Raw genomic sequence first — 113756 nt, 5'->3', positions numbered from 1 at the left:
TCGTTCTCGCCCGCGCCTCGCCGGGCTGTGCTTCGTTCTGGGGTTTGTCGGGTTATGGGTGATGAGCCTGCCGATTGCCGTGGAGTGGGCGGCGCGCGCGCTTGAGCAAGAGCCGCCGTTGGCGCAGGCCCAATGGGCGACCCTTGGGCAACAGGCCGATGCCATTGTGGTGTTGGGGTCCGGGCGTGAGCGCAAAGACCTTACGTGGGGCAGCGACATCCCTACCGGCCTGGCACTGGAACGCATGCGTTTTGCTGCGCGTATGTCAAAAGCGTCAGGGCTGCCGATATTGACCACCGGCGGCCTGCACTACGACGAACCGCCAAGTGAAGCGGCGATCATGGCGGACTCGTTGCAAAATGACTTTGGCGTTACCGTGCGCTGGCAAGAAGGGCTCAGCCGGACCACGTGGGAAAACGCCACGATGACCGCTGCGGTGTTGCAGCCGTTGGGCATCAAGCGGGTGGTGCTGGTGACGCAGGCCTGGCACATGCCAAGGGCGCGCTGGAGTTTCGAACAGGCCGGTTTTACGGTGATCAGTGCGCCGGTAGGGTTTGTTGGCGTAGACAATGCCCGGCCGTTCAAGGGCTGGCTGCCAGAGAGCAAAGCGGTTTGGCAGAGTGGGCTGTTGCTCAATGAAGCGGTGGGATTATTGATGTATCCGTTGGTGTATCAGTAGGGCAGGGTGCGCTTCTGGTCCGGCGTTGCAATGACGACGCCTTCGCGGATGAAGACAGTTGCTCCCACAGCGGCGCGCAGCCTGCCTGTGGGAGCTGCCGTAGGGCGTCAGACGGTCTTGGCAATCCGACCGGCCAACAAGGCCCAGCCAAACAGGAATACACAGAAAATCGTCAACGGCCACGAACGCCAGCGCAGATAGGGCGTCAGTTCGTGCATCGGCACTACGTCGCCATACAGGATCCCCTGCTGGAACTGCGGGATGGTCGCGGTGATCTTGCCGAACGGGTTGATCAGCCCGCTCACACCATTGTTGGTGGCACGGATCATCCAGCGTCCAGCCTCAAGTGCCCGCATCTGCGCCATCTGCAAATGCTGCAGCGGGCCGATTGAGGTGCCGAACCACGTGTCATTACTGACGGTCAGCAGCAGCTCGCTTTGGGCGGCCAAGCCTGCGGCGAACTCGGGGTAGACCACTTCGTAGCAGATGTACGGTGCGACTTGATAGCCCTTGGCTTGCAGCAGTGCCTGATCGCTTGGTCCGCGAGCAAAGTCCGACATCGGCAGGTTGAAGAAGGTGATCAGTCCGCGCAGCAGATCCTGCAAGGGTACGTATTCACCAAACGGCACCAGCTTCTGTTTCAGGTACGTGCCGTCACCCTCGCCGACCACGGTGATCGCGTTGTAGTAGCGGTACTCGCCGCGTCCGCCTTGCTGACGAAGCGGCACACCGGTGATCAGTGCCGAGTCGCGATCGGCCGCAAATTTGCCGAGCATTGTCAGGAAGCCTTCCGCCGACTCCTTCAGTACCGGAATCGCAGTCTCTGGCCAGATGATCAGGTCCGCGCGTCTGGAGCTGAACGTCATGTCGCGATACAGGGCCAATTGTGCGTTCAACTGCGCCGGGTCCCACTTCATGCTTTGTTCAACGTTGCCCTGAATCGCTGCAACGCTCAATGGCGGACCCGACGGGGATGTCCATTCGTGGTTTTTCAGCGCAAGGCTCAGCACCCATGGCGCCAAAAGCAGCAGCACGCCCGCACCGAGAAACGCCTTGCGCGCCCGCAGCCGTGGCAGGTTGCACAGCAGGGCGGCGGTCAGGGCCAGGGTAAAGGAGATCAGCCACATACCGCCCATCGGGGCAAGGCCGGACAGAGGGCCGTCAAGCTGGCTGTAGCCGGAGTAAAGCCAAGGGAAGCCGGTCAGGAACCAGCCGCGAAAGGCTTCCTGGGCCAGCCACAACGCGGCGAAGGCCAGGGCGTCGGCCAGCGGCGCTTCATTGCGCCGAATCCAGCGCGCCCAGATCCAGGCGGGCAGGGCGAAGAACAGGGCGATGGCCGCGATGAACGCCAGCATCAGCAGACCGGCCAGCAGGGCTGACGCGCCGCCATAGGTGTGGATGCTGACGTAGATCCAGCTGGTGCCTGCGCCGAACAGGCCGAAGCCATAGCACCAGCCACGGCCCAAGGCCTGACGGGGATTCAGTTCACGCAAACCAAGGTAAAAAACGACCAGTGATACGAGGGCCACTGGCCAGATATCAAAAGGCGCCAGGGCCAGGGTGGTAATCGCGCCGGCCGCCATGGCCAGCAGGTTACCGGGCCAGCCGGGGCGGGTGATCCAGCGCATTTACATTCCTTAGCGGGAGATGGGACTCAAGCGTAATAAGTGGATGCGACGGCTGTCGGCATTGAGGATACGGAAGCGATAAGCACCAATTTCCGTGGTTTCATTGCGCTTTGGCAAGTGGCCGAACGCACTCATCACCAGACCGCCAACCGTATCGAATTCGTCGTCGGAGAACTCGCTGTCGAAGAACTCGTTGAAGCTGTCGATGGGGGTCAGGGCCTTGACCAGGAAGTCGCCGCTGGGCAGCGGTTTGATATAGCTGTCTTCCTCGACATCGTGCTCGTCCTCGATATCGCCGACGATCTGTTCCAGCACGTCTTCAATGGTCACCAGACCGGCCACGCCGCCGTATTCGTCGATGACGATGGCCATGTGGTTATGGTTGGCGCGGAACTCACGCAGCAGCACGTTCAGACGCTTGGACTCAGGCACGAACGTCGCCGGGCGCAGCAGATTGGTGATGCTTTCGTTTTCGCCGTTTTCCTTGAGGATCAGCGGCAGCAAGTCCTTGGCGAGCAACACGCCGAGCACGTCATCGTGGCTTTCGCCAATCACCGGATAGCGCGAGTGCGCGGCGTCGATGACGGCAGGAAGAAACTCACGAGGGGTCTGGGTCGCCTTGATGCTGATCATCTGCGAACGCGGCACCATAATGTCGCGCACTTGCAGGTCAGCCACTTGAATGGCGCCTTCGACGATGGCCAGCGCTTCGCTGTCCAATAGCTTGTTCTGGTGGGCTTCGCGCAGGAGTTCAAGCAGCTCCTGGCGGTTTTTCGGCTCGTGGGCAAAAGCCTGGGTGATTTTCCCCAGCCATGACTTTTGCCCGGTGCTCGATCGGTCTTCGCTCATAGCCCTTACTCGTGGTCCTTGCTGGTTGTCTCTGGATGATGATGGTCAGCGGTTTCGTCGTCGGCATAAGGATCGGGGTAGCCCAGTTCCTCAAGCAACGTTCGTTCCAGTGCTTCCATTTCTTCGGCTTCGGCATCGTCTATGTGGTCGTAACCCAGCAGATGCAGGCAGCCATGAATGACGAGATGCGCCCAATGGGCATCGAGTGTCTTGCCCTGTTCGGAGGCTTCGCGAACCACCACTGGCACACAAATCACCAGATCGCCGAGCAGCGGAATATCCAGGAACTCATCAGGCACGTCGGCGGGAAAGGACAACACGTTGGTCGCGTAGTCCTTGTGGCGCCAGGTGTGATTGAGTTCGCGGCCTTCAGCTTCGTCGACCAGGCGAATGGTCAGCTCCGAATCAGCGCTGCGTTGACGTAACGCCAGTTCGCACCATTGGCGGAACTGGGTTTCGTTGGGGGCAGGCGCTTCACTGGCAAGTTGCAGGTCCAGCTCAAGCATCGCGGCGGTTGTCCCTGTTGGAGGAGGCTCTGGCCGGCGGCTCGTCGCTGAAGCGATCTTCGAAGCGCTCATAGGCCTCGACAATGCGCTGCACCAACGGGTGGCGTACCACATCCTTGGGCTTGAAGTGGGTGAAGCTGATGCCTGGCACGTCTTTCAATACGTCGATGACATGGTTCAGACCCGACTTGGTGCCCTTGGGCAAGTCGACCTGAGTGATGTCGCCGGTGATGACGGCCGTGGAGCCGAAGCCGATGCGGGTCAGGAACATCTTCATCTGTTCGACGGTGGTGTTCTGGCTTTCGTCGAGAATGATGAAGCAGTTATTGAGTGTGCGACCGCGCATATAGGCCAGCGGTGCAACTTCGATCACCTGACGTTCGATCAGCTTGGCGACATATTCGAAGCCGAGCATTTCATACAGCGCGTCATACAGCGGGCGCAGGTACGGGTCGATTTTCTGTGCCAGATCGCCGGGCAGGAAGCCGAGCTTTTCGCCCGCTTCGACCGCCGGGCGCACCAGCAGGATGCGTCGAATCTGCTCGCGCTCCAGTGCGTCCACCGCGCAGGCAACCGCAAGATACGTCTTGCCTGTACCCGCCGGGCCAATACCGAAGTTGATGTCGTTGCTCAGAATCTCTTTGACGTAACGCTGCTGATTCAAGCCGCGCGGGCGAATCATGCCCTTTTTCGTGCGCAAGGCTACGCCGACTTCGGCAGCAGGGTGGTTGTCCAGTTCGTCTACGCCCGATTCCTGGAGGAACAGGTGAACCATGTCTGGCGACAGATCCGTACCTTGGGTTTCCCGGTACAGACGGCGCAGCAGGTTTTCGGCAGAAGTGGTGTGTTTAAGTTCGCCAATCAATTCGAATTGATTACCGCGATTGCGGATTTCGATATCCAGGCGTTGTTCGATCAAGCGCAAATGCTCGTCGAGCTGCCCGCACAGATTTGCGAAGCGATGGGCCTCAAAAGGTTCGAGGATGAAACGATGAGGTGCTATGGGTGCGTTCAAGGTCGTTTATAGCCGCCCTATGGCAATGGAGATGGAATCAAGGATAACCCCGTAAATCTGTGTGGGAAAGCCTTCACTTACTAATGGTGGTTGGGGCGATTGGCTCGCACCGCAAAACTGTAGGAACGGGCTTGCCCGCGACCCGCTGCGAAGCAGTCGCGGACTCGTTGAACTCACCAGCGCCTACAAAGTTGTGTGCGTCGGCTTATTGCAACAATGACCCCCGCAGCGAGTGCGGCTGTGCGTCGTCGATATAGACGTCGGCGAACTGACCGATCAGCTTGGGATTGTCGCAGCGGAAGTTGACGATTCGATTATTCTCGGTGCGACCCTGCAACTCGCCGGGGTCTTTTTTCGAGTAATCGGTCACCAGGATTCGCTGAGTACTGCCCACCATCTGCCGGCTGATCTCGAAACCCTGCTGATTCAGGCGATGCTGCAAGGCGGCCAGGCGCTGCTTTTTCAGCGCTTCAGGGGTTTCATCTTTCAAGTCGGCCGCAGGCGTACCCGGTCGTGGGCTGTAGACGAAGGAGAACGAAAAGTCGAAACCCACGTCTTCGATCAGCTTCATGGTCTGCTCGAAATCTTTTTCGGTCTCGCCGGGGAAGCCGACGATGAAGTCCGAGCTGATGCTGATGCCCGGTACGGCGGCTCTCAGTTTGCGCAGCTTGGATTTGTATTCGAGGGTGGTGTGATTGCGCTTCATCGCCGACAGGATCCGGTCGGAACCCGATTGCACCGGCAAGTGCAGGTGTTTGACCAGTTCGGGCACTTCGGCGTGGGCCAGGATCAGGCTGTCGGAAAATTCCAGCGGGTGCGAGGTGGTGTAGCGAATACGGTCGATGCCGTCGATTGCCGCGACCACTCGGATCAACTCGGCCAGATCGGCCACGCGCCCGTCATGCGTCGCGCCGCGATAGCCGTTGACGTTCTGCCCCAGAAGCGTCACTTCGCGTACGCCGTTTTCGGCCAAGTGCATAACTTCGGCGACAACACCGTCGAACGGACGGCTGACTTCTTCGCCCCGGGTGTAGGGCACCACGCAGAAGGTGCAGTATTTGCTGCAACCTTCCATCACTGACACATAGGCGCTCGGTCCATCGACGCGAGGCTCGGGCAGGTGGTCGAATTTTTCGATTTCCGGGAACGACACATCGACCTGAGGCAGGCGTGTGGTGCGCGCGGCGTCGATCATTTCCGGCAAACGGTGCAGGGTCTGTGGGCCGAAGACCACGTCCACGTAGGGTGCGCGATCACGAATCGCTGCGCCTTCCTGGCTGGCCACGCAACCGCCGACGGCGATCACCATGTCCGGTTTGGCCAGTTTCAGTTCACGCCAACGGCCCAGTTGGGAGTAAACCCGGTCCTGGGCACGTTCGCGGATCGAGCAGGTATTGAGCAGGATGACGTCGGCATCTTCTGCGCGAGCAGTGACTTCCAGGGCTTGATGTTCGCCCAGCAGATCGACCATGCGCGAGCTGTCGTACTCGTTCATTTGGCAACCGTGGGTTTCGATATAAAGCTTCTTGGCCATGCGTGATCATCAGGTGATTCGAAGAACCGCACATTATAGTGGCGCCAGCCTCCGGTTCCTAGCGTTGCCTGTCCAGCGGACATGCTATAGTTTGCGCCCTCTTTTATATCCCCCGATTGTTACCCGCCCGTTATGACCAAACGTGATGCTCCAATTTACAAGGTGATTTTCCTCAACCAGGGCCAGGTGTTCGAAATGTACGCCAAGCAGATCTATCAAAGCGATTTGTGGGGTTTTCTGGAGGTGGAAGAGTTCGTCTTTGGTGAGCGCACGACCGTGGTCGTGGACCCGAGCGAAGAGAAACTCAAGGCTCAGTTCGAAGGTGTGGTGCGCAGTTTTGTGCCGATGCACTCGATTGTGCGCATCGATGAAGTCGAGCGCATGGGCACGCCGAAGATCAGCGAGGCCCGGGGCACCAGCAATGTCATGCCGTTCCCGATGCCGATGCCGGACAAGTAAGAGGCTGTTCAGGGTTCAAATCAAGGTAATGGCGCGAACGGCGTACGACCTTCAGCCGATTGCAGCTCCAGCAGGTAATTGCGGAAAATCTGTCCCAGTACCTGCGTTGCGATTTCCAACTCGTCGCGCTGCATCTGTGCAGATACTTCATCGGCCGTATCCAGCGCATCCTCTGCACCATTGACTGCCGCCATCTTCAGCACGATATAAGCCTGAATGTTATTGGCTTGCACGCCTTCGCCCCGATAAAACATCAAACCCAGCCGATATTGCGCCTGGGCATGGCCTTGCAGCGAAGCCTGCTCGAAGTAGTTCAGTGCCTGGGTGAGATCACGCGGTGCGTTTTTGCCGTCGTAGTAAAACTCGCCCAACTCGAATTGTGCTTGTGCATCCCCGGTTTGCGCAGCTTTTTGGCATGCCGCCAACGCCTCAGGCAGATTGTCTGGCTGAGTATTGAGGGTGCAACGACCCACCGCTGGGATTAACAACGAGTTGCCGCCTGCATTCGCCAGCAGGGGATGAAGAAGCAACAGGCAGCCCAAAGCAAGGGCCCGGCCGGTGCGGTTCATGGGAATCGACTTGCCTCTGAAAAGGTGCGGGCGTACCCGTCCAGCGGAACGTGCTGGCGGCACATTATGAAATAAGCAGGGCCAACCTTACAAAGTCTTTACTGATTTTCTGCTGCGCGGGCTTGATGTGCCTGATTTTGCGAGGGAAAAGGCTGATCAAACCCCCATAAATCCCCTTGTAGGAGCGCGCTTGCCCGCTATCAACCGTGAAACGGTCGAAAACCGGTGTCAAGATTCTTCCAGAAAACCGCGTTTTGGCGGCTCCTACAGGAGATCGGCTGTGGCTTATTTCAATGCAGCAAACGCTTTTTCAGCAGCATCGAGGGTCAGTTGCAGTTCGGTGTCACCGTGGGCAATGGAGGTGAAGCCAGCTTCGAATGCGCTCGGTGCCAGGTACACGCCGCCTTCGAGCATCAGGTGGAAGAAGCGCTTGAAGCGGTCGGCATCGCTGGTCATCACGTCCTTGAAGGTGACGATGTCGTCTGCACCGCTGAAATACAAACCAAACATGCCGCCCGCCTGAGTGGTCACGAACGGAATGCCCGCAGCGTCGGCGCGTTGTTGCAGGCCATCGAGCAGGCGGCGGGTGAAGCTGCTCAGTTCGTCATGGAAGCCTGGGCGGCTGATCAGGCGCAACGTCGTCAGACCTGCGGCCATGGCCAGCGGGTTGCCCGACAGCGTGCCAGCCTGATAGACCGGGCCCAATGGCGCGATGTGCGACATGATTTCGCGCTTACCGCCAAAACAGCCGACCGGCATACCGCCACCGATGATCTTGCCGAAGGTGCTCAGGTCCGGCTTCACGCCGTAAAACGCTTGCGCACCGCCCAGTGCGACACGGAACCCGGTCATCACTTCGTCGAAAATCAGGACCACGCCATGTTTGTCGCAGAGCCTGCGCAGGCCTTCGAGGAAACCCGGCGCTGGCGGTACACAGTTCATGTTGCCGGCGACGGGTTCAACGATGATGCACGCGACTTCCTGGCCGACTTCGTTGAGCAGTTGCTCGACCGCGTCGATATCGTTGAAGGGTGCGGTCAGCGTGTGTTTGGCGAACGCAGCAGGAACGCCCGCCGAGCTTGGAACACCTTGGGTCAGCGCGCCGGAACCGGCCTTGACCAACAGGCTGTCGGAGTGACCGTGGTAGCAGCCTTCAAATTTGATGATGCTGTCGCGGCCAGTGAAGCCTCGGGCGAGACGAATCGCGCTCATGGTTGCTTCGGTGCCGGAACTGACCATGCGCACCATTTCCATCGACGGCACGATGGCGCAGACCAGATCGGCCATCTCGGTTTCCATGGCCGTTGGCGCACCGTAGGACAAGCCGTGTTCCAGTTGCTTGCGCACGGCGTCGAGCACGTCCGGGTGGCTGTGGCCGAGAATCATCGGGCCCCAGGAGCCGACGTAATCCACATAACGCTTATCGTCTTCGTCGGTCACGTAGGCGCCGACAGCGTGCTTGAAGAACAACGGCGTGCCGCCCACGCTTTTGAAGGCACGAACCGGCGAGTTGACACCGCCCGGGATGTGTTTTTGGGCGTTGGCGAACAGGATTTCAGAACGGGACATGGTCGGGTCTCTATTTGAATCGGAAAAAGGTTTGAATCGGCGTCAGGCGGATTTAAACAAGGCGTTGAATGCGCGGGCGCGTCGGGTGACTTCCTGGGTGCTGTCCGCGCCGAACAGGCCGTGGACCACCGCCAGCAGGTCGGCACCGTGGGCCACCAGTGGCGCGGCATTCTCAAGGGTGATCCCGCCAATGACTGCAATCGGCAGATGGAGGCGGGCGCGAGCCTGGTCCAGCAGATCGAGGGTCGCAGTGGGCGCGCCGGGTTTGGTGCTGGAATTGAAGAAGCGCCCAAACGCGACGTAGCTGGCGCCCTCGGCTTTGGCTTTTTCAGCCAGCTCCAGTTGGCCATGGCAGGTCGCGCCGATGATCGCCTTGTGCCGTAACAGGGCACGGGCGACCGGCATCGAGCCGTCAGTCTGGCCCAAGTGCACGCCGACGCCGAGGCGCGCAGCCAGCTCGGCATCATCGTTGATGATCAGTTTCGTGTTGTAGCGCTCGCACAGCCTGAGCAGGGTATCGGCTTCGCGCAAGCGACGTGTTTCGTCGGTGCTTTTGTCGCGGTACTGCAACAGGGTGACGCCGCCCTCAAGGGCGGCCTCGACGTAAGACAGGAACTTGCCAGCCAGCAGTTGGCTGTCGGTAATGGCGTACAAGCCACGTAGTTTCATCGGTCAAACCTCATGGCGCGGCGTTACGGGCAAACAGGGTCTTACGAGCAAAAATCAAGGGGCAGACGGCGCGGCACGTATTGGCCTTTGCCCAACTGCTCGGCATCGCGCAACGTGCGCCAAGTATAGTTGAGCGCCGTTTGCACCGCGCTCACCAGATTTTCCCCCAATGCCAGGCGTCCGGCCAGTGCACTGGCCAATGTGCAGCCAGAACCGTGGTAGCTGCCGGGCAGGCGTTGGCAGGTGAACGTACGGGTTTCGCCGTTGCGGATGTACAGGCGATTGTGGATAAGTTCTTCGTCGCCGTGACCGCCAGTGATCAGCAGGTGCTGGCAAAAGGGCAGAAGCTTTTCCGCGCATTCGTCGGCGGTGCCTTCGGGCAGTTCGGCAAGGATGCGCGCTTCAGGCAAGTTCGGGGTCGCGATGGTCGCCAATGGCAGCAGTCGTTCGCGCATGGCGTAACCGACTTCGTCCTTGCCCAGACGACCGCCACCGCCAGCACGCAGCACCGGGTCACAGACCAGGGGCAAATGCGGATGCGCCAGGAGCAGCTCGACAACGGTGTCGACCATTTCCAGCGAGCCGAGCATGCCCAGCTTGACGGCGGCCACGGTCGAGTCGTTGAGCACGGCGTTGGCTTGTGCCAATACCCACTCGCGGTCCAGGACCCGGAAATCGCTGACATTGACGGTGTCTTGCACGGTCAGGGCGGTGATTGCCGGTGCGGCATGGCAGCCTTGAGCGAGAAGGGCTTCGATATCTGCCTGCAGGCCGGCACCCCCACTAGGATCGTGGCCGGAGAGACAGAGGACAACGGGGCGGGAGCTATAGGTATTCATGGTGCGCGAGCTTACCACCAAACTTTTTCCGGAGCCGCTAGCCGGTGTCGGATTTTTCATACAACTGAACGGCCCCGTCGCTTGTTTGAAGGGCTCGAACACGTCGACGGTTACTCGCGAGTTCTTCTGAAAGGCCCGGAATAGAGCCTTCCGTTTAACTAAAAGAGTGGTGTCTCATGGCCATTCACCGCTATGCTCACGCCATCCTTACCGAGGCAACAATGCCTGGCTGGCGCTTCAGTTGCCGAGAACTAAGCAAATTTGCAAAAAACACGGTCTCACGCACAATGGACAGCCGGCGTGAAACCGGGCCTTGACGTGTTCAATACTAATAACAGGACCTGCAGGTTGACGGTGTCTCACAGGGAGAGGGGGCTTTGCGATCAGCCGGACAGGCCATGCTGGGGTTGTATGCGCTATTTGCTGATAATGCTGGTCGCCTGGGTGCCTCTTTTTGCCAGCGCCATCGAGTTTGACGAGGATACCGGCACCTTGCCTTTAGGGCGGGCGGTGCAGGTGTTCGAAGACGTAACGGGCGAGGCGACCATCGATCAGGTCAGCGCTCCGGCCACGGCTGCGCTCTTTCGTGCGGTGGGTGCCGATACCCTCAACGCGGGCTATTCACGTTCGGCGTTCTGGCTGAAGCTGGACCTGCAGTTTCGCCCCAAACGTCCAGACGTTCAGCGGGATTGGCTGCTGGAGTTGGCCTATCCACCCATGGACCACGTCGATTTCTTCACCGCCGACGCCTCCGGTCGCTTTCGGGTGGCTTGGCAGACCGGGGATATGCTGCCTTTTTCCAGTCGCCAGATTGAACAGAACAATTACCTCTTTGCCCTCGACCTGCCGGCCAATCAAGTGCAGACGGTGTACCTGCGCCTGACCAGCCAAGGCTCGATCCAGGCGCCACTCGCCCTCTGGTCCAGCCACGCCTATATCGAAGCACAGCCTGCGCGCATCTACGTGCTGGGTCTGATTTACGGCATGTTGCTGGGGATGCTGGTCTACAACCTGTTCATTTACCTCAGCGTGCGTGACACCAGTTACCTGTACTACATCCTTTATATCGCCTCGTTCGGGCTGTATCAGATCTCGGTGAATGGCGCGGGCATCGAGTTCTTGTGGCCGAACAATCCGTGGTGGGCGAATGCGGCAACCCCGTTTCTGGTGGGCGCGTCGGTGTTATTCGCCAGTCAGTTCTCTCGGCACTTTTTACAGACGCCCACCTGGGGCCGTTGGCTTGATCGCTTGCTCGTGTTGATGATGGCTTCTGCTGCGGCGGTCATGGTCCTGGCAGTGGCTACCGGCTACGGTTTGGCGCTACGACTGGCAACGGCACTGGTGCTGCTGTTTACCCTGGTGATGGTCGCCACCGGCATCACGGCCTGGCTGCACGGGTTGCGCGTTGCGCGCTACTTCGTCATTGCCTGGTCGGTGTTTCTCACCGGAGGCCTGATCAATGCGTTCATGCTGCTCGGCTATTTGCCCAATAACTTCCTGACCATGTATTCCAGTCAGATCGGCTCGGTACTGGAAGTGGCACTGCTGTCGCTGGCCCTGGCTGACCGAATCAACATGATGCGCGATCAGCAGGCGCAGACCCTCCTTGAAGCAGGGCAAAGCCTCGAACGTTTGAATCAGCAGTTGGCTACCAGTAACCGCTTGAAGGACGAGTTTCTTGCCACGCTCACCCACGAGCTGCGTACCCCAATGAATGGGGTGATTGGTTCGTTGGAGTTGATGCAAACGGTGCCGATGGACAGCGAGCTGACGTTCTATCAACAGACCGCTGCCGACTCTGCCCAGGACATGATGGGCATGATCAATGGCATTTTGACGTTGACTGAATTGCAGGCCGGCAGGCTTGGCGCGGTGAATAGCCCCTTCAGTTTGCGTCAACTGCTCGCCAGCGTGCACGGCAGGTACGCCAGCCTGGCAGAGGACAGACACCTGGATTTCGCCATTGAGCTGGATGAGAAGCTGCCTGATAACGTGCTCGGCGATGTCGGCAAATTGCAGCAATGCATCGGGTGCCTGCTGGATAACGCGATAAAATTCACCAAGACCGGGGCGATCATGGTTCGGGTGACGGGTCAGTCAGACGATGTGGCAACCCTGCGTTTGTTGATTGAAGTGATCGACACCGGCATTGGTTTTCATCGGCTGGATGAGGCGACCTTGTATCAGACATTTTTCCAGGTCGACGGCTCCATGACCCGTGAATACGGTGGCTTGGGCATTGGTCTGGCGATCTGCCGGCAATTGGTTGAGCGAATGGGCGGCCGTTTGAGTCATGAATCCGAGCCGGGGCGGGGCAGTTGCTTCAGGCTCCGGCTTGAACTTCAGCGCGAAGCCGAAACGTCCCAATGCGGATCAATGGTCAGTCACGGCCCGTGGTGAGTGGGTTGAGATGAATTGCAGGGTGAAAGCGCCGGTACTTAGTCGGATATGTCACTTTTTATAGGGTTGTGTGCGTGATTCACTGAGTTTCATGGGCGTGTCCTTTGGTACGTCCGCGAAGACAGGAGCGCTCAGGAATGAACCTGCATCAGTTCGCCGAGACCCATGAGGTCACCAACCAGCCGCCTTCACTGGACGGCATCAATTTGTACCGCATCGACCTGCCCCTGCAAGAGTGGTCGCATCGTTACGGTGCCGGTTGGGCGCAGTCGAGGATCGACACCTACGGCGCGCTGGCCGGGGGACCGCTGATGGCGGCCGGGTTCCTCGCCAATCAGAACAAACCGGTGTTCGTCAGCCATGACCGCTACGGAAATCGCATCGATCTGGTGGAGTTTCATCCGGCTTATCACGAACTGATGCGCACGGCGGTCGAGCATGGATTGCCGTCCCTGCCCTGGACCGATCCGCAACCTGGGGCTCACGTCGCACGTGCGGCCATGAGTTACCTGCACAGTCAGGCTGAAGCGGGCAGTGGCTGTCCGTTGACCATGACGTTTGCCAGCGTACCAGCGCTGAAAATCCAGCCTGATCTGGCTGAGATCTGGTTGCCAAAAATCCTTGCCACCGAATACGACCCGCGCAATGTCGGCATCAGCCACAAGGCGGGTGTGACCATCGGCATGGCGATGACCGAGAAACAGGGCGGCACCGATGTGCGCGCCAACACCACGCGGGCCTATCCGGTCGGTGCGACGGGGCCGGGTCAGGCGTATGAGTTGGTTGGGCATAAGTGGTTCTGCTCGGCGCCGATGTGCGATGCGTTTCTGACGTTGGCGCAAACTGATAAAGGACTGACCTGCTTCTTGCTGCCGCGCCATCGCCCGGACGACAGCCGCAATCAGTTCTACGTCCAGCGCCTGAAAAACAAGCTGGGCAACTGGTCCAACGCCTCCAGCGAAGTCGAGTTCCGAGGCGCGCTCGTCTGGATGGTCGGTGAAGAAGGGCGCGGCGTACCCACCATTATCGAAATGGTGGCCATGACCCGTTTCGATTGCATGGTCGGCTCCAGCGCCCTGATGCGCCAGGCCCTGACTCAGGCGGCGCACCACTGCGCGCATCGCAGCGTTGGCGGGCGAGTGCTCAGCGAGCAGCCGTTGATGCAAAACGTACTGGCCGATCTGGCGCTGGAAAGCGAAGCGGCGTTGGCGCTGACGATGCGCATGGGGCGCGCGCTGGACCATCTGCAAGACTCGCAAGAAGGGCGCTTCGCCCGTTTGGTCACGGCCGTGGGCAAATACTGGATCTGCAAGCGCGCCCCGGCAATGATCAACGAAGCAGCCGAATGCATGGGCGGCGCCGGTTATGTCGAAGAGACCATTTTGCCGCGCCTGTACCGTGAGGCGCCGGTCAACTCGACGTGGGAAGGCTCTGGCAATGTGCAATGCCTGGACGTCCTGCGCGCGCTGTCCAAAGAGCCTGGCGTACTGGACGCGTTGTTCGACGAGCTGGGCGATGGCCACGGCGACAAACGGTTGGCTGCGCACATCGTGCACCTTAAAGCGGCGTTCAAGGACACCACTGACATCCAGTACCGCGCACGACAATTAACTGAAGACATCGCCATAGGGCTGCAAGCCAAGCTCTTGCTGGAAGCCGGCAATGCCAGCGTCAGCGACGGGTTCATCGCCAGCCGACTGGCAGCCTCGGGCCGGGTGTATGGCACGTTGCCGCGAGGGGTTGATGTCGAGGCGCTCGTGGCAAGGTCGTCGCCGCAGGTGGGGTGATCCTGCGTGGTCCCTGCAGGGCTCAGCGTGTTGTCCATAAAAGCCCTTAGTGCCTTCGTCCGGCGATGCAGGCAAGATACAAGCCTGCAAGATCAGACAGGATGCGTACCGTGACCGAAGCTTTTATTGTCGTTGAAACCGCCGAGCAAGCCGTGGACCGGCTTGCTGTACTGCATGAGCGCGCAACCAGCGCGCTGAGTCAGGCGCTCAAGCGCTATCTCAAAGATCGGGTCGAGCCGGATGCGGCTGAGCGTGAACTGTTCCACTACCCGGAATTGCGCCTGACGTATCTGTGCCAGGGCGAAGTGCCACTGACGACTCGGGCCTACGCCAAGGTCCAGTTGCCGGGCACCTACAGTGTCACCGTGACCCATCCGTCGGCGTTTCGTAACTACTTGCTCGAGCAATTGGTGCCGTTGATGAACGACTTCACCATCACGGTGGAAGTGGGCGTCAGCGAGCAGAACATTCCTTATCCGTACGTGGTCGAGCAGGGTGATGAACTGGCTGGCTCCGGCGTCACTGCTGCGGCGTTGGCGCGGGTATTCCCGAGTACTGACTTGTCCGCTGCAACCGATGGTATTGCCGACGGTCTGTACGACTGGGCCAACACCGACCCGCTGCCCCTGGCGTTGTTCGATGCCGCGCGGGTGGACTTTTCCCTGCGCCGACTGGTGCATTACACCGGCAGCGACTGGCGTCATGTGCAGCCGTGGATTCTGCTGACCAACTACCACCGCTATGTCGATCAGTTCATCGTCCATGGCCTGGAAAAACTGCGTGATGACCCGCGCTTCGTGCGCATGGTCTTGCCAGGCAACGTGGTCGTCGACAAAAGCATGGATCACGGCGAGGCGCAGGCCATCGTCGCTGGCGTGGTCTGGCACCGCTACCAGATGCCGGCCTATCACTTGATCGCGACCGACGGTCATGGCGTAACCCTGGTCAACATCGGCGTCGGCCCGTCCAACGCCAAGAACATCACTGACCACTTGGCCGTACTGCGCCCGCATTGCTGGTTGATGATCGGTCACTGTGGTGGCCTGCGCCAATCGCAGACCATCGGCGACTACGTGCTGGCTCATGCGTATATGCGCCGCGACGGCATTCTCGACCGGGTCTTGCCGCCGAATATTCCGATTCCGGCCTTGGCCGAAGTACAGCTCGCGTTACATGAAGCCGCAGCACAAGTCACCGGCGAGCGCGGCGATGAGCTGAAAAAACGTCTGCGTACCGGCACCGTGTTGACCTACGACGACCGTAACTGGGAATTGCGCTGGGCTCAGGAACGGCCGCTGATCAACCTGTCGCGGGCCGTTGCGGTGGATATGGAAAGCGGCACCATCGCCGCCCAGGGTTATCGCTTGCGGGTACCTTACGGCACGTTGCTTTGCGTTTCGGACAAGCCCTTGCACAGCGAAATCAAGCTGCCCGGCTCGGCCAACGCGTTCTACGAGCGCGCGGTCAGTCAGCATCTGAAAATTGGTATCGCCGCAGTCGACCTGCTGCGTACCCAACTCAACTCGCTGCACTCGCGCAAACTGCGCAGCTTTGATGAGCCACCGTTCCGTTAATTGATCGGTTGGGTTAGTCATTTACGCAAAGGGCCACTAAAGTGGCCCTTTCTGTTTTCGAATATTGAATCGTCATGCCCCGCACTCAACGTCCAGTGTCCCGCCGTCCAGCCGCCAACAGCTCAGGGAATACCCGGCGCGTGGCCAAAGCCCCGCCCGCCGAACCCAAGCTGATCCTGTTCAACAAACCGTTTGATGTGCTGACGCAATTCAGCGACGGAGAAGGGCGGGCGACACTCAAGGACTTCATCTCGATCCCGGGCGTGTACCCGGCTGGGCGACTGGACCGTGACAGCGAAGGCTTGTTGCTGCTGACCAACGACGGTCAGCTACAAGCGCGAATTGCCGATCCCAAACACAAGCTGCCGAAGACTTACTGGGTCCAGGTCGAAGGCGTGCCGACGGCTGAGCAGTTGCAGCGTTTGCGTGAGGGCGTCGAACTGAACGATGGCCCGACCTTGCCTGCGCAAGCGCGGCAACTGGACGAGCCTGAGCTTTGGCCGCGCAATCCGCCGGTGCGCTTCCGTCAGAGCATACCGACCAGTTGGCTGGAGCTGGTGATCAAGGAAGGCCGCAACCGCCAGGTTCGACGCATGACCGCGGCAGTCGGCTTGCCAACCCTGCGATTGGTGCGCGTGCGCATCGGCGACTGGACTATAGAAGGGCTGGATCAAGGGCAGTGGCGGGAAGTGCCGGCGTCGCTCTGAGACGTGGTTTGTTGCTGCTCGACTGTCCGGTCAGGCTTCAATAAACGCGATCACAACGCTTTTGACCACAAAGGCGAAGATACCCAGCCCGAGTGCGAAGAACAGAATAAAGGTGCCGAACTTGCCAGCTTTGGACTTCTTCGCCAGATCCCAGACGATGAAACCCATGAAGCCGACCAGGATGGTGACCAGAATCGTCATCATCCACTCTTCAAATAGCGCAGGATCGATATCCATCATTAATCTCCAACCGGATGGCAATGGGGCGGCGATTATACGGGAAAGTCCGGGGCGCTGCGTGAGGCTTAACCGCGCAGGTGCGTCAACGGTAGTTCCGTACTGGCCAGCACTTGATTGAGTACAAAGCTCGAACGCACGCTGGTGACGCCGTCGATACGGGTCAGATGGCCCAGCAGCAGTTTCTGATAATGATCCATGTCTGGCACTACGACTTTCAGCTGATAGTCAGCGTCCATCCCGGTCACCAGACTGCATTCAAGCACTTGGGGCAGGGTACGAATCTGCTGCTCGAAATGCTCGAAACGCTCGGGCGTGTGTCGATCCATGCCGATCAGTACGTAAGCGGTCAGGTTCAGGCCCAGCTTTTTGCGGTCCAGCAGCGCAACCTGGCGGGAAATATAGCCGTCATCTTCCAGCTGTTTGACCCGTCGTGAGCAAGGTGATGGCGACAAGCCGATGCGCTCGGCCAATTCCTGGTTGGAGATGCGTGCGTCACGTTGCAGCTCAGCCAATATATTCAGGTCATATCTGTCGAGTTTGCTCACTAAATGCCCCTTTATGATATCTATTGCGCTGAATTATCTATCTGAAGTTAAAAATTGCGCAAGTCATGTTTTATTGAGCAATATTCGCAATCCTCTGCTGCTGCCTCAGGCCTATTCTTAACACCAGAATCACTGCCCGGACATAGCGTCCAGCGCGGCTCTCCGAATCAGGTCAGCCGCGGCCGCCAACCCCACAGGGTTGGGCAGGCCCCCGGGCTACACACTGTCCAGAAGACGGCGTGAGGTGAGCCAACGTCAAAAGCGTTGAGCACGGACGAAATTCCCGAAGGGGGCCATCACTGGCTCCCTTTTTTATTGTGCGTGACCTTTAACTAAAAGCGCCCGTCACGTGTCGAATGGGCTGTTAAAGTGCTGCTCCTGGCGCATCCAAAAAGCAGTTTTATCAATGGGCATTTGCACCATAGTGAGGAAAGCATGAAATCGCGCATCTGGCGTTTGGCAGGTGTAAGTTTGCTGTGTTTGAGTGTCAACGCTCAGGTGCTGGCGGACGAACGAAATGATTCAGGGCCGAACCAAAACGGTAACGGCCGTAACGGCGATAATCATGAGCGTCCGGGCAATTCGGGCCAGGGCCGTCAAGAATCCGGGCAAGAGCAGCGTCAGCAGCAAGACCAACAACGTCAGCAGCAGGGGCAGCAGCAACAGCGCCAGCAGCAGGGGCAGCAACAACGTCAGCAGCAAGACCAGCAACGTCAGCAGCAGGTGCAGCAGCAACAGCGCCAGCAGCAAGAGCAACAGCATCAGCAGGATCAACAGCGTCAGCAGCAACAGCGCCTGCCGATCCAGAGTCGCCCCGACGAGGTGCGGCAAACCCAGCAACCGCGTCAGGGCTATTATCAGGACAATCCTCGTCAGGGCAATTCAAACCAGAATCAACACTGGCAGAGCGGCAACTCGCCGCGTCCCGGTGGTGGCGACGGTCGACCTGGCAATGACCACTGGCAAGGCCGGCCCGATGGGCATGGCAACGGTTGGGGCCCAGGCCCGCAGTACCGTCCCGGCTATGAGATTAACCGCATGCCCAGCAGCCATTCGCGCATTGGCTGGCGTGGACAGGATTACTTTTATTCCGGTGGTTACTGGTATCGCCCACAAGGCCCACGCTACGTGATAGTGACGCCGCCCTACGGGATTCGTGTGCGCAGCTTGCCGTCGTTTTCGCAGGAAGTCTGGTTGGGCAGCACATTGTTCTTCCTCGCCGCCGGTACCTATTACCTGTATCAAGCGGAGACTCAGGACTACGTTGTCGCCACCCCGCCGCAAGGTGTCGAGCCCATCTATGCCCCAGGTCCGCCACCGCAGCAGGTGCAAGCCAACGGCTATGATCCCGTGGCTTACCCCGTCAACGGTCAAGGTCCTGAGCAGCAACAGCAGGATATGTACGACTGCCATATGTGGGGCGTGAACCAAAGCGGCTTTGACCCGGCAGCCGCAGCCTATGCGCCTCCGGCCTCGGTTGCGGACATCTACCGCCGTTCGATGGCTGCTTGCCTTGCAGGGCGCGGTTACAGCGTCAACTAAACGCTAGGTTCGAGCACTTCCCGTGGGTCGGCGTGCACCAGCACTTCGGCCTTCGGGAACTCTTCCTGAATGGCATCGGCCGCTCGGTCACACAGGGCGTGGGCAACGGACAGGGTCAAATGCCCTGGCAGCTCCAGGTGTAACTGAACGAACCAATGATTACCCGATATCCGGGTGCGTATGTCATGGGCGCCCAGTACGCCGGGCACGCTGCACGCCATGTCCAGCATGCGCTGGCTGACATCCGGCGGTAGTTCTTGATCCATGAGCACCGACACGGTTTCGCGGGCGATCTGGACCGCGCTCCACAAAATGTACACGGCGATTGCCAGACCGAAATACGCGTCCAATTGTTGCCAGCCGAACAGGGCAAGGATCAGCGCCAGCAGGATGCTGGCGTTGAGCAGCAGGTCGGAACGGTAATGCAGCGAGTCGGCGCGGATGGCGGTCGAGCCGGTTTCGCGGATGACCTTGTGCTGCAGCATGAGCAGCGCCACCGTCAACACTATCGACAACACCATCACCGCAATCCCCAAACCCGGCGCCCCCAACGGCTCCGGGTGCAGGATTCGTTCGACCGCTTGATAGGCGATCAGCGCCGCACTCGTGGCGATGAACAACGCCTGGGCAATGCCTGATAGTGCTTCCGCCTTGCCGTGGCCATAACGGTGATCGTCATCGGCCGGACGCAACGCATAATGCACCGCCAGCAGATTGAGGAACGACGCCACGCCATCGAGCGCCGAGTCGGTCAACCCGGCCAGCAGGCTGATCGAGCCACTCAGCCACCAGGCAATGCCTTTGGTGACGATCAGGATGCTCGCGACAGCCAGTGAGGCACGGGTCGCCAGACGCAACAGGCGCGCGTGTTCGGGGAGGGTGGTCATGGTGCTTTCCTAAATCAGGCGGACGGTTGCAGGCCGTACATCGCCAGTTGTTGCACGCTGCCACGGTGCTGGATCAGGCGTGGGTCATTGAGCGGCAGGCTACGGCCCAGCTCTTTTTCTAGGATTGCTTGCAGCTTGCTGTTATCGACGCTGCCGTCAGCCTTGATCGCAGGTTGCAGCTTTTCAGGGGTGACCTGGGCAGTGCTGCCGCCGGGCAAATAGATAGCGCCGGTTGCAAAGTCGACGCCAAAGGCGATCAAGCCGGGAATGATGTAGAACAACAGGCCGATGGCATCAAGACCGATCACCAGGGGGTCGACCTTGCCGTCGATCTGGCCACGGCGATCGGGGAAGAAAATGCTGCCACAGGCGGTCATTTGGGTCAGTAAGGCAGCGACCAGAACGCCGCCGATAATGCGGGAAGGAATGCGCATAAAGATCTCCTGAATGATGGGGGTAACTATACAAGGCAAATGCTTCATGGCTAAGACTATTGCAGTCGTCCTTCGTGCGATGACGCTGGCCCCGTATAATCGGCAGCCTGTTCTGGAGCTGCCATGATTTCTCTGCCAATCGATGCTGTCCTGCCTGCCTTGCGCGATGCCTTGGCGGTGCGCCACGAAGCGGTGCTCGAAGCGCCTCCGGGCGCTGGTAAAACCACGCGTGTGCCCTTGGCGCTGTTGCAAGAGCCGTGGCTGGCCGGGCAGACCATTCTGATGCTTGAGCCGCGACGGTTGGCAGCGCGAGCGGCGGCTGAGCGGTTGGCTTGGGAGCTGGGCGAAAAAGTCGGTGAAACCGTCGGCTACCGGATCCGTCTGGAAAGCAAAGTCGGTCCCACGACCCGAATCGAAGTGGTCACGGAAGGCATTCTCACCCGTCGCTTGCAGGACGATCCGGCACTGGAAGGCGTCGGCCTGCTGATCTTCGATGAGTTCCACGAGCGCAGCTTGGATGCCGACCTCGCACTGGCCTTGAGCCTGAATGGACGAGGCCTGTTTCGGGACGAGCAACCGCTAAAGATCCTGTTGATGTCGGCGACGCTGGAAGGTGAGCGCCTGTCCAGTCTGCTGGGCGATGCACCCGTTGTCCGCAGTGACGGGCGTATGTATCCGGTGGCGATGCGCTGGGGGCGAGCGTTTCAGGCCGGTGAATTTATCGAGCCTCGGGTGGTGCAAACCGTACTCGACGCGCTGGGCGATGAGTCGGGTAGCGTGCTGGTGTTCCTGCCGGGGCAGGCCGAGATTCGCCGGGTCAATCAACAATTGGCCGAGGCTTTGGGCGAGCGCCACGATATTTTACTGTGTCCGTTGCATGGCGAGCTGGACTTGAATGCCCAGCGCGCGGCTATCGAGCCCGCGCCGAGCGGCACGCGCAAAGTGGTGTTGGCGACCAATATCGCCGAGACCAGTCTTACCATTGATGGGGTGCGGGTGGTGATCGATGCCGGATTGGCGCGCGTGCCGCGTTTCGATCCCGGCAGCGGCATGACTCGCCTCGATACTCAGCGCATCTCCCGCGCCAGTGCGACCCAGCGCGCCGGGCGGGCGGGGCGACTGGAGCCGGGCGTGTGTTATCGGCTGTGGTCCGAAGCCCAGCACGATCAATTGGCCGCCTACGGCACGGCAGAAATACTTCAGGCGGATCTGGCAGGGCTTGCCCTGCAACTGGCGCGCTGGGGCGTTACGCCGGAGCAACTGGTGTGGCTCGACCAGCCACCGGCGGCGGCCTATGCGCAGGCCCAGGACCTGCTCGGTCGGCTGGGTGCGCTGAGCCAGAAATCGGGTGAAGACTGGAAACTCACCGGGCACGGCCAGGCCATGGCTGAGCTGCCGGCGCATCCACGCATCGCGCATTTACTGTTGCGCGGTCAGGCGCTGGGTCTGGGCGAGCTGGCGTGTGACGTTGCGGCTTTGCTCGGCGAGCGCGACATCTTGCGTGGCGGCGGTGCGGACCTGCACAGTCGACTGACCTTGCTGGCCGGCACCGAACGCGCGGCCCGTGGCGCTCAGGGCGGCGTGCAGCGGGCAAAACAGCTGGCGCGGCAGTACCGAAGTCTTTTACAGCGGCAGCAGCGCGGCGTGGCGAAGAGCACCCCCGTCAGCGATCCCGATCACCCCCGCTGGCTGGGCGCCTTGCTGGCGCTGGCTTATCCGGATCGCGTGGCACAGCAGCGGCGTGCCGGTGGCGCTGAATACCGTTTGGCCAATGGCCGCGCCGCGTTGTTCGCGGAAGCCGATGCCTTGATGAAACAACCCTGGCTGGTGGTCGCCGATCTCGGCAGTCGTCAGGGTCAGCGTGAAGAGCGCATTTACCTGGCGGCGGAATTCGATCCGGCGCTCTTCGACTCCGTGCTCGCAGAACAAGTGATTGCCCTCGATCATCTGGAGTGGGACGAGCGAGAAGGCGTGTTCCGTGCCGAGCGTCAGCGCAAGGTGGGCGAACTGATCCTCAGCCGCGAGCCACTGACTGGTCTCGACGAATCCGCCCGCAGTCAGGCGTTATTGGCACTGATTCGGCGTAAAGGGCTGGAGCTGTTGCCGTGGACCCCCGAGCTGCGGCAATGGCAGGCGCGGGTGGCGCTGCTGCGTCAGCTGGACCTCGACAAACAGGCCGACAGCGAATGGCCGGATGTACGTGATGCAGCATTGCTCGCGAGCCTGGAACACTGGTTGCAACCGTATCTGGGGAAGGTGTCGCGCCTCAGTCATTTCGCCAACCTGGACCTGTCGTCGATCCTGCACAACGTCTTGCCGTGGCCGTTACCACAGCGTCTCGATGAACTGGCGCCGCATCACTTGAGCGTGCCGTCGGGATCTTCAGTGCGTCTGGACTACAGCGAGCATCCACCGATTCTGGCGGTGCGTTTGCAAGAGCTGTTCGGCTTGGCCGAAACCCCGCGCATTGCGGGCGGCCGACAAATTATCAAACTGCACCTGCTGTCACCCGCGCGCCGCCCGGTGCAGGTGACTCAAGACCTGGCCAACTTCTGGCGCAGCACCTATGCCGAAGTGAAAAAGGACCTGAAGGGGCGTTACCCCAAACACTATTGGCCGGATGACCCGTTAGTGGCCGAAGCGACCGCGCGGATAAAACCCCGGAAGTGAGCCAGAAAGCCCCGATGCGGCCTTAAGGCAGCATCGGCAGGAGAAACCGCGCTATCACCGGAAAGTGATCAGAGATCAGCAGGGTGTCTTCTCCTCGCACCTGAGCGTCGATGCGCTTGAGTCGCGGGCTGTAGAAGAAGTAATCCACGGTCCGGTCCGGGCCGCTGATGCGCGGGTCGTTGGGGAAGTGGGTTAGCCATTTGCCGCGATCAATACCGCCGACTTCAGCGTTGCTCGGGATCATCGGGTACTTGTCCCACAGGCTGTGCAGCTCACTGTCTGGCATGTACTCACTGCGCAGTTCCGGGGCGAGCCGTTGGTATTGGCCCAGGGGCAACAGATTGAAATCGCCCCCGATCAACCACGGCGTGCCGCGACTCTCGAATTTATCCAGCAGTTTGCCGGTCGCCTCTATCTGGCGCTGCAGCGTGTCGTCGTTCGGGGTGAAGGTGTCCAGGTGCGTATTGATCACTGCCAGTTGTCCGCCATCGCGCAGTGGCAGGTAGCTCACGAGCAGGGCGCGTTTGGGTTGGAACTGGCGATGGATCAGGTTGGTCGAGGGTTGCGGTAGCTGGATGCGTTCTGTGTGTTCGATTTCGTAGCGGCTCAAGGTGGCCAGTTTCATCCCGACGCTGCCAAAGATATGCGGGCTCGGAATGAAGTCGGCCTTCCAGTAAAACGCCTCCGAACTGCAGGGGTACAGGTCACTGAGCCGTTCTTGCATTAACGCCAGCTGGTTGTCGTAGTCAGTGTTCTTGGCGCCGTCGTTCACTTCTTGCAGGAGGATGATGTCCGGCTGTTCATCACGGATCACCCGGACCACTTCATCGAGGTTATAGGCAGTGTCTTCCGGAGTAGGGCGATCATCCGGGCCGCTGCCGTCGGCCATGTCGTACCAGAACACATAACGCTTGCCGGCCAGGTACTGGATATTCCAGGTCATGACTTTCAGCGCCTGGCCGGGCACCAACACCGGTGCCGGGTTTTTACAGCTGGCCTGCAGCGACTCGCGCGCGGCGGGATGCCAGGTCAGGGTGTAGATCAGCAGGCACATCAAGCCAATCGCCAGCAGGCCAATCAAGGTGTAGCGCAATAAACGGGTCATCGGCTCAACTTAGAACGCAGGACGTTCAATGACTGAATCGCGTTGCAAGATGAGCCTGAGCATAGCCGAGGTGTCGCCAAAGGGGCAGAGGTCTGGCAGGTCAAACCTTTTCCGGAGCGTCCTCTATCAGCATGAACAAGCGGAACATCACGACGCTGGTAAATAACTGCAAAAAGCTGCTGACGCTGTCGATGATCAAGGAAACCGGCATGCTCAGCGGTTCTGGCAGGATGAACAGGCTGACCCCTTCAAGCACCGACAAGGGCACGTAGACGCACAGCACACAGGCAAGGATCCGCAGAAAATGGCCTTGGGTCATCTTGATGCTCTCGCGCATGGCCGTCAGTGGGGTCATCCCGCGCAAGACCAGCAGGTACTCGGAGAACACCAGTTTGACCATCACCCAGATGCCGGGAATGATGAACATCGACAGGCCGAACATGATCAGCAGCGTGCTCAAGGCCGAGAGCACGGCAAAGGTCGGCCACAGCCGCAACGCCATGGCCATCAAGTCGCGTTTACGCGGTTGTTCGCTGCGGGTGCGGGCGTCCAGGAACAGAATCAGCGCGCCGGTATACAGCGGGTAGAACAGCAGGCCCACGAGTAATTCGTAAGCAGGCGAGGCGTCAGCGGCCAGCGCATTGCTGAGCATTTGTTTACTCAAGGCCTCGACCACCACCAGCGGCAGGCACAGCATCAGGATGCTGCTCAGGTTGCGCCGGAAAAAGTACAGCGAGTCTTGTAGAACGGTCAGCGGATTCATTGATCGGATCGCAAGGCAAAAAGCGGTGCCACACTTTAGCGTATGGCCGGGGACGGGCCAACCGCGCACTTTACCCGGAGACTTGTCCACGGGTGAGGCAACATTTTGAAACCTCTATTGAAACGGCGTGGATCAACCCCATTACCTTGAATACGTCCGGTCAATCTGACTGGGCGATGTTTTTTAACGGCAATCTAACGAGGTCGCCATGAACAGCGAAGAACAAACCCTGATCGATGGCCTGTTCTCGAAAGTGAGGCAAGCCGAAGCGGATTCAGCCCCCCGGGATGCCCAGGCTGAAGCACGGATCAAGGAGCATCTGAACCAGCAGCCAGCCGCCCCGTACTACATGGCGCAGGCGATCCTGGTGCAAGAAGCAGCGATCAAACAACTCGATGAGCACGGCAAACAGCTCGCCGAGCAGGTCAAGCAACTGCAGGCCCAACTGCAACAAGCGCAGGCCCAAGCTGCAGCGGCAGCTCCGGCGCCAAGTGGCGGCGGTTTCCTGTCGAGCATCTTTGGTGGCTCGCGCGACGCTCAGCCACAATCGTTCTCGCAGCCTCGTCCGGCAGCCGCGCAGCCTTCTTCCGGTGGCTGGCGCGAACCGGCACCTTCGGCAAGCCCGCCACCTTATAACGCCCCACAAGGCAATTACGCGGCCCCGCCTCAAGGCCAGTTTCAACCGCAAGCACCTGCCGCGCCTATGGGCAGTGGATTTCTCGGCGGCGCATTGAAGACGGCAGCCGGTGTGGCCGGTGGCGTGATGTTGGCACAAGGCATCAGTAGCCTGTTCCATCACAACCAGCAACCGCAGGAAGTGGTCGAGGTGATCAAGGAAGAGCCAACCCAGGCCAGTGACAACAGCAGCAATAATGACTGGGGTAACGACAATCAGCGCGTGACCGACAACAACGGCTATGGCAACGACCAGGGTGGTTTCGCCGATACCGACTACGGCAATGATGACGGCGGTTCGTTTTCCGACGATGACGATTCCTTCGTCTGATTAAAGTGCGCCTACAGGGGTAACACCCTTTCTCTTCAAATATCCCCCAAGCTGGCATACTGAGCACCGACCCAATTCCCGGGTCGTTGCTGCCAGCTTGCGCACGCCTGCGCCATGAGGATTTCCGGTGAAGAAAATCGCGGTGTTCGCCGATGTACAGAACCTCTATTACACCGTGCGCCAGGCTTATGGTTGCCACTTCAACTACGCTGCCCTGTGGGCCGATATCAGCCAGCGCGGGCAGATTGTCGAGGCGTATGCCTACGCCATCGATCGTGGTGACAGCAAACAACAGCAGTTCCAGCAAATTCTGCGCAATCTCGGTTTTACCGTGAAACTCAAACCTTATATCCAGCGCAGCGATGGCTCGGCCAAGGGCGACTGGGACGTGGGGATCACCATCGATATCATGGACGCCGCACCGCATGTCGATGAGGTGGTGCTGGCTTCGGGTGATGGCGACTTCGATCTGCTGCTCGAGCGTATCATCAGCAAACACGGGGTCGAGGCCATCGCGTATGGCGTGCCAGGGTTGACCGCCAACTCACTGATTCGCGCGGCCAGCCGTTATGTACCGATCGAAGGCGCGCTGCTGCTGAAAAGCTGACTTTTTTGTATTTGAAATTTTTGACGGGTTGGATCGCGTTTGGAACGTATTGCAGTCATCGACTTTGAAACCACCGGCATTTCCCCCAACAACAGCTGCCGGGCCACCGAGATTGCCGTGGTGATCATGGAGCAGGGGCGCATTGTCGAGCGTTACCAGAGCCTGATGAATGCCGGGGTGCGTATCCCCGCGTTTATCGAAGGGCTGACCGGCATCAGCAACAGCATGCTGCGCACGGCGCCCTCGGCGACCCAGGTCATGAATGAAGTGGCGGATTTTGTCGGCACCACCCCGCTGGTGGCGCACAACGCCTCTTTCGACCAGAAATTCTGGGACTACGAACTGTCGCGCATTCAACGCAATCGCGAACAAAGCTTCGCCTGTTCGATGCTGTTGGCGCGCCGCTTGATGCCGGGCGCACCGAATCACAAGCTGGGCACCCTGACCACGTGGGCCAAGCTGCCGCACACGGGCAAGGCGCACAGGGCCATGGCCGATGCGGAGATGGCGGCCAATCTCACGGCGCACCTGGCCAATGAGTTGCGCCAGACCCACGGCATCGCCGGGGTGTCCCATCAGTTTCTGTGCACCTTGCAAAAAGTCCCCGCGGCTAAAATCAGCGAAGCCCTGAAGCGTCAGCGCGGTTTGTAAGCGTCGCCTTTCAGGCTTTCCCGTGACCGTCCAGATGACCCAGCGGCATGCGCCGCTCGATTGATGTCGACAGCACGATTGAGGTTTTGCTGAAGCCGAACTGTGCCACCCGGTTGATCAGGTTCTCCAATTCCGGCATCGAACCCACAGCCGCCTGCATGATCACGCACGGGTCGCCCGTGACGCGGTGGCATTGGGTCAGCTCGGGAATCCGCACCAGATCATCGTAAGTCTGCTGATTGCCATGGCTGGCCAGGCGCAACTCGATCACGCATTGAATCGGCAGGCCGACCTTGGCCATGTCCACCTTTGCCTCATAACCGGTAATCACCCCACTGGCTTCCAGCTTGGCCACGCGTTCGGCCACTGCGGGTGCTGACAGGTTGACCAGGCGCGCCAATTGCGCAAAAGAAGCGCGGCCGTTTTCGAGCAGTGCATCGAGCAATATTCGATCGTATTTATCCAGGTTCATCACGCACCTTTGGCCAGCTTTCGAAAGTACTGTTTATAAGCCAAACATCCGTTCTTTGAAAAGTATCAGGTGCGAACAAACAGGGTTTGCTGCTTATTTTTCCGCTGGCACTTTCATAAGATAAGTCATCATAAGAACTGACTTAAGAGCCTGGTATGTCGAACTCACGCCGCTTTCCATTGCTCCTGATTGGCGCTTTTTTTGCGCTGTATGTGATTTGGGGGTCGACCTACCTGGTGATTCGCATCGGCATCGAGTCCTGGCCACCGCTGATGATGGCTGGGGTGCGATTTCTGATTGCCGGTTGCCTGCTCTATGCCTTCATGCGCTTTCGCGGGACCCCGGCACCGACCTGGAAACAATGGAAGGCGGCGGGCATGATCGGCTTTTTGCTGCTCGCCTGCGGCAACGGCGGGATCACGGTGGCCGAGCATCTGGGCGTGACATCCAGTGTCGCGGCCCTGTCTGTCGCCGTTGTGCCCTTGTTCACGCTGCTGTTTGGTCTGTTATGGGGGCATCGCAACACCCGTCTGGAATGGGCCGGGATCTTCCTGGGCTTGATCGGAATCGGCCTGCTCAACATGGGTTCCAATCTGCAGTCCAGCCCGTATGGCGCGGCGCTGGTGATTTTCGCGGCAGCCTCCTGGGCGTTCGGTTCGGTCTGGAGCAAAAGCCTGCCATTGCCCGTCGGCCCCATCGCCAGCGGTGCGGAAATGATCGTCGCCGGTGTGGTGCTGTTGATCGGCAGCGCCTTGAGCGGTGAGCGTCTGCACGCAATGCCGAGCGCAGCAGGCTGGGGCGCCTTGGCGTATCTGGTGGTGTTTGGCTCAATCGTGGCGTTCAGCGCTTATATGTACCTGCTGAAAAACGTGCGCCCGGCGGCGGCGACCAGCTATGCGTACGTCAACCCGGCCGTGGCGGTGCTGCTGGGTATTGTGTTCGCGGGTGAGCACATTGGCGTCGAAGAGTGCCTGGCGATGGCAGTCATCATCAGCGCGGTGGTCCTGATCGGTTTGCCACAGTGGCGCAAGCAACCAGCCCTGGAACAACAGCCGGAACTAAAACAGGAACAGGCTGGATCGGTGCGGACAGGGTAAACTGCGCGCCTTGCGCTGAATTTCCCCTACGGTATCCCCATGACATTCGCCACTCTCGGCCTGATCGAACCCTTGTTGCGTGCCCTTGAGGCCCTCGGCTACCAGACTCCGACGCCTGTGCAGGCACAAGCGATTCCTCCGGTGCTGGCCGGTCGCGACTTGATGGCCGCCGCCCAGACCGGCACTGGCAAGACCGCCGGTTTCGCCTTGCCGCTGCTGCAACGCTTGACGATGGAAGGCCCGAAAGTGGCGGCCAACTCAGTGCGCGCACTGGTGTTGGTGCCGACCCGCGAACTGGCGGAGCAGGTTCATGAAAACATTGAGCAGTACAACGAAAACCTGCCGCTGAAAACTTACGCGGTGTACGGCGGCGTCAGCATCAATCCGCAGATGATGAAGCTGCGCAGCGGGGTCGATGTACTGGTGGCAACCCCAGGTCGCCTGCTGGATCTCTATCGGCAGAAAGCGCTGAAGTTTAATCAATTGCAAATCCTGGTTCTCGATGAAGCTGATCGCATGCTCGATCTCGGTTTCTCCGAAGAGCTGCGTGACATCTATGCTGCCTTGCCCAAGCGTCGTCAGACCTTGCTGTTCTCCGCGACCTTCTCCGACGCCATCCGCCAACTGGCCGGGCAGATGCTCGATGACCCACTGACCATCGAAGTCAGCCCGCGCAACGTCGCGGCGAGCTCGGTCAAGCAGTGGGTGGTGCCGGTAGATAAAAAGCGCAAGACCGAACTGTTTATCCATCTGCTGAAAAAGCAGCATTGGAGTCAGGTGCTGGTATTCGCCAAGACCCGTGTGGGTGTTGATCAACTGGTCGAGCGCTTGCAAGGGTTGGGCATCAACGCTGACGGTATTCATGGCGACAAACCGCAGGCAACCCGTCAGCGCGCGCTTGACCGTTTCAAGGCCCGCGAGGTCCAGATTCTGGTGGCCACCGACGTCGCTGCTCGCGGTCTGGACATCGACGACCTGCCGACCGTGATCAACTTCGACCTGCCGATTGTGGCCGAGGATTACATCCACCGGATCGGTCGTACCGGGCGTGCGGGTTTGACGGGCGAAGCGATTTCGTTTGTCTGCGCCGACGAAGTGGAACTGCTGTCTGCCATCGAAACCTTGACTCGCCAGACCCTGGAACGTCATGAAGAGCAGGATTTCGAGCCGGAGCATCGCGTGCCGACTACTGACGCCAGCGGCCAGATTCTGAAAAAGCCGAAGAAGCCGAAAAAACCCAAAGTGTCAGGCGGTGGCAAACGTAACCTGGGTAAATGGGTCGACAGTGGCGAAACCGCCGCCGACGTGCCGATGGTCAAGGCGGTGCGTAAAGTGCCGGTGTTCAATACCGGGCCGCGCAAGAAAAAGCCTTGATGCAGCAGTGCGCTTGCCCGCCATCGCGGGCAAGCGCGCGGCTACAGGGAGTTGCTGTGAAGCCATTCCAGCATGCCCAGCCCTGCCGCGCGGCCGCTGGCGAAGCACGCCGTCAGCAGGTAGCCGCCGGTGGGGGCTTCCCAGTCGAGCATTTCTCCGGCGCAGAACACTCCCGGTAGCTGTTTGAGCATCAAGTTTTCCGTCATCGCTTCGAACGGCACGCCGCCTGCGGTGCTGATGGCTTCATCCAGCGGTCGCGTTTTGACCAGTGTCAGCGGCAAGGCCTTCAGGGCCTTTGCCAGCAGCGCCGGGTCGGCGAACGACTCAACTGGCGCCAGTTCGCGCAATAACGCCGCCTTGACCCCATCAATCCCCAACTGACTGTGCAGGTGCTTGGACATCGAGCGCGAGCCGCGTGGTTTGGCCAGCGCTGCCTGGACGTTCCCGATCGACTTGCCCGGTAGAAGGTCGATGTCCACGGTTGCCGAGCCCTGCTGATTGATCTGCTCACGGATGTGCGCCGACAACGCATAAATCAGGCTGCCCTCGACGCCGGTCTCGGTCAGTACACATTCGCCCAGGCGAGGCGTTTGCCCTTGCAGGCCGATGGCGATGTTCTTCAGTGGGGCGCCTGCAAATTTGTTGCGCATCAGTTCGCTCCAGCCCGCCACCTCAAACCCGCAGTTGCTCGGTTGCAGGGCCGTCATGCCGATACCGCGTTGCTCCAGCCAGGGCAGCCAGGCGCCATCCGAACCGAGCCGCGCCCAACTGGCGCCGCCGAGTGCCAACAGCACCGCATCGGGTTTTATCGTTTGTTCGCTGTCGGCATGGGCAATGCGCAATGCACCCTCAACGTTCCAGCCCAGCCAGCGATGGCGGGTATGCAGGGTGACGCCCGATTCGCGCAGGCGCTTGAGCCAAGCGCGCAATAGCGGCGCTGCTTTCATGTCCGTGGGGAACACCCGGCCCGAACTGCCGACAAAGGTCTCGATGCCCAGTTCGTGAATCCAGTTGCGCAACGAATCGGCGCCAAAGCTGCGCAGTAACGGCGCGATGAAGGGCGCGCGTTCAGCGTAACGGGAGAGAAACGCCGGGTAGGGTTCGGAGTGAGTAATGTTCATCCCGCCAACGCCCGCCAGCAGGAATTTGCGACCTACCGAGGGCATGGCATCGTACAGGTCGACCTTGATCCCGGCCTGACTCAAGACCTCGGCCGCCATCAATCCCGCAGGGCCGCCGCCAATGATCGCGACTGAATGAGCAACAGCTGGAGGGACGTGGGTCATGGCGCACTGCGGGTCGGCGAAGTAAGCCGTGCATTCTACCGGAGGACAGGCGCTCTGTTCAGGGCTGTGCGCAGGATCAGCCTGTGGACAACTCTTGATCAAAAAACATACAGCTATCGCCAGGCCACGCGGAATAGGGCCTGGAGAGGCTTTCGCTCAGGTTATCCACAGGCAGTTCCACAGCCATTGTGGACAGTTAAGGCGGGGCGGCAGCGGTAAAGTCTCAGTTCAGTCCGGCAGACACCCAGACCTTTTGCGCGCTGTGGTGCAGTATCCCGTGCCGTCGCGCCAGCGCCTTGCGGTCCTTGCTGTAGCCACCGCCGATCACGCCCATCACCGGAATGTCCCGGTGCAGGCAATGGCGCAGCACGGCTTCATCGCGAGCCGCCACCCCTGCGTCGGTAAGTTGCAGATAACCCAGGGCATCGTCCTTGTGCACGTCGACCCCGGCGTCATACAGCACCAGGTCCGGCTGATAGAACGGCAGTAAGTAGTTCAACAGATCGTCGACCACTTTCAGGTAATCGTCATCGCCCATGCCCATGGGCAGGGGGATGTCCCAGTCACTTTCAGCCTTGCGTGCCGGGAAGTTCTTTTCGCAATGCAGGGAAACGGTGATCGCGTCGGGCGTGTTGGCGAGGATGCGCGCGGTGCCGTCGCCCTGATGCACGTCGCAATCGAAGATCAATACGCGCCCGACCCGACCGCTTTCCAGCAGATAGTGACTGATCACTGCCAGGTCGTTAAAAATGCAGAAGCCGGCGGGATGGTCATAGTGCGCATGGTGTGTGCCGCCCGCCAGATGGCAGGCCATGCCGTGTTGCAGCGCCTGTTCGGCCGCCAGCAGCGAGCCGCCCACCGCACGCACTGTGCGCTGTGCCAGGGCCTCGCTCCACGGCAGGCCAAGGCGGCGCTGGTCTTCGCGGGACAGGTCACCGCTCATGTAGCGCTGGATGTACGCCGGATCATGGGCCAACGCCAGAACATCGCTTGGGCAGACGTCCGGGCGCAACAGCTGGGCGTCAGTGGTCAGGCCGCTTTCGATCAGGTGGTCGCGCAGTAAACGGAATTTATCCATCGGAAAGCGATGCTCAGCCGGGAAATCCGGGCTGTAATCATCGTGGTAGATGAGCGGCAGGGGCATTTTGCTTCCGGTCAGCGGTCGAAGCTGAATGTTGCCAGCATTGTCCTTGCCCGCACAGCACCTTGATTGAGGGCTGCTGAGCGGTGTACTACTTTGGCAAGCCATTTACTGGACAGTTATAGGAGCAGCCCGATGGAGCGGATACTGGAACTCAACAGTGCCCGGTTGCTGATGCGGCAGTGGCGAGATGACGATTTGCCGGCGTTCGCGGCGATGTGTGCCGACCCGCACGTGATGCGTTATTTTCCAGCACCCATGAGCCGGCTGGAAAGCGCGGCCCAGATCGGACGAATGCGTGGGCATTTCGCCGAGCTGGGGTTTGGTCTGTGGGCATTGGAACGCCAGGACACGGGGGCTTTCATCGGTTTTACCGGGTTGGAAGTGGTGAGCTTCGATGCTCACTTCACACCGGCTGTCGAGATCAGCTGGCGTCTGGCGCGGGAACATTGGGGTTTGGGGTTTGCCAGTGAGGCGGCCTGGACCGCTCTGCGTTGCGGCTTCGAGCGCTTAGAACTGGATCAGATTGTGTCGTTCACTGCGCAGAACAATCTGGCGTCACAGAAAGTCATGCAGGCCATCGGCATGCAGCATGATCTTGCGGATGACTTCGAGCATCCGAAACTGGCTGACGGCGATCCGTTGAAGCCTCATGTGTTGTATCGAATCACTCGGCAACAATGGCTGCAAACCCTGAAGGGATGAGTAAGGCTGGCGCCGACAAATTCTGTATCATTTGGCCATTGGCCGCGCAGACCGGGACAACACCTTAGGGTTACCCTCTGTTTCTGCCTGAATACGTCGCCCGCCGCAGCCTTGAAGGCGCAGCATAGTTTTGTGAGAGGAGTCCCTGAATGAGCCAAGTGCTGGATGATCTGGTTGAACTGCTAACCCTGGAACCCATTGAGGAGAACCTCTTTCGTGGACGTAGCCAGGACCTTGGCTTTCGCCAGTTGTTCGGCGGGCAAGTGCTGGGCCAATCCCTGTCGGCAGCCAGTCAGACGGTCGAAGACGAGCGCCATGTGCATTCGCTGCACGGCTATTTCCTGCGTCCCGGCGACGTCGCCTTGCCTGTGGTGTATCAGGTCGACCGGGTGCGCGATGGCGGCAGCTTCAGCACCCGTCGGGTCACGGCGATCCAGAAGGGGCAGCCGATCTTCACGTGCAGCGCATCGTTCCAGTACGACGAAGAGGGTTATGAGCACCAGTCCACGATGCCGGACGTCGTCGGGCCAGAAAACCTGCCCTCGGAACTTGAGTTGACCCGGCAGCGCGCGCACCTGCTCTCGGATCACATGCGTGAAAAACTGCTGTGCCCGAAGCCGATCGAGTTCCGCCCGGTAACTGACATTGATCCTTACAACCCGCTGCCGACAGAGCCGATCAAATACGTTTGGTTTCGCGCCGACGGCACGCTGCCGGATGTGCCGGCACTGCATAAGTACCTGTTGGCATACGCCTCGGATTTCAATCTGCTGACGACGTCGTTGCAGCCTCACGGCAAGTCGGTCTGGCAGAAAGACATGCAGGTCGCCAGCCTTGATCACTCCCTTTGGTTTCACGCAGATCTGCGCGCCGATGACTGGTTGCTGTACGTGATGGACAGCCCGTGGGCCGGCAATTCTCGTGGTTTCTCGCGAGGCAGCGTGTATACCCGCGCAGGCAAGTTAGTGGCCTCTGTCACCCAGGAAGGCTTGATCCGTCATCGTAAGGATTGGGTGTGAGTCTGGCGCAGGTTCGGCATTGGGTGTTCGACATGGATGGCACCCTGACCTTGGCCGTGCATGATTTTCCCGCGATCAAGCGTGCCCTGGATATTCCGCAACAGGATGACATCCTCAGTCATCTGGCCGCGCTGCCGCCCGATATTTCAGCGGCCAAGCATGCCTGGCTGCTGGAGCACGAGCGTGAGCTGGCCCTGGCTTCGCAGCCTGCGGCGGGTGCGGTCGAACTGGTGCGTGAGTTGGCGGCGCGTGGATATCGGCTGGGCATCCTCACTCGCAATGCCCGCGAGTTGGCGCACGTAACGCTCGGCGCGATTGGCCTGGCGGATTGTTTTGCCGTCGATGACGTTCTCGGTCGCGACGAAGCGCCGCCAAAACCTGATCCCGGAGGGCTGCTGAAACTGGCTCAGGCGTGGAATGTAGACCCCTCACAGATGGTGATGGTCGGCGACTACCGCTTCGACCTCGACTGTGGTCGTGCGGCAGGCACCCATACCGTATTGGTCAACCTGCCCGAAAATCCATGGCCGGAACTGACTGACTGGTACGCCAGCGATTGCTTTGCATTGCGCGAGATGCTGGCGCTTTAAGCCAGCATCTATCAAACAACTCATAACCATTTGAAATAGAACATTATTTGTAGGAGCTGACTTGTCTGCGAATCGGCTGCGCAGCAGTCGCGCATTTGGCGTGATGAACTCAGCTGCTACGCCCTCCGAGCAGAATCGGGCCTGTTGAGTCGTTTACTCCGGCCTGAACAATGCGGCTTGCCCTTCAGGTGAGGTGAAGATCGCATCGCCGTCATGCCCGACGCCAGGCACTTCAATCAACCGCTGGTTCAGCCCTTCAGGGTGGCGCTGTTGCAGATAGTTGAAGAAGTTGTGACCACGAATCAGGCGGTAGGCGCCCTGAGCTTCGGCGGCGCAGGTTCTATCCAGTGCCGGGTGATCGATGTCGGTATCGAGCTGACCCAGCAGGTAAGTGACGTCACGCTTCACATAATTCTGTTCGATCTGCTCGACGGTTTGCTTGCCAGCGTAAGGCGGCAACTTGTTCATCCCGTATTTCCAGGTATCGAACCCCGGGCAAGACGCCTTGTCCACCGGTCCGGGCCGCTGTGCATCGAAATACGCGTATGACGACGGGTTGGCGACCACGTAACGCAGGGTGACTCCGGCTTTCTCCAGTGCCACACCGCCCTTGCCAATCAACACGTAGCGCTGAACCACCTGCGCACCGCCCGAATGCCCGGCGACAATCACTTCGCGCAACGCAGGGAACAGTTTGCGATCGCTCAGCTTCGCCAGAATCTCGTCGATGACCGTAAAGGAGCTCACCGGCACCGGCCCGATAGCCGCGTCACCCTCCATCCAGTCGTCTTTGTGCCAGCGCAGTATCGAATCCGGCAGTTGGTGTTTGACGATGTCTTTCCGATCCAGGAACTGCGGAGCGATCAGCAGGGTAGTGCTGCGATACCCGGACCGATAGGCCGCTCGTTCGGCGCTACGCAGGTAGGTTTGCGCGTTGCGCAAGCGACCGTGAATGACGATCACGGCGCGTCGGGTGTTGGGCTGCGGCGTTTTCCAGTCTTTGCTCAGGCCGACAGTCGCCAGACCGCCATTGATGGCCAGCCGCTGGGGGCTGAGGGCTTTCACCGCAGTATCCGCTGCATTCGCCGTAAGGCTCAGGAGGGTGCTCAACAACAAGACCAATAGCGGTTTTATCATGTGATTAGAGGCTCTTTGCGGCGAAAGTGTCGCACTGATTGAGTTGGCCCTGAGCGAAACCTGTCTTGAACCAGCGCACGCGCTGTGCAGAGGTGCCGTGAGTAAACGAATCGGGTACCACGCGGCCTTGACCCTGCTGTTGCAAGCGATCATCGCCAATAGCGTTTGCTGCATTCAGAGCTTCTTCAATATCACCCGGCTCCAGCCAATTCAAACGCTTTTGTGCGTTATAGGCCCACACCCCGGCCAGACAATCGGCCTGCAGCTCCTGGCGCACCAGTAAACCGTTGTTGCCTTCCATGCGTTGACCCCGTTGGCGGGCGGCCTGAACCTTGGCTGAGACCCCCAGCAGGGTTTGTACATGATGGCCTACTTCGTGGGCAATGACGTAGGCTTGAGCAAAATCACCGGCTGCGGAAAAGCGTTGGGACATTTCGCGGAAGAAGTCCATGTCCAGATAGACCTTTTGATCCGCCGGGCAATAGAACGGCCCGCTGGCCGATGAAGCGAAGCCACAGGCCGAGTTTATCTGACCGCGAAACAAAACCAGGGTCGGGTCTTTATATTGGCGGCCACCCTGCTGGAAGACCGAGCGCCACGTGTCCTCCGTATCACCCAGAATGGCCCGCACGAAGTCGGCCTGCTGATCATTGGCTGGCGGTGCTTTTCGGGTCTGGGGAGTGACGGCCGTCGAGGGTTGGCTCATCTGACCGGTAAGCTGGTTGAGGATCTGTATCGGGTCTTGCCCGGTCAGCAGCCCAAAGGCGACGACGATCACAATCCCGGCGATCCCCAGGCCTTTGCCTCCGCCAAAACGCATCCCACCACCGCCTCCTGCGTCATCACGTGCATCCTCCACGTTGTCGCTGCGTCTGCCTTTTTTCCATAGCATGTGGGAAGCCTCTGTTTACCCAGCGAGGAGTGTCGCTGTTGACGATGCCCCGCGCCAGTCCGTTCAGGGGCATCAACAGCGATTTGTTGCGGATGTAGAGACAGATTTCAGCCAATAGTTCGCAGGACAGTGGCGTTTTCAGGCTCTCGCGCAATGGCCCTCTGTCCTGTATTTATCGCCGAACCAACATCACCCCTGATTCCATATGGTGTGTATAGGGAAACTGGTCGAACAGTGCGCAGCGTTCGATGCGGTGGGTGTCGTGCAGTTGCGCGATGTTCGCCGCAAGGGTCTCCGGGTTGCAGGAGATATACAGGATGCGCTCGAAACGCCGGCTGAGTTCGCAGGTGTCCGGGTCCATGCCAGCGCGAGGCGGATCGACGAAGATGCTTCCAAATTCGTAGCTCTTCAGGTCGACGCCCCGCAAGCGGCGGAACGGGCGAACTTCATTCAATGCTTCGGTTAGCTCTTCGGCAGACAGGCGAACCAGGGTCACGTTGTCCACGCCGTTGTCGGCAAGGTTGCTCAGGGCGGCGTTGACCGAGGTCTTGCTGATCTCGGTCGCCAGTACTTTACGCACCCGAGTCGCCAGGGGCAGGGTGAAGTTGCCGTTGCCGCAATACAGCTCCAGTAAGTCATCGTCGCGCTGGCCCAGGGCGTCGAATGCCCAGTTGAGCATCTTCTGATTCACCGCGCCGTTGGGTTGGGTGAAGGAGCCTTCCGGTTGCCGATAGCTGAAGGTGCGCCCGGCTACCTCAAGCTCTTCAATCGCATAGTCCCGACCGATGACAATGCGCTGGCCCTTCGAGCGGCCGATCACGCAAACATTAAGGTCGGCGGCGAGCTGTTCCGCAACCGCCTGCCAAACGTCATCCAGTGGCCGGTGATAGCAGAGGGTGATGATCGCATCGTCTGCCAGCGTGGTCAGGAAATCCACCTGGAACAGCTTGAAGTTCAAGGTCGCGCTGGCTTCCCATCGTTCACGCAGCAGCGGCATCAAGTCATTGATGCGCTGGCTGGCGATAGGGAAGTCGTCGACCAGAATCGGCGTGTGGTTGTTGCCGGGGACAAACATCGCATAGAAGCGCTGCTGATTCTCGCGCCACAAGCGGAACTCGGCGCGCAGGCGATAGTGCTCGCGCGGCGAGTCGAATACCTGCGGCTCGGGCGCATCGAACGGCGCCAGCAATTCACGCAAGCGCGTGGTTTTTTCTGCGAGCTGATGGCTATAGCTCGTAGGGTCGAAAGGGACACTCATGCGTTAAACCAACCCAACTTGATCACGAACAGGATGGACAGAATCACCAGCGCCGAATTCAGTTCGTGCCGGCGCCCGGACAACAGCTTGATAGCCGTCCAGGAGATAAAACCAAAGGCGATGCCGTTGGCGATGGAGTAGGTGAACGGCATCGCCAGGGCGGTAATCACCACCGGCGCGGCAACAGTGATGTCGTCCCAGTCGATTTCAGCCAGGCCCGACATCATCAACACCGCAACAAACAACAGGGCGGGTGCCGTGGCGAACGCCGGAACGCTACCGGCCAGCGGTGCGAAGAACAACGCCAGCAGAAACAGGATCCCGACCACCACGGCAGTCAGGCCGGTACGTCCGCCCGCGCTCACGCCGGCTGCCGATTCGATGTAACTGGTGGTGGTCGAGGTGCCCAGCAGTGAACCGGCCATGGCGGCGGTGCTGTCGGCGATCAGGGCGCGGCCCATTTTCGGCATGTAACCGTCCTTGCCCATCAGGCCAGCACGTTTTGCTACGCCGATCAGGGTGCCGGAGTTGTCGAACAGGTCGACGAACAGGAAGGCGAAGATCACGCTGAACAGACCGATATCCAGTGCGCCCCGGATGTCCAGTTGCAAGAAGGTCGGTGCCAGCGACGGCGGCATCGACATCACGCCGCCGAACGGGGAGAAACCGAGCACGATGGAAACGATGGTCACGGCCAGAATGCCGATCAACACCGCGCCACGCACGCGCAAGGCTTCCAGCGCGACGATCAGGAAAAAGCCCAGGGTGGCGAGGATTGGCGCCGGTTGTTTCAGATCACCCAAGCCCACCATGGTGGCGGGGTTGCCGACCACGATACCGGCGTTGTGCAGGGCGATCAGCGCCAGGAACAAACCGATACCGGCCGCAATCGCCGAGCGCAGCGCCAACGGAATGCTATTGATGATCCATTCACGAATCTTGAAGATCGACAGCAGGAAAAACATCACCGCCGAGATGAACACCGCACCCAGCGCCACTTGCCAGGTGTGGCCCATGTGCAGGACCACGGTGTAGGTAAAGAAGGCGTTGAGGCCCATGCCCGGCGCCAGCGCAATCGGGTAGTTGGCGATCAGGCCCATCACGGCCGAACCGATGGCAGCTGCCAGACAGGTGGCGACAAACACCGCACCCTTGTCCATACCGGTTTCGCCGAGAATGCTCGGGTTGACGAACAGGATGTAGGCCATGGCGAGGAAGGTGGTAACGCCCGCAAGAATCTCGGTGCGCACATTGGTGTTGTGTGCTTTGAGTTGAAACAGCCTTTCCAGCATGCCTGGCTCCCCGTGACGCGTCCTGCGCCTTGAATGAATCGACTAAAGCAGCAAAGCACAGACTGTGCCACTGGCCTGTACATTTTCTGTAGGTCGGAAAAAGCCGCGCATCATAACAGCAGCGTGTGTGGATGGGGGCTAGCAGATGCTTAGGGGAAAAGCTGCCGGGCCATAAAAGCTGACTAGACTCAACGCATCACTGCCAAGGATTCGTTTATGACGTTAAGAGCCCTGATCACCGTTGCCGACGGCATCGACGACCTGCAAAGCGTGACCCTGATCGATGTGCTGCGCCGCGCCGAGATTGAAGTGCTGGTCGCCAGCGTCGAGTCCCGACGCATGTTAACGGGCGCGCGTGGTACGCGGTTGACCGCTGATGCGATGCTGGTCGATGTGCTGGCGCAAAGCTTCGACCTGATCGTCTTGCCCGGTGGCATGCCCGGCGCACAGCATCTGGCCGATCATCAGCCGTTGGCCCAGCGAGTGAATGAACAGGTGAAGGCGGGGCGGTTTTACGCCGCCATCGGTGAAGCGCCTGCTGTGGCACTGCAAGTGTACGGCGTGCTCAAACAACGGCGCATGACCTGCCATCCGGGATTCAGTGATCGGTTGTCGGGGTGTACCTACGTCGATCAACCGGTGGTGGTCGATGGCAACTGCATCACCGCGCAAGGTTCTGGTGCAGCGTTGGAGTTTGCGTTGGCGCTGGTGGAGCAGTTGTGCGGTAAAGGTAAACGGACGGCCATGGCTAAGTTGCTGCTTATCTAATGTCGCCTGTCGTGTAAGGCAGCGCCCTCTATCAGGCCGGCTGTTTCTCTTGCTCTACCACCAGATCGCGCATTCGGTCGCGCTTGGCCAGGCTGGGGAAGAGTTTGATCCAGATTCCGGTGACGGCGAGTGTGCCGATGCCGCCGAGCACCACGGCAGGTACAGTCCCCATCCAATGCGCGGTGAGGCCGGATTCGAATTCACCGAGCTGGTTGGATGCACCGATGAACAAGCCGTTCACCGCGCTGACCCGGCCGCGCATTTCGTCCGGTGTCTCGAGCTGCACGAACGAGGCGCGAATCACCATGCTGATCATGTCCGCCGCGCCGAGTACGACCAGCACCGCCAGGGAAAACCAGAACGAAGTCGACAGGCCGAAGGCAATGGTGGCGACGCCGAAGATGCCCACGGCAGTGAACATCACCCGTCCTACGTTGCGCTCGACCGAGAAGCGCGCCAGCCACAACGACATCAGCAGCGCACCCACTGCGGGAGCCGACCGCAGCAGACCCAGCCCCCAGGGACCGGTCAGTAAAATGTCTTTGGCGAATACCGGCAGCAACGCCGTGGCGCCCCCGAGCAATACGGCGAACAGGTCCAGCGAAATCGCGCCGAGGATGTCCGGGCGGCTGCGAATATAACGAATCCCGGCCAGCAGCGAGTCCAGCGTGGCCTTGGCTTTGTTCAATGGCGTCTGCCGCGCAGGCAGATTGAGCATCAGCGCGCAGGCAATGACATACAGCAGCACCGTCGGGCCGTAGACCCAGGTGCTGCCGAACGCAAACAGAAAGCCGCCCAGCGCGGGCGCGACAATGGTTGCCGACTGCTGAGCGGACTGCGACGCCGCCACCGCCCTTGGAAACAGCGAGTTGGGCACGATGGAAGGCAAAAGCGCCTGAGTGGTCGGCATTTCGAAAGAGCGGGCGGCACCGAGCAAAAACGAAAGGATGAAGATCATTTCCGGGGTGACGCTGTTGGTGGTGCTGCCGATCACCAGTGCCAGGGCGATCAAGGCCTGGGCCGCCTGGCAGATCGCGGAGACCTTGCGTCGGTCATAACGGTCAGCCACATGCCCGGTGTGCAGCATGAAAATCACCCGGGGGATGAACTGGACCAGGCCCACCAGGCCCAGATCCAAAACGTTGCCGGTCAGTTGATAGAGGTTCCAGCCGATGGCCACGGTCAACATCTGAAAGCCGCTGGCGGTGATGATTCGCGCAAACCAGAAAGCCAGAAAGGGTCGATGATGACGCAGCAACACAGGTGCTTGATCAGGCATTGGAAAGGCGGCCTCGGCGGTGAATGCGAGAGATTATCACGTGCTTTGTAACATTTGTTTGCCACTATGGGCGCACCGCAATCCGGTTTTGCGAAGGTGAGGCAACTCGCCACGCGACAATCGACCACACAGTTCACCCTGCAAAACAGGGCTACTCTTTGATCGCTGGTTGATCTGCGTCAATGCATTTTCTGGCTTTGCATGCTGATCGGCTGCACGAATCCCCGCGTTGCGAAACAAAACAGAACAATTTCAACCCGCAGCACTCCATATCCATGGGGGCAGTCGCTGCTGACCTCGGGTCAGTAGCCTGTACCACCTGATTAGAGGAAGTCCTATGTTCGGTTTAGAGGCACTCGATCTCGCCCGAATTCAGTTCGCATTCACCATCTCATTCCACATCCTGTTTCCTGCCATCACCATCGGTCTGGCAAGTTACCTGGCGGTGCTTGAGGGGTTGTGGCTGAAAACGCAGAACGATGTGTACCGTGACCTGTACCACTTCTGGTCCAAGGTGTTTGCCGTCAACTTCGGCATGGGCGTGGTCTCCGGGTTAGTCATGGCCTATCAGTTCGGCACCAACTGGAGCCGGTTCTCCGACTTCGCCGGGTCGATCACCGGGCCGCTGCTGACCTATGAAGTGCTCACCGCATTCTTCCTGGAAGCAGGCTTCCTCGGGGTGATGTTGTTCGGCTGGAACAAGGTCGGGCGCAACCTGCACTTCTTTGCCACGGTCATGGTCGCCATCGGCACGCTGATCTCGACGTTCTGGATTCTCGCGTCCAACAGCTGGATGCAGACCCCGCAGGGCTTTGAAATCGTCGACGGTCGATTGATTCCGGTGGACTGGGTGGCGGTGATTTTCAACCCGTCGTTCCCCTACCGTCTGGCACACATGGCCACGGCGGCATTCGTGGCGACGGCGTTCTTCGTGGGTTCCTCGGCGGCCTGGCATTTATTGCGCGGGCGCGACACACCGCAAATTCGCACCATGCTCTCCATGGCGATGTGGATGGCCTTGCTGGTGGCGCCTGTTCAGGCAGTGATCGGCGACTTCCATGGCCTCAATACGCTCAAGTACCAGCCGGCTAAAATCGCCGCAATTGAAGGTCACTGGGAAAATGTCGGCAATGAGCCGACCCCGCTGATCCTGTTCGGCTGGCCGGACATGAAGGCTGAAAAAACCCGCTTCGCCGTGGAAGTCCCCTACCTGGGCAGCTTGATCCTGACCCACACGCTGACCGAGCAAGTGCCTGCGTTGAAGGACTTCAAACCTGAAGACCGGCCTAACTCGACCATCGTGTTCTGGTCGTTCCGGGTCATGGTCGGGCTGGGCTTCCTGATGATCTTTACCGGTTTGTGGAGCCTGTGGCTGCGCATGCGCGGCAAGCTTTATCACTCGCGGGCGTTCCTGTACCTGGCCTTGTGGATGGGCCCGTCGGGTCTGATTGCAATGTTGGCGGGCTGGTTCACCACTGAAATCGGGCGTCAACCGTGGGTCGTCTACGGCCTGATGCGCACCGCCGATGCGTCGTCCGGGCACAGTTTCGGGCAGATGAGCCTGACCCTGGGGTTGTTCGTGGTGGTCTACTTCACGCTGTTCGGCGTCGGTCTGGGCTACATGATGCGCCTGGTGCGCAAAGGCCCGGTGAGCAACGAAGGCAAGGAGCAGAACCCCGGAGGTCCGGGCCAGCAACGCACGCCTGCACGTCCACTCTCGGCTGCCGAAGACGGCTCCGACGGTGACGACACTCACAGCCTGAGCAAGGGGAATTGAGTCATGGGTATTGATCTTCCGCTTATCTGGGCTGTGATCATCATCTTCGGGATCATGATGTATGTGGTCATGGACGGCTTCGACCTGGGGATCGGGATTCTTTTCCCCTTCATCAAGGACGATTCCGAGCGCGATGTGATGATGAACACCGTGGCCCCCGTGTGGGACGGTAACGAAACCTGGCTGGTCTTGGGGGGCGCAGCATTGTTTGGTGCCTTCCCGCTGGCCTATTCGGTGGTGTTGTCGGCGCTGTACCTGCCGCTGATCCTGATGCTGATCGGTTTGATCTTTCGCGGGGTCGCCTTCGAGTTCCGCTTCAAGGCCAAAGATGACAAGCGTCACTTGTGGGACAAAGCGTTTATCGGCGGCTCGCTGACCGCGACGTTCTTCCAGGGCGTAGCGCTGGGGGCGTTCATCGATGGTATTCCGGTGGTCAATCGCCAGTTCGCCGGGGGGTCACTGGACTGGCTGACGCCGTTCACGATGTTCTGTGGCGTGGCCCTGATCGTCGCTTATGCGCTACTGGGCTGCACCTGGCTGATCATGAAAACCGAAGGCAAGCTGCAAAAACAGATGCACGATCTGGCTCGGCCGTTGGCCCTGGTGGTGTTGGCGGTGACCGCTATCGTCAGCATCTGGACGCCGCTGACCCATCCTGAAATCGCCACCCGCTGGTTCAGCCTGCCGAACCTGTTCTGGTTCCTGCCGGTGCCGATTCTGGTACTGGTGACGATGTACGGTCTGCTGCGTGCCGTGGCACGCAATGCTCACTACACGCCGTTTTTGTTGACGCTGGTATTGATCTTCCTCGGCTACAGCGGGTTGGGTATCAGCCTGTGGCCGCACATCGTGCCGCCGTCGATCACTATCTGGGAGGCCGCCGCGCCGCCGCAAAGCCAGGGCTTCATGCTGGTGGGTACGCTGTTCATCATCCCGTTCATCCTGGGCTACACCTTCTGGAGCTACTACGTGTTCCGTGGCAAGGTCACCCACGAAGACGGCTATCACTAGTGAGGAGGGGATGACGATGTCTGCTGAAGAATCTTCCCATGAGCCGGACCCGGCGCTGAAAAAGCCGGTCTGGCAGCGCGTAGCCTGGCTGGTTGCGATCTACGCCGGCAGCGTGATGGCGTTGGGGATAGTCGCTTACGGTATGCGGTTGTTCATGAACGCGGCAGGGCTGACTACGCACTGAGGGCTCGCGCAAGCTCCTTGCAGGAGCGCGCTTGCAACTACGCGTCCCGCCGCGGTTTGCCTGAGGCACCGCCATCGCGGCGGTGCCTTCATTTACGTGCTTTAAGCACCACGAACTTCGGGGTTGTGGCGACTTGCTCCACGCCGCGAAACAGTCGCGCCAGTTTGCTGTGGTAGCCCAAATGGCGGTTACCGACGATGTACAGTGCGCCGCCGACCACCAACGCATCACGCGCTTGCTGGAACATACGCCAGGCGAGGAAATCGCCGACCACCTGTTGCTGATGGAAAGGCGGATTGCACAGCACCACGTCCAGCGAGTCAGCTTCCTGACCGGCCAACCCGTCGCCAGCCCGCACAATAACCTCGCGCTCACCCAATGCGGTCCGCCAGTTTTCAGTGGCTGACTGCACGGCCATGAACGACTCATCCACCAGCGTGTAGTGCGCTTGCGGATTGGCCAGTGCACTGGCAATGGCCAGCACTCCGTTGCCGCAGCCCAGGTCTGCTACACGTGCCGAACCGAGGTTTTTCGGCAGGTGCGGTAGAAACGCCCGGGTGCCGATATCCAGCCCTTCGCGACAGAACACGTTGGCGTGGTTCACCAGTTCGATGACCGGGTCTTCGAGTGTGTAGCGGGTCGGGTAGGGTGAGGGCTGCACGCTTTTGATGTGCGGGGTGGCAAACAGCAAGCGCGCTTTTTTCACCGCCAATGACGCCTGCACCGGCCCGATGTATTGCTCCAGCAAATCACCCGCAGCGCGCGGCAGATGTTTGATCATCGCCGCCGCAATCACCTGCGCACCCGGTGCCAGTTGGCCCTGTAAGCGAATCAGTTGTTCTTCAAGCAAGGCCAGAGTCTTCGGGACACGGATCAGTACCCAATCGAACGGTCCGGTGAACATGTCACTGGCCGGGATCATTGGCACTGCATCAAAGGCCTGGCCGTTGCGCACCAGGTTTTTCTCCAGTGCTTGCGCGGCGAGAAAGGAGTCGCTGCTACTGACCACGTTCGCGTGGCTGGCCAGGCTGGCTGCCAGCGCGCCAAAGCTGTCGTTGAGCACCAGCACGCGGCTGTCAGGAGTCAGGCCCTGCTCCGCCACATGACTGAGCAGGTATTCATCGGCTGCGTCGAACGCCTGCAACGGCTCGTTCTGTTGGTCAGGCTGGCGGATGAGATCGAGCTGAGCGAAAGGGCTGTTAAGCAGGGGCATGGGCAGGGGAACTCTGTTTTCGGAGACTATTGCGCACGTCTCTGATGGCATGACGCGCGCAGAAGCCGTCGATTTTACGTGCTTTTGCACCCGGACACCTGCTGGATTTCCGAGTGGCTATAAAAACACTCAGAGTATGCCGCTCAAGGCGGCCTGCACCACTGCCGAGGTTTTGTTGGTCGCGCCCATTTTTTTAATCGCGTTGGCGATATGAAAATTGATCGTGCGTGTTTTCAACTTGAGGATGGTGCTGATGTCATCGGCGGTTTTGCCTTTGGCAGACCATTTGAGGACTTCAGTTTCCCTGATCGACAGTGGGGGGCTGATGGAAGGCGGGGTTTTGGTTGATAACCGTTCTGTCATGAAGGTGCGCAGCAGGTTACACAGCCATAACGTTTGTTCGACTTTTTCGTAGCACTCTGTGGATGAAGTCGTTTCGTGATTACGTGTCTGTGTCAGTCTTTTTTTGACGCCACGAAGGTCCTGAATAGAGTGGACTCCGCTCTGTCTCAACCGAGAGGAAAAGGCATTTTCCCAAACGGATTCTTCCACGGTGGACATTAATGTCTCTAGTTGATCCGGGTTCAAGCTGTCCATTATTGAGCTTCCATACTCGATACATATGATTCCCAGTGTAGGGGGAATTTTCCTACAGTGTGAGGTAAGTAGGGCCGGCAAGTGATCGGGTGAATGGGTTGGCCGTTACACGCTATTCAAACGAACGATATTTTTTTGGTTCGTTTTTCCATAAAACCCTGCTTGTACGGGGGCGCGACCGAGGTTTTCGAAAAGAGGGTGAGACCTGTTAAGTCCAGATCAGAATGATTCAGCGTGGCGTTATACGTTTTTGTGTTTAGAGCATTTGTGTAGGGTCAACACGCTCTTTTCTTCTAAATGCCACTACAAACCGCCGGTGTTTATCGACGTTGCTTTGCGGGACACTGGACGCTCCTCTTTTTAATTGCAGGAGCCAGGAGCGCCCATGACTGCCAGCGCAGAGAAATACACCCACCAGACGCTGCTCAACGTTACGTCATTGACCCCGAATCTGTTCACCTTGCGTACCACCCGCGATCCGGGTTTTCGCTTTCGGGCGGGTCAGTTTGCACGTCTGGGCGTGACCAAGGCCGATGGCAGCATTGTCTGGCGGGCGTATTCGATGGTGTCGTCGCCCCACGATGAATTTCTCGAGTTCTTTTCCATCGTGGTACCGGACGGCGAGTTCACCAGCGAACTGAGCCGCCTGCGTGAAGGCGACACGCTGCTGATCGATCGTCAGGCATTCGGCTTCTTGACCCTGGACCGCTTCGTCGACGGGCGTGACCTGTGGATGTTATCCACAGGCACCGGCATTGCGCCGTTCCTGTCGATCCTGCAGGACTTCGAGGTGTGGGAAAAATTCGAGCGCATCATTCTGGTCTATAGCGTGCGTGAAGCCCGCGAGCTGGCCTATCAGCAACTGATCGCCGGACTCACCGAGCGCGACTATCTGGCCGACTACGCCGGCAAGTTACTGTTTTTGCCGACCGTCACCCGCGAGCATTACCCCGGAGCATTGGGTGGACGCATTACTCAGCTTATTGAAAGCGGCGAACTGGAACGGGCGGCCGGGCTGCAAATGACCCCCGAGCACTCGCGAGTCATGCTGTGTGGTAACCCGCAAATGATCGACGACACCCGCCAGATGCTCAAGCTGCGCGACCTGCAACTCAGCCTGAGCCGCCGTCCGGGGCAGGTGGCGGTGGAAAATTATTGGTAAGTGACCGTTCCCGCATGGCGTATGGGGAACGATCAGTGGCGCATCAACCCAGCCGGGTTGGATCGGCAATCACACTTTCCAGCGGTCTGCCGTTCTGTGCTTTCAACAAGTCACGGATCTCGCTCAACAGCACTTCTTCCGGGCTAGGAGCGGCCGGCAGCGTTGGCGCGACAGCCTCTTCGCGTTTGAGGCGATTGATGGCCTTGACGCCCATGAAGATGGCGAACGCCACGATCACAAAGTCGATAATCGACTGGATAAACTTGCCGTAAGACACGACCACGGCCTGCAGAGTGCCTTCTGCAGGTCGGAGAGTAACGGCCAGATCGCTGAAATCGACCCCGCCGATCAACAGCCCGATCGGTGGCATGACAACATCGCCGACGAACGACGAAACGATTTTTCCGAAGGCCGCGCCAATGATGATCCCGACCGCCATGTCGACCACGTTGCCTTTGACGGCGAATGCCTTGAACTCGCTCAGTACGCTCATAGGTTGTTCCTTGTTACAGATGAGTGGGTTAACGCAGTGTAATTCAGCTATACGCATCGCGCCCTGCGACTTGGCAATCGACCGAAAATTGCCCGATTAGTTTTACCAGGGTTTTCAGATGGACTCTGTATTCAGCTATCTATTTGAAAATAAACAAGTTTTGTGATGTGTTTCATCGGGTGACTTTTGCGAAAAAAAGCGCCGGTTGCTTTTAGGATTGAAGGGCGCAGTTGAATGCGCCTAAAAATCTTAATAAAAGGACGTTAAGCATGAACGCCACCCTCGCGCTGGGAATTGTTTCCCGCCGAAGACTTGTGAGCCTTTTGACGGTCAGCCTGCTTTCCGTTTCCGTTCAAGCCGCAAACCTGACCCGCGATAACGGGGCACTCGTCGGTGACAATCAAAACTCGCAAACCGCGGGCGAGCGCGGCCCGGTCTTGCTGCAAGACGTGCAGCTGATCCAGAAGCTTCAACGGTTCGATCGCGAGCGTATCCCGGAGCGTGTCGTGCATGCTCGCGGCACAGGGGCTTATGGTCAGTTCACGGTAACGGACGACCTGAGCAACTTGAGCAAAGCCCGAGTCTTCGCAGCCGGTGAAACGACCCCGGTGTTTGTGCGATTTTCCGCAGTGGTGCATGGCAATCACTCCCCCGAAACCTTGCGCGATCCGCGAGGTTTCGCGACCAAGTTCTATACCCGTGAAGGCAATTGGGATTTGGTAGGCAATAACTTTCCGACCTTCTTCATCCGCGATGCCATCAAGTTCCCGGACATGGTGCATGCGTTCAAGCCGGATCCGAGGACCAACCTTGACGACGACTCCCGTCGGTTTGATTTCTTCTCCCATGTCCCTGAGGCCACCCGCACGTTGACCGAGCTGTACTCCAATAGCGGCACGCCGGCCAGCTACCGTGAAATGGACGGTAACGGTGTGCATGCCTACAAACTGGTGAATGCCGAAGGTCAGGTTCACTACGTGAAATTTCAGTGGAAGAGTTTGCAGGGCATAAAAAACCTCAACTCGAAGCAGGTGGCTGAAGTGCAGGGCCGCGATTACAGCCACATGACCAACGACCTGGTGACCCATATCAATCAGGGTAACTTTCCGAAATGGGACCTGTATGTGCAGGTGCTCAAGCCTGAAGCGTTGGCAACGTTCGACTTTGACCCGCTGGATGCCACCAAAATCTGGCCAGACGTTCCTCAGCGTAAAGTCGGGCAGATGGTCTTGAACAAGAACCCGGGCAACGTCTTCCAGGAAACCGAGCAGGCCGCGATGGCGCCTTCCAATCTGGTGCCGGGCATCGAGCCATCCGAAGACCGCCTGCTGCAGGGACGGGTCTTCTCGTATTCCGACACGCAGTTGTACCGCCTGGGTGCAAACGCGCAGCAACTGCCAGTCAATGCGCCAAAAGTGCCGGTCAATAACGGTAATCAGGATGGCGCGATGAACGCAGGTCACAGCAGTTCGGGTGTCAATTATCAGCCAAGCCGCCTCAGCCCGCGTGAAGAGCAGGCGGATGCCCGTTACAGTCAGCTACCGTTGGCAGGTACAACCCAGCAAGCGAAAATCCAGCGTGAGCAGAACTTCAAGCAAGCGGGAGAGCTGTACCGTTCCTACAGCAAAAAAGAGCGGGCCGATCTGATTGAAAATTTCGGCGGCTCGTTGTCTTCCTCCGACGATGAAAGCAAACACATCATCCTTTCGTTCCTTTACAAGGCAGACCCGGAATATGGCACCGGCGTAACCAAGGTTGCGATGGGCGATCTCGTTCGGGTAAAAGCGCTAGCGAAAAAACTAACGGACTGATTCAGTCGGCAGCGTCGTGTCACTTCTGCCTCGGTGCAGGTTGGGTGGAAGTGATGCATGCAAAGGAATCCCATGAGCGTACTCATGTTCCACGCCGTCGCAGGCGCGCAAACCTGCGTTATGATTGCCCCCTTTTTAGACTGGGGTGGTTATGGCCAAGGCTAAGCGCATGTTCGGCTGTACCGAGTGCGGTGCGACTTTTCCAAAATGGGCGGGCCAGTGCGGCGAATGTGGCGCCTGGAACACCCTGGTCGAAACCCTCCTGGAACACGGTGCTGCCACCCCTCCGAGCGGTCGTTCTGGCTGGACCGGGCAGCAAGCGCAAATCAGGACCCTGGCTGAAGTCAGCGTCCAGGAGGTCCCCCGCTTCTCCACCAACTCCGCCGAGCTTGATCGTGTGCTGGGCGGCGGCCTGGTCGATGGGTCAGTGGTGCTGATCGGCGGCGACCCTGGCATCGGTAAATCCACCATTCTCTTGCAAACCCTGTGCGCCATCGCTGAGCGTATGCCCGCGCTTTACGTCACCGGCGAAGAGTCGCAGCAACAGGTCGCCATGCGCGCCCGACGTCTGGGTTTGCCTCAGGACAAACTGCGGGTCATGACCGAAACCTGCATCGAAACCATCATAGCCACGGCTCGCATCGAGCAGCCCAAAGTCATGGTGATCGACTCGATCCAGACCATCTTCACCGAACAACTGCAATCGGCACCGGGCGGCGTGTCGCAAGTGCGCGAGAGCGCGGCGCTGCTGGTGCGGTACGCGAAACAGAGCGGTACGGCGATTTTCCTGGTTGGGCATGTCACTAAAGAAGGCTCACTGGCCGGTCCTCGCGTGCTCGAGCACATGGTCGACACCGTGCTGTATTTCGAAGGCGAATCAGACGGGCGTTTGCGTCTGTTGCGCGCGGTGAAAAACCGCTTCGGCGCGGTCAACGAACTGGGCGTGTTCGGCATGACTGACAAGGGCTTGAAAGAAGTCTCCAACCCTTCGGCGATTTTTCTGACCCGCGCACAGGAAGAAGTGCCCGGCAGTGTCGTCATGGCGACATGGGAAGGTACCCGGCCAATGCTGGTGGAAGTTCAGGCGCTGGTCGACGACAGCCATCTGGCCAATCCGCGTCGTGTCACGCTCGGTCTGGATCAGAACCGTCTGGCCATGCTGCTGGCCGTCCTGCATCGCCACGGCGGGATTCCTACCCATGATCAGGACGTATTCCTCAACGTGGTCGGCGGCGTGAAAGTACTGGAAACCGCCTCTGACCTGGCCTTGATGGCCGCCGTCATGTCCAGCCTGCGCAACCGCCCGCTGCCTCACGACTTGCTGGTGTTTGGCGAAGTTGGCCTCTCCGGCGAAGTCCGTCCGGTGCCCAGCGGTCAGGAACGGTTGAAAGAAGCGGCCAAACACGGCTTCAAACGCGCCATCGTCCCCAAAGGCAACGCCCCCAAGGAAGCGCCGCCAGGGCTGCAGATCATTGCCGTGAGCCGTCTGGAACAGGCGCTGGATGCGTTGTTCGAATAGCCGGCTTTCTGTTTTGAAGGCCTCAGAACTTGACGTTGAACCCGGCGTACATCGCGCGAGGCGCCGCGGGGGTGGTTGTTTGGGGGTTTGATAGCCCAAGGGAGGGGATGTCGCCAACGGCGGCGAATCCACCGTAGGTCGCATATTGCCGATCAAGGGCGTTATCAAGTTTGGCGAACAGTTTGATGGTGTCAGTAAGCTGGTAGGCGCTGTGGACATTGAAAACCGTATACCCGCCCAACTTGGCATTTTTGTTTGAATCGTCGCCAACATAATACTGGCTGCTGTTGGCGATCACGTCCCCACCCAAGGTCCATGCAGACGTCATTTTATAGTCGCCGCCCAACTTGAACTGTAGGGGCGAAATGCCGGGGATCTTGTTGCCGGGGGTGACAAAAATAGTACCGTTTGCATCGGCATCAGGGTTGTTGGCCGACGTCAGGGTCAGCTTGGATTGGTAGGTTGCATCGACATAGGCCAGTGTTGTGTAGGCCGACCAGTCGGTGGTCCGGTACTGGAAGTAGGCATCGACACCCTGCCGACGGGTTTTGCCCGCATTCAGATAGTAGCCATAGCCCGGAACCAGACTGCTTGGCTGACTGACGATGTCATCAGTGTTGTTAGTGAGAAATGCGCCAAGCTTCCAGTCAATCATCGAGTCGGTGGCCACCGCGCTGTGCCCACGAAGACCCGCCTCGTATGTTCTTGAGACGACTTGCTTCAGGCTCGGGTCTGATACCAGAAAGCCTTCGAGCAGGCAGGGTTTCGCCGGATCTGCACAGCCAAGTTCAAGCGGCGTGGGGGCTCGGTTGGCTTCCGAGTAACCGCCGTAGACCGTCAGATCCGGGGTCAGCTTGTACGTGAGACCGGTGAGCGGGTTCAATCGCGCGTAGTGGTGGTTGCCGGTGAGCCCGGGGGAGGTCCCCAGCGAGTCGTTCAAGTTGATCTGGGCGATATTCAGCCGCGCGCCGACAGTGGCCGACAGACGATCTGTCACATCGAGCGTATCGGAAGCAAACAGCCCCTGATAAGTGTTCTTCGCTCTCAGCTTGACTGGCTGAATCAATCCGTCGGTTGTCTCGTAAGTGATTCCGGTACCCGCGACATAAGGGTCTATCGTCGTGTCCGATATCGTACCGAGTTCATTTTTTCCAGAAAACGACAGGCTGGAATAGTCGATGCTGCCGCCAGCCACGAAATGATTGTTCAGGTCGAGGAACACTCCATCATAAGTGGTCTGGAGAGAGCCGCCGACCGTGTTGGAGTTGACGTGAGTCCGGTCTATCGATCCGGCGATCCCTTGGTTCAATCCGGTGCCAGGCAGCAAGCTTGATGATAGATTCGCTCCGGTCGATGCGTTCTGCGTAATGGCAGTACCAAGGCACAACAGCGTTGAGTCCGCCTCGCATGCCGTCACATCAGAGGTGTTGCCATCGACATGTTCCTGGTCGAAATGACGCACATAGATATTGCTTTGCACCGCCCAGTTGTCGTTGATTGATACCTTGCCGTTAAGGGCTGCCATCAACATATTATTTTCTGTTGTCTGGGGAAACGTGTAGACGCTGGCGTATTTTCGGGACAACTCCTCAACGGGTGTTGGACCAATAACGCCAAGCGTATTCGCTGCACCCGAGAGGCTCAGATGGTACTCACTCTTGTCGTCTCGGTACCCAAGGTCGGTGTAGAACCGCTTGATGGTAGAAGAGGAGTGATCACGCCAGCCGTCTTCATGAACTTCTTCACCCGATGTATAGAAAGCCCAGTTGTCCTTCTGGGCACCGTATTGGAGGGAACTGCCGATTCGTCCAAATGATCCTCCCGAGACTTCCGCCTCTAATCCGTCATAAGTGAACCCATTCTTAAGTTGCAGGTTGATCGCCCCCCCTAGGGCATTAAGACCAAAGACCGGATTGCTGGTCCACACGTCGGCGCGGTCGATGGCCACCGTTGGCACCAGATCAAAATTCACGGTATCGCCAAACGCTTCGTTGACCCGGACGCCATTGAGATAAACGGCCAGTCCCTGCGGTGTTCCTTGCACGGGAGATGCACTGAAGCCACGCAAGTTGATGTCCTGGGAAAACGGGTTGCCCTGTACATCGGAGATCACCATGCCAGGCGTCTGTTGAGCCAGCGTATCCAGCACGGAAGTTGATTTATTGCGGTCGAAGTCGTCAGAAATCAGCGATTGAGTGTCTGTCGACACTTTGTCCCGATCGATTGCATCGCCGGCTACAGGGGAACTACCGATGACGTGAATCGGCGCAAGCTCCGTTTCTTGTGCGTGCACTGTCATCGATGCGCAAACGCAGACAGTGCAGAGAAGTGCATGCTTTAACATCGGGTACATGTCTGCCCTGTGTATTCATTTGCCCCGATTATCAATGCGCATGGCCCCAGGATTCGGGTGCAAGCATGATAGAGAAAGCGAGGGTTTATTGGTTGTTTAAAAGATATAACTCTGGCGCATAAATTGCTGTCAATGCCTCGTTGCAAAACCACGACCATTGAATACATGAACCCCTACTATCGTAGGTGCCGATGAGTGTATTTCTCTTAGGTGACTAATGGGCAATGTGACCCATATTGATTTCGCAAGGTGTTACATGCGGTGCCAGGGCTGTCTGGGTTCTTTTGAGCAAGCTCCAGCGAGCACGCGCCGCGATGGGAGCGCTGATGAAAGAGTAAGTTGTTCCAGAAACAGCATGCGAGAGTCTTATGCGATGAAATTTTCAGATACAATTATTGGTTGGGTTTTGGCCGGCGATGATGGCTCTCGGAGTGACTGGCGGTTTTAAAAAAGCTACCATTATTGCCCGCGCAAAGTGCAAGCGGGCAATGATAAACAACTGCTGGAGCCAAGCGTGATTAGTTGTGCATCGGTCTCCAGGCGATTACGGAGTGTCAGAACAATGAGTAACACTGATTTTTTGTCTGGAGAAAATCCAGTGTTCAGTATTGTTCTGGTTAATTACAAAACACTCGAAATGACCAAGATATGCTTGGGGCTACTGCACCAGCACGTGGGCAACAGCAACGTCCCGGTGTGGGTGGTTGATAACGGTTCCGCCGACGACAGTACTGAGTATCTGCGCACCCTTGACTGGATCAACCTGATCGAACGAGTCACCCCCGACTCAGAGCAGGGTCATATTGCGCATGGCAAAGCACTTGATATGGTTTTGGATCGAGTTGAAACCGACTATTTGTTCCTGCTGCACACCGATACATTCATTTTCGATAAGAATGTGTTTGCCATGATGTTGAATAAGTGCATAAAGAATCCAAAGGTGGTAGCGGTCGGCTGTGTGGAGCAAATAAACCGCGGCACTGCAAGAACCCTTTGGCGCTTTAGTTCGCGACTATTCAAACACCACTACAGACGCCTGAAGTTGTCCCTTGGCTTGCGCTCAAAAGAGCCAAAACCCTACAGGGAAGTCCACTTGAAGAGCTTCTGTACGCTATGGAATTGCAAGCTGATCAAGCAACACGATATGCATTTTTTGATGGATGATCGTGTGCCTGGTTATACCCTGCAAGACCGCATGAGCGCGCTGGGTTATACCGTTGAGTTTTTATCGCCCCGTAAAATATTCAGCTATCTGGATCACATTCAGTCGGGCACTGTTGCAGCAGCTGGCAGTTATGGAAAGACTCATCGGCGAACCAGGATGTACAATAATATACTTAAGCGTCTGAGTAAGAGTGGCTACAAAGAGTAATTTTTGCAGGCGCTGAGTAAGCAGTATGTGCGATATTACTTAACGTCATCCATGATGTTTATTATTAGTCTATTGGAGCGGCAATGACATCCATCCCCCACACACTGCCCATCGCCATCACCCCGGAACTTGATTTTGACTTGGACGCCGCCAGCGCGTTTGGTCACTCGCTCGCCAGTGGCTACACTCAGGCCACGCCATTTCCGCACATCGTAATCGATAGTTTTTTGCCGGAAGACCTGATTGCAGGCATTTGCTCGCACTTTCCAATCGAACCCACTCACAATGAAATGCTCTACGAGCGCGGTTACAAGGGGCAGCACAAAAGGCAAATAAATCCCACTCAATGCGATCCCTTTCTGAGAAATATTTTCAGCGCCTTCAACTCGGCACCCATGCTGCAATTTCTTGAAAAACTCACGGGCATCGAAGGTCTGATACCCGATCCTTATTTCAGCGGTGGCGGATTGCATGAAACGAAAACGGGTGGTTTCCTGGGAGTGCACTCTGATTTCAGGCTGAACAAAAAGCTTAATATTGAGCGCAGGCTGAATATCATCATTTACCTGAACAAAGACTGGAAAGAGGAATATGGCGGACACCTGGAGCTTTGGGACGTCGACATGAAGACGTGCCTGAAGAAAATCCTCCCCGTGTATAATCGTTGTGTCATTTTCAATACAGACAAAGACAGCAATCATGGGCACCCAGAGCCCTTGAGTACGCCCGTGCACCTGTCGCGCAAGTCCATTGCGCTTTATTACTACACCGCGTCAACCGTTGCAGTTGATCCTGCACAGCGAAACAAAACCCACTACAAGCCAAGGCCTAAAGATCGTTTAAGCCTTAAGTACTACATGAACAAGCTAATCAGGAAGAAAAACTAAAGGGTGTTTTCAGGCGTTCATGCGCGGGTTTTCCAAGGGCTGAATCATGCATTCGAAAGCCGGAGTGTGGGGCGTTTCAAGCCACCGGCGAGGTGGTCAACCAAGGGACCCACGGCAGCAGCTATCACTGCATTCTGGCACCCCTTAGTTTCTTATGGTGCACTGGCACAAGCAGACTAAAGTCGCTCATCCCACACCCTACAGTTCCTCATGGACACGGCCGATATCGGCCATATCCAGCCGATTGGCTGTCACATCTGTTTGTGGCCGTCAGTTCGCAGCCCTTTGAGGAAATACAATGTTTAAACGTTTTAGTCAGACCTTGGGTAATGTCGGTGTAAATGCCAAGCTTGGTTTGGGCTTCGGCCTGTTGGTGCTACTGACCTTATTGATCGCGCTGACCGGCTGGCACAGCGCCAATAATATGGTTGACCGCAGCAACAAGATCAGTGCAATTGCTAACCTGAGTGCCCTGACTAAAGATTTGCGCGTTAACCGCCTGCGCTATCAGGCTGAGCGCAACGAACAAAACAGCGCCGCAGTGACAGGCGTGCTGGAGCGTATCCAGGACAGTCAGCGGTCTCTGAACGGCGTGATGAATAATCCTGTGGACCTGCAACTTATCGAGGAGCAAGGCCGCATCGTCGAGGACTACCGGGCCCGGTTCGGCACGCTCGAGCGAACCTTTAAAGACCGTGAAGCAGCGCTCGCGAAGTTGGTGCAGAGCGCTGCGGAAATTACCGAGGCGCTAAATGAAACCACCCATGACCTTGTGAGCGCCCCGGCGATTGAAGGGCAAGATGACTCTCTGCGTCTAAGCCAGTTCCAGGCCGTCAGCCTGCTCGCCGTGCATATCCAGCAGGCCCGCATAGCGGTGTACAGCTTCATCTACACCAATGATCCGAACAAAGAGCAAGGAACCCTGGCGACTATTGACCAGGTCACCGCCGAACTGATCAAGGTCCGCGCCGCGACCGGGTCTCGAGAGCAGGGCAGCCTGACGCAAGCGGAACACGTGCTGCAACAGTACCGCAAGGATGTGCAGAACTATGCTGCGCAAGTACACACCAGCCTGGAAACGCTCGATCTGATGGCCGCTTCGGGCGTCAGTCTGGAAGCGCTTAGCCAGAAGCTCATAGACAGCCAAAGCCTTGCACGCGACAGCGAAGCGCAAAGTGCTCGCCAATGGCTGGTGATCAGCACGCTGCTGGCGTTGGCCCTGGGCATCCTCGCGGCTTGGGTCATCACGGCGCAGATAGTCCATCCGCTGCTGGAAACCCTGAAAGCCGCAGAGCGCATCGCTGCGGGTGATCTTAGTCATGACATCAAGACCGAGCGGCGTGACGAGCTTGGCCAGTTACAGCGCAGCATGCAGGGTATGACGGTGAGCTTGCGCGAGCTGATTGGAGGCATCAGCAAGGGTGTCACCCAGATTGCCAGTGCGGCGGAAGAGTTGTCTGCCGTTACCGAACAGACCAGTGCGGGTGTGAACAGCCAAAGAGTCGAAACCGATCAAGTCGCGACCGCCATGAACGAAATGACCGCCACCGTACAAGAAGTGGCACGTAACGCCGAAGAAGCCTCAAATGCTGCCGCCGCCGCTGATAAAGAGGCGCGAGCAGGCGAAAAGGTTATTGGCGAGGCTATCGATCAAATCGAACTGTTGGCTGTCGAGGTCGGCAACTCCAACAACGCGATGAACCATCTAAAGGAAGAAAGCGAAAAAATCGGTGGCGTACTCGATGTGATCAAGGCCGTGGCTCAACAAACCAATCTGTTGGCGCTCAACGCCGCCATTGAAGCCGCACGAGCGGGAGAGGCGGGACGGGGTTTCGCTGTGGTTGCCGACGAAGTCCGAAGCCTGGCTCAGCGCACCCAGAAATCCACCGAAGAAATCGAAGGGCTGATCACTAGCCTGCAAAGCGGTACACAGGAAGTGTCTGCTGTAATGGAAAGCAGCCGTATCCTTACGGATAGCAGCGTCGAATTGACTCGTCGCGCCGTCACATCACTGGAAAGTATCACGCGCACAGTGTCGACCATCCAGTCGATGAACCAGCAAATTGCCGCCGCCGCCGAGGAGCAGAGTGCCGTGGCCGAGGAGATCAATCGCAGCGTACTCAATGTGCGCGACATCTCCGAGCAAACCGCTGGCGCCAGCGAGGAAACCGCAGCCTCCAGCGTCGAACTGGCACGCTTGGGCAATGAGCTGCAGGTCATGGTCAGCCATTTTCGCACCTGAGAGCAGGCGGTTACACGGACTCAAGGCCTGCCAAGTGCAGGCTGCCATCCTCCTCAACCATGGTTTACAGGCAATCAATTACGCCCGGAGATTGATAAATTGACGTCACAAAGCCGTCGGATTACCATGGATGGCACATTGATATCTATGGCGGCTAGACGGATTATGGCCCTGTCTATGGGGCGGAAGAGGATATCGGTTATATAAATTACATCCCAAGGCACTTCAATAAGTCAGGTCTCTTTTATTGCAATGCCTTGTCTTGATTGCCTTCCTCGCGCCCTGAGTCTCAGGCGATGTTCAGCGTCAACAATTACCACCAAAATAGGGAAGTTTTAAGTGATAAAGAATATCTCCAGGATGTTCGTCGTCTTCGCGCTTGTTCTGCTTTATGGCTGTGCGTCTGCGCCATCAGTTAGCACGATGCAAGGTGAGTTGGCAGGTTATTCGCTGCCAAAGCCCGCTGTTGCGGAGAAGGGGCTGGTTTATGTGATTCGTCCAAGTTCGGCAGGTCCGCTGGTTCGTTTTAACGTATTCCTGGATGACCAAGAGGCCCATTCTGAAATGGGTTATACGCGTGGAAATGAGTACATCTATTTCTACGTTACACCCGGTTCGCATACCCTCAACTCGAAGGCTGAAAACTGGGCCGAGTTGAAAGTAAACGTGCGTGCAGGGGAGATTGTCTACGTTAAGCAGGATGTTGAAGTCGGGTTTGTGATGGCAAGGAACAGCCTGAGCCTGTTGGGCGATACGGAAGGACGTTACTTCGTCAAAGAGGCCTCTCTCGGCACGCTTACCAAAGAAACTAAATGACGTTGTAATCGTAAATAATATCAAGAGGCTTTCGTTTACTTTTGTGGCCTATTTGTCCAGGAAGTAAACCTGTCCCTATTGGACGATAAAGCCGTCGGCGTCCCGATTCGCCCGCCTCGGCTGGTTGAGCAGCGCTCAGCGTGGGCCCTTTCAAGGAGATTTAAGTGAGAAAAACAACACGACTGTTGTTGCTGGGAGCACTCCCCGTGGCGCTCGGTATGTTGGCGGGCTGTTCCGTCACGGAAAGCGCCAGGGCTTTGCCTGTTCTGAAGGTTGAAAGTGCCAGCCGCGCCTACAGCGGTATGCGCACGCCGATTGCGGTCGGCAAGTTCGATAACCGTTCGAGCTATATGCGCGGGATTTTTTCCGACGGAGTTGATCGCCTCGGAGGGCAGGCCAAGACCATCCTGATTACTCATATGCAGCAGACCAATCACTTCAATGTGCTTGATCGCGACAACATGGGCGAAATCCAGCAAGAAGCCCTGATCAAGGGCCAGGCGCAGCGGCTCAAGGGCGCGGATTATGTCGTGACCGGGGATGTCACTGAGTTTGGCCGTAAGGAAACGGGCGACCGTCAACTCTTCGGCCTCCTAGGACGTGGCAAGTCGCAGGTGGCCTACGCCAAGGTCGCGCTGAATATCGTCAATATCTCTACGTCTGAGGTGGTCTTCTCCAGCCAGGGTGCGGGTGAATATGAGCTGTCGAACCGCGAAATTATTGGCTTCGGCGGCACCGCCAGCTATGACTCGACTCTCAACGGAAAGGTTCTCGATCTTGCCATGCGTGAGGCAGTGAACAATCTGGTCAATGCACTCGACAATGGCGCCTGGAAACCAGGCAGCCAGTAACGGGCAACAACAAGGATGAAAGTTATGGGCAAGGCGTTTGTGTCGTGGGGCGTGATGGTTGCCGGGGTAATGGGCAGTGGTTTGTTGGCGGGATGCGCGCCAGCACCGAAAACGTTATACCAGTGGGAAAGCTACCAGCCGCAGGTGTATCAATACTTTGAAGGGGACCCTAAAGAGGCCCAGATCGAAGCATTGGAACGGGACATACAAAAGATCCGTTCGACCAACAGTTTGGCGCCACCTGGTTATCACGCGCAGTTGGGGCTGCTGTACCTGAGTGTCGGTAAAGATGATCAGATGGTGCAAGAGTTTCGGACCGAGAAGGTACTGTTCCCTGAGTCGGCAACGTACATGGATTTTTTGCTGAAGAACGCTAAGAAAGGAAGCTAGACGTGATGTCGCGATTTCTCAAGTTGTGCATGGGTTTATGGGTCGTGGCCGTGGTCGCTGGCTGCGCGCCCCAGAAAACAATTGATTACTCGGCATTCAAGCAGAGCCGGCCGAGTAGCATTGTGGTATTGCCACCGCTGAATGAGTCGCCTGATGTAAAGGCCACTTACAGCATGCTGTCGCAAATCACGTATCCGTTGGCTGAGGCTGGGTATTACGTGATGCCGGTGGCACTGGTGGATGAAACCTTCCGGCAGAATGGCCTGACCACGCCGAATGATATTCATCAAGTGGCGCCAGCCAAGCTGAGAGAGATTTTTGGTGCTGACGCAGCCTTGTATATCTCCGTCATCAAGTACGGCACTAGCTATATAGTGATCAGCAGTCAGACGGTCGTAACGGCAACCGCGAAACTCGTGGACCTGAAAACCGGAACGACGCTCTGGACCGGGACTGCAACCGCGTCGAGCGATGAAGGGAATAACAATAGCGGCGGCGGGCTAGTCGGCATGTTGATCACTGCTGCTGTGAAACAGATTATCAACAGTTCGACAGACGCCAGCCATCCCATTGCAGGCATTACAAGCCAGCGCCTACTGTCCGCCGGGCACAATGCAGGTCTCCTGTACGGCCCGCGTTCGCCGAAGTTTGGCACAGACTGAAAAAGGGATGAGGCACGCCTCGGTGGGTGCTAATCCTCAGTGAGGAGTTGAGGTACTTTGAAGCGGTACCTCAACCCTCAACCAATGCCTTTATCTCTCTCTCCAACTCCTCCATATCTCCCAGATTCAGCTCGATCAAGCGGCGCAGGTGACTGATCGACTCGAGCCCGATATGCAAACAAACAAATCCCAGCTGTTGGTTGTCTTCGTGGGTCAGTTGGACGTCCATGCGCACATCGACGTCTTCGCTCAAGTGAATGTCGACGGCGAAGGGTTGATCCGGGTCGCCGAGCCATGGGGTTGGGCGCTGGATGAGCAGGCCTTTGAGGGACAGGTCAAGCAGCCGCACCGGCCAGCGGTTCGGGCCTTGGCTGAGTTCGGTTTTGGCGTCGAAAGCGATGCGTTTGAAACGTCGACGCTCTGCGTTGGATTCGGTCATGGTTTCACCCTCTGAAGCGCTGACTATAGCGTCATAAACCGGCCTGTACCTGCCGACATTTTCCCTGCGGGTTGATTGCGAGCTGTTCTTGGTCTTTCGTCGCCGAAAACCCGCGCTGGACCCTGTTCGGGGGGTGGCCTTTCGCGCTGTTGAGTCTAAACTCGGAGGTCTGTTCCTAGATCACTCGCTGGAAAATAAAAAAAATGAAAAACAATACTAGCCTGCTGCGTCATGTGCCCTGGCTGATCCTTGCAGTTGTTGGAGCGTTTGCCTTGGGGGTCGTGGCTTTACGTCGCGGTGAAGCCATCAACGCACTCTGGATCGTGGTCGCGTCTATCGCGATTTATCTGGTTGCCTACCGTTATTACAGCCTGTTCATCGCCACCAAAGTGATGCAGCTGGACCCTAATCGCGCCACCCCTGCGGTCCTCAATAACGATGGTCTGGACTACGTGCCGACCAACAAACACATTCTTTTTGGTCACCACTTTGCGGCCATCGCTGGCGCCGGTCCTCTGGTCGGCCCGGTGCTTGCGGCGCAGATGGGGTATCTGCCCGGCACGCTCTGGCTGATTGCCGGTGTGGTGTTCGCCGGTGCGGTGCAGGATTTCATGATTCTGTTCCTGTCCACCCGACGTAACGGTCGCTCCCTGGGCGAGATGGTCCGTGAAGAAATGGGCCGTGTGCCGGGCACTATTGCCTTGTTTGGTTGCTTCCTGATCATGATCATCATCCTCGCGGTGTTGGCGCTGATCGTGGTCAAGGCGCTGGCGGGCAGTCCGTGGGGCATGTTCACGGTGCTGGCGACGATCCCGATTGCGATGTTCATGGGTGTCTACATGCGCTACATCCGCCCGGGTCGGATTGGCGAGATCTCGTTGGTGGGCGTGATTCTGCTGCTGGCGTCGATCTGGACCGGCGGGCAGATTGCTGCGGATCCGGTCTGGGCCAAGGCCTTCACCTTCACCGGCGTACAAATCACCTGGATGCTGGTCGGTTATGGTTTCGTTGCGGCGGTACTGCCGGTCTGGCTGCTGTTGGCGCCCCGGGATTACCTGTCGACCTTCCTGAAAATCGGCACCATCCTCGCCTTGGCGATTGGCATCCTGATCATTGCGCCTGAGCTGAAAATGCCTGCGCTGACTCAGTTCACCGACGGCACCGGTCCGGTCTGGAAAGGCGCGCTGTTCCCATTCCTGTTCATCACCATTGCCTGCGGTGCGGTGTCCGGGTTCCACGCGTTGATTGCGTCGGGTACCACGCCGAAGCTGCTTGAGAGCGAAGCCCACTCCCGTTACATCGGCTACGGCGCCATGCTCATGGAGTCCTTCGTGGCGATCATGGCCATGGTGGCGGCTTCGGTGATCGATCCAGGCGTGTACTTCGCGATGAACAGCCCGGCAGCGATTGTCGGCAGCGACGCGGTCACGGTTGCGCAAACCGTCAGCAGCTGGGGCTTTACCATTACCCCGGAAGCGCTGATTGCGGTGGCTAAAGATATCGGCGAAACCACGGTGCTGGCCCGTGCTGGTGGCGCGCCAACCCTGGCGGTCGGTATCGCGCAGATCCTGCATCAGGTGCTGCCGGGTAAAGACACCATGGCGTTCTGGTACCACTTCGCGATTCTGTTCGAGGCGCTGTTCATCCTCACCGCCGTGGATGCGGGAACCCGAGCTGGTCGTTTCATGCTTCAGGATTTGCTGGGTACTTTCGTGCCGTCGCTTAAACGCACGGATTCATGGCCTGCCAACCTGATCGCGACCGCAGGCTGCGTCGCGATGTGGGGCTACTTGCTCTATCAAGGCGTGATCGACCCGTTGGGCGGGATCAATACCTTGTGGCCATTGTTCGGCATCTCCAACCAGATGCTGGCCGGCATTGCACTGATGCTCGCGACTGTTGTGCTGATCAAAATGAAACGCCAACGCTACATCTGGGTCACCATGCTGCCAGCGGTGTGGCTGCTGATCTGCACCACCACGGCCGGCTACATCAAGCTGTTCGACCCGAGCCCGGCGGTTGGTTTTCTGGCACTGGCGACCAAGTACCGCACAGCTCTGGACGCCGGTCAGGTGTTGGCTCCGGCTAACAGCATTGATCAGATGCAGCACGTGATCTTCAACGCCTACACCAACGCTACCCTGACCGCGCTGTTCATGGTGGTGGTGTTCGCGATCCTGTTCTATGCGATCAAGGTCGGTGTGGCAGCATGGGGCACCAAAGGGCGTACGGACAAAGAGGCGCCTTTCCAGGCGCTGCCGAACGCACGATGAACCCGGGCTTCAACGGAGGAATTGCACATGTTCAATGACCTGAGTCGCCTCGGGAAATACCTCGGCCAGGCCGCCCGCCTGATGGTGGGGATGCCTGACTATGACAATTACGTCGAGCATATGCAGATCAGGCACCCGGACAAGCCGGTGATGACCTACGAAGCGTTCTTTCGTGAACGCCAAGAGGCTCGTTACGGCGGCAAAGGTGGCCCGAAATGCTGCTGAGCCTCTGATGGATAGTCATCTCTGATCCCGCGCGCCACGCCAGTCGTGGCGCGTTTTCGTTTATGGGGTCTGGTTATGAAGCGCATTTAAACGCAGGAGTACGCATGACTGTTTCGCAACCCATTCCGGTCACTGTACTCAGTGGCTTTCTCGGCGCGGGCAAAACCACCTTGCTGCGCCATCTGCTCAAGGCTGAACACGGCCTGAAAATCGCCGTCATCGAGAACGAATTCAGCGATGCCGGGATCGACACCCAATTGCTCGGCACCGAGCCCGTGCAGGTCATGACCCTGTCCAACGGCTGCGTGTGTTGCACCATCCACACCGATTTGACCAAGGCGTTGTACTTGCTGCTTGAGCGGCTCGACAGCGGTGAGATCGCCTTTGACCGATTGGTGATTGAATGCACCGGGCTGGCCGATCCGGCACCGGTGGCGCAAACCTTCTTCATTGATGAGGAGCTGCGCGAGCGTTATCTCCTCGACGGTATCATCACCTTGGTCGACGCGGCCCATGCCGAGCAACACCTGACCCAAACCATCGCCCAGGCGCAGATCGGTTTTGCTGATCGCCTGTTGGTGAGCAAGCGCGATTTGGTGGATGACGCCGCGTTTAATGCCCTGAGCGAACGACTGACCCGGATCAACCGTCGTGCTCCGATTCGAGTGGTTGAACACGGCAATATTGATCTGGCTGAATTGCTGGACGTACGCGGCTTCAACCTCAACGCCGACGTGGGCGGCGGCATGATGCTGCGTCCGCTGAAGCCGGTGAGCAGCGCAGGCAGCATCGATCGCATCACCAGCCTCGTCCTGCGCACCGAAAAACCGCTGGATATCGACAAGCTCAGCGAGTTCATGAACGAACTGCTGGAAGATCACGGCAAACAACTGCTGCGCTACAAAGGCGTTCTCAACATCGCCAACGAACCCCGGCGCATGGTGTTTCAAGGCGTACTGAAATTGTATGGCTTTGATTGGGACACTGAATGGGGTGAAGGCGAAAAGCGCGAAAGTGTGATTGTGTTTATTGCGGATGAACTGCCGGAAGAGAAGATCAGGGCAGGGTTTTCGCGGGTGATTTCAAACACCTTATAGGAGACTTGTTGGCGAGGCGACGTGTCGGATACAACGCTTCGCCAACAAATTGGTTTCAGTGGAGCATCACCATGATTCAAATAAAAAATTGCCTTACGGATTTATATAATCAACATTCCTTTTTGATATGTGAAGCGTAAGATGTGCGTTGCCAAACCCCTTGTCGACGACGTATGCATACCATCTGTCTGGGGCGTGGGGGTCGGGTGTTATCCGGTTATAAAGTTCTAGGTTGACCCCAGAGCCACCTGCAATTAGCTGAAGGTGAATGGATGCTTCTGAATCCCCTTCGATATCGCCTAGCGTTATTTTTTGTCCCTTTCTAATCAAGTTGAAGTCGCCGACTCGCTTGCCGCCGGAATCGGCGTATATGTATCCGTTATTGCTTTTTGCTATGGACTTGCCAAATTGCTTTCCGTCTCGCACCCAAATGTTATAAAAGCCTGTCGATTCGATGTATCGGAAATAAAGCAGCACGGGATTTTCAGCAAGAACATTCGCATATAAATATTGATCAGGTATGTTTTCGAAATGAGCGCTGACATCGCCCGCCGAATTTACAGCGCTAGTGTTAGTGTCGCTAACTAACGTGGTGTATGAAAAGTCAATAGGTACGTTAATGGGGTTGTTTCGTGCGTCCAGGCCTGCCTCATAGGTAAGTGTGGCCAAGAACGAGTTTTCTACTTCCGTGCTCATGATAAATCTCCTAACCAATTAATTTTCGGGCGAGAAAAAATCATAAGGGTTTGTTGGGGGGGGCATCTACTGTCAGAAGTGACAGGTTTCAAGAGTCTTTTGGAATAAGGATCGACAATAAATGGGGTGTTATAGCTGTAGGCTTGACTGTATTTATATAGCAAAAAAAGCCCGGCTCAAGAGCCGGGCTTTTTTATGTCGCGAGTAATACGGGGCGATTAAGCGCCGTATACCGGCAATTTAGCGCAGATGGTTTTGACTTTTTCACGTACGGCGTCGATCACGGCCTCATTGTTCAGGTCAGCCAGGATGTCGCAGATCCAGCCAGCGAGTTCCTTGCATTCTGCTTCTTTGAAGCCGCGAGTGGTTACGGCTGGGGTGCCGAAGCGCAGGCCGGAGGTCACGAACGGGGAGCGTGGGTCATTTGGCACCGAGTTCTTGTTCACGGTGATGAACGCGCGACCCAAGGCAGCGTCAGCGTCTTTGCCGGAGATGTCCTGTTTGATCAGCGACAGCAGGAACAGGTGGTTTTCGGTACCGCCGGACACTACGTCGAAGCCGCGCTCGATGAACACGCTGGCCATGGTCTTGGCGTTCTTGACCACTTGTTGCTGGTAAGTCTTGAACTCAGGCTGCAAGGCTTCTTTGAAGCAGACGGCCTTGGCTGCGATTACGTGTTCCAGCGGACCGCCCTGGGAGCCCGGGAAGACGGCCGAGTTCAGCTTCTTCTCGATGTCGGCGTTGGCTTTAGCCAGAATCAGACCGCCACGTGGACCGCGCAGGGTTTTGTGAGTCGTGGTGGTGACCACGTCAGCGAATGGAACCGGGTTCGGGTACACGCCCGCAGCAACCAGACCGGCCACGTGCGCCATGTCGACGAACAGGTAAGCGCCGACTTTGTCAGCGATTGCGCGGAAGCGCGGGAAGTCCAGGATTTGCGAGTACGCGGAGAAACCCGCCACGATCATTTTTGGCTTGTGTTCAACGGCCAGACGCTCGACTTCGTCGTAGTCGATCAGGCCGTTGCCGTCAATGCCGTACTGTACGGCGTTGTACAGCTTGCCGGACGAGCTGACGCTGGCGCCGTGGGTCAAGTGACCACCGTGAGCCAGGCTCATGCCCAGAATGGTGTCGCCCGCTTGCAGCAACGCCAGATAGACCGCGCTGTTGGCTTGGGAGCCTGCGTGTGGCTGGACGTTGGCGTAGTCGGCGCCGAACAGCTCTTTAGCGCGATCGATAGCCAGTTGCTCAACCACGTCGACGTATTCGCAGCCGCCGTAGTAACGCTTGCCTGGATAGCCTTCAGCGTACTTGTTGGTCAGGACCGAGCCTTGAGCTTCCATCACTGCGGGGCTGGTGTAGTTTTCCGAAGCGATCAGCTCGATGTGCTCTTCTTGGCGCTGAGCTTCTTGCTCCATGGCGGCAAAGAGATCGGAGTCGTACTTGGCGAGAGTCAAATCACGGCTGAACATGGCGGTCCTCAAGGATCGGGGCAGTAGAAAAGGAGGGCATTCTAACCCATCGGCTTTTATCTGGCATATGAAAGGCAGTCATGTCGGAGACAAGCGGTTTTCACGTGGGTCACCGCCGCCATCAATCGAACATGAACAACGCGTCATTGCTGAATTGCGCTTCGAAGCGATTAGGTGGCATCGGGCGGCCGAACAGGTAGCCCTGAACTTCGTCGCAACCATGTTCGCGCAGGAACTCCAGCTGTTCATGGGTCTCCACGCCCTCGGCGATGACCGACAGGTTGAGGCTGTGGGCCATGGCGATAATGGCGCGAGCGATCTGCGCGTCCTGCTCACCCGACGGCAGGCCGTCGACGAACGTCCGGTCGATTTTCAGCACATCAATCGGGAATTGCTTGAGGTAGTTCAGCGACGAGTAGCCGGTGCCGAAGTCATCAATCGCGATGCTCAGGCCCAAGCACTTGAGGCCGTCCAGAATGAGCATGGCTTCGTTGACTTCACGCATCAGGATGCTTTCAGTCAGTTCCAGTTCAAGGCACGCCGGCGGCAGGCCGGTGTCTTTGAGAATGTTGGCAATGCGCGTGCCCAACTGACCGTCGGAGAACTGCCGCGCGGAAATGTTGACTGACACTTTGGGCACGCGGACCTTGGCCTGGTGCCAGCTCTTGAGCTGGCGACAGGCTTCGATCAGTACCCAATCCCCGACTTCCACGACCAGCCCGAGTTCTTCAAGCACCGGAATGAAGTCGCCCGGCGGCACCAGACCGCGTCGAGGGTGGTTCCAGCGCAGCAGGGCTTCGGCACCTGTCAGGCGCTTACCGTCACCGCTGAACTGCGGTTGGTAATACAGCGTGAATTCTTCTTGCTCAAGGGCGTGACGCAAATCGCTTTCGAGTTCCAGACGCTCAAGGGCGGTGGCGTTCATGTCGGCTTGGTAGAACTGGAAGTTGTTTTTGCCGCGCTCTTTTGCGTGGTACATGGCCGTGTCGGCGTTTTTCATCAACTGGCTCAGCTCATTGCCATCCTGCGGGCTGAGCGCGATGCCGATACTGGCGGTCACAAAAAACTCGCGACCTTCGAGGACGAATGGTTTCACCAGGCTGCCGAGGATCTGTTCAGCCACATGGATCGCGCGGTTCAGGGCGATCTGCCGAGTGGCCCCCGGTTGCAGCAGCAGGGTGAATTCGTCACCGCCCATACGTGCCACGGTGTCATCGTCGTCAACGCAACCCAGCAGTCGCGAGGCCATTTCCTGGAGCATGCGGTCGCCAGCGGCGTGGCCGAGGGAGTCGTTGATCGGCTTGAAACGGTCCAGGTCGAGGAACATCAGCACCACCCAGGCCTGCTGACGCTCGGCCTGCTGAAGTGCGGTGTGCAGACGGTCCTGGAACAGGGTGCGGTTGGGCAGGTGCGTCAGGGCGTCGTAATAGGCCAACCGATGGATGCGTTGTTCACTGGCCTTGCGCTCGCTGATGTCGCTGAAGAAGCACACGTAGCTGGCAAGGTCGCCCTCATCGTCGAGCACCGCAGTGATGCCGACCCACGCAGGGTAATGCTCGCCACTGCGACGCTTGAGCCAGACTTCGCCTTCCCAACTGCTGCGTTGGTGCAGTTGCTTGAGGATGTAACGCAAGTGCGCTTCCTGCTGATCATCGACGGTCAGCAGGGTGGGCAGTTGATCGAGTACTTCTGACACGTCATAACCGCTGACGCGACTGAACGCGTCGTTGGCCTGCACGATGTAGCCAGCCGGGTCAGTGATCAGGATCGCCGACGTGGAGTGTTCGAATACCGTGGCGGCCATGCGCAGGTCTTTTTCGGCACGACGTTGCTGGCTGATGTCACGCCCGACACCGAGGATGCCTTCGAAGGTCCCGTGCTCATCCCACACCAGAATCAGGCGCAGTTCGATCGGGATCTTGCGTCCGTCGGCTCGCAGGCAGTCGAAGAGAAACAGCTGGGTCGGCAGGTCCGCGCGCAATTTCGCCAGCTCGTCGGGTCTGCCCACGGCCCTGGCGACACGTTCGAGTAGCGCATTCATCTTGATCAATTGCTGCGGGTTGGCGATGGTTGATTGCCAGCCGTGCTTAAGAATCCATTCAGAGCTGTAGCCCAGGACGGTCTGCGCCGACGGGCTGACGTAATTGGGTTTCAGCGCGCTGTCGGTGGAGAAAATTACATCGCTGATGCTTTCAGCCAGCATCCGGTAACGCTGTTCGCTGTCGCGCAGGGACTCGCTGGCTTCGAGCTGTTCGGTAATGTCCTTGGCCACGCCGATGATGCGCGTCACAACGTCGTTCTTGTCACGCACCAACGCTTGCTCGCGGATATCGAAGCGACGCCAGTGATTATTGTGATCACGGAAACGCAGTTGGCATTGCAGCAACTCGGCATGCCCGGTTTGCCGTTGCAGTCGGCGCATGGCTTGATAGTGTTCGGCGTCGTCCGGGTGCAGCAGGATCTCCCAGAAGTACTCGCCCATCTTCTGTAGCTCGGCCTTGTTGTAGCCCAACGTTTCGCCAAGATGGTGGTTGCTGTAAATCATTCGCTGGCTGACGACGTCCTGCACGTACAGATGATCCGGTACGGTACGCACCACATTGGACCAGAAACCTTCGCGCTCGACCAAAGACAGTTCGACGCGCTTGCGGCTGCTGATGTCGCTGATGCTGAGGATCACGGCCTTATAGTCGGCCGGTTCCGGCAAGCGCATCACCAGCCACAGGTACTGATCGTCGCCTTGCGGGCTGGCCAGACGGATTTCCAGTTCGAGTTGACTCTGCCGGGTGAGTACCGCGTGAATCAGTTGCAGGCCAATCCCTTGCCGGGTGCTCGGGCAGCCCTCGATCAGGTGCTGCCACGCCTGGGCGCCGGATTCGATTTTCAGCAGATCGAGCGCGACCTGATTGACTTCGGTAATGCGCAGTTGTTGTAGCAGTTCCGGGCACAGCTGCGGTTGCGTCGTCAGTACACGGTCCAGATCATCGCGGCTGTGTACCTGCAGCTTGCCCAGGTAGCCCAGCAGCCCTGACAGGTCGAGCACGCAGAGCGCGACGCCGGTGCCGTCGAAAATGTCCTGATAACGACGTTTGCTCTCAAGCATTTGTCGTTGGCGACGGCGCAGGCTGGCAAGGGCCAGCAGCGGCAGCAGAGAACACAACAGCCCGATCAGGCATTTGCCGATCAGCGCAGGCAGCAACTCTTGGCGCGCCTTGCTGGCATCGAACAGGCCGCGCAATTGCCAGTCGCTATGGGTCAACGGTGACAGCAACACATTCTGGATACCCTCACGGCTGGCGTCTTCCGGGCTGTCCATGCCGGCGGCATCGCGATGGATCACCGTTTGACTGACACTGTTTTCCAGCAGCCACATGGGCTGGAAATCCTGAGTTGTCTGGTGAGTAAGTTTTGTCAGCACGTCAGGCGCGAGGCGCAGTACCCAATAGCCTTTTGTCGTCTCGCCAGGCTGACGCACCAACAAATAAACCTGTGAGCCATCCGGTGCGTTGCCGAAATAATAAGGATGCGCCTGACCACGCTGCATCAATTGCGCGAGGAAGGTCGCGTCGCTGGATGGACCTGCATCGCTGCGGGTGCTGTCTTTAACCACTTCGCCTTCGGCATTCAACCAGACAGCACTGCGCAATGACGGCAGGTTCTGGCGCAGGGTGTCCAGCATCAGCGCTTGTTGTGCGGCGGTTGGGGTTTGCGCTTTCGTGTTATCCAGGACGTTGAGCGCGCCCTGCGCACTGAGTGCCATGTTCAGGCTCAAACGATCGGCCAGCTGGGCGCTGTAGTCGAGACTACGCTGACGCTGGCGGTCCTGAGTCTGCTGGAATTGATCCATCAGTTGCCAGAACAACAGCACAACCATCAGCAATACCAAGGCTGCGAGCACAGCTTTCACTGAGCCGCGAAAATGCACCGTGGGTACGCGTCTAGGGGTGCGCAGGGGAGAAGGGGACAGTGATGTGGACAAACTTTAATCCTGAAGACGGGACTGAAGCGGCGAATGCGAAATGCACTATAAGCCGGACGCCCAAAGGGCGGCTAGCATGCCTTGATGTGTGGCGAAGTGCCAGTCCCATTGGGCTGGATGGTTTGCCCTGACGGGTGCATTCGGGTAGCTTTGCCCGATGTGCGGTTTAGGCCGTTTCTAACGATAGTGATTTCACTGCCTGCAAGCATTGATCCATATCCAGATAACGTGATGTCGGCAATCGATGTCCGGTCGGCGCACGTTCAATCAAAGCGTCAATCTCTCTGGCGGCAAGCGCCGGAGATAAATAAAATTGTACCGCTATTTTCGAGGCGCGCTCTAAGCCCGCGCTTTATCACAGTTACAGACACCGGGTTTTCTTTCCATGGCTCAATACGTCTTCACCATGCATCGGCTGAGCAAAGTTGTGCCGCCGAAGCGGGAAATTTTGAAAAATATCTCCCTGTCGTTTTTCCCAGGCGCCAAGATCGGTGTACTGGGCTTGAACGGTTCGGGCAAATCCACACTGTTGAAAATCATGGCCGGTGTCGACACTGAGTTCGACGGTGAAGCTCGGCCGATGCCAGAGCTCAACATCGGCTATCTGCCGCAAGAACCACAGCTGGACCCGACCAAGACTGTACGTGAAGTGGTCGAAGAAGCGGTCAGCGTGATCAAAAATGCGCAGGCGCGCCTTGATCAGGTATATGCCGAATACGCAGAGCCGGATGCCGACTTCGACAAGCTGGCTGCCGAACAGGCCAAGCTTGAGTCCATCCTCCAGGCCAGCGACGGTCATAACCTGGACCGTCAACTGGAAGTCGCCGCCGATGCGCTGCGCCTGCCGGCCTGGGACGCGAAGATCGAATTCCTGTCCGGTGGTGAAAAGCGTCGTGTGGCCCTGTGCCGTCTGCTGCTGTCCGCACCGGACATGCTGCTGCTCGACGAACCGACCAACCACCTGGACGCCGATTCCGTGGCCTGGCTGGAGCATTTCCTCCATGACTTCCCGGGCACTGTGGTTGCGATCACGCACGACCGGTACTTCCTGGATAACGTCGCTGGCTGGATTCTCGAACTCGACCGCGGCGCCGGTATTCCTTACGAGGGCAACTATTCGGGTTGGCTTGAAGCCAAGTCCGATCGACTTGCCCAGGAATCCAAGCAGCAGTCGGCCCATGAAAAGGCCATGAAAGACGAGCTGGAGTGGGTTCGCAAAGGTGCCAAGGCGCGTCAATCGAAATCCAAGGCCCGTCTGCAACGCTTCGAAGAAATGCAATCGCAGGAATTCCAGAAGCGCAGCGAAACCAACGAGATCTACATCCCGGCCGGTCCACGCTTGGGCGACAAGGTCATCGAATTCAAGAACGTTTCCAAAGGTTATGGCGATCGCGTGCTGATCGACAACCTGTCGTTCTCCATGCCTAAAGGCGCGATCGTCGGCGTTATCGGTGGTAACGGTGCTGGTAAGTCGACCTTGTTCCGCATGCTGATGGGCAAGGAACAACCGGACTCCGGCACGATTGAAGTCGGTGAAACCGTGCAGTTGGCATGCGTGGATCAGAGCCGCGACGATCTGGACGGCAGCAAATCGGTGTTCCAGGCGGTTTCCGATGGTTCCGATGTGATCCGCATCGGCAACTATGAAATCCCGTCGCGCACCTACGTCGGCCGTTTCAACTTCAAAGGGGGCGATCAGCAGAAGTTCGTCAAGGACCTCTCTGGTGGTGAACGCGGTCGCTTGCACCTGGCATTGACGCTCAAAGAGGGTGGCAACGTGCTGCTGCTCGATGAACCGTCAAACGACCTCGACGTGGAAACCCTGCGTTCACTGGAAGAAGCGTTGCTCGACTTCCCGGGCGCCGCCATTGTGATCTCTCACGATCGGTGGTTCCTTGACCGGGTAGCGACGCACATCCTCGCTTACGAGGATGACTCGCAAGCCGTGTTCTTCGAAGGTAACTACACCGAGTACGAAGCCGACCGCAAGAAGCGCCTCGGCGAAGCAGCGGCCCAGCCGCACCGAGTACGTCACAAGAAACTGGCGTGATTTGATCTGCCATGAAAACGGAGCCTTCGGGCTCCGTTTTCATGTGGGGTTAGTTCAGGCAAATTGCCTGTGCCTGATATGCCGTCTTCGCAGACAAGTCAGCTCCTACAGGGGAATGCGATCAACTGTAGATACCGTCTTGACCTTCGATGAGCAAACGGGTTCTCGATTCTGCCCGTAGGGCGTAGGAGCTGACGTGTCTGCGAACGGTCACGAAGTGATCGCAATAAATCAAACATCCGCTTCTATCCTGATCACCTCAATCAACTGATCTCCCGCCGGGCGCTTCCATAGCACCTCATCGCCCGGTTGCGCGCCCAGCAGCGCCCGGCCCAGCGGTGAGCCCCAGTTGATCAAGGCGCTGGCCGCATCGGCCTGGTCTTCACCCACCAACTGTACCCGCTGCTCTGCGCCGTTCTCATCGGCAAACGTCACCCAGCTGCCGATGTGCACCTTCTCGGTCGACAGGGCCGATGCGACCACTTGGGCGCTGTGCAGCCGTTGGTTGAAGTAGCGCAGGTCGCGCTCGATGTCGGCCTGACGTTGCTTGTCAGCCAGATCCCCGAGGGCCGATTGTTCGCTGTACTGCGCCTGCAACTCGGTCACGTGCGTCTGTAGCTGCACGAGGCCGCGGGCGGTGACGTAGTTGGGCTGCTCGCTGACCCGTCGTTCCACCGGTTGGTCAGCTTGCGCGGCGGCTTGATCTTCATTGACGAAGGCGCGGCTCATGGCGTTTCTCCCTGTATTGGGTTTTGACCATGATGGCCCTGATTGAGGGGCGTCAGTTGCTTGAGAGCGACCTATTGCGATCGATAAGCCCTGGCGTTATCGCGATCCTTTTCACGCTGCCATCGCTGGTCGCGCTCATTCCAGTAATGGTCGCGGTAGTCGTTGCGGTCCCGGCTTTCCACCATCGCCTTGCATTGGCGAAAGCCATCATCCCAGCCTTCGGCGTATTGGGGATCTTTCAGGTAGCGCGGGACGTTTTTCTTGAACGCTCCGCTGATAACGCCAGCAGCCTGACGACCGCTGCTACACCCATCCTGAAAGCCATCGGCAAAGGCCGGTGGGTAACCTTCAGCCAACAGCTGTTCTCGGGTTGACTGACAACCGCCGACAAACACGATCAAGCACAGCACAGACCAACGCCACTTCATTGCCCACTCCTCGACTCAAGTATCGAGTCTAGGGGGGCATGTGTGAGTGCCGCGTAAAAACGGCGTTATAAATCTGTGATGTCTGCGAAAGCGTCGGTGAAGACGCTTAAGATCAATAGTGATACCACTTCATTTCCAGCATCACTTCGTTGATCGGCGAAGCCAGTTGGCTGTACTCGCGTTGGGCGCTCAGGCGCAGGCCAAGGTTACGTGACAGTTCCCATTGCTGGTTCAGGCTGATGCTGCGGCGTACTTCGCCATTGGTGAAGTAATCACCCTTGGCTTCCAGGCTCAGATTGCCCAGCGGGTTGCGCCACAGCAGGCCGGTGTTGAAGCCCGCAGCAGGCGAAACCAGGGCCGCGAAGTCGGCGTTGTGTTCGATGCGCACGGTGCCCAATGCGAAACCGAGCATGTCGTCGGTCAGTTGCCAGGTGCCGCCGCCGCCACCGTTGACGTGGCTGACCAGGGTTTCATCTTCATGTTTGCCCAGCACCCGCTCCAGTCCGCCGGAGACTTGCCAGGACCAGGGTTGGAGTAGGGCATTGCGTGGCGTCAGCGAACGAATGGTTGCCAGATCGAACTGTTGGACCTGCCAGTGATTCCCTTCGTATTGGCGCAATTTGAGCTGGAGAATCTCGATCTGCGCGCCCAGCGGGAAACCATAGGCGTTGTCGTTCAGGTCGTGATACGCCATGCGCAGGCCATATTCGGCGAACCCTTTGTCATCACGGCTGCCCGCGCCCAATTGCCAGGTACGAGACTCGTGGCCGTCCTCCGTCAAACCCGGGCGTGCGATGTCCAGTGGTGGCGGCGGGTTCTGGTTGATCGCACGCAGCAGCTCGAAACTGCGCTGCGAGCGTTCTGTATCGCGTTCCAGGCCGTTGGCGCGATAGCGTTCGAGGCGGTAGGCGGCGTCCTGAATCAACGCGCGGCGTTCTTTGGGCAGAGCCAGGTAATCGTTGTTTTGCAGTTGTTTCTGATCGGCGCTGACCTTCAGCACCCATTGCTGTTCTTCGCTCTCAAGGGGCGCGGCGCGGCTGAGCAACTCACGCTCTCGGGACGGGCGATAGTCGGTTCGCTCCACCAGACCTGCGTCTTTCACGGCGCGTACGGTGTCGGTCGGGATCGCGGTCAGCGGGAAGTGCTGAGTCAGGTTCAGGCCGGGTCGTGCGACTTGTAGCAGCTCCAACAAGCGATACGAGCAGTTTTCGTCGAAGAAGAAATAACTGAAGCGAATCTGCTTGAGCTCCCAGACATGCTCGACCATCCGCCCGGTTTCTTCGTGGGTCAGGTTCAGCCGGTATTCCCAAAGGTCGCGGTTTTCCAGGCTACGGTATTCGGACAGTTTTTCCTGGTAGGGCACCAGCGCGAAGAGGCCCGGATAACCGCCCATCAAGCCTTTCCACGCATACAGAATGCTGTTGTCCATGCCTTCGATGTACGCGCCAAAGTTAATCGCATAGCTGAGCAGGGCGGTGTGATTGGTCTGCACGTCAGCCTGGTCGATGCGCAACAGGGTGTGACCGAACATGGAGGAAGGGCTGTTCAAATAAGCGGCCGGAAAGATCAATACGGCGCTGTCGGGTGCCACGTCCTTGAACCATTGCTTGAATTCTTTGCAGTCCACGGCGGGCAGGTCGGTCAGTTGCAGTTGGTCGCGCAGCCAACGGGTCCGTGCCGGATAAACGCATTGGGCGTGGCTGTTTTGAGCCAGGGTGTCGTTGCTGCTGACGGGCGCATAAATCGCATCGAGCGTGGCGCTCAGTTCCGCTGCCGGATCGTGGGCACCGTTGGCGGCAAGAAAAAATTTGGGGTCATCTACATAGCTGCGCCAACCACCCAGCTTGGCCGTCTCATAGTGACCCAAGGATATCCAGAACTGCGTATTTGCCAGTTGCTGCAAGCGATCATTGTCGATATGCGGCGTGGCATACAGCGGGGCGCAGACACAGAGCGCCACATAACCAAGGCGTTTGAGCATAGAGGGCAACTAGTCAGGAGGCAGGGCAATCAATGTTCGGGATTGTAAACAGAGGCCTGCCCCCTAGAGGCGGGGGCAGGCGGTGCGAGCTTAAGCCTGAGTTGCGTATTTCGCCAGAAGAGGGTCGTTTTTCAACACCGCGAGGGTGTTGTTGTGGACATCTTCAGCGGTCGTGTCTGCTTTGCTGAAAATTTGCTGGAAGTGCTCGTGGGTGACTGCGGCGAAATGCGCACGGTCTTGCGGTGCAACGCCCAACACGACCGCGTACGTGGTCAGCGCTTCGCCCTGACCCATGGCCATGTCTTTGGAGAGCTCGTCCATCATGCCGTTCATGGCAAGCCAGGATTTGCCGCCGTAGGTCAACGCCGCGTTGGTGGAGCAGCCATTCGTACCGGAGGTCATGCCGAAGGTGGCGTTACCCGATGTGCCGTTGGTGGTGGAAGCCAGAAAGTGGGCTGGAGTTCCACGCTGGCCTTCGAACAGCATGTTGCCCCAGCCGCAATCCGGGCCGCCTGGCGCTTGGGCCATGGCGTTGAGGGATGCGACGGTGAAGAGAGTACCAAGAAGAATCCGTTTCATAGCTTTAGTCTCTTTTGTGATCAACCAAGGGTCAAGGTTCCTGGCCGGTCATTGCGCCAGGGCAAGCCAGAGTTGTTATGACTGGCCGCGCAAGTTGGAGTTTAGGCACGATCCAAGGGTTCCGTGATTTATTGCAAATTGTTATAGGGTTGGAGACTTTTCTCCCATTAAGGAGAGTGAAGGGTTATGTGCAAAAAAATCGGCCGCACCGTGCCTTGCCAGCGGGGTACAGCGAGCGCCAGAATGCCGCTATCTGCCCCGCTCGATGTAAGGATGTCCGATGCCCGATCCTGTTGCTGCCAGCTTGCGTCTTGCGCCTGAAGCGCTGACACGTCCTTTCTCCGCTGAACAGTTCAGCTTCACGACAACCAATGATCTGGAACCCTTTCGCGGTGTGCTCGGCCAAGAGCGAGCAGTCGAAGCCTTACAGTTTGGCGTGGCCATGCCGCGCCCCGGTTACAACGTATTTGTGATGGGTGAGCCCGGTACCGGCCGCTTCTCCTTCGTCAAGCGCTACCTCAAGGCCGAAGGCAAGCGCATGGAGACGCCGTCGGACTGGGTTTACGTCAACAATTTCGATGAGCCTCGCGAGCCCCGCGCACTGGAGTTGCCTCCTGGCAGCGCGGGTGCGTTCATTGCGGACATCAATGGCCTGATCGATAACCTGCTGGCGACCTTCCCGGCGGTGTTCGAACACCCGTCGTACCAGCAGAAAAAAAGCGCCATCGACCGCGCTTTCAATCAACGTTATGACCGCGCGCTGGACGTTATCGAGCGTTTGGCCCTGGAAAAAGAAGTCGCCCTCTACCGCGACAGCACCAACATTGCCTTTACGCCGATGAGCGAAGGCAAGGCGCTGGACGAGGCCGAGTTTTCGCAGCTGCCTGAAGTTGATCGCGAGCGTTTTCATACCGATATTTCCGGTCTGGAAGAGCGCCTCAATGAGGAACTGGCCAGCCTGCCGCAATGGAAGCGTGAATCCAGCAACCAGATGCGTCAGTTGAATGAAGAAACCATCACCCTGGCCTTGCAGCCGCTGCTGGCACCGTTGTCCGAGAAGTACGACGAGAACGCCGGGGTCTGTGCTTACCTGCAAGGGGTGCAGGTCTACCTGCTGAAAACCGTGGTCGAGCAGTTGGTCGACGACAGCAAGACCGACGCCGAGGCGCGTAAGCTGCTCGAAGAACAGTACTGCCCGAGCCTGGTGGTCGACCACCCGGTCAATTCGGGCGCGCCGGTGATTTTCGAGCCGCATCCGACCTACGACAACCTGTTCGGGCGCATCGAATACAGCACCGATCAAGGCGCTCTATACACCACCTACCGTCAATTGCGCCCCGGTGCACTGCATCGGGCCAACGGTGGTTTTCTGGTGCTCGAAGCCGAAAAAATGCTCAGCGAGCCGTTTGTCTGGGATGCGCTCAAGCGCGCCTTGCAATCGCGCAAGTTGAAAATGGAATCGCCACTCGGCGAGTTGGGTCGTCTGGCGACGGTGACCTTGACCCCGCAAGTGATCCCGCTACAGGTCAAAGTCATCATCATCGGTGCACGTTCACTGTATTACGCGTTGCAAGACGCCGATCCGGACTTCCAGGAGATGTTCCGGGTGTTGGTGGATTTCGATGAAGACATCCCGATGGGCGACGAGACGCTGGAGCAGTTCGCCCAGTTGCTCAAAACCCGCACCTCCGAAGAAGGCATGGCGCCGTTGACCGCTGACGCTGTCGCCCGCCTGGCCACGTACAGCGCCCGACTGGCTGAACATCAGGGCCGGTTATCGGCGCGCATCGGTGACCTGTTCCAATTGGTCAGCGAGGCGGATTTCATTCGCCAACTGGCCAATGACGACAAGACCGATGCCGGGCACATCGAGCGCGCGCTCAAGGCCAAGGCCACGCGCACGGGCCGGGTGTCGGCGCGGATTCTCGACGACATGCTCGCGGGCATCATCCTGATCGACACCGCCGGTGCGGCCGTGGGCAAGTGCAACGGGCTGACGGTGTTGGAAGTCGGCGACTCGGCGTTTGGCGTACCGGCGCGGATTTCGGCGACGGTTTATCCCGGAGGCAGCGGTATCGTCGACATCGAACGCGAGGTCAACCTGGGTCAGCCGATCCACTCCAAGGGGGTGATGATTCTCACGGGCTATCTGGGCAGCCGCTACGCGCAGGAATTCCCGCTGGCGATTTCCGCGAGCATCGCTCTGGAGCAATCCTACGGTTATGTGGATGGCGACAGTGCGTCACTGGGCGAAGCGTGCACCTTGATTTCGGCACTCTCGAAAACACCGCTCAAGCAGTGTTTCGCCATTACCGGATCGATCAATCAGTTTGGTGAAGTGCAGGCGGTGGGCGGGGTCAACGAAAAAATCGAAGGCTTCTTCCGTCTCTGCGAGGCGCGTGGCTTGACTGGCGAGCAGGGTGCAATCATTCCGCAGGCGAACGTGGCCACCCTGATGCTCGACGAGCGTGTGCTGCAAGCCGTGCGTGCCGGGCAGTTCCATGTGTACGCGGTGCGTCAGGCTGACGAGGCGTTGAGCCTGTTGGTTGGCGAGCCTGCCGGAGCGCCAGACGAAGACGGTCAGTTCCCGGAAGGCAGTGTAAACGCCCGTGTGGTTGAGCGTTTGCGGGACATCGCCGAGATACTCAGTGATGAAGAGCTCAAGGACCTGGGGAAAGAACCGGCGCAGTTGCAGCCGGAACTCAAGGCCTTGGCAAAAAAAGCGGACTGAAAGGGCAGGGCGCCGCAGGGGTGGCATGACCATTCGGCGCCCAGTCACGATGGGTACTTTTCGAATTCTGCTTTTGTTCTACTCTGGACAGATATCACAGTTGTCAAAAGGACTGACGCGCTCCTTCCTGCGGTTTGAGGGGCGAACACTGTATCTATCGAGGAGCTCGCCATGTCGCGCAGCCTCTGTCTTACCCGCCAATGTCTGGGTCTGGTCACCCGTATCGAATGTGTGATTCGCCCGCTCTCAGGAGATAACGGTATGTGGACGTTACTGTTCGCCGCCGGCATGTCAGACGAGCAACCCTCCGCACTCAAGGCTCAAGGGCCTTTCCATGGGCCACTGGCCGCTGAAACGGTATTGATGGCCATCGCCGAAAGCCTGACGTTGCACGGCTATCAGGTGGCCGAAGACGTCCCCATTTGGCAGGTGCACCTGCAAGGCGAGTTGCGTCGCATAAACGGAGAAGGCTCGCGTTGTCAGCGAATGTCCCCGTTTTGAGTGCGCGGCGCTGACGAGGTTTGCTACTCGTTCTTGTCGGGTGCTGTTGTTTTCAATGTGTGTCAGAGAGCGCCCTTGGGTGCTCTCTGCTTGTACATGTTTGGTTACAGTTTTGTTCGCGTGGACCTTTCCTACAGTACCTATCAACCATTTCGCACAAGCGGCCACTGATATACTCGCGACGATTTTTTAACCACTTGTGAGTATTAATGGAACGCTTTTTCGAGAATGCGATGTACGCCTCGCGCTGGTTGCTGGCGCCGATCTACTTTGGTTTGTCCTTGGGTTTACTGGCCCTGGCGCTGAAGTTTTTCCAGGAAGTCTTTCACGTTATTCCCAATGTTTTCTCCCTCGCCGAATCCGATCTCATCCTGGTTCTGCTGTCCTTGATCGACATGGCGCTGGTCGGCGGCTTGTTAGTCATGGTGATGATTTCCGGCTACGAAAACTTTGTCTCGCAACTGGACATCGCTGAGGACAAGGAAAAGCTCAGCTGGCTGGGCAAGATGGACTCCACCTCGCTGAAAATGAAAGTTGCGGCGTCGATCGTGGCCATTTCCTCGATCCATCTGCTGCGGGTGTTCATGGATGCGAAGAACATCGAGCCGCAATACCTCATGTGGTACGTGATCATTCACATGACGTTCGTTATTTCGGCTTTCGCCATGGGCTACCTGGACAAGCTGACCAAGCACTAAGCGCTTTGATCACCGACCATCAGCCGCCCGGCCATTACGCTCTTCGGAGAGGAAATGGACGGGCGGTGCCGTTTCCAGGTTGTGATTTCGCCGTCCTGTACAAGACTTATACTTTCGACTTATCGGTACAGCTGTGACAGGACCTTCTCATGAATCTCCAGGAACTGACCGCTTTTGCCCATGCAGGGCTTGTGGATGAATTGAATCTGATCTCTATGGAAGGGGGTATCTATTTGCTGGAGGCCCGCGTACGTGGCGTGGCGTACCCGCTCAATGACCTGAACGGCAAAACCCTGCACTTGCGCTCCGTGGAGCACGCGCGGGATCTGCTGCACGCCTTGCCAAAGGTGCCGTTCAATCTGGTGCATGCCGTGGTTCACGACGAAATGTGCGGTCTGCACAATGTCGACGAACAACCCCTGAGTGTGCCGATCGCCTTCCACTCTGCGTGGTGATACCTGCGGGTAGGGAGCGCTTGCTCATCTGTGCTAGGCTGCTTGCCCTTTTGGTTCGGGGCGTCTTCAGGCGAGCCGTGGATTAGCCGCTCAGCGTGCCCACGTCCGGCCTTTTCCAGGCGCCCCCTCAGCGGAGCAGTGTTATGTCCGAAGTTAACTTGTCCACCGACGAAACCCGCGTCAGCTACGGTATTGGCCGTCAGTTGGGTGACCAGCTGCGTGATAACCCGCCACCGGGCATCAGCCTGGACGCGATCCTGGCTGGCCTGAACGATGCCTTTCACGGCAAAGAAAGCCGTGTAGGTCAGGACGAAATGTCTGCCAGCTTCAAAGTCATCCGCGAAATCATGCAGGCAGAAGCAGCGGCCAAGGCTGAACAAGCCGCGGGTGCTGGCCTGGCTTACCTGGCTGAGAATGCCAAGCGTGAAGGCGTTACAACCTTGGCCTCGGGCCTGCAATTCGAAATCCTGAACGCCGGTGAAGGCGCCAAGCCATCGCGCGAAGATCAGGTTCGTACTCACTACCACGGCACGCTGATCGACGGCACTGTGTTCGACAGCTCTTACGATCGTGGCGAGCCTGCTGAATTCCCGGTCGGTGGCGTGATTGCCGGCTGGACTGAAGCCTTGCAACTGATGAACGCCGGCAGCAAATGGCGTCTGCACGTTCCGAGCGAACTGGCTTACGGCGCACAAGGCGTCGGCGGCATTCCTCCACACAGCGTTCTGGTATTTGACGTCGAGCTGCTGGACGTTCTGTAATCGTAGCGTTGTAAGCAGATGATGGCTGAACGGATCGTCCTGGTCCGTTCAACCATGACAGGCAGGTAGGGTGTGCTCAGCGCGCATGTTCAGTGCAGCTCACCGGCAGGGCGTAGCGCCCGCGCATAGCAAAATAAAAACAGGTTTCGCACCATCTCCTTCAGCACGCCGGGTTCGCTCGAACTCAGCCCCGTAACGTCCAGATCTCCCTGATCACGCAATTCGTCCAGCGCTTCCTCTTCCAGTACTGCACAAACTTCCCCCGTTTCACGATGGAGGATTCGCAGATAAGGGTGTGGGCGGTCCAGCCATGCATCAATCACATAAGTCATGTCTCATCTCCTTTTCGGGTTTAGATGAGAATAATTCTTATTAAGATAATAGCAAGGGACTATTGGATATTTGTTTGGAGGGGTGTCAGCGAGGTCGCTTTCACAGACACGCCAGCTCCCGCACATGATCTGTGCCGGGTGCACCTATCGCGGTGTACGCGATTCTGGAGCTGACGTGTCTGCAAATGAGCTGATGCTGTGTGTCAGTGGGTACGCGCGACCGCAAACTCACTCAGTTCAACCAGCGCATCGCGGTATTCGCTCGCTGGCAGCACATCAAGGCAGGCAATGGCCTTGGCGACGTAATCACGGGCCAGTTGCGCGGTGTAATCCAGGGCACCCGCGTTTTCGACGGCTTCGCGAATGCTTTCCAGGTCCTCGAGGCCACCTTTCTGGATAGCCTGGCGCACCAGTGCAGCCTGTTCTGGCGTGCCTTCGCGCATGGTGTAGATCAGCGGAAGGGTTGGTTTGCCTTCTGCCAGGTCATCACCCACATTTTTGCCCAGGGTTTCGGCATCGCCGCGATAATCCAGCAGATCGTCGACCAACTGGAAGGCCACGCCCAAGTGATCGCCGAACGTGCGCAGGGCTTCACTTTGCTCGTGGGTGGCGCCGCACAAGGCTGCAGCGCTGTGAGTCGAGGCTTCGAACAGCATGGCTGTCTTGCCGCGAATCACTTCCATGTAGGTTTCTTCAGTGGTGCTGGCGTCGCGAATTTTCGACAGCTGCAGCACTTCGCCTTCTGCGATGACGCGCGTGGCCTTGGAGAGGATTTTCATCACGGGCATCGAGCCCAGTTCAACCATCATCTCGAAAGAGCGCGAGTACAGAAAGTCACCGACCAACACGCTGGGCGCGTTGCCCCACAAGGCGTTGGCAGTGGAGCGGCCACGGCGCATGCCGGACATGTCGACCACGTCGTCGTGCAGCAGGGTGGCGGTGTGCAGGAACTCGATGGTAGCGGCCAGCAGACGCAGGTCATCGCCTTCGCGACCCAGCGCTTTGCCGCACAACAGTACCAATAGAGGGCGCAGGCGCTTACCGCCGGCCGAGGTAATGTAGTCGCCGATTTTCGACACCAACGGCACGCGTGACGCCAGCTGCTTTTTGATAATGACGTCAACGGCACTAAAGTCGTCCGCCACCGCGCGGTAGAAAGCTTGGGGTTGCATCAGCGACAGGCGCTCCAAAAGGGTTGCGCGGCATGCTAGGTCTAGGGCCTTACCCTGTCAAGGTATGCTGATTAGGCACTTGCATCGCTTTTGCGCCTTGCGTACAATCGCGCACCCTAACTTTCCTGGGCAGCACCTGCCTTACGCAATTGCAACGGGCCGTTCCAGCCCAATGCAGCCATGCCAGCCAATACTCTACTTATAAAGAGCTGGGTGAGCAGGATTAACGGAGAAATACCATGTACGCAGTAATTGTTACCGGTGGCAAGCAGTACAAAGTCGCCCCGGGCGAATACCTGAAGATCGAAAAGCTGGAAATCGCTACCGGCGAATCCGTGACTTTTGATCGTGTTCTGTTGATCGGCAACGGCGACGACGTCAGCATCGGCGCTCCAGTCGTTCCTGGCGCCACTGTAGTCGCTGAGGTGATCTCCCAAGGTCGCCACGATAAGATCCGCATCATCAAGTTCCGTCGTCGTAAGCACCACATGAAGCGTATGGGCCACCGCCAGTGGTACACCGAGATCAAAATCACCGGTATTCAGGCTTAATTCAGCCTAATCCTCTATTTGGAGTATTGAACTCATGGCACACAAAAAAGCTGGTGGTAGTACCCGTAACGGTCGCGACTCAGAAGCCAAGCGTCTTGGCGTCAAGATGTATGGCGGCCAGACAATCATTCCGGGCAACATCATCGTGCGTCAGCGCGGCACCCAATTCCACGCTGGCTACGGCGTTGGCATGGGTAAAGATCACACCCTGTTCGCGAAAGTGGAAGGCGTGATCAAGTTCCAGGTTAAAGGCGCCTTCGGTCGTCGTTACGTAAGCATCGTTCCGAAGACTGCAGCTGCAGTAGTCGTCGCGGCATAATTACGTGGTTGCTGGAAAAGCCCTGTCTTGCGACGGGGCTTTTTTGTTTGTAGATGTAGGTGAGTCTCTCGCAAAACTGTTTGTGCGGGCTGTTGTGATGTGGACCCTTGGGGTCGCTGGTTTCTGATCGGTATCGCAACGCTCATTTTTGCAAGAGTCTTATGTCTTTGTGTTTTTCAGCTCGTCCCTGTGGCGGGAGGCGTGCGTTATGAAGTTTGTAGATGAAGTTTCGATTCGAGTAAAAGCAGGTGATGGTGGCAACGGTTGCATGAGCTTCCGTCGGGAAAAATTCATCGAAAACGGCGGCCCTAACGGTGGCGACGGCGGTGATGGCGGCTCGATCTACATGATCGCCGACGAAAACCTGAACACCCTGGTTGACTACCGTTACACCCGGCACTTCGATGCTGAGCGCGGTTCCAACGGCGGCAGCGCAGACTGCACCGGTAAGAAAGGCGAAGAGATGGTGCTGCGTGTGCCGGTCGGCACCACGGTGATCGATGCGGCTACTCAGGAAATCATTGGTGACCTGACCAAGGCCGGTCAGCGCTTGCTGGTGGCCAGCGGTGGCTGGCACGGCCTGGGCAACACCCGTTTCAAATCCAGCACCAACCGTGCGCCACGTCAGACCACGCCGGGCAAGTTCGGCGATCAGCGTGACCTCAAGCTGGAATTGAAAGTGCTGGCGGACGTCGGTCTGCTGGGCTTGCCAAACGCGGGCAAAAGTACCTTTATCCGGTCTGTGTCCGCGGCCAAGCCGAAAGTGGCGGATTATCCGTTCACCACGTTGATTCCGAACCTGGGTGTGGTCAGCGTCGATCGCTGGAAGAGCTTCGTGGTAGCCGATATTCCGGGCTTGATCGAAGGCGCTTCCGACGGTGCTGGCCTGGGGATTCGCTTCCTCAAGCACTTGGCGCGTACGCGTTTGCTGCTGCACCTCGTCGACATGGCGCCGCTGGATGACACCAGCGCACCGGACGCGGCTGAAGTCATCGTCAACGAGCTGATCAAGTTCAGCCCGTCACTGGCTGAGCGTGACCGTTGGTTGGTACTCAACAAGTGCGACCAGATCCTCGAAGAAGAGCACGAAGAGCGGGTCAAGGAAATTGTGGATCGTTTGGAGTGGACCGGTCCGGTCTACGTCATTTCCGCGATCTCCAAGCAGGGCACCGAGCAGCTTAGCCGCGACATCATGCGTTACCTCGAAGAACGTAACCTGCGTATCGCTGAAGATCCGGCGTTCGCCCGTGAACTGGCCGAGCTGGATCAGAACATCGAAGACGAGGCGCGTGCGCAGCTGCAAGCGCTGGACGATCAGCGTGCTCTGCGCCGCAGCGGCGTGAAGAGCGTGCATGATGCCGAAGAAGATGTTTGGGGCGATGATGAAGAGGACGATGAAGATGGTCCGGAAATCATTTACGTCCGTGACTGATCGGGTGCAGTAAACTAAACGCCGCTTTGATAGCGGCGTTTTAGTATCTAGGATTTGTATTAACCAAAATTCTCTGGCTAAGGTTGGAAGATGATGCGCAGCAAAGTGACGGGTGCCCAGCGCTGGGTCGTGAAAATCGGCAGTGCCTTGCTGACCGCTGATGGCAAGGGTCTGGATCGGGCGGCAATGGGTGTCTGGGTCGAGCAAATGGTGGCGTTGCACGAGGCGGGCGTCGAACTGGTACTGGTTTCTTCCGGGGCTGTCGCTGCCGGCATGAGCCGTTTGGGCTGGACAGCGCGACCCACGGCCATGCACGAGTTACAAGCCGCTGCTGCGATTGGCCAGATGGGCCTGGTGCAGGCGTGGGAGTCGAGTTTCGCCGAGCATGGTCGCCATACCGCGCAGATACTGTTGACTCACGACGACCTGTCCGACCGTAAGCGCTATCTGAATGCGCGGAGCACGTTGCGCACCTTGGTCGAGCTGGGCGTGGTCCCGGTGATCAACGAAAACGACACCGTGGTTACTGACGAGATCCGTTTCGGTGACAACGACACGCTGGCGGCGCTCGTGGCAAACCTGGTTGAAGCTGATCTGTTGGTGATCCTCACGGATCGCGACGGCATGTTCGATGCTGATCCGCGGAACAATCCTGATGCGAAACTGATTCACGAAGCGCGTGCCGACGATCCGGCGCTGGACGCTGTCGCGGGCAGTACCGGCGGCGCTTTGGGTCGTGGTGGCATGCAGACCAAGCTGCGTGCGGCGCGTCTGGCTGCACGTTCCGGCGCACACACCGTTATCGTTGGTGGGCGTATTGAGCGTGTGCTGGCGCGACTTAAAGCTGGCGAGCGGCTGGGTACGCTGCTGTCACCTGAGCGGGAAATGCTGGCTGCGCGTAAGCAATGGCTGGCTGGGCATCTGCAAACGCGCGGCACCCTGGTGCTTGATGCGGGTGCGGTGGTCGCTTTGGCGCAAGGCAACAAAAGCTTGCTGCCGGTGGGCGTCAAGCTGGTGCAAGGCAGCTTCCGTCGCGGTGAAATGGTGGTGTGCGTCGCGCCGGATGGTCGTGAGGTTGCTCGAGGCTTGAGCAACTACAGTGCGCTAGAGGCTCAAAAAATCATCGGCCAGTCATCCGAGGCCATCGTCCGTGTATTGGGCTATATGGCTGAGCCGGAGTTGGTGCATCGGGATAATCTGATTCTGGTGTGAACGGTTGCGACCCGGCCCCTATTAAGAAGCAGGAAGGTGTGATGCGAGTAATAAAAGGCGTGTTGGGCGTACTGTTGGCGCTGCCCTTGCTGGCTTCGGCCGAAGAAATCGGTCAGGTGTCGACGGTGTTCAAGTTTGTCGGGCCCAATGATCGAATCGTGGTCGAGGCATTCGATGATCCGAAAGTCGAAGGTGTGACGTGCTACCTGTCCCGCGCCAAGACTGGTGGGTTGAAAGGTGGTCTGGGTCTGGCAGAGGATCGCGCTGAAGCCTCCATTGCGTGCCGGCAGGTGGGGGCGATTCGCTTCCAGGAGCCGTTGAGGGATGGCGAAGAGGTTTTCAAAGAGCGCACCTCGCTGGTTTTCAAAACCATGCAGGTCGTTCGCTTCTTCGACAAAAAGCGCAATACGCTGGTGTATTTGGTCTATAGCGACCGAATCATCGAAGGCAGCCCGCAGAATGCGGTGACAGCTATTCCGATTTTGCCGTGGACACACAGCGCGCCTTGAAGGTGCGCCTGACGTTCGTCCTGTAAGAGAGATCAAGGCGTGTAGTTTTGTCTGTGAAGGCTAGGCTGCGCGTTCCGGTCACTCCTGCAAATGTTCGGTGTGCTGATCAAATCGCAGACAATAAAAAACCGACCCTGGGGTCGGTTTTTTAACAAGCTTATCGCTTACGCAGCTACAGCAAGGTTCAGAGCCTTGACGTGGCCGTTCAGGCGACTCTTATGACGAGCAGCTTTGTTCTTGTGGATGATGCCTTTATCGGCCATACGGTCGATGATTGGCACAGCCAGAACATAAGCAGCTTGCGCTTTTTCAGCGTCTTTTGCGTCAATGGCCTTAACTACATTCTTGATGTAGGTACGAACCATGGAACGCATGCTGGCGTTGTGGCTGCGACGCTTCTCAGCCTGTTTTGCACGTTTTTTGGCGGAAGGTGTGTTGGCCACCGTCGAGCTCCTCGAAAGACTTGTGAAATAGCAAACAAATAAGGCCGCGAATCATGCCGACGAGTTGATGTCTTGTCAAGGGCAGATGATGCGCTCCGCTGAGTGGTACTGGTATATCGCCGGGTTATTTATTTCCAGCGTACGACCTGTAAACTCGCGGACTTTGGCTCTGTGCTGCTGCGGCGCGGAGTATCGCATAAACGGGCAGCTTAAGGGCCCGTCCTTTAGCCAAGGCGCACAACTCTTTCAATGAACCTACTTCGATCATTAGCCGCCGTCAGCTCTATTACGATGCTTTCCCGCGTATTGGGCTTTGTGCGGGACACGATTATTGCGCGTGCTTTTGGTGCTGGAATGGCGACGGATGCCTTTTTTATCGCCTTCAAGCTGCCCAACCTGTTGCGCCGGATCTTCGCCGAAGGCGCTTTCTCTCAAGCCTTCGTGCCGATTCTGGCCGAATATAAAAGCCAGCGAGGCGAGGAGGCGGCGCGCACGCTGATTGCCTACGTCAGTGGCTTGCTGACCCTGGTGCTGGCGCTGGTTACGCTGCTGGGGATCGTCGCGGCACCTTGGGTGATCTGGGTAACCGCCCCCGGCTTCGCCGATACGCCGGAAAAATTCGCGCTCACCACCGATCTGTTGCGAGTGACCTTTCCTTATATATTGCTCATCTCCCTGTCATCGCTCGCAGGGGCGATCCTCAATACATGGAACCGCTTTGCAGTGCCGGCCTTCGTTCCGACCCTGCTTAACGTCGCCATGATCGGGTTTGCGCTGTTCCTGACGCCGTATTTCGATCCGCCGGTCATGGTGTTGGGGTGGGCAGTGCTGGCCGGTGGGCTCCTGCAATTGCTGTATCAGCTGCCACACCTGAAAAAAATCGGCATGTTGGTCCTGCCGCGCCTTAATCTGCACGACAGCGGTGTCTGGCGTGTCATGAAGCAGATGCTGCCAGCGATTCTGGGTGTTTCCGTCAGTCAGATATCCCTGATCATCAACACGATTTTTGCCTCGTTTCTGGTTGCCGGCTCTGTGTCCTGGATGTACTACGCCGACCGCCTGATGGAGTTGCCTTCCGGCGTCCTTGGCGTGGCGCTGGGCACCATCCTGCTGCCGGTCCTGTCGAAAACCTACGCCAGCAAAGACCGTCAAGAGTATTCGCGGATACTCGATTGGGGTCTGCGTCTGTGCTTCGTGCTGGTCTTGCCGTGCACCCTGGCGTTGGGGATTCTGGCCGAGCCGCTCACGGTTTCTCTGTTTCAGTACGGCAAATTCGATGCTCTGGATGCCGCCATGACTCAGCGTGCATTGATCGCCTATTCAGTAGGGCTGCTGGGCATCATTGTGATCAAGGTCCTGGCACCGGGGTTTTATGCGCAACAAAATATTCGCACCCCGGTGAAAATCGCGATCTTCACGCTTATCGTCACTCAGTTGCTCAACCTCGCATTCATTGGCCCGCTGCAGCACGCCGGGCTGGCACTGGCAATCAGCGTGGGCGCCTGCATCAATGCCGGGCTGTTGTTTTGGCAGCTGCGCAAGCAGGAACTTTTTCAGCCGCAGCCAGGCTGGACGAAATTTCTATTCAAGCTGGTCGTTGCGGTGTTGTTGATGTCCGGCGTGTTGCTCGGCCTGATGCACGTCATGCCGGCGTGGGATGAAGGGCACATGCTTGAACGCCTTATCCGCCTTGGGGCGTTGGTGGCGGCGGGTGTCGCGGTCTATTTCGGCGCGTTGCTGTTGCTTGGCTTTCGCCTGAAGGACTTCGCTCGCAAGGCGATTATGTAAGGGGTTAGAGGGGGGGCAATCGTCGGTTTTTCGGGCTGAAGGCCGACTGCTTGCGTTTTGCCTCGGACTGTTGCCTGTCGTCCAGGGCTGTGTGTGGTTATAATCGGCCACTTTATGAGCAAGAAGCGTGTTATGCAGCTGGTTCGAGGCCTCCACAATCTGCGCCCCCTGCATCGGGGCTGTGTCGCCACTATTGGCAACTTTGACGGTGTTCACCGTGGCCACCAGGCTATTCTGGCGCGCCTGCGTGAGCGAGCGGTCGAGTTGGGCGTGCCCAGCTGCGTGGTGATTTTTGAACCGCAACCGCGTGAGTTTTTTGCACCCGACACCGCACCTGCGCGCCTGACACGTTTGCGTGACAAGCTCGAGTTATTGGCAGGTGAGGGCGTGGACCTGGTGTTATGCCTGGCCTTCAATCAGCGCCTGAGGAAGCTCAGTGCCGCCGAGTTCGTCGACACGATTCTCGTCGGCGGCCTGGGCGTGCAGCATCTGGAAGTCGGCGACGATTTCCGTTTCGGGTGTGATCGGCTCGGCGATTTCGATTTTCTGCAGCAAGCGGGCGTGGCCCAAGGGTTCACTGTAGAAGCGGCGCAGACTGTTGAAATAGGCGGGGTTCGGGTCAGCAGCACCAAAGTTCGTGATGCCTTGGCTGCGGCGGATTTCGTCCTGGCCGAACGTTTGCTGGGTCGCCCGTTTCAGATTGCCGGACGGGTCTTGCATGGCCAGAAACTGGCTCGGCAGTTGGGTACGCCCACCGCCAACGTACAGCTCAAACGTCGTCGAGTACCGTTGACCGGGGTTTATCTGGTCAGTACGGAAATTGATGGCAAAACATGGCCGGGTGTCGCCAATATTGGCGTGCGTCCGACCGTGTCAGGTGATGGCAGTGCCCACCTGGAAATACATATTCTGGATTTTACCGGTGATCTCTATGGCCGGCGTTTGACGGTGGCTTTCCACCAAAAGCTGCGTGATGAGCAGCGTTTCGCCTCTCTGGAGGCGCTGAAGACGGCGATCAATGCGGATGTCGCCGCCGCCCGTGCCCATTGGCGCCAGTAACATAAGTAGCGCTAATCGCTAATTAAGAGCCTTAAATGACCGACTATAAAGCCACGCTAAACCTTCCGGACACCGCCTTCCCAATGAAGGCCGGCCTGCCCCAGCGCGAGCCGCAAACTCTGCAGCGCTGGGACAGCATTGGCCTGTACCAGAAGCTGCGCGAAATTGGCAAGGATCGTCCAAAGTTCGTTCTGCACGACGGTCCTCCCTATGCCAACGGCAATATTCACATCGGTCACGCCGTAAACAAGATTCTCAAGGACATGATCATCCGCTCGAAAACCCTTTCGGGTTTCGACGCGCCTTATGTTCCGGGTTGGGACTGCCACGGTCTGCCAATCGAGCACAAAATCGAAGTCACCCACGGCAAAAACCTGACCGCCGACAAGACGCGTGAGCTGTGCCGTGCCTACGCTGCCGAGCAGATCGAAGGGCAAAAAGCCGAATTCATCCGGCTTGGCGTGCTGGGCGACTGGAGCAACCCTTACCGCACCATGGATTTTGCCAACGAAGCCGGGGAAATCCGCGCGCTGGCTGAAATGGTCAAGGGCGGTTTCGTGTTCAAGGGTTTGAAACCGGTCAACTGGTGTTTTGACTGTGGCTCGGCCCTGGCTGAAGCTGAAGTCGAATACGCCGACAAAAAATCCCCAACCATCGACGTGGCGTTCCCGATCGCTGATGAAGCGAAGCTGGCGGCGGCGTTCGGCCTGGCTGAACTGAGCAAACCGACCTCCGTCGTGATCTGGACCACGACACCGTGGACCATCCCGGCCAACCAGGCGCTGAACGTCCACCCTGAGTTCACCTACGCCCTGGTCGATGTCGGCGACAAACTGCTGCTGCTGGCCGAAGAACTGGTCGAGTCCTGCCTTGCACGCTACAACCTGCAAGGTTCGGTGATCGCCACCGCTCAAGGCCAGGCGCTGGAACTGATCAATTTCCGTCACCCGTTCTATGATCGTCTGTCGCCGGTGTACCTGGCTGACTACGTCGAATTGAGCGCCGGTACCGGTGTGGTTCACTGCTCGCCCGCCTATGGCGTCGACGACTTTGTGATCAGCAAAAGTTACGGCCTGACCAACGACGACATCATCAGCCCGGTGCAGAGCAACGGTGTGTATGTCGACTCGCTGGAGTTTTTTGGTGGCCAGTTCATCTTCAAGGCCAACCAGAACATCGTCGACAAGCTGGCGGAAGTCGGCAGCCTGTTGCATACCGAAATTATCAGCCACAGCTACATGCACTGCTGGCGCCACAAGACGCCGCTGATCTACCGCGCAACGGCGCAGTGGTTCGTTGGCATGGACAAGCAGCCGATCACGGGCGCCACCTTGCGTGAGCGTGCCGTAAAGGCTATTGAAGAGACCGCGTTCATCCCGGCCTGGGGTCAGGCGCGTCTGCATTCGATGATCGCCAACCGCCCGGACTGGTGCATCTCGCGTCAACGTAACTGGGGCGTGCCGATCCCGTTCTTCCTGAACAAGGAAAGCGGCGAGCTGCACCCGCGTACCGTCGAGCTGATGGAAGAAGTTGCCCAGCGCGTCGAACAGGAAGGCATCGAAGCCTGGTTCAAAATGGACGCATCCGAGCTGCTCGGTGACGAAGCGTCGAAGTACGACAAGATCTCCGACACTCTGGACGTCTGGTTCGATTCCGGCACCACGCACTGGCACGTCCTGCGCGGCTCGCATCCGATGGGCCACGAAACCGGCCCGCGCGCTGACCTGTACCTGGAAGGTTCGGATCAACACCGTGGCTGGTTCCACTCGTCGCTGTTGACCGGTTGTGCCATCGACAACCACGCGCCGTACCGCGAATTGCTGACCCACGGTTTCGTCGTCGACGAGAACGGTCGCAAGATGTCCAAGTCGCTGAACAACGTCGTTGCGCCGCAGAAGGTCAATGACTCCTTGGGCGCCGATATCATGCGTCTGTGGGTGTCTGCCACCGACTACTCGGGCGAAATGGCGGTTTCCGACCAGATCCTGCAACGCAGCGCGGACGCCTACCGGCGTATCCGTAACACAGCGCGCTTCCTGCTTTCCAACCTGACCGGCTTCAACCCGGCCACCGACATCCTGCCGGCCGAAGAAATGCTGGCGCTGGATCGTTGGGCGGTTGACCGTGCCGCGCTGCTGCAACGCGAGCTGCAAGAGCATTACGGCGAATACCGGTTCTGGAACGTTTACTCCAAGGTGCACAACTTCTGCGTGCAGGAGCTGGGCGGTTTCTACCTCGACATCATCAAGGATCGCCAATACACCACGGCGGCCGACAGCACCGCGCGTCGCTCTTGCCAGACCGCGCTGTTCCACATCTCCGAAGCGCTGGTGCGCTGGATCGCTCCGATCCTGGCCTTCACCGCCGACGAGCTGTGGCAGTACCTGCCGGGCGAGCGCAACGAATCGGTGATGCTCAACACCTGGTACGAAGGCCTCAGCGAATTGCCGGAAGACTTCGAGCTGGATCGCGCCTACTGGGAGCGGATCATGGCGGTCAAAGTCGCGGTCAACAAAGAGATGGAAAACCTGCGTGCAGCCAAAGCGATTGGTGGCAACCTACAGGCTGAAGTCACCTTGTATGCTGAAGACTCGCTGGTCACCGACTTGTCGAAGCTGAGCAACGAATTGCGCTTCGTGCTGATCACCTCCACGGCCACTGTTGCACCTCTGCTCGATGCGCCGGCCGATGCCGTCGTCACCGAAGTCAGCGGTCTGAAGCTCAAAGTGGTCAAGTCCGGGCACGCGAAATGCGCCCGTTGCTGGCATCACCGCGAAGATGTGGGTGTCGATCCGGAGCACCCGGAAATCTGCGGTCGTTGTGTAGACAACATCAGCGGCAAGGGCGAGGTGCGTCACTATGCCTAATGCGGGCACGGCGAGCCGTATCGGCCGTCTGAGCTGGCTCTGGTTGAGCGTGCTGGTACTGGTCATTGACCAGGCCAGCAAGTTCTATTTCGAGCATGGGCTGACGTTGTATCAGCAAATTGTCGTGATACCGGATTACTTCAGCTGGACCCTGGCCTACAACACCGGCGCTGCGTTCAGCTTCCTCGCTGACAGCTCCGGCTGGCAGCGTTGGTTGTTCGCGTTGATCGCGGTAGTGGTCAGCTCGGTGCTGGTGGTCTGGCTCAAACGCCTGGGCCCGGGCGAAACCTGGTTGGCCATGGCGCTGGCGCTGGTATTGGGGGGCGCCCTTGGCAACCTCTATGACCGCATTGTGTTGGGTCATGTGATCGATTTCATTCTGGTGCATTGGCAGAACCGCTGGTATTTCCCGGCGTTCAACGTTGCCGATAGCGCGATTACCGTCGGCGCGGTCATGTTGGCGCTGGATATGTTCAAAAGTAAAAAGTCCGGAGAACCCGTTCATGACTGAGCAGTTATTGGTTGAGCAACGCATCGGCCAGAACACGGAAGTCACCTTGCATTTCGCCCTGCGCCTGGAGAACGGCGACACCGTCGACAGTACCTTCGACAAGGCGCCTGCGACCTTCAAGGTCGGCGACGGCAACCTGTTGCCGGGTTTCGAAATGGCATTGTTCGGCTTCAAGGCCGGCGACAAACGCACCGTCGAAGTGTTGCCGGAAAACGCTTTTGGTCAGCCTAACCCGCAAAACGTGCAGATCATCCCGCGTTCGCAGTTCCAGAACATGGAGCTGTCCGAAGGCCTGCTGGTGATCTTCAACGACGCGGCCAATACTGAGCTGCCGGGCGTGGTCAAAGCGTTCGACGATGCTCAAGTGACCATCGACTTCAATCACCCGTTGGCTGGCAAGACGCTGAGTTTCGAAGTGGAAATCTTCGAGGTCAAAGCGCTCTGATCTTCTAGAGCCAACCTGTGCCCGGCTTCGGTCGGGCCGGTTGAACGTCCTGTTTTCCTGCGCGTAGACACGAGGCACCGCATGCAAATCAAACTCGCCAACCCACGTGGCTTCTGCGCGGGCGTTGACCGTGCGATCGAAATCGTCAACCGCGCCCTTGAAGTGTTTGGCCCGCCGATTTATGTGCGCCATGAAGTGGTTCACAACAAATTCGTCGTCGAAGACCTGCGTGCACGTGGCGCGATCTTCGTCGAAGAGCTGGATCAGGTGCCGGACGACGTCATCGTGATTTTCAGCGCCCACGGCGTGTCCCAGGCCGTGCGCACCGAGGCCTCTGGTCGTGGCTTGAAAGTGTTCGACGCCACGTGCCCGCTGGTGACCAAGGTGCACATCGAGGTTGCGCGCTACAGCCGTGACGGTCGCGAGTGCATCCTGATCGGCCATGCCGGACACCCGGAAGTCGAAGGCACCATGGGCCAATACGACGCCAGCAACGGCGGGGCGATTTACCTGGTCGAAGACGAAGATGATGTCGCCAACCTGCAAGTGCGCAACCCGGAAAGCCTGGCGTTCGTGACCCAGACGACGTTGTCCATGGACGACACCAGTCGCGTCATCGATGCCCTGCGCACGCGCTTCCCGAGCATTGGCGGCCCACGCAAGGACGACATCTGCTACGCCACGCAAAACCGCCAGGACGCGGTCAAGCAACTGGCAGACGAGTGCGACGTGGTGTTAGTGGTCGGCAGCCCGAACAGTTCCAACTCCAACCGCCTGCGCGAGCTGGCGGAACGCATGTCCACACCGGCCTACCTGATCGACGGCGCGGAAGACCTGCAACGCAGCTGGTTTGATGGCGTCGCGCGGATCGGCATCACTGCGGGCGCCTCGGCCCCGGAAGTGCTGGTGCGCGGCGTAATTCAGCAACTGCACGCCTGGGGTGCAACCGGCGCTGATGAGCTGGTTGGCCGTGAAGAGAACGTCACGTTCTCGATGCCCAAGGAACTGCGGGTGAAGTCGTTGCTTTGAGTGCTATACCGGGCGGCAAAGCTTATTTTCGGTTTTGTTGCTTCTGAGACTGACCCGCCCGGTTTTCGACAGCGCCACCTGGTAGTAACTGGCAGATTGTTTCGCGTCGCAAACGTGGAGCGTCCCGGCCAAAAAGCCGCCACTCGCATGCAGTGGCGCCCCCAATCCGTTGAAGCGTACAAAGCGCTTCACCGGGGTATTGCCGACAATAGGGACTTTCCCGCTGCTCGCCCGCTCCACCAGCACCGGATTACTCTCGTCTCCCGCACCGGCACCGTTGTGGTCGACAATAATCCGCCAGCCCAGACTCCAGTCATCGTCTATCGCATGGATCAACACCACCTGATTGCGCATGATCGCTTCGGTGCGTGCTGAGCGCATTCCGCTGGCCAACTGCCGGGCTGCGTCATCACGACGCTGGGCTTCAATCAACTGAGCAAACCCCGGAACGGCAAACTGGGCGACAATCGCGATCAGCGTGATCCCTGTCAGTAGTTGGATGAGGCTAAAACCTGTTTGCTTCATGTGGGGCTTCCTTCCTGGAAATGGGGTGTCGAGCGCCGTCCGGGCGCTCATCCCTGTTAAATAACCGTACATCTAGCTGTAGATTTTCGCGTCGCAGTGCTGCCTTATAGTCAGGTCGTCAAGGAGACACCCAATGCGCCACCGCTCCAAGGGCTTTAGCCTGATTGAATTGTTAGTCACTGTGTCGGTCGTCGGGATACTGGCGGCGATTGCTGTGCCGAACTTTCAGAGTTCGATTCAGAATTCCAAGGCCGACAGCGAGGTCAGCGATTTGCAGCGCGCGCTCAACTATGCGCGGATGGAGGCGATCAATCGTGGGGTTAGTACTCGTATCACGCCCAGCACGGGCACGGCCTGGAATACCCAGTTGCAGATTGTGCTGGTGTCGAGCCCAACCGTGCCCCTGCGTGTCGTATCGGCCATGAGCGGTGGGGCAACAGTTACAGTTTCGCCCGAGAGTATCGCCGCTATCGCCGCTATCGACTTCAATAGTCTGGGCGGTCTGGCAGCACCGGCCGTTTCGCTAGTCATGACCTACGCGTTAGGGAACATCACTCAGACCGTGAGTGCTTGCTTGAATGGACGGATTGTTTTGGGCGGAAGTTGTTAATGGTTTATGGGAACCGGCGCACCCAGACCGGAATCGGCTTGATTGAAGTGCTCGTCTCGGTGCTAATTCTGGCTATCGGATTGCTTGGGGCCGCGGCCCTGCAACTCAACTCTTTGAAATACACCGACAGCTCGACGATGAGTAGTCAGGCAAGTTTCATTGCGTACGACATGATGGATCGGATTCGTGCGAATCCATGTTCGAATGCTCTGCAAAACCCCTGTTCGAATCCCGCAGCGGATTATGCGCTAGCGTCTCTGGCTTCGGCCCCGACGTCGTTCACCAGTGGCGCAATACGAAACCAGGACTGGTTCGACTTTGCTACCAATGTGAAAAACTTCGCTGGCACTGGGGCGGACGGCTCTATTTTCGTAGCGGCGGGTGTAGTCACTATCACCATCACTTGGAATGACTCACGGGCGGCCAATGTTGCCGGCACCCTGCAAACATTCACCTTGGTCAGTGGTACCTCGACCGTGTGGAGCGGGTTATGAATAAGCTGTCCAAGGGTTTTGGCCTGATTGAAATTATGGTGGCGCTGACTCTCGGGTTGATCGTCGTCCTAGGCATCACGCAAATATTCCTCTCGACTAAAACTACTTTTGTAAACCAGACCGTTTCGGCCGGCATGCAGGAGGATGCACGTTTTGTCTTCAGCAAGATGCTTCAGGAAATTCGTATGGTGGGCATGTTCGGCTGCTTGTCGGCATCGACGATCAAGGACTCAAGTACCGCCAATGATTTTGCAGCGGCGTCCTTTACCCCGATCAGCTGGGACAATGCCAAACAGATTTTGACGTTGGTCACGGCTGACGTTGGTTTAAATGGAGGCACTCCGACCTGGAGCATTGTCTCGGATTGTCTGACTTCTTCCACCGCCTACACTGGCGTTCGGGCCCCAGTTAGTGGCCAGATAGCAATGCCAATCAGGAAGCTGGTTTACACCTACAAGAACAACCAGATATTTCTCGGTCCGGCCGGTAATCAATCGGCACTGGTGAACAATGTCAGCGCCTTCAGCGTTTCCTTCGGTATCGCCAACTCGGCATCGGACACAGTGGCGACCAGCTACTCCACCAGCCCGAGCAATCCAGCATTGATCCGCAGTGTGCGTCTGACCATGACACTGACTGACCCGACCAACAAGGTCAGGAATCAGACGTTCAACGTAGTTGTTGCCTTGCGTAACAGGCTCAGGTAAGGGGATCAATATGAAAAATTTTGACCGCGTCCCTGCCGAACTCAATGGCGGGGCGCAACAGGGTATGGCACTGCTGGTCAGTTTGGTATTTTTGCTGCTATTGACCTTGATCGGTATCTCGTCAATGCAGAATGCCACCCTGCAAGAAAAGATGTCTGGGAGCGTGAAGCTGCGCAACGAATCATTCCAGTTCGCCGAGTCTGCCTTGCGCACCGCCGAGACGCTGGTGCAAGTCAGCACTTACGCCAAAGCCGTATGCGTCCCCCCCTTGTGTGTACCTCCATCGGACTCAAGCACTGTTGTGGCGGCGGGAGCAAGCAGCGTTTCAGGGGTGACCTGGGTGGCGACGGGTAATGGTTTTTACTCAATACAATCAGTGGGCACGACAGTAGGAACTCCAGCCAACATCTACACCGGGGGCTTGGACGTTAATACTCGTTGGACCTTTTTCCGGCTAACCGGCGTGGGCATTCAAGGCAATTCGCGGACTGTGCTTGAGAGTATTTATGTCAAGAAAAGAAGTGGGGCTTAACGTGTCTCAGTCGCGATTTGGTTATTTACTTGCGGGCGTGTTTTTTGGTCTGTACCTGGCCACGCCCGCCTACGCGTTCACCCCCTCGGACTCGCCACTGTTGAGTGCGGGGTCAGTGACACCAAACGTGATTCTGTTAGTGGATAACTCAGGAAGTATGAACAACCTGATTCGGGCGACAGGCTTTGATCAGACTGCGACTCAAACACAAGTCTATAACTGCGGTTCGAATAGCAACTGCAGCAGCCTCAGCCTCGTCGCGCTGGACATGACCAGTGAAAATCAATTCCTCAATACCTTGAATCAGGGTACCTGTACGACGGGTTATGACGGATTCAAACTCTCGACCAGCGGTAGCGCCAGCGTGTACTGCCTCAAGCTGCCGGACCCTGTGGGCAGTGGTAACACGCGTATTTCAACACGGTACATTGCCTATCTGATTGGGTTGATGACCACCTTGAAGAAAGACTACACCGACGGTTCGATCCCCAATGACTACCGGATCAACGTTGCACGTAACGTGTCCTCTGCACTGGTCACCAGCAACCGCAACTTGCGCATTGGTCTGGGCTCCTTTAACCCCCCTATTAGTGGTAACTCGGGCCCCGGCGGTAATATCACCCGGTCAATTAGTGATTTGTCGGTGGTCACAGGCTCTGTCACTCAAACCCAGGCCGATGCGAATTACAACGCACTGATTTCCGCGATCAATGGTCTGGGCGCTATCGCCAACACGCCACTCGCCGAAACCTACTATGAGATCACTCGTTACTTCCGTGGTATGACGCCCTTTTATAACTCGACACCGAGTACCTACACCAGCCCAATTCAGTATCGCTGTCAGAAAAACTACGGCGTGGTAATCACCGACGGTCTGCCTACCTATGATCGTACGTTTCCAACCAACGACCCGTTGGGCGGAAGCAGGCTGCCCAACTGGGACGGTAACAGCGCGAATGACGGTGTCAATCTGAGTGGCGATAACGAAGGTGACACGCTGTACCTGGATGACATTGCCAAGTTCGCGTATGACATTGATCTGCGCTCCACTGGTAATGATGCCGCCGGGAAGAGTTGGGATTCGGTGGATTATCCCACGCAGAACCTGTCTACCTACACTGTAGGTTTTACGGCGGCGAACCAAATGCTGTCCGATGCCGCGCGTTATGGGCGTGGCACTTACTATCAGGCCACTGACAGCGCAGGTTTGAACGCGGCGCTCTCATCAGCGTTGAACGAAATCACCTCCAAGGCGGGTTCGGGTGGCGGCGGGGCAGTCAGTTCGTCGAACTTATCCAGCACCTCCCAGACCTATACGTCGGTGTATGACTCCACCGATTGGCGTGGCACGATCAAGGCATTCAACTTCAACACGGATGGTTCGGTCAGTACGACGCCTAGCTGGACGACCGACACGACGATTGTCCCAGGCATCAGTCCGACCTATCAGTCGTGGAATACCACCTCCAATGCCGCAATTACCTTGGCCTATAGCAACTTCTCTATTGCCCAGCAAGCTACCCTCAATTTACCGACGGGGACTAACGGCAGCGACTTGATCGAGTGGAGCAAGGGCACTAACAAGAGTGGCTTAAAAGTGCGCACGGTGCTGTTGGGCGACATTGTCAACTCACGGCTTATGTATGCGTCTCCGAACGACGCCACCGCCTCGGACGGCACCGGTGATACCAGTTATTCGGCTTTCCTGGATAAGAAATTGGCAGGCATGAGTCCGAGTCTGGTGGTCAATGCCAACGATGGTTTAGTCAATGTGATCGACCCCAGCAACGGCACTCGACGTTATGCCTATATGCCGTCGAGCGTGCTGAACAATTTGCATTATGTCGCAGACCCCGCCTACATCAATGGTGTGACCCACAAGTTCCTCGCCGACGGCCAGATATCCATTGTCGATGCTAGGCTCGGTACCGCCTGGAAAACCCTCGCTATCGGCGGCGTAGGAGCCGGCGGCAAGGCGTTCTATGCTATTCAGCTGTACGACGGGACGGCAGGCAACGCGATCACTGCATTGTGGGAGATTCGTGCGCCAGATGTCGCTAACACGGCTAATGCTTTCAATGATTTGGGTTACGCCTATGCCAAGCCTGAAGTTGCGCAGCTGGCAGACGGACGCTGGGCGGCGTTCATTGGTAACGGTTATGGCAGTAGCACCGGCGTAGCGGCGTTATATGTGGTGGATATCCGCGACGGTTCTCTGATCAGGAAAATCATTGTCGATAGCACTGGCGGTAATGGCCTGAGCTCGGTGAAGTTGCGGGTCAATGCCCAGAGCGTGGTGCAGTACGCTTATGGTGGTGACTTGAAAGGGCAGATGTGGAAGTTCGACTTTACCAGTAGTGCGCCAGCCAGCGGGATCTCGTTCTCCAGCACGCCGTTGTTCATCGCGCCGGGAGGCACGAGTCAACCGATTACGGCCCAGCCGGTGATTGGTAACCTGCCTTCTCTTGGGTACCTCGTGTATTTCGGGACCGGGAAGCTCAGTGAGGTCGCCGATAAAACCAGCACGGCTCGCCAGGCTTTCTACGCCGTCCTGGACAACGACGGTGCAAGTGCCAGCTATGGCGAAAGCCAGCTTCAAGCACAGTCGATTACAGGGACTACAGGGGCAGGCAGTCAATACTTCACCACCAGCAAGACCCCCGTTGACTACACAACCAAGAAAGGGTTCTACCTGCCGTTGGTGGTGAGTGGTGTTTTGGCCGGTGAGCGGGTGCTCTATCAGGCTCAATTAAGCTTTGGTAGGTTGTTTTTCACCACTGCGATCATCGACACAGCGGACCCCTGTTCAAGCTCGGGTTCTGGGCGATTCGTGGATATCGACGCGGTCAGCGGCGCCATGCTCGATCATGCTGTGCTGGATACCACGGGCGATCGAGTGGTCGATAGCAGTGACTCGATCACCAGTGGCATCATGTTCAGCGGGGGGGTGCCGAACCTGTCGGGGTCTGTCAGCAACTCATCGGGCACTCAAAACCTGATGTTTCCAGCGCCGCAGACGGAACTTGGCGGTGTTTTCAATCGGCGTACCATGTGGCGACAAATTCAGTAATTAAGAGGCTTTATGCGTAGACAGAGTAAGGGCTTCACCCTGATAGAACTGATGATTGTCGTCGCGATAGTTGGCATCCTGGCGGCTATCGCTTATCCCAGCTACACGGAGTACGTGAAGAAAACCCATCGCTCGGAAATCGCCGGATTGCTCTCCGAGCAGGCACAGATCCTTGAGCGGTTTTATTCGCGTAATGGGCAATATTCCAATGTTACCGGTCCGGCTGCAGTAGCCCTCGTGATCTCCGCAGGAAACACTTATTACACTATTGCCCCCGTCCGCGATGCACAAGACTTCACTCTGACCGCCGCCCCCATCCAAGGTGCAATGATGGACGGCGACAAATGTGGCAGTTTTGTTATCACCAATACTGGCGCACGCAGTATTGCGAGCATGCCTGCCGTGCCTACTTCTCCTGCAGCGTTAGCCTCACTAACCCTGCTGTGCTGGAGCCGTTAACCCTTTTCTTTTTGTATCGAGTCCAAGATGTCAAAGCAGCAAGTAGTGATCGTCGGCGGTGGGGTGATCGGTCTGTTGACCGCGTTCACTCTCGCGGCCGAGGTAGAAAGCGTTGTTTTGCTTGATCGTGCCGATGTCGGTCAGGAGTCGTCCTGGGCCGGTGGCGGTATTGTTTCGCCGCTTTACCCTTGGCGCTATAGCCCGGCGGTGACTGCGTTGGCGCATTGGTCGCAGGATTTTTATCCGCAATTGGCCGAGCGTTTGTTTGCGGCCACGGACATCGATCCCGAGGTGCATACGACCGGCCTGTATTGGCTCGATCTGGATGATGAAAAAGAAGCACTGGAGTGGGCGGTTCGGGAAAACCGGCCGTTGAGTGCGGTGGATATTTCGGCGGCTTACGCGGCGGTGCCGGTGCTAGGCGAGGGGTATTCGCGGGCGATTTACATGGCCAACGTCGCCAACGTGCGTAACCCGCGTCTGGTGAAATCGCTGAAAGCGGCCTTGCTGGCGCTACCCAACGTCACGCTTCATGAGCAGTGCGAAGTCAGTGGTTTTATCCGCGAAGGCGACAAGGTGCTTGGCGTCCACACGGCTGCCGGTGACGTGCTCGGCGATCGCGTGGTGCTGGCGGCGGGGGCCTGGAGTGGTGAGCTGCTCAAGACGCTTGGCCTGGACCTGCCGGTGGAGCCGGTCAAGGGCCAGATGATCCTGTACAAGTGCGCCTCGGACTTCCTGCCTCGGATGATCCTTGCCAAGGGTCGCTACGCGATTCCGCGACGTGACGGGCACATCCTCGTCGGCAGCACGCTGGAATATGAGGGCTTCGACAAAACCACCACGGACATTGCATTGGAGAGCCTGAAGGCCTCAGCCGTTGAGCTGATCCCGGCACTGGCGGACGCTGAGGTTGTGGGGCATTGGGCGGGGCTGCGTCCTGGCTCGCCTGAAGGCATCCCCTACATCGGGCCTGTGCCCGGGTTTGACGGGTTGTGGCTGAACTGCGGGCATTTCCGCAACGGTCTGGTGCTGGCGCCAGCGTCTTGTCAGCTACTGGCGGACCTGTTGTCCGACCGTGAGCCGATTATCGATGCTGCGCCGTATGCGCCGGATGGAAGATTGGTGGGCTGAGGTGCCGGGCTGCTTCATGTAGGAGCTGCCGAAGGCTGCGATAAGGTCGGAACGACCTTTATGTGTATTCGGGGCGCTGTCGTTTGGTGGCCAATCGCAGCCTTCGGCAGCTCCTACAATTGACCGAGGTTGCTGCGCGACAGCGTGGAATCCGTCAATCCAGCCCCAGTTTCTTCAGCCGATAGCGCATGGACCGAAACGTCAGGTTCAGGCGTTGGGCGGCGGCGGTGCGGTTCCAGCGGGTTTCTTCCAGGGCCTGGAGAATGAGTTTGCGTTCGACGCTTTCCAGGTAATCTTCCAGGTTGTCGATCTCGGCCAGATTGGGGCCATCCGGGTCGTGGGTGCTGGGTGAGTCGGCCAGGCGCAGGTCGCTGGCGTCGATCTGGTCGTTGTCGCACAGGGTGTAGGCGCGTTCGAGTATGTTTTCAAGCTCGCGCACATTGCCGGGGAATCGATAGCTTTTCAGGGTCTCCAGCGCGTGCGCGTTGAGCTTCGCCGCGGGCTGGCCCGAGCCATCGGCCAAGCGTCGGAGGACGTTGTCGGCGAGTTGGCCGATGTCTTCCCGGCGCTCGCGCAAGGACGGTACGCGCAGCTCGATGACGTTCAGGCGGTAGTACAAATCCTGGCGGAAACGCCCGGCAGCGACTTCGGCGCTCAGGTCTTTGTGGGTCGCGCAAAGAATGCGCACGTCCACCACCAACTCTTGCTGTCCACCCACGCAGCGCACGGCTTTCTCCTGGATCGCGCGCAGCAGTTTGACCTGCATGGCCAGCGGCAGGTCCGCGACTTCATCAAGGAACAGCGTCCCGCCATTGGCAGCCTGGAACAATCCGGGCTTGTCCTCCACCGCGCCGCTGAAGCTGCCTTTGCGATGGCCAAAGAACTCACTCTCCATGAGTTCTGTGGGAATGGCGCCGCAGTTGACCGGAATAAAGGGTCGGCTGATGCGCGGACCCTGCTCGTGAATCAAGCGCGCCACCAGCTCTTTGCCGCTGCCCGACTCGCCACTGATGTAGATCGGCGCCTGACTGCGGGCCAGTTTGCTGATCTGGTTGCGCAGCGCACGCATGGGCGGCGAGTTGCCGAGTAAGCGGCTGTCGATGCTGCTGCTGTCAGATGGGGTCGGGGGGTGCAGGCGCAGGGCGCTGGTCACCAGTTCGCGGAGGAGGGTGAGGTCCACCGGTTTGGTCAAAAAGTCGAAGGCCCCGGCTTTGAGTGCATTGATCGCGGTGTCGAGGCTGCCATACGCTGTAATCATCGCCACCGGCACCTGGGGGTGACGTTGCTGGATGTGCTGCACCAACTCCAGGCCGTTGCCATCGGGCATGCGCATGTCGGTCAGGCACAGGTCGAAAGGCTCGCGCAGCAGCCAGTCGCGCGCTTCTTTGACGTTGCGTGCGCTGCGGGTGTCGAGCTTCATCCGCCCCAGCGTGATCTCCAGAAGTTCGCGGATATCCGGTTCATCGTCGACGATCAGGATTTTTTGCCGTGGGCTCATGTTCAACTCAGTTTGAGCGGATGGGCGAAGGTGATGCGGAAACAGCTCCCGCCACCTTCTCGAGGACTGTAATCCAGATGTGCTTGATTGCTTTCGCACAGCTCGCGGGAAATATAAAGGCCCAGGCCGGTGCCTTTGTTTTCCGTGGTGAAGAAAGGTTCGAAAATCCTCGTCAGATGCTCGCTGGCCACGCCGGGGCCGTCGTCGAGCACTTCCAGGATCGGCAAGTCGCTGATCGGATCGTGACACAGTTTTAGCCAGACTTGCGCCCGTTCATTGACCTTGGCGCTATACCGCAATGCGTTTTGCAGCAGGTTGGTCAGCACCTGCGTCAGCTGCTCGGGGTCCATGCGCGTCGTCAGGGTCCCAATGCCGATGTCGACATGCAACTGCTGGTTGGCTGCGGCGGCACTGCGAAAGTCGCTGATAAACGGCTCCAGCCAGCGTCTGACATCGAGCCGCTGCGGCTCGGCCTGACGACGGCGAGACAGTTGCAAGACGTTTTCAATCACCAGGTTCATCCGCCGCGATTGATCGTGGATGATCTGGCCCAAGCGCTGATCAGGCGCCGTCAGGTCCTCTGACTCCTTGAGCAACTGGGCGGCATGGCTGATGGCGCCCAGTGGATTGCGAATTTCGTGGGCGATCCCGGCGGTCAGGCGGCCTAATGCGGCAAGCTTGAGTTGCTGGGCCTGCTGGGAGATCTGCGACAGGTCTTCGAGAAAGACCAGTGTGTGACGCCGCTCGTCGCGATTGAGGGCGATGAAGCTCGGTTGCAGCACAGGCCCGAGTGCGGACGTCGCAATGCTCTGCGGGCGCAACATCGGGTTGATCTGCCATTGCTGCAGCCGGTCGACCAGTTGTGGGGAATAGTCGTCGATGGTTTTGCCGATCAAGTGTTCCTGGCCCAGCAGGGTCAGGGCGCCGTGATTGGCCAGCAGCACCTGACGCTGGGCGTCGAGCACCAGAATGCCGGTTCGCATGCGTTGCAGGATCAGCGCGTTGAGTTCTTCGAGGTTGTTGACATCTGCCGCGCGTTCTTTTGCCAGCGACTCGCTAAGGTGCAGGCGATGGGTCAGTGCCTGCACCAACAACGCGGCGGCAAAGCACATGGCGCCAAGCGAGCCAGCCTGGAGATAGTGGTTGTACGCCGACGGTCGATCGAAGCTCAGATAGAACGTCAGGTAAATGATCCCGATGGCTGCAACCGCAGCAATCAACAGCCCGGTACGCCCTCGCAGCAATATGTTGCTGATGGCGACCGATGCGATCAGCAGGTTGCCGATGCCGCTGGGCGCGCCGCCGCCTGCGTAGAACAACGCCGAAAGCATCACGGCATCGGCCAGCGCCAGGCTGAATGTCTGTGCAGCGTTGTTCGGCCTGTCCAGCAGCACGACGACCAGAATATTAAACACCAGATACAGCCAGCAACCGGTCCGAAAAAAGATCGGGTTGGCCAGCTCCAATAGGTCATCGTCCAGATTGCTGGAGATCATCAGGACCAGCGTGATGCCGATGACCAAGCGATAAAGGTGATAAAGCCGCAGGATACGCTGGGCCTGATTGCCGCTCAGTGAGAGTGTTTCAGCGGTCACGAGAGCCTGGGCCTTGTTCCATGTGCGTCTGGCTGCAGTACCACTGTTTCCCCACGTTCGATTCCAGGCTCAGCGCACGGTCGCGGGGTAGATGGACGCCGCAGTGGGCGCAACGGACCATGGGCTCGGCAGCAATTTCAGGTGGCTCAGTCTTCCTGTCTGGCGCAGAGCGTTTACCCATGCGTTTGAAGAAGTACACCGCGGCCCCGATTAAAACGACCCACAAAAGTAAGCGAACCATGACTACCAGCTTTCTGATTGAAGATTCGGCAGTGTAGCCAAGGCGCTGTCAGGCGCACAGCGGAGAAATGCCCAATAAAAAAAGAGACCCGAAGGTCTCTTTTTTCAATACGGCTGAATCAGTCGAAAATACCCAGCGTCATGTAGCTGAACCACGAGCGGTCTTTGCTGTTGCCTTCCGCTTGATGATTCTGCTCGTCGACCTCGTCCTGATTGGCAGGCAGCAATTCCGAAGGAATCGCGTCCTTGGCATCCTGGTACTGTTTGAGCACGTCCTGGTTGGCGCGAGTTTCGCCTGGCGGCAATGGTGTGTTGGTTTCGATCAAGCCCAGGGTGACCTTCGACAGCCAAGAGCGGTTGTCCTCGTCGGCGATCTGCGGCACGAACTGGCCATCGACCAGGCTCGGATGGTTCGGGTAGTTCAGCTTGAGGACTTCCAGGCTGGTGGCAGCCAGTTCGTCCAGGTGCATATGCTGATAAGACTCGACCATCACGGCCAGGCCATCGCCGACGGACGGCGTTTCCTGGAAGTTCTCGACCACGTAGCGGCCACGGTTGGCGGCTGCAACGTAAGCATGACGGGTCAGGTAGTAGTCCGCGACGTGGATCTCGTAGGCGGCCAGCAGGTTGCGCAGGTAAATCATGCGCTGCTTGGCATCCGGCGCATAACGGCTGTTGGGGTAGCGGCTGGTGAGCTGGGCGAACTCGTTGTAGGAGTCGCGGGCAGCGCCCGGGTCACGCTTGGTCATGTCCAGTGGCAGGAAGCGAGCCAGCAGGCCGACGTCCTGGTCGAAGGAGGTCAGGCCCTTCAGGTAGTAGGCGTAGTCGACGTTGGGGTGCTGTGGGTGCAAACGAATAAAACGTTCAGCGGCAGACTTTGCAGCCTCCGGCTCACCGTTTTTATAGTTGGCGTAGATCAGCTCCAGCTGTGCCTGATCGGCATAGCGTCCAAAGGGATAACGCGACTCCAGTGCCTTAAGCTTGTTGCTTGCACTGTTGTAGTTGTTGTTGTCCAGGTCGGCCTGCGCCTGCTGGTACAGCTCGACTTCGCTCAGATTTTCGTCGATGACTTCTTTCGATGAACAGGCAGCGGTGAGTGCGAGGATGGCGATCAGCAGCAGGTGTTTCACTTGCATGGCGGCTAGCGTCCCTATGACGGCCCGCTGTCTTGGGCGGGGCCGTCCTGTTATGATGGGCGCCCCGTGAAACCACCGGGGCAAAAGACGCCGTATTTAACCACAAGCGCGCAGCCGAAACCAAAGGCTACGCCGCAGCCTAGTCTGAGCATGTCCGAGAATATAGAACTCCGCGCAGAGGTGCCGTCCGAATTGGGCGGTCAACGCCTCGATCAAGTCGCCGCACAATTATTCGCTGAGCACTCGCGCTCGCGCCTTTCCGCCTGGATAAAAGACGGCTGCCTGACTGTGGACGGAGGCGTTTTGCGCCCACGTGACATCGTTCATGGCGGCGCTGTTCTGCAACTGTCCGCAGAGCAGGAAGCCCAAGGTGAATGGGTGGCGCAGGATATTGAGCTCGATATCGTCTACGAGGACGATCAAATCATGGTGATCAACAAACCTTCCGGTTTGGTGGTTCACCCAGCAGTGGGTCATGCCGATGGCACGCTGCTTAACGCTCTACTGCACCACTTTCCGGACATCGTCAATGTTCCGCGTGCCGGCATCGTGCACCGTCTGGACAAGGACACCACCGGTCTGATGGTGGTGGCCAAGACAATCCAGGCGCAGACCCAGTTGGTGACGCAGTTGCAGAATCGCAGCGTCAGCCGGATCTATGAATGCATCGTCATCGGTGTTGTCACCGCAGGTGGCAAGATCGACGCACCGATCGGCCGTCACGGCCAGCAGCGTCAGCGCATGGCGGTCATGGAAGGCGGCAAGCAGGCGGTGAGTCATTACCGGGTGCTTGAGCGTTTCCGTTCCCACACCCATGTAAGGGTCAAGCTGGAAACCGGTCGTACTCACCAGATTCGGGTGCACATGGCGCACATCAACTTCCCGTTGGTCGGTGATCCCGCCTACGGTGGGCGCTTCCGTATTCCGCCGGCTGCCAGCGTGACCATGGTCGAATCGTTGAAACATTTCCCGCGTCAGGCGCTGCATGCGCGTTTCCTGGAGCTGGATCATCCGACGACCGGTAAGCGAATGAAGTGGGAATCGCCGCTGCCAGACGATTTTGTCTGGCTGTTGTCGCTGCTGAAGCAGGATCGCGAGGCGTTCATCGGGTGAACACGTTCGTGACGGACTGGCTGATCCCTGACTGGCCTGCGCCGGCAGGGGTCAAGTCGTGCGTCACCACCCGTGCGGGCGGCGTCAGTCAGGCGTCGTTCGACAGCTTCAATCTGGGTGATCACGTCGATGACAATCCAGAGTCGGTGGCTGCCAATCGCCAGCGTCTGACATCCAGCCTGAATATCCAGCCTGCCTGGCTACGTCAGGTGCACGGTGTCGTCGTTGCTCACGCCGATCCTCTTTGTGTTGTCGAAGCGGACGCCAGTTGGACGATGACCCCAGGTGTCGCGTGCACCATCATGACCGCGGACTGCTTGCCAGCGCTGTTTTGTGATCGTGCGGGCAGTCGTGTCGCGGCGGCCCATGCCGGTTGGCGTGGTCTGGCGGCTGGCGTACTGGAGGCGACGGTCGATCGTTTGGCAGTGCCGGCGAACGACATTCTGGTCTGGCTCGGCCCGGCCATCGGTCCGCAAGCGTTCGAAGTTGGACCGGAAGTTCGTGAGGCTTTTATAAGTACTCACCCCGAAACCGCCCTGGCATTTGTGCCAAGCCTCAATGCCGGTCGCTTCATGGCCGATATCTATGCCCTCGCGCGTCTGCGTCTGGCGGCATGTGGTGTGACGGCGGTGTATGGCGGCGGCTTCTGCACAGTCAATGATCCACGCTTCTATTCCTATCGCCGGAGCGCTCGCACCGGTCGTTTCGCCTCTCTGGTCTGGATTGACTGAGTCGACTACGCTCACTCATCATAATTGCTGACTTACGTCAATCAAGCAGCGCTTGAATCCTGCAAAATCGACCACATCTAATGGGCAGTCCAGCAGGTTTTCTTTATAGGTGTCTCCATCGCTCCGGCCTGCTTAATAAGGAAGGTAACTAATGCGTATAGACCAGTTAACCAGCAAGTTGCAGTTGGCTTTATCTGATGCTCAGTCCCTGGCTGTGGGGTTGGACCATTCAGGCATTGAGCCGGCGCACTTGATGCAAGCGCTGCTTGAACAGCAGGGCGGTACGATCAGGCCCTTGCTGATGCAGGTCGGCTTTGACGTCAACAGCCTGCGCAAGGCGTTGAGCAAAGAGCTCGACCAACTGCCGAAAATCCAGAACCCTACCGGCGACGTGAATATGTCGCAGGATTTGGCGCGCCTGCTCAATCAGGCTGATCGTCTGGCGCAGCAGAAGGGTGATCAGTTCATCTCCAGCGAGTTGGTGCTGCTGGCGGCAATGGACGAGAACAACAAGCTTGGCAAACTCTTGCTGGGCCAGGGCGTCAGTAAGAAGGCGCTTGAAAACGCCATTACCAACCTGCGTGGCGGTGCGGCGGTCAATGATGCCAACGTCGAGGAGTCGCGTCAGGCGTTGGATAAATACACCATCGACCTCACCAAGCGCGCCGAAGAAGGCAAGCTCGACCCAGTGATCGGTCGTGATGACGAAATTCGTCGGACCATTCAGGTGCTGCAGCGCCGGACCAAGAACAACCCGGTGCTGATCGGTGAGCCTGGCGTGGGTAAAACCGCGATTGTCGAGGGCCTGGCCCAAAGGATCGTCAACGGCGAAGTGCCGGATGGCCTTAAAGGCAAGCGTGTACTGTCGCTAGACATGGGCGCACTGATTGCTGGCGCCAAGTTCCGTGGTGAATTCGAGGAGCGGTTGAAAGCGCTGCTGAACGAGCTGTCGAAGCAGGAAGGTCAGATCATCCTGTTCATTGATGAACTGCACACCATGGTCGGCGCCGGTAAAGGCGAAGGCGCGATGGATGCAGGCAACATGCTCAAGCCTGCGCTGGCTCGCGGCGAGCTGCACTGCGTTGGCGCGACCACGCTCAATGAATACCGTCAATATATAGAGAAGGACGCGGCCCTCGAGCGGCGCTTCCAGAAAGTGCTGGTGGATGAGCCAAGCGAAGAAGACACCATCGCGATCCTGCGTGGCTTGAAAGAGCGCTACGAGGTCCACCACAAGGTTGCGATTACTGACGGCGCGATCATCGCGGCGGCCAAGTTGAGCCATCGCTATATCACTGATCGTCAATTGCCGGACAAGGCCATCGACTTGATCGACGAAGCGGCCAGCCGTATTCGGATGGAAATCGACTCCAAGCCGGAAGTGCTCGACCGTCTTGAGCGGCGCCTGATTCAACTCAAGGTTGAATCCCAGGCCCTGAAAAAGGAAGACGACGAAGCCGCAATCAAACGTCTGGAGAAACTTCAGGAGGAAATCGCCCGGCTTGAGCGTGAGTACGCCGATCTCGAAGAGATCTGGACTTCGGAAAAAGCCGAGGTTCAAGGTTCGGCGCAGATTCAGCAGAAAATCGAACAGTCGCGTCAGGAACTGGAAGCGGCCCGTCGTCGTGGCGATCTGAATCGGATGGCGGAATTGCAGTACGGGATCATCCCTGACCTGGAACGCAGCCTGCAGATGGTCGATCAGCACGGCAAAAGCGAAAACCAGTTACTGCGCAGCAAAGTGACCGAAGAAGAGATTGCCGAGGTCGTGTCCAAGTGGACCGGGATCCCGGTCTCGAAAATGCTCGAAGGCGAACGCGACAAGCTGCTGAAGATGGAAAGCCTGTTGCACCAACGCGTGATTGGCCAGGACGAAGCCGTGGTCGCGGTATCCAACGCAGTGCGGCGTTCGCGTGCCGGGTTGTCCGATCCGGATCGTCCGAGCGGCTCGTTCCTGTTTCTCGGGCCTACCGGTGTTGGTAAGACGGAGCTGTGCAAGGCGCTGGCCGAGTTCCTGTTCGATACGGAAGAGGCAATGGTGCGCATCGATATGTCCGAGTTCATGGAGAAACACTCCGTGGCTCGCCTGATCGGCGCGCCTCCGGGCTACGTGGGCTATGAAGAGGGCGGCTACCTTACCGAAGCCGTGCGGCGTAAGCCTTATTCAGTGATCTTGCTGGATGAAGTGGAAAAGGCTCACCCGGACGTGTTCAACGTGTTGCTGCAGGTACTTGAGGACGGTCGTCTGACTGACAGCCACGGACGCACGGTGGATTTCCGCAATACCGTGATCGTGATGACCTCCAACCTGGGCTCGGTGCAGATCCAGGAGTTAGTCGGTGATCGCGAGGCACAGCGTGCTGCGGTGATGGACGCAGTCAGTTCGCACTTCCGTCCAGAGTTCATCAACCGTATCGATGAAGTCGTGGTGTTCGAACCATTGGCGCGTGATCAGATTGCTGGCATCGCCAACATTCAGCTAGGCCGTTTGCGTGGTCGTCTGGCTGAGCGCGAGCTGAAGCTTGAGCTGAGCGCCGAGGCGCTGGATAAACTGATCGCGGTGGGTTACGACCCGGTGTACGGCGCACGGCCTCTGAAGCGTGCGATACAGCGCTGGATCGAAAACCCGTTGGCGCAGTTGATTCTGTCCGGGCACTTCCTGCCTGGTGCCACCGTGACCGGTACCGTGGTTGGCGACGAGATTGCTTTTGTCTGATTCATTCGTTGCCTCTATATAGAAGGGCCCTCCTCGTGAGGGCCTTTTTATCAGCGCGGCGTTAGGGGCAAGAAACTGGGATATCGGGCGTAAGCGGGGCTATCCGAAAAAAATCGCAAATCATTGTCTTAAATGCAGTTTTAAGGGTTGACAGTCTTTTTTAAAATTGTAGAATAGCGCGCCTCAGAGACGCGAACGTAGCGATGCAAACGGGTCATTGAGGCTGAAATAAGCAGTAAATTCAGCGCAGTAGTTGTAGAAGTTACGTCTGAAATGCATAGTTCCGCGATAGCTCAGTTGGTAGAGCAAATGACTGTTAATCATTGGGTCCCTGGTTCGAGTCCAGGTCGTGGAGCCATTTTCATCAAGATGTAGCTGTATTATCGGGGTATAGCGCAGTCCGGTAGCGCGCCTGCTTTGGGAGCAGGATGTCAGGAGTTCGAATCCCCTTACCCCGACCATTTTTGGGTCGTTAGCTCAGTTGGTAGAGCAGTTGGCTTTTAACCAATTGGTCGTAGGTTCGAATCCCACACGACCCACCATTTTTGGCTTCAAAGTAATCTTTGAAGCCGAATCTTATAGATCTGATGCCATGAGTGTCAGGTCGCAAGACAGCTTGTTGAGGTGTCTTTAAAGTTTCAACCGGGGTATAGCGCAGTCCGGTAGCGCGCCTGCTTTGGGAGCAGGATGTCAGGAGTTCGAATCCCCTTACCCCGACCATATTCTACTCAGGTTGCACATGGGTTGAAGATCAAGGCGAGATGCAATACGCATCGAAGCCAAATAAAAAAGGTGTCCCTCGGGACGCCTTTTTTTATGCCTTTGATTTGAGGTTGATACTGGTTTTGTAGGAGATGCCGCCCCTCGATCCAGCACCCGCCAGCAGGTGATCATGGCTATGGGGTCAAACCCAAACCTGTCGGAAGCCCGTACCGGGCCTATTCGCAGACAAGCCAGCTCCTACAAATAATGTTCTATTTCACATGGTTATAGGTTGTTCGACAGGAGGGCCGCGACGCCGCTCGGTCGCGCAGAAACTCGGTCCAGATAGGAGCTGACTCGTCAGCGAAGACCATTCAACGCGGTCTACCTGTCGCCCCTCGATTCAGATCATGGCTATAGGGTCAAACCCGAGCCTGCCGGAAGCCCGTACCAGGCTTATTCGCAGACAAGTCAGCTCCTACAAATAATGTTCTATTTCACATGGTTATAGGTTGTTTGGCAGGAGGGCCGCGACGCCGCTCGGTCGCGTAGAAACTCGGTCCAGATAGGAGCTGACTCGTCAGCGAAGACCATTCAACGCGGTCTACCTGTCGCCCCTCGATTCAGATCATGGCTATAGGGTCAAACCCGAGCCTGCCGGAAGCCCGTACCAGGCTTATTCGCAGACAAGTCAGCTCCTACAAATAATGTTCTATTTCACATGGTTATAGGTTGTTTGGCAGGAGGGCCGCGACGCCGCTCGGTCGCGTAGAAACTCGGTCCAGGTAGATACCGTCTTGACCCTCAATGAGCAAGCGCCAGTTTTGGGTCAAACGGCTTCCCCGACTTA

General features: G+C 58.1%; 102 protein-coding genes, 4 tRNA genes and 2 pseudogenes (1 of these 108 running past the window's edge). 65 read left to right on the top strand and 43 right to left on the bottom strand.

Annotated features, from left to right (window positions below):
* Nucleotides 1–679 carry the 3' portion of a YdcF family protein gene (locus K0F75_RS15090; RefSeq protein ID WP_219062672.1) on the top strand. The gene continues 83 nt to the left of window position 1, outside the view, so only the last 679 of its 762 coding nucleotides appear in the window; its start codon lies beyond the left edge, outside the window; it ends in the stop codon at nt 677–679.
* A gap of 107 nt (nt 680–786) precedes the next feature.
* On the opposite strand, the gene lnt is transcribed toward K0F75_RS15090, so the two are convergent.
* The 5 genes from lnt to miaB all read right to left on the bottom strand — a co-directional run bounded on the left by lnt (nt 787) and on the right by miaB (nt 6211).
* Nucleotides 787–2307, bottom strand: coding sequence for an apolipoprotein N-acyltransferase (gene lnt, locus K0F75_RS15085; RefSeq protein ID WP_219062671.1), 1521 nt, complete (start codon nt 2305–2307; stop codon nt 787–789).
* Between the two features lie 9 nt (nt 2308–2316).
* Nucleotides 2317–3156, bottom strand: coding sequence for an HlyC/CorC family transporter (locus tag K0F75_RS15080; RefSeq protein WP_219062670.1), 840 nt, complete (start codon nt 3154–3156; stop codon nt 2317–2319).
* A gap of 5 nt (nt 3157–3161) precedes the next feature.
* The gene (gene ybeY, locus K0F75_RS15075) at nt 3162–3662 is read right to left on the bottom strand and encodes an rRNA maturation RNase YbeY (protein WP_219062669.1); all 501 of its coding nucleotides are present in this window, start codon (nt 3660–3662) and stop codon (nt 3162–3164) included.
* Complete coding sequence (locus tag K0F75_RS15070) at nt 3655–4677, bottom strand: PhoH family protein (RefSeq protein WP_219062668.1); 1023 nt, start codon at nt 4675–4677, stop codon at nt 3655–3657. Before K0F75_RS15070 ends, ybeY begins: the two co-directional genes overlap by 8 nt.
* A gap of 205 nt (nt 4678–4882) precedes the next feature.
* The gene (gene miaB / locus K0F75_RS15065) at nt 4883–6211 is read right to left on the bottom strand and encodes a tRNA (N6-isopentenyl adenosine(37)-C2)-methylthiotransferase MiaB (protein WP_219062667.1); all 1329 of its coding nucleotides are present in this window, start codon (nt 6209–6211) and stop codon (nt 4883–4885) included.
* A 132-nt stretch (nt 6212–6343) separates the two neighbouring features.
* Here miaB and K0F75_RS15060 point away from each other — a divergent pair, with 132 nt between their 5' ends.
* Nucleotides 6344–6670 carry a DUF1820 family protein gene (locus tag K0F75_RS15060; protein ID WP_219062666.1) on the top strand — a complete coding sequence of 109 codons (327 nt, stop codon included), beginning with the start codon at nt 6344–6346 and terminating at the stop codon, nt 6668–6670.
* 20 nt (nt 6671–6690) lie between these two features.
* Here the strand turns inward: K0F75_RS15060 and K0F75_RS15055 are convergent, their stop codons facing one another.
* From K0F75_RS15055 to K0F75_RS15040, 4 genes are all read right to left on the bottom strand, one after another.
* A complete protein-coding gene (locus K0F75_RS15055) occupies nt 6691–7239 on the bottom strand; it encodes a tetratricopeptide repeat protein (protein WP_219062665.1) in 549 nt (182 codons plus the stop codon).
* Between the two features lie 285 nt (nt 7240–7524).
* Nucleotides 7525–8808: a glutamate-1-semialdehyde 2,1-aminomutase gene (gene hemL, locus K0F75_RS15050; RefSeq protein ID WP_219062664.1), complete on the bottom strand. Its 1284-nt coding sequence runs from the start codon at nt 8806–8808 to the stop codon at nt 7525–7527.
* A gap of 42 nt (nt 8809–8850) precedes the next feature.
* Nucleotides 8851–9477 carry a thiamine phosphate synthase gene (gene thiE / locus K0F75_RS15045; RefSeq protein ID WP_219062663.1) on the bottom strand — a complete coding sequence of 209 codons (627 nt, stop codon included), beginning with the start codon at nt 9475–9477 and terminating at the stop codon, nt 8851–8853.
* A 41-nt stretch (nt 9478–9518) separates the two neighbouring features.
* On the bottom strand, nt 9519–10316 hold the full coding sequence (locus K0F75_RS15040) for a hydroxymethylpyrimidine/phosphomethylpyrimidine kinase (protein WP_219062662.1): 798 nt from the start codon (nt 10314–10316) through the stop codon (nt 9519–9521).
* Nucleotides 10317–10727: 411 nt separating this feature from the next.
* On the opposite strand from K0F75_RS15040, the gene K0F75_RS15035 reads away from it, so the two are divergent.
* The 4 genes from K0F75_RS15035 (at nt 10728) to K0F75_RS15020 (ending at nt 16784) form a co-directional block, all read left to right on the top strand.
* Entirely contained in the window at nt 10728–12716 is a 1989-nt protein-coding gene (locus K0F75_RS15035) for a 7TM diverse intracellular signaling domain-containing protein (RefSeq protein WP_219062661.1), read from the top strand.
* Nucleotides 12717–12853: 137 nt separating this feature from the next.
* A complete protein-coding gene (locus tag K0F75_RS15030) occupies nt 12854–14503 on the top strand; it encodes an acyl-CoA dehydrogenase family protein (protein WP_219062660.1) in 1650 nt (549 codons plus the stop codon).
* A gap of 101 nt (nt 14504–14604) precedes the next feature.
* Nucleotides 14605–16077 carry an AMP nucleosidase gene (gene amn / locus K0F75_RS15025; protein ID WP_374028662.1) on the top strand — a complete coding sequence of 491 codons (1473 nt, stop codon included), beginning with the start codon at nt 14605–14607 and terminating at the stop codon, nt 16075–16077.
* Nucleotides 16078–16217: 140 nt separating this feature from the next.
* A complete protein-coding gene (locus K0F75_RS15020; protein WP_219062815.1) occupies nt 16218–16784 on the top strand; it encodes an rRNA large subunit pseudouridine synthase E in 567 nt (188 codons plus the stop codon).
* A 30-nt stretch (nt 16785–16814) separates the two neighbouring features.
* Here K0F75_RS15020 and K0F75_RS15015 read toward each other — a convergent pair whose 3' ends face one another.
* Both K0F75_RS15015 and K0F75_RS15010 read right to left on the bottom strand, forming a co-directional pair.
* Nucleotides 16815–17015: a DUF2788 domain-containing protein gene (locus tag K0F75_RS15015; RefSeq protein ID WP_219062813.1), complete on the bottom strand. Its 201-nt coding sequence runs from the start codon at nt 17013–17015 to the stop codon at nt 16815–16817.
* A 74-nt stretch (nt 17016–17089) separates the two neighbouring features.
* Nucleotides 17090–17569: an Lrp/AsnC family transcriptional regulator gene (locus tag K0F75_RS15010; RefSeq protein ID WP_219062658.1), complete on the bottom strand. Its 480-nt coding sequence runs from the start codon at nt 17567–17569 to the stop codon at nt 17090–17092.
* Between the two features lie 435 nt (nt 17570–18004).
* Between K0F75_RS15010 and K0F75_RS15005 the strand changes: the two genes are divergently transcribed.
* Complete coding sequence (locus K0F75_RS15005) at nt 18005–19111, top strand: DUF6515 family protein (protein WP_219062657.1); 1107 nt, start codon at nt 18005–18007, stop codon at nt 19109–19111.
* Here the strand turns inward: K0F75_RS15005 and K0F75_RS15000 are convergent.
* Together K0F75_RS15000 and K0F75_RS14995 are read right to left on the bottom strand one after the other, a co-directional pair.
* A complete protein-coding gene (locus K0F75_RS15000; protein ID WP_219062656.1) occupies nt 19108–19998 on the bottom strand; it encodes a cation diffusion facilitator family transporter in 891 nt (296 codons plus the stop codon). The two genes, K0F75_RS15005 and K0F75_RS15000, sit on opposite strands and share 4 nt — an antisense overlap.
* Nucleotides 19999–20012: 14 nt before the next feature.
* A complete protein-coding gene (locus K0F75_RS14995; protein WP_219062655.1) occupies nt 20013–20432 on the bottom strand; it encodes a polyribonucleotide nucleotidyltransferase in 420 nt (139 codons plus the stop codon).
* 123 nt (nt 20433–20555) lie between these two features.
* On the opposite strand from K0F75_RS14995, the gene hrpB reads away from it, so the two are divergent.
* Nucleotides 20556–23102, top strand: a complete 2547-nt coding sequence (hrpB, locus tag K0F75_RS14990; RefSeq protein ID WP_219062654.1) for an ATP-dependent helicase HrpB — start codon at nt 20556–20558, stop codon at nt 23100–23102.
* A gap of 22 nt (nt 23103–23124) precedes the next feature.
* Here hrpB and K0F75_RS14985 read toward each other — a convergent pair whose 3' ends face one another.
* Both K0F75_RS14985 and K0F75_RS14980 read right to left on the bottom strand, forming a co-directional pair.
* Entirely contained in the window at nt 23125–24207 is a 1083-nt protein-coding gene (locus K0F75_RS14985; RefSeq protein WP_219062653.1) for an endonuclease/exonuclease/phosphatase family protein, read from the bottom strand.
* Nucleotides 24208–24307: 100 nt separating this feature from the next.
* The gene (locus K0F75_RS14980; RefSeq protein WP_219062652.1) at nt 24308–24970 is read right to left on the bottom strand and encodes a YciC family protein; all 663 of its coding nucleotides are present in this window, start codon (nt 24968–24970) and stop codon (nt 24308–24310) included.
* 208 nt (nt 24971–25178) lie between these two features.
* Here K0F75_RS14980 and K0F75_RS14975 point away from each other — a divergent pair, with 208 nt between their 5' ends.
* From K0F75_RS14975 to K0F75_RS14965, 3 genes are all read left to right on the top strand, one after another.
* Nucleotides 25179–25976: a DUF2076 domain-containing protein gene (locus K0F75_RS14975; RefSeq protein ID WP_219062651.1), complete on the top strand. Its 798-nt coding sequence runs from the start codon at nt 25179–25181 to the stop codon at nt 25974–25976.
* A 127-nt stretch (nt 25977–26103) separates the two neighbouring features.
* A complete protein-coding gene (locus tag K0F75_RS14970) occupies nt 26104–26583 on the top strand; it encodes an NYN domain-containing protein (protein ID WP_219062650.1) in 480 nt (159 codons plus the stop codon).
* 39 nt (nt 26584–26622) lie between these two features.
* Nucleotides 26623–27234 carry a PolC-type DNA polymerase III gene (locus K0F75_RS14965; RefSeq protein WP_219062649.1) on the top strand — a complete coding sequence of 204 codons (612 nt, stop codon included), beginning with the start codon at nt 26623–26625 and terminating at the stop codon, nt 27232–27234.
* Nucleotides 27235–27244: 10 nt separating this feature from the next.
* Here K0F75_RS14965 and K0F75_RS14960 read toward each other — a convergent pair whose 3' ends face one another.
* Complete coding sequence (locus K0F75_RS14960; RefSeq protein WP_219062812.1) at nt 27245–27700, bottom strand: Lrp/AsnC family transcriptional regulator; 456 nt, start codon at nt 27698–27700, stop codon at nt 27245–27247.
* Nucleotides 27701–27861: 161 nt separating this feature from the next.
* Between K0F75_RS14960 and yedA the strand changes: the two genes are divergently transcribed.
* Both yedA and K0F75_RS14950 read left to right on the top strand, forming a co-directional pair.
* Nucleotides 27862–28803: a drug/metabolite exporter YedA gene (gene yedA, locus K0F75_RS14955; RefSeq protein ID WP_219062648.1), complete on the top strand. Its 942-nt coding sequence runs from the start codon at nt 27862–27864 to the stop codon at nt 28801–28803.
* A gap of 39 nt (nt 28804–28842) precedes the next feature.
* Nucleotides 28843–30177, top strand: a complete 1335-nt coding sequence (locus K0F75_RS14950) for a DEAD/DEAH box helicase (protein WP_219062647.1) — start codon at nt 28843–28845, stop codon at nt 30175–30177.
* Nucleotides 30178–30218: 41 nt separating this feature from the next.
* Here K0F75_RS14950 and K0F75_RS14945 read toward each other — a convergent pair whose 3' ends face one another.
* Together K0F75_RS14945 and K0F75_RS14940 are read right to left on the bottom strand one after the other, a co-directional pair.
* Entirely contained in the window at nt 30219–31463 is a 1245-nt protein-coding gene (locus tag K0F75_RS14945) for a TIGR03862 family flavoprotein (protein ID WP_219062646.1), read from the bottom strand.
* A gap of 223 nt (nt 31464–31686) precedes the next feature.
* Nucleotides 31687–32607 (bottom strand): histone deacetylase, encoded by a 921-nt coding sequence (locus tag K0F75_RS14940; protein WP_219062645.1) that lies wholly within the window; start codon nt 32605–32607, stop codon nt 31687–31689.
* 132 nt (nt 32608–32739) lie between these two features.
* Between K0F75_RS14940 and K0F75_RS14935 the strand changes: the two genes are divergently transcribed.
* The 3 genes from K0F75_RS14935 (at nt 32740) to K0F75_RS14925 (ending at nt 34918) form a co-directional block, all read left to right on the top strand.
* Complete coding sequence (locus K0F75_RS14935) at nt 32740–33309, top strand: GNAT family N-acetyltransferase (RefSeq protein WP_219062644.1); 570 nt, start codon at nt 32740–32742, stop codon at nt 33307–33309.
* Between the two features lie 149 nt (nt 33310–33458).
* Entirely contained in the window at nt 33459–34328 is an 870-nt protein-coding gene (gene tesB, locus K0F75_RS14930) for an acyl-CoA thioesterase II (protein ID WP_219062643.1), read from the top strand.
* Nucleotides 34325–34918 carry an HAD family hydrolase gene (locus tag K0F75_RS14925; RefSeq protein WP_219062642.1) on the top strand — a complete coding sequence of 198 codons (594 nt, stop codon included), beginning with the start codon at nt 34325–34327 and terminating at the stop codon, nt 34916–34918. Before tesB ends, K0F75_RS14925 begins: the two co-directional genes overlap by 4 nt.
* Before the next feature lie 153 nt (nt 34919–35071).
* On the opposite strand, the gene K0F75_RS14920 is transcribed toward K0F75_RS14925, so the two are convergent.
* The 4 genes from K0F75_RS14920 to K0F75_RS14905 form a co-directional block, all read right to left on the bottom strand.
* Entirely contained in the window at nt 35072–36055 is a 984-nt protein-coding gene (locus tag K0F75_RS14920) for an alpha/beta hydrolase (protein ID WP_219062641.1), read from the bottom strand.
* A gap of 4 nt (nt 36056–36059) precedes the next feature.
* A complete protein-coding gene (locus K0F75_RS14915) occupies nt 36060–36947 on the bottom strand; it encodes a neutral zinc metallopeptidase (protein ID WP_219062640.1) in 888 nt (295 codons plus the stop codon).
* A gap of 172 nt (nt 36948–37119) precedes the next feature.
* Complete coding sequence (trmA, locus tag K0F75_RS14910; protein ID WP_219062639.1) at nt 37120–38205, bottom strand: tRNA (uridine(54)-C5)-methyltransferase TrmA; 1086 nt, start codon at nt 38203–38205, stop codon at nt 37120–37122.
* Nucleotides 38202–39497, bottom strand: a complete 1296-nt coding sequence (locus K0F75_RS14905; protein WP_219062638.1) for an NCS2 family permease — start codon at nt 39495–39497, stop codon at nt 38202–38204. The genes trmA and K0F75_RS14905 overlap by 4 nt, the downstream gene beginning before the upstream one ends.
* A 216-nt stretch (nt 39498–39713) precedes the next feature.
* Between K0F75_RS14905 and K0F75_RS14900 the strand changes: the two genes are divergently transcribed.
* The gene (locus K0F75_RS14900; RefSeq protein ID WP_219062637.1) at nt 39714–40265 is read left to right on the top strand and encodes a DJ-1 family glyoxalase III; all 552 of its coding nucleotides are present in this window, start codon (nt 39714–39716) and stop codon (nt 40263–40265) included.
* A gap of 31 nt (nt 40266–40296) precedes the next feature.
* On the opposite strand, the gene K0F75_RS14895 is transcribed toward K0F75_RS14900, so the two are convergent.
* Complete coding sequence (locus K0F75_RS14895; protein ID WP_219062636.1) at nt 40297–41544, bottom strand: MFS transporter; 1248 nt, start codon at nt 41542–41544, stop codon at nt 40297–40299.
* A 337-nt stretch (nt 41545–41881) separates the two neighbouring features.
* Between K0F75_RS14895 and K0F75_RS14890 the strand changes: the two genes are divergently transcribed.
* The 3 genes from K0F75_RS14890 to K0F75_RS14880 are packed head-to-tail and all read left to right on the top strand — an operon-like array spanning nt 41882 to nt 44516.
* Complete coding sequence (locus K0F75_RS14890; protein WP_219062635.1) at nt 41882–43321, top strand: cytochrome ubiquinol oxidase subunit I; 1440 nt, start codon at nt 41882–41884, stop codon at nt 43319–43321.
* 3 nt (nt 43322–43324) lie between these two features.
* Nucleotides 43325–44332 (top strand): cytochrome d ubiquinol oxidase subunit II, encoded by a 1008-nt coding sequence (cydB, locus tag K0F75_RS14885; RefSeq protein WP_219062634.1) that lies wholly within the window; start codon nt 43325–43327, stop codon nt 44330–44332.
* Between the two features lie 16 nt (nt 44333–44348).
* On the top strand, nt 44349–44516 hold the full coding sequence (locus tag K0F75_RS14880; protein ID WP_219062633.1) for a DUF2474 domain-containing protein: 168 nt from the start codon (nt 44349–44351) through the stop codon (nt 44514–44516).
* A gap of 88 nt (nt 44517–44604) precedes the next feature.
* Here the strand turns inward: K0F75_RS14880 and K0F75_RS14875 are convergent, their stop codons facing one another.
* Complete coding sequence (locus tag K0F75_RS14875; RefSeq protein ID WP_219062632.1) at nt 44605–45729, bottom strand: class I SAM-dependent methyltransferase; 1125 nt, start codon at nt 45727–45729, stop codon at nt 44605–44607.
* Between the two features lie 129 nt (nt 45730–45858).
* Nucleotides 45859–46326 (bottom strand): helix-turn-helix transcriptional regulator, encoded by a 468-nt coding sequence (locus K0F75_RS14870; RefSeq protein WP_257604392.1) that lies wholly within the window; start codon nt 46324–46326, stop codon nt 45859–45861.
* A gap of 385 nt (nt 46327–46711) precedes the next feature.
* On the opposite strand from K0F75_RS14870, the gene K0F75_RS14865 reads away from it, so the two are divergent.
* On the top strand, nt 46712–47488 hold the full coding sequence (locus K0F75_RS14865; RefSeq protein ID WP_219062631.1) for a ferredoxin--NADP reductase: 777 nt from the start codon (nt 46712–46714) through the stop codon (nt 47486–47488).
* Between the two features lie 43 nt (nt 47489–47531).
* Here K0F75_RS14865 and mscL read toward each other — a convergent pair whose 3' ends face one another.
* Nucleotides 47532–47981, bottom strand: a complete 450-nt coding sequence (gene mscL, locus K0F75_RS14860) for a large-conductance mechanosensitive channel protein MscL (RefSeq protein WP_219062630.1) — start codon at nt 47979–47981, stop codon at nt 47532–47534.
* A 269-nt stretch (nt 47982–48250) separates the two neighbouring features.
* On the opposite strand from mscL, the gene K0F75_RS14855 reads away from it, so the two are divergent.
* Both K0F75_RS14855 and radA read left to right on the top strand, forming a co-directional pair.
* Nucleotides 48251–49792 (top strand): catalase, encoded by a 1542-nt coding sequence (locus K0F75_RS14855; protein ID WP_219062629.1) that lies wholly within the window; start codon nt 48251–48253, stop codon nt 49790–49792.
* A gap of 151 nt (nt 49793–49943) precedes the next feature.
* Nucleotides 49944–51311 carry a DNA repair protein RadA gene (gene radA / locus K0F75_RS14850; RefSeq protein ID WP_219062628.1) on the top strand — a complete coding sequence of 456 codons (1368 nt, stop codon included), beginning with the start codon at nt 49944–49946 and terminating at the stop codon, nt 51309–51311.
* A gap of 22 nt (nt 51312–51333) precedes the next feature.
* Here the strand turns inward: radA and K0F75_RS14845 are convergent, their stop codons facing one another.
* Nucleotides 51334–53610 (bottom strand): TonB-dependent receptor, encoded by a 2277-nt coding sequence (locus K0F75_RS14845; protein ID WP_219062627.1) that lies wholly within the window; start codon nt 53608–53610, stop codon nt 51334–51336.
* 616 nt (nt 53611–54226) lie between these two features.
* Here K0F75_RS14845 and K0F75_RS14840 point away from each other — a divergent pair.
* From K0F75_RS14840 to K0F75_RS14810, 8 genes and pseudogenes are all read left to right on the top strand, one after another.
* Entirely contained in the window at nt 54227–55036 is an 810-nt protein-coding gene (locus K0F75_RS14840) for a glycosyltransferase (protein WP_219062626.1), read from the top strand.
* Nucleotides 55037–55119: 83 nt separating this feature from the next.
* Entirely contained in the window at nt 55120–55923 is an 804-nt protein-coding gene (locus tag K0F75_RS14835) for a 2OG-Fe(II) oxygenase (RefSeq protein ID WP_219062625.1), read from the top strand.
* 298 nt (nt 55924–56221) lie between these two features.
* A pseudogene (locus tag K0F75_RS26280) lies at nt 56222–57310 on the top strand (methyl-accepting chemotaxis protein); the annotation flags it as partial.
* Nucleotides 57293–58165, top strand: coding sequence for a methyl-accepting chemotaxis protein (locus tag K0F75_RS26275; RefSeq protein ID WP_374028713.1), 873 nt, complete (start codon nt 57293–57295; stop codon nt 58163–58165). The pseudogene K0F75_RS26280 and the gene K0F75_RS26275, both read left to right, overlap by 18 nt.
* Nucleotides 58166–58588: 423 nt before the next feature.
* Nucleotides 58589–58981: a DUF2846 domain-containing protein gene (locus K0F75_RS14825; RefSeq protein WP_219062809.1), complete on the top strand. Its 393-nt coding sequence runs from the start codon at nt 58589–58591 to the stop codon at nt 58979–58981.
* Nucleotides 58982–59199: 218 nt separating this feature from the next.
* Nucleotides 59200–59832, top strand: a complete 633-nt coding sequence (locus K0F75_RS14820) for a CsgG/HfaB family protein (protein ID WP_219062808.1) — start codon at nt 59200–59202, stop codon at nt 59830–59832.
* A 24-nt stretch (nt 59833–59856) separates the two neighbouring features.
* Nucleotides 59857–60222 (top strand): DUF4810 domain-containing protein, encoded by a 366-nt coding sequence (locus K0F75_RS14815; protein WP_219062623.1) that lies wholly within the window; start codon nt 59857–59859, stop codon nt 60220–60222.
* Between the two features lie 2 nt (nt 60223–60224).
* Nucleotides 60225–60884, top strand: coding sequence for a DUF799 domain-containing protein (locus K0F75_RS14810; RefSeq protein WP_219062622.1), 660 nt, complete (start codon nt 60225–60227; stop codon nt 60882–60884).
* 70 nt (nt 60885–60954) lie between these two features.
* Here the strand turns inward: K0F75_RS14810 and K0F75_RS14805 are convergent, their stop codons facing one another.
* Nucleotides 60955–61323: a PilZ domain-containing protein gene (locus K0F75_RS14805; RefSeq protein ID WP_219062621.1), complete on the bottom strand. Its 369-nt coding sequence runs from the start codon at nt 61321–61323 to the stop codon at nt 60955–60957.
* Nucleotides 61324–61526: 203 nt separating this feature from the next.
* On the opposite strand from K0F75_RS14805, the gene K0F75_RS14800 reads away from it, so the two are divergent.
* The 3 genes from K0F75_RS14800 (at nt 61527) to yjiA (ending at nt 64918) form a co-directional block, all read left to right on the top strand.
* Nucleotides 61527–63596, top strand: a complete 2070-nt coding sequence (locus K0F75_RS14800; protein ID WP_219062620.1) for a carbon starvation CstA family protein — start codon at nt 61527–61529, stop codon at nt 63594–63596.
* 27 nt (nt 63597–63623) lie between these two features.
* A complete protein-coding gene (locus K0F75_RS14795) occupies nt 63624–63821 on the top strand; it encodes a YbdD/YjiX family protein (RefSeq protein WP_219062619.1) in 198 nt (65 codons plus the stop codon).
* Between the two features lie 104 nt (nt 63822–63925).
* Nucleotides 63926–64918, top strand: coding sequence for a GTPase (gene yjiA / locus K0F75_RS14790; RefSeq protein WP_219062618.1), 993 nt, complete (start codon nt 63926–63928; stop codon nt 64916–64918).
* Between the two features lie 93 nt (nt 64919–65011).
* On the opposite strand, the gene K0F75_RS14785 is transcribed toward yjiA, so the two are convergent.
* The 3 genes from K0F75_RS14785 to K0F75_RS14775 form a co-directional block, all read right to left on the bottom strand.
* On the bottom strand, nt 65012–65614 hold the full coding sequence (locus tag K0F75_RS14785; RefSeq protein WP_219062617.1) for a hypothetical protein: 603 nt from the start codon (nt 65612–65614) through the stop codon (nt 65012–65014).
* A gap of 218 nt (nt 65615–65832) precedes the next feature.
* Nucleotides 65833–67086, bottom strand: a complete 1254-nt coding sequence (gene glyA / locus K0F75_RS14780) for a serine hydroxymethyltransferase (protein ID WP_219062616.1) — start codon at nt 67084–67086, stop codon at nt 65833–65835.
* Nucleotides 67087–67207: 121 nt separating this feature from the next.
* Nucleotides 67208–71065 carry an EAL domain-containing protein gene (locus tag K0F75_RS14775; RefSeq protein ID WP_374028653.1) on the bottom strand — a complete coding sequence of 1286 codons (3858 nt, stop codon included), beginning with the start codon at nt 71063–71065 and terminating at the stop codon, nt 67208–67210.
* Between the two features lie 385 nt (nt 71066–71450).
* Between K0F75_RS14775 and ettA the strand changes: the two genes are divergently transcribed.
* Nucleotides 71451–73115, top strand: coding sequence for an energy-dependent translational throttle protein EttA (gene ettA / locus K0F75_RS14770; protein ID WP_219062615.1), 1665 nt, complete (start codon nt 71451–71453; stop codon nt 73113–73115).
* 231 nt (nt 73116–73346) lie between these two features.
* Here ettA and K0F75_RS14765 read toward each other — a convergent pair whose 3' ends face one another.
* The 4 genes from K0F75_RS14765 to K0F75_RS14750 all read right to left on the bottom strand — a co-directional run bounded on the left by K0F75_RS14765 (nt 73347) and on the right by K0F75_RS14750 (nt 76832).
* Entirely contained in the window at nt 73347–73844 is a 498-nt protein-coding gene (locus K0F75_RS14765) for a GreA/GreB family elongation factor (protein WP_219062614.1), read from the bottom strand.
* 71 nt (nt 73845–73915) lie between these two features.
* Nucleotides 73916–74272 (bottom strand): hypothetical protein, encoded by a 357-nt coding sequence (locus K0F75_RS14760; RefSeq protein ID WP_219062613.1) that lies wholly within the window; start codon nt 74270–74272, stop codon nt 73916–73918.
* 112 nt (nt 74273–74384) lie between these two features.
* Nucleotides 74385–76253, bottom strand: a complete 1869-nt coding sequence (locus tag K0F75_RS14755; protein ID WP_219062612.1) for a DUF4105 domain-containing protein — start codon at nt 76251–76253, stop codon at nt 74385–74387.
* 90 nt (nt 76254–76343) lie between these two features.
* Nucleotides 76344–76832, bottom strand: a complete 489-nt coding sequence (locus tag K0F75_RS14750) for a DUF3015 domain-containing protein (protein WP_219062611.1) — start codon at nt 76830–76832, stop codon at nt 76344–76346.
* Between the two features lie 280 nt (nt 76833–77112).
* Here K0F75_RS14750 and K0F75_RS14745 point away from each other — a divergent pair, with 280 nt between their 5' ends.
* The 5 genes from K0F75_RS14745 to K0F75_RS14725 all read left to right on the top strand — a co-directional run bounded on the left by K0F75_RS14745 (nt 77113) and on the right by K0F75_RS14725 (nt 81978).
* On the top strand, nt 77113–79563 hold the full coding sequence (locus K0F75_RS14745; protein WP_219062610.1) for a Lon protease family protein: 2451 nt from the start codon (nt 77113–77115) through the stop codon (nt 79561–79563).
* Nucleotides 79564–79734: 171 nt separating this feature from the next.
* Nucleotides 79735–80064 (top strand): hypothetical protein, encoded by a 330-nt coding sequence (locus K0F75_RS14740; protein WP_219062609.1) that lies wholly within the window; start codon nt 79735–79737, stop codon nt 80062–80064.
* A 209-nt stretch (nt 80065–80273) separates the two neighbouring features.
* Nucleotides 80274–80762 carry a TIGR00645 family protein gene (locus tag K0F75_RS14735; RefSeq protein ID WP_219062608.1) on the top strand — a complete coding sequence of 163 codons (489 nt, stop codon included), beginning with the start codon at nt 80274–80276 and terminating at the stop codon, nt 80760–80762.
* Between the two features lie 149 nt (nt 80763–80911).
* Complete coding sequence (locus K0F75_RS14730; protein ID WP_219062607.1) at nt 80912–81217, top strand: DUF6482 family protein; 306 nt, start codon at nt 80912–80914, stop codon at nt 81215–81217.
* A gap of 143 nt (nt 81218–81360) precedes the next feature.
* Entirely contained in the window at nt 81361–81978 is a 618-nt protein-coding gene (locus K0F75_RS14725) for an FKBP-type peptidyl-prolyl cis-trans isomerase (protein ID WP_219062606.1), read from the top strand.
* Nucleotides 81979–82067: 89 nt separating this feature from the next.
* On the opposite strand, the gene K0F75_RS14720 is transcribed toward K0F75_RS14725, so the two are convergent.
* Nucleotides 82068–82310: a hypothetical protein gene (locus K0F75_RS14720; RefSeq protein ID WP_219062605.1), complete on the bottom strand. Its 243-nt coding sequence runs from the start codon at nt 82308–82310 to the stop codon at nt 82068–82070.
* Nucleotides 82311–82513: 203 nt separating this feature from the next.
* The gene (locus K0F75_RS14715) at nt 82514–83482 is read right to left on the bottom strand and encodes a polyprenyl synthetase family protein (RefSeq protein ID WP_219062604.1); all 969 of its coding nucleotides are present in this window, start codon (nt 83480–83482) and stop codon (nt 82514–82516) included.
* Nucleotides 83483–83721: 239 nt separating this feature from the next.
* Here K0F75_RS14715 and rplU point away from each other — a divergent pair, with 239 nt between their 5' ends.
* From rplU to K0F75_RS14690, 5 genes are all read left to right on the top strand, one after another.
* The gene (gene rplU / locus K0F75_RS14710) at nt 83722–84033 is read left to right on the top strand and encodes a 50S ribosomal protein L21 (protein ID WP_219062603.1); all 312 of its coding nucleotides are present in this window, start codon (nt 83722–83724) and stop codon (nt 84031–84033) included.
* A gap of 34 nt (nt 84034–84067) precedes the next feature.
* Nucleotides 84068–84352 carry a 50S ribosomal protein L27 gene (rpmA, locus tag K0F75_RS14705; RefSeq protein ID WP_219062602.1) on the top strand — a complete coding sequence of 95 codons (285 nt, stop codon included), beginning with the start codon at nt 84068–84070 and terminating at the stop codon, nt 84350–84352.
* Between the two features lie 208 nt (nt 84353–84560).
* Nucleotides 84561–85784, top strand: coding sequence for an Obg family GTPase CgtA (gene cgtA / locus K0F75_RS14700; protein WP_219062601.1), 1224 nt, complete (start codon nt 84561–84563; stop codon nt 85782–85784).
* A gap of 93 nt (nt 85785–85877) precedes the next feature.
* Nucleotides 85878–86996 carry a glutamate 5-kinase gene (proB, locus tag K0F75_RS14695; RefSeq protein WP_219062806.1) on the top strand — a complete coding sequence of 373 codons (1119 nt, stop codon included), beginning with the start codon at nt 85878–85880 and terminating at the stop codon, nt 86994–86996.
* Between the two features lie 41 nt (nt 86997–87037).
* Nucleotides 87038–87505 (top strand): CreA family protein, encoded by a 468-nt coding sequence (locus K0F75_RS14690; protein ID WP_219062600.1) that lies wholly within the window; start codon nt 87038–87040, stop codon nt 87503–87505.
* 164 nt (nt 87506–87669) lie between these two features.
* On the opposite strand, the gene rpsT is transcribed toward K0F75_RS14690, so the two are convergent.
* The gene (gene rpsT, locus K0F75_RS14685) at nt 87670–87948 is read right to left on the bottom strand and encodes a 30S ribosomal protein S20 (RefSeq protein WP_219062599.1); all 279 of its coding nucleotides are present in this window, start codon (nt 87946–87948) and stop codon (nt 87670–87672) included.
* A 249-nt stretch (nt 87949–88197) separates the two neighbouring features.
* Between rpsT and murJ the strand changes: the two genes are divergently transcribed.
* From murJ to ispH, 6 genes are all read left to right on the top strand, one after another.
* A complete protein-coding gene (gene murJ / locus K0F75_RS14680; RefSeq protein ID WP_219062598.1) occupies nt 88198–89736 on the top strand; it encodes a murein biosynthesis integral membrane protein MurJ in 1539 nt (512 codons plus the stop codon).
* Nucleotides 89737–89868: 132 nt separating this feature from the next.
* Complete coding sequence (ribF, locus tag K0F75_RS14675; RefSeq protein WP_219062597.1) at nt 89869–90795, top strand: bifunctional riboflavin kinase/FAD synthetase; 927 nt, start codon at nt 89869–89871, stop codon at nt 90793–90795.
* A 35-nt stretch (nt 90796–90830) separates the two neighbouring features.
* Nucleotides 90831–93662, top strand: a complete 2832-nt coding sequence (gene ileS / locus K0F75_RS14670) for an isoleucine--tRNA ligase (protein WP_219062596.1) — start codon at nt 90831–90833, stop codon at nt 93660–93662.
* The gene (gene lspA / locus K0F75_RS14665) at nt 93655–94173 is read left to right on the top strand and encodes a signal peptidase II (protein WP_219062595.1); all 519 of its coding nucleotides are present in this window, start codon (nt 93655–93657) and stop codon (nt 94171–94173) included. The genes ileS and lspA overlap by 8 nt, the downstream gene beginning before the upstream one ends.
* Nucleotides 94166–94618 carry a peptidylprolyl isomerase gene (locus tag K0F75_RS14660; protein WP_219062594.1) on the top strand — a complete coding sequence of 151 codons (453 nt, stop codon included), beginning with the start codon at nt 94166–94168 and terminating at the stop codon, nt 94616–94618. Before lspA ends, K0F75_RS14660 begins: the two co-directional genes overlap by 8 nt.
* Nucleotides 94619–94699: 81 nt before the next feature.
* Complete coding sequence (gene ispH, locus K0F75_RS14655; protein ID WP_219062593.1) at nt 94700–95647, top strand: 4-hydroxy-3-methylbut-2-enyl diphosphate reductase; 948 nt, start codon at nt 94700–94702, stop codon at nt 95645–95647.
* Here the strand turns inward: ispH and K0F75_RS14650 are convergent.
* Nucleotides 95601–96172: pseudogene (locus K0F75_RS14650) on the bottom strand (GspH/FimT family pseudopilin). The gene ispH and the pseudogene K0F75_RS14650 overlap by 47 nt on opposite strands.
* Before the next feature lie 133 nt (nt 96173–96305).
* Here K0F75_RS14650 and K0F75_RS14645 point away from each other — a divergent pair.
* Genes K0F75_RS14645 through thiO form a run of 7 tightly spaced genes read left to right on the top strand, consistent with a single transcriptional unit; the run spans nt 96306 to nt 103175 of the window.
* The gene (locus tag K0F75_RS14645; RefSeq protein ID WP_219062592.1) at nt 96306–96782 is read left to right on the top strand and encodes a GspH/FimT family pseudopilin; all 477 of its coding nucleotides are present in this window, start codon (nt 96306–96308) and stop codon (nt 96780–96782) included.
* On the top strand, nt 96782–97276 hold the full coding sequence (gene pilV / locus K0F75_RS14640) for a type IV pilus modification protein PilV (protein WP_219062591.1): 495 nt from the start codon (nt 96782–96784) through the stop codon (nt 97274–97276). Before K0F75_RS14645 ends, pilV begins: the two co-directional genes overlap by 1 nt.
* The gene (locus K0F75_RS14635; protein WP_219062590.1) at nt 97273–97983 is read left to right on the top strand and encodes a PilW family protein; all 711 of its coding nucleotides are present in this window, start codon (nt 97273–97275) and stop codon (nt 97981–97983) included. Before pilV ends, K0F75_RS14635 begins: the two co-directional genes overlap by 4 nt.
* A 10-nt stretch (nt 97984–97993) precedes the next feature.
* On the top strand, nt 97994–98515 hold the full coding sequence (locus tag K0F75_RS14630; RefSeq protein WP_219062589.1) for a PilX N-terminal domain-containing pilus assembly protein: 522 nt from the start codon (nt 97994–97996) through the stop codon (nt 98513–98515).
* Nucleotides 98490–101585, top strand: a complete 3096-nt coding sequence (locus tag K0F75_RS14625; protein ID WP_219062588.1) for a pilus assembly protein — start codon at nt 98490–98492, stop codon at nt 101583–101585. The genes K0F75_RS14630 and K0F75_RS14625 overlap by 26 nt, the downstream gene beginning before the upstream one ends.
* 12 nt (nt 101586–101597) lie before the next feature.
* Complete coding sequence (locus K0F75_RS14620) at nt 101598–102044, top strand: type IV pilin protein (protein WP_219062587.1); 447 nt, start codon at nt 101598–101600, stop codon at nt 102042–102044.
* 27 nt (nt 102045–102071) lie between these two features.
* The gene (gene thiO, locus K0F75_RS14615) at nt 102072–103175 is read left to right on the top strand and encodes a glycine oxidase ThiO (protein ID WP_219062586.1); all 1104 of its coding nucleotides are present in this window, start codon (nt 102072–102074) and stop codon (nt 103173–103175) included.
* Nucleotides 103176–103329: 154 nt separating this feature from the next.
* Here the strand turns inward: thiO and K0F75_RS14610 are convergent, their stop codons facing one another.
* The 4 genes from K0F75_RS14610 to K0F75_RS14600 all read right to left on the bottom strand — a co-directional run bounded on the left by K0F75_RS14610 (nt 103330) and on the right by K0F75_RS14600 (nt 107644).
* A complete protein-coding gene (locus K0F75_RS14610) occupies nt 103330–104673 on the bottom strand; it encodes a sigma-54 dependent transcriptional regulator (protein WP_219062585.1) in 1344 nt (447 codons plus the stop codon).
* A gap of 2 nt (nt 104674–104675) precedes the next feature.
* Nucleotides 104676–106268 carry a PAS domain-containing sensor histidine kinase gene (locus K0F75_RS14605; protein WP_219062584.1) on the bottom strand — a complete coding sequence of 531 codons (1593 nt, stop codon included), beginning with the start codon at nt 106266–106268 and terminating at the stop codon, nt 104676–104678.
* Nucleotides 106258–106509: a PP0621 family protein gene (locus K0F75_RS25785; protein ID WP_257604388.1), complete on the bottom strand. Its 252-nt coding sequence runs from the start codon at nt 106507–106509 to the stop codon at nt 106258–106260. The genes K0F75_RS14605 and K0F75_RS25785 overlap by 11 nt, the downstream gene beginning before the upstream one ends.
* Nucleotides 106510–106627: 118 nt before the next feature.
* Nucleotides 106628–107644, bottom strand: coding sequence for an outer membrane protein assembly factor BamD (locus K0F75_RS14600; protein WP_219062583.1), 1017 nt, complete (start codon nt 107642–107644; stop codon nt 106628–106630).
* 150 nt (nt 107645–107794) lie between these two features.
* On the opposite strand from K0F75_RS14600, the gene rluD reads away from it, so the two are divergent.
* The 7 genes from rluD to K0F75_RS14565 all read left to right on the top strand — a co-directional run bounded on the left by rluD (nt 107795) and on the right by K0F75_RS14565 (nt 112924).
* A complete protein-coding gene (gene rluD, locus K0F75_RS14595) occupies nt 107795–108757 on the top strand; it encodes a 23S rRNA pseudouridine(1911/1915/1917) synthase RluD (protein WP_219062582.1) in 963 nt (320 codons plus the stop codon).
* Between the two features lie 8 nt (nt 108758–108765).
* Nucleotides 108766–109488 (top strand): peptidoglycan editing factor PgeF, encoded by a 723-nt coding sequence (gene pgeF / locus K0F75_RS14590; RefSeq protein ID WP_219062804.1) that lies wholly within the window; start codon nt 108766–108768, stop codon nt 109486–109488.
* 151 nt (nt 109489–109639) lie between these two features.
* On the top strand, nt 109640–112204 hold the full coding sequence (gene clpB, locus K0F75_RS14585) for an ATP-dependent chaperone ClpB (RefSeq protein ID WP_219062581.1): 2565 nt from the start codon (nt 109640–109642) through the stop codon (nt 112202–112204).
* Nucleotides 112205–112486: 282 nt separating this feature from the next.
* Nucleotides 112487–112562: transfer RNA gene (locus K0F75_RS14580), tRNA-Asn, on the top strand.
* A gap of 26 nt (nt 112563–112588) precedes the next feature.
* A tRNA-Pro gene (locus K0F75_RS14575) sits at nt 112589–112665 on the top strand.
* Between the two features lie 5 nt (nt 112666–112670).
* Nucleotides 112671–112746: transfer RNA gene (locus tag K0F75_RS14570), tRNA-Lys, on the top strand.
* Nucleotides 112747–112847: 101 nt separating this feature from the next.
* A tRNA-Pro gene (locus K0F75_RS14565) sits at nt 112848–112924 on the top strand.
* The last annotated feature ends 832 nt before the right edge of the window (nt 112925–113756 follow it).

Source organism: Pseudomonas sp. UMAB-08 (assembly GCF_900095225.1).
Lineage (GTDB): Bacteria > Pseudomonadota > Gammaproteobacteria > Pseudomonadales > Pseudomonadaceae > Aquipseudomonas.
Note: the sequence above shows the minus strand (reverse complement) of the source record. Positions and strands in the feature narration are given on the sequence as shown.

What these genes read in the sequence shown, in the direction of transcription:
- K0F75_RS14835 (WP_219062625.1), top strand. Translation starts at nt 55,120, where the DNA reads ATGACATCCATCCCCCACACACTGCCCATCGCCATCACCCCGGAACTT.
- K0F75_RS14745 (WP_219062610.1), top strand. Translation starts at nt 77,113, where the DNA reads ATGCCCGATCCTGTTGCTGCCAGCTTGCGTCTTGCGCCTGAAGCGCTG.
- K0F75_RS14920 (WP_219062641.1), bottom strand. Translation starts at nt 36,055, where the DNA reads ATGATAAAACCGCTATTGGTCTTGTTGTTGAGCACCCTCCTGAGCCTT.
- radA (WP_219062628.1), top strand. Translation starts at nt 49,944, where the DNA reads ATGGCCAAGGCTAAGCGCATGTTCGGCTGTACCGAGTGCGGTGCGACT.
- rpmA (WP_219062602.1), top strand. Translation starts at nt 84,068, where the DNA reads ATGGCACACAAAAAAGCTGGTGGTAGTACCCGTAACGGTCGCGACTCA.
- cgtA (WP_219062601.1), top strand. Translation starts at nt 84,561, where the DNA reads ATGAAGTTTGTAGATGAAGTTTCGATTCGAGTAAAAGCAGGTGATGGT.
- K0F75_RS14720 (WP_219062605.1), bottom strand. Translation starts at nt 82,310, where the DNA reads ATGACTTATGTGATTGATGCATGGCTGGACCGCCCACACCCTTATCTG.
- tesB (WP_219062643.1), top strand. Translation starts at nt 33,459, where the DNA reads ATGAGCCAAGTGCTGGATGATCTGGTTGAACTGCTAACCCTGGAACCC.
- K0F75_RS14645 (WP_219062592.1), top strand. Translation starts at nt 96,306, where the DNA reads ATGCGCCACCGCTCCAAGGGCTTTAGCCTGATTGAATTGTTAGTCACT.
- ybeY (WP_219062669.1), bottom strand. Translation starts at nt 3,662, where the DNA reads ATGCTTGAGCTGGACCTGCAACTTGCCAGTGAAGCGCCTGCCCCCAAC.
- K0F75_RS15080 (WP_219062670.1), bottom strand. Translation starts at nt 3,156, where the DNA reads ATGAGCGAAGACCGATCGAGCACCGGGCAAAAGTCATGGCTGGGGAAA.
- murJ (WP_219062598.1), top strand. Translation starts at nt 88,198, where the DNA reads ATGAACCTACTTCGATCATTAGCCGCCGTCAGCTCTATTACGATGCTT.
- K0F75_RS15055 (WP_219062665.1), bottom strand. Translation starts at nt 7,239, where the DNA reads ATGAACCGCACCGGCCGGGCCCTTGCTTTGGGCTGCCTGTTGCTTCTT.
- ribF (WP_219062597.1), top strand. Translation starts at nt 89,869, where the DNA reads ATGCAGCTGGTTCGAGGCCTCCACAATCTGCGCCCCCTGCATCGGGGC.
- K0F75_RS15040 (WP_219062662.1), bottom strand. Translation starts at nt 10,316, where the DNA reads ATGAATACCTATAGCTCCCGCCCCGTTGTCCTCTGTCTCTCCGGCCAC.
- rplU (WP_219062603.1), top strand. Translation starts at nt 83,722, where the DNA reads ATGTACGCAGTAATTGTTACCGGTGGCAAGCAGTACAAAGTCGCCCCG.
- ettA (WP_219062615.1), top strand. Translation starts at nt 71,451, where the DNA reads ATGGCTCAATACGTCTTCACCATGCATCGGCTGAGCAAAGTTGTGCCG.
- K0F75_RS14935 (WP_219062644.1), top strand. Translation starts at nt 32,740, where the DNA reads ATGGAGCGGATACTGGAACTCAACAGTGCCCGGTTGCTGATGCGGCAG.
- thiO (WP_219062586.1), top strand. Translation starts at nt 102,072, where the DNA reads ATGTCAAAGCAGCAAGTAGTGATCGTCGGCGGTGGGGTGATCGGTCTG.
- K0F75_RS14905 (WP_219062638.1), bottom strand. Translation starts at nt 39,497, where the DNA reads ATGCTGGAAAGGCTGTTTCAACTCAAAGCACACAACACCAATGTGCGC.
- miaB (WP_219062667.1), bottom strand. Translation starts at nt 6,211, where the DNA reads ATGGCCAAGAAGCTTTATATCGAAACCCACGGTTGCCAAATGAACGAG.
- K0F75_RS26275 (WP_374028713.1), top strand. Translation starts at nt 57,293, where the DNA reads ATGCAGGGTATGACGGTGAGCTTGCGCGAGCTGATTGGAGGCATCAGC.
- K0F75_RS14725 (WP_219062606.1), top strand. Translation starts at nt 81,361, where the DNA reads ATGTCCGAAGTTAACTTGTCCACCGACGAAACCCGCGTCAGCTACGGT.
- K0F75_RS15000 (WP_219062656.1), bottom strand. Translation starts at nt 19,998, where the DNA reads ATGACCACCCTCCCCGAACACGCGCGCCTGTTGCGTCTGGCGACCCGT.
- K0F75_RS14880 (WP_219062633.1), top strand. Translation starts at nt 44,349, where the DNA reads ATGTCTGCTGAAGAATCTTCCCATGAGCCGGACCCGGCGCTGAAAAAG.
- yjiA (WP_219062618.1), top strand. Translation starts at nt 63,926, where the DNA reads ATGACTGTTTCGCAACCCATTCCGGTCACTGTACTCAGTGGCTTTCTC.
- K0F75_RS14995 (WP_219062655.1), bottom strand. Translation starts at nt 20,432, where the DNA reads ATGCGCATTCCTTCCCGCATTATCGGCGGCGTTCTGGTCGCTGCCTTA.
- K0F75_RS14980 (WP_219062652.1), bottom strand. Translation starts at nt 24,970, where the DNA reads ATGAATCCGCTGACCGTTCTACAAGACTCGCTGTACTTTTTCCGGCGC.
- ileS (WP_219062596.1), top strand. Translation starts at nt 90,831, where the DNA reads ATGACCGACTATAAAGCCACGCTAAACCTTCCGGACACCGCCTTCCCA.
- K0F75_RS25785 (WP_257604388.1), bottom strand. Translation starts at nt 106,509, where the DNA reads ATGGTTCGCTTACTTTTGTGGGTCGTTTTAATCGGGGCCGCGGTGTAC.
- hemL (WP_219062664.1), bottom strand. Translation starts at nt 8,808, where the DNA reads ATGTCCCGTTCTGAAATCCTGTTCGCCAACGCCCAAAAACACATCCCG.
- K0F75_RS14625 (WP_219062588.1), top strand. Translation starts at nt 98,490, where the DNA reads ATGTCAAGAAAAGAAGTGGGGCTTAACGTGTCTCAGTCGCGATTTGGT.
- K0F75_RS15005 (WP_219062657.1), top strand. Translation starts at nt 18,005, where the DNA reads ATGAAATCGCGCATCTGGCGTTTGGCAGGTGTAAGTTTGCTGTGTTTG.
- K0F75_RS14630 (WP_219062589.1), top strand. Translation starts at nt 97,994, where the DNA reads ATGAAAAATTTTGACCGCGTCCCTGCCGAACTCAATGGCGGGGCGCAA.
- K0F75_RS14785 (WP_219062617.1), bottom strand. Translation starts at nt 65,614, where the DNA reads ATGAGCACGGAAGTAGAAAACTCGTTCTTGGCCACACTTACCTATGAG.
- K0F75_RS14805 (WP_219062621.1), bottom strand. Translation starts at nt 61,323, where the DNA reads ATGACCGAATCCAACGCAGAGCGTCGACGTTTCAAACGCATCGCTTTC.
- K0F75_RS14765 (WP_219062614.1), bottom strand. Translation starts at nt 73,844, where the DNA reads ATGAGCCGCGCCTTCGTCAATGAAGATCAAGCCGCCGCGCAAGCTGAC.
- K0F75_RS15035 (WP_219062661.1), top strand. Translation starts at nt 10,728, where the DNA reads ATGCGCTATTTGCTGATAATGCTGGTCGCCTGGGTGCCTCTTTTTGCC.
- K0F75_RS14755 (WP_219062612.1), bottom strand. Translation starts at nt 76,253, where the DNA reads ATGCTCAAACGCCTTGGTTATGTGGCGCTCTGTGTCTGCGCCCCGCTG.
- K0F75_RS14870 (WP_257604392.1), bottom strand. Translation starts at nt 46,326, where the DNA reads ATGGACAGCTTGAACCCGGATCAACTAGAGACATTAATGTCCACCGTG.
- K0F75_RS14845 (WP_219062627.1), bottom strand. Translation starts at nt 53,610, where the DNA reads ATGACAGTGCACGCACAAGAAACGGAGCTTGCGCCGATTCACGTCATC.
- K0F75_RS14740 (WP_219062609.1), top strand. Translation starts at nt 79,735, where the DNA reads ATGTCGCGCAGCCTCTGTCTTACCCGCCAATGTCTGGGTCTGGTCACC.
- K0F75_RS14950 (WP_219062647.1), top strand. Translation starts at nt 28,843, where the DNA reads ATGACATTCGCCACTCTCGGCCTGATCGAACCCTTGTTGCGTGCCCTT.
- hrpB (WP_219062654.1), top strand. Translation starts at nt 20,556, where the DNA reads ATGATTTCTCTGCCAATCGATGCTGTCCTGCCTGCCTTGCGCGATGCC.
- K0F75_RS14815 (WP_219062623.1), top strand. Translation starts at nt 59,857, where the DNA reads ATGGGCAAGGCGTTTGTGTCGTGGGGCGTGATGGTTGCCGGGGTAATG.
- K0F75_RS14865 (WP_219062631.1), top strand. Translation starts at nt 46,712, where the DNA reads ATGACTGCCAGCGCAGAGAAATACACCCACCAGACGCTGCTCAACGTT.
- K0F75_RS15030 (WP_219062660.1), top strand. Translation starts at nt 12,854, where the DNA reads ATGAACCTGCATCAGTTCGCCGAGACCCATGAGGTCACCAACCAGCCG.
- proB (WP_219062806.1), top strand. Translation starts at nt 85,878, where the DNA reads ATGCGCAGCAAAGTGACGGGTGCCCAGCGCTGGGTCGTGAAAATCGGC.
- lspA (WP_219062595.1), top strand. Translation starts at nt 93,655, where the DNA reads ATGCCTAATGCGGGCACGGCGAGCCGTATCGGCCGTCTGAGCTGGCTC.
- thiE (WP_219062663.1), bottom strand. Translation starts at nt 9,477, where the DNA reads ATGAAACTACGTGGCTTGTACGCCATTACCGACAGCCAACTGCTGGCT.
- K0F75_RS14690 (WP_219062600.1), top strand. Translation starts at nt 87,038, where the DNA reads ATGCGAGTAATAAAAGGCGTGTTGGGCGTACTGTTGGCGCTGCCCTTG.
- K0F75_RS14940 (WP_219062645.1), bottom strand. Translation starts at nt 32,607, where the DNA reads ATGCCCCTGCCGCTCATCTACCACGATGATTACAGCCCGGATTTCCCG.
- K0F75_RS14715 (WP_219062604.1), bottom strand. Translation starts at nt 83,482, where the DNA reads ATGCAACCCCAAGCTTTCTACCGCGCGGTGGCGGACGACTTTAGTGCC.
- K0F75_RS14750 (WP_219062611.1), bottom strand. Translation starts at nt 76,832, where the DNA reads ATGAAACGGATTCTTCTTGGTACTCTCTTCACCGTCGCATCCCTCAAC.
- K0F75_RS14760 (WP_219062613.1), bottom strand. Translation starts at nt 74,272, where the DNA reads ATGAAGTGGCGTTGGTCTGTGCTGTGCTTGATCGTGTTTGTCGGCGGT.
- glyA (WP_219062616.1), bottom strand. Translation starts at nt 67,086, where the DNA reads ATGTTCAGCCGTGATTTGACTCTCGCCAAGTACGACTCCGATCTCTTT.
- K0F75_RS14795 (WP_219062619.1), top strand. Translation starts at nt 63,624, where the DNA reads ATGTTCAATGACCTGAGTCGCCTCGGGAAATACCTCGGCCAGGCCGCC.
- K0F75_RS14735 (WP_219062608.1), top strand. Translation starts at nt 80,274, where the DNA reads ATGGAACGCTTTTTCGAGAATGCGATGTACGCCTCGCGCTGGTTGCTG.
- K0F75_RS14820 (WP_219062808.1), top strand. Translation starts at nt 59,200, where the DNA reads ATGTTGGCGGGCTGTTCCGTCACGGAAAGCGCCAGGGCTTTGCCTGTT.
- K0F75_RS14660 (WP_219062594.1), top strand. Translation starts at nt 94,166, where the DNA reads ATGACTGAGCAGTTATTGGTTGAGCAACGCATCGGCCAGAACACGGAA.
- K0F75_RS14825 (WP_219062809.1), top strand. Translation starts at nt 58,589, where the DNA reads ATGCAAGGTGAGTTGGCAGGTTATTCGCTGCCAAAGCCCGCTGTTGCG.
- cydB (WP_219062634.1), top strand. Translation starts at nt 43,325, where the DNA reads ATGGGTATTGATCTTCCGCTTATCTGGGCTGTGATCATCATCTTCGGG.
- K0F75_RS14620 (WP_219062587.1), top strand. Translation starts at nt 101,598, where the DNA reads ATGCGTAGACAGAGTAAGGGCTTCACCCTGATAGAACTGATGATTGTC.
- trmA (WP_219062639.1), bottom strand. Translation starts at nt 38,205, where the DNA reads ATGAGTGTCCCTTTCGACCCTACGAGCTATAGCCATCAGCTCGCAGAA.
- clpB (WP_219062581.1), top strand. Translation starts at nt 109,640, where the DNA reads ATGCGTATAGACCAGTTAACCAGCAAGTTGCAGTTGGCTTTATCTGAT.
- amn (WP_374028662.1), top strand. Translation starts at nt 14,605, where the DNA reads ATGCGTACCGTGACCGAAGCTTTTATTGTCGTTGAAACCGCCGAGCAA.
- K0F75_RS14855 (WP_219062629.1), top strand. Translation starts at nt 48,251, where the DNA reads ATGAACGCCACCCTCGCGCTGGGAATTGTTTCCCGCCGAAGACTTGTG.
- mscL (WP_219062630.1), bottom strand. Translation starts at nt 47,981, where the DNA reads ATGAGCGTACTGAGCGAGTTCAAGGCATTCGCCGTCAAAGGCAACGTG.
- K0F75_RS14800 (WP_219062620.1), top strand. Translation starts at nt 61,527, where the DNA reads ATGAAAAACAATACTAGCCTGCTGCGTCATGTGCCCTGGCTGATCCTT.
- K0F75_RS14985 (WP_219062653.1), bottom strand. Translation starts at nt 24,207, where the DNA reads ATGACCCGTTTATTGCGCTACACCTTGATTGGCCTGCTGGCGATTGGC.
- K0F75_RS14610 (WP_219062585.1), bottom strand. Translation starts at nt 104,673, where the DNA reads ATGAGCCCACGGCAAAAAATCCTGATCGTCGACGATGAACCGGATATC.
- ispH (WP_219062593.1), top strand. Translation starts at nt 94,700, where the DNA reads ATGCAAATCAAACTCGCCAACCCACGTGGCTTCTGCGCGGGCGTTGAC.
- lnt (WP_219062671.1), bottom strand. Translation starts at nt 2,307, where the DNA reads ATGCGCTGGATCACCCGCCCCGGCTGGCCCGGTAACCTGCTGGCCATG.
- K0F75_RS14900 (WP_219062637.1), top strand. Translation starts at nt 39,714, where the DNA reads ATGACGTTAAGAGCCCTGATCACCGTTGCCGACGGCATCGACGACCTG.
- K0F75_RS15060 (WP_219062666.1), top strand. Translation starts at nt 6,344, where the DNA reads ATGACCAAACGTGATGCTCCAATTTACAAGGTGATTTTCCTCAACCAG.
- rluD (WP_219062582.1), top strand. Translation starts at nt 107,795, where the DNA reads ATGTCCGAGAATATAGAACTCCGCGCAGAGGTGCCGTCCGAATTGGGC.
- K0F75_RS14895 (WP_219062636.1), bottom strand. Translation starts at nt 41,544, where the DNA reads ATGCCTGATCAAGCACCTGTGTTGCTGCGTCATCATCGACCCTTTCTG.
- K0F75_RS14915 (WP_219062640.1), bottom strand. Translation starts at nt 36,947, where the DNA reads ATGCTATGGAAAAAAGGCAGACGCAGCGACAACGTGGAGGATGCACGT.
- K0F75_RS14945 (WP_219062646.1), bottom strand. Translation starts at nt 31,463, where the DNA reads ATGACCCACGTCCCTCCAGCTGTTGCTCATTCAGTCGCGATCATTGGC.
- K0F75_RS14635 (WP_219062590.1), top strand. Translation starts at nt 97,273, where the DNA reads ATGAATAAGCTGTCCAAGGGTTTTGGCCTGATTGAAATTATGGTGGCG.
- K0F75_RS14875 (WP_219062632.1), bottom strand. Translation starts at nt 45,729, where the DNA reads ATGCCCCTGCTTAACAGCCCTTTCGCTCAGCTCGATCTCATCCGCCAG.
- K0F75_RS14975 (WP_219062651.1), top strand. Translation starts at nt 25,179, where the DNA reads ATGAACAGCGAAGAACAAACCCTGATCGATGGCCTGTTCTCGAAAGTG.
- yedA (WP_219062648.1), top strand. Translation starts at nt 27,862, where the DNA reads ATGTCGAACTCACGCCGCTTTCCATTGCTCCTGATTGGCGCTTTTTTT.
- K0F75_RS14730 (WP_219062607.1), top strand. Translation starts at nt 80,912, where the DNA reads ATGAATCTCCAGGAACTGACCGCTTTTGCCCATGCAGGGCTTGTGGAT.
- pilV (WP_219062591.1), top strand. Translation starts at nt 96,782, where the DNA reads ATGGTTTATGGGAACCGGCGCACCCAGACCGGAATCGGCTTGATTGAA.
- K0F75_RS14600 (WP_219062583.1), bottom strand. Translation starts at nt 107,644, where the DNA reads ATGCAAGTGAAACACCTGCTGCTGATCGCCATCCTCGCACTCACCGCT.
- K0F75_RS14840 (WP_219062626.1), top strand. Translation starts at nt 54,227, where the DNA reads ATGAGTAACACTGATTTTTTGTCTGGAGAAAATCCAGTGTTCAGTATT.
- K0F75_RS14890 (WP_219062635.1), top strand. Translation starts at nt 41,882, where the DNA reads ATGTTCGGTTTAGAGGCACTCGATCTCGCCCGAATTCAGTTCGCATTC.